At 68.8% G+C, this 112,842-nt stretch carries 101 protein-coding genes, 2 tRNA genes, 1 other RNA gene, 1 pseudogene and 1 riboswitch (1 of these 106 only partly in view); of the genes and pseudogenes, 58 read left to right on the top strand and 47 right to left on the bottom strand.

The window, feature by feature from the left end:
* The 3 genes in view from AC1DBD_RS15830 to AC1DBD_RS15820 are tightly spaced (each overlapping or abutting the next) and all read left to right on the top strand, a layout consistent with a single transcriptional unit that may run on beyond the window.
* Positions 1–634, top strand: the 3' portion of a protein-coding gene (locus AC1DBD_RS15830) for an ABC transporter ATP-binding protein (protein ID WP_476982477.1). Its footprint begins 44 nt before the window's first position; only the last 634 of its 678 coding nucleotides appear in the window; its start codon lies off the left edge, out of view; its stop codon occupies positions 632–634.
* Positions 631–2,676, top strand: a complete 2,046-nt coding sequence (locus AC1DBD_RS15825) for a YhgE/Pip family protein (protein WP_476982476.1) — start codon at positions 631–633, stop codon at positions 2,674–2,676. Before AC1DBD_RS15830 ends, AC1DBD_RS15825 begins: the two co-directional genes overlap by 4 nt.
* Positions 2,673–3,314 carry a TetR/AcrR family transcriptional regulator gene (locus AC1DBD_RS15820; RefSeq protein WP_476982475.1) on the top strand — a complete coding sequence of 214 codons (642 nt, stop codon included), beginning with the start codon at positions 2,673–2,675 and terminating at the stop codon, positions 3,312–3,314. The genes AC1DBD_RS15825 and AC1DBD_RS15820 overlap by 4 nt, the downstream gene beginning before the upstream one ends.
* Before the next feature lie 721 nt (positions 3,315–4,035).
* Here AC1DBD_RS15820 and AC1DBD_RS15815 read toward each other — a convergent pair.
* The 6 genes and pseudogenes from AC1DBD_RS15815 to AC1DBD_RS15790 form a co-directional block, all read right to left on the bottom strand.
* A pseudogene (locus AC1DBD_RS15815) lies at positions 4,036–4,909 on the bottom strand (EamA family transporter); the annotation flags it as partial.
* A gap of 30 nt (positions 4,910–4,939) precedes the next feature.
* Positions 4,940–5,482 (bottom strand): hypothetical protein, encoded by a 543-nt coding sequence (locus AC1DBD_RS15810; protein ID WP_476982474.1) that lies wholly within the window; start codon positions 5,480–5,482, stop codon positions 4,940–4,942.
* Between the two features lie 115 nt (positions 5,483–5,597).
* Positions 5,598–6,125, bottom strand: coding sequence for a SixA phosphatase family protein (locus tag AC1DBD_RS15805; protein ID WP_138767460.1), 528 nt, complete (start codon positions 6,123–6,125; stop codon positions 5,598–5,600).
* A gap of 57 nt (positions 6,126–6,182) precedes the next feature.
* A complete protein-coding gene (locus AC1DBD_RS15800) occupies positions 6,183–6,386 on the bottom strand; it encodes a dodecin family protein (protein ID WP_146335814.1) in 204 nt (67 codons plus the stop codon).
* A gap of 320 nt (positions 6,387–6,706) precedes the next feature.
* Positions 6,707–7,573 (bottom strand): winged helix-turn-helix domain-containing protein, encoded by an 867-nt coding sequence (locus AC1DBD_RS15795; protein WP_441419001.1) that lies wholly within the window; start codon positions 7,571–7,573, stop codon positions 6,707–6,709.
* Between the two features lie 550 nt (positions 7,574–8,123).
* Positions 8,124–8,975 (bottom strand): hypothetical protein, encoded by an 852-nt coding sequence (locus AC1DBD_RS15790; protein ID WP_476982473.1) that lies wholly within the window; start codon positions 8,973–8,975, stop codon positions 8,124–8,126.
* A 244-nt stretch (positions 8,976–9,219) separates the two neighbouring features.
* On the opposite strand from AC1DBD_RS15790, the gene AC1DBD_RS15785 reads away from it, so the two are divergent.
* The 5 genes from AC1DBD_RS15785 to AC1DBD_RS15765 all read left to right on the top strand — a co-directional run bounded on the left by AC1DBD_RS15785 (position 9,220) and on the right by AC1DBD_RS15765 (position 16,257).
* Complete coding sequence (locus AC1DBD_RS15785; protein ID WP_441418999.1) at positions 9,220–9,960, top strand: response regulator transcription factor; 741 nt, start codon at positions 9,220–9,222, stop codon at positions 9,958–9,960.
* Positions 9,961–9,981: 21 nt separating this feature from the next.
* Positions 9,982–11,526, top strand: coding sequence for a HAMP domain-containing sensor histidine kinase (locus tag AC1DBD_RS15780; RefSeq protein WP_476892825.1), 1,545 nt, complete (start codon positions 9,982–9,984; stop codon positions 11,524–11,526).
* A gap of 112 nt (positions 11,527–11,638) precedes the next feature.
* On the top strand, positions 11,639–13,087 hold the full coding sequence (locus AC1DBD_RS15775; protein WP_476982472.1) for a bifunctional glycosyltransferase family 2/GtrA family protein: 1,449 nt from the start codon (positions 11,639–11,641) through the stop codon (positions 13,085–13,087).
* A complete protein-coding gene (locus tag AC1DBD_RS15770; RefSeq protein WP_476982471.1) occupies positions 13,084–15,120 on the top strand; it encodes a glycosyltransferase family 39 protein in 2,037 nt (678 codons plus the stop codon). The genes AC1DBD_RS15775 and AC1DBD_RS15770 overlap by 4 nt, the downstream gene beginning before the upstream one ends.
* A gap of 235 nt (positions 15,121–15,355) precedes the next feature.
* Positions 15,356–15,536: riboswitch (cyclic di-AMP (ydaO/yuaA leader) on the top strand.
* Positions 15,535–16,257: an aggregation-promoting factor C-terminal-like domain-containing protein gene (locus AC1DBD_RS15765; protein ID WP_476909022.1), complete on the top strand. Its 723-nt coding sequence runs from the start codon at positions 15,535–15,537 to the stop codon at positions 16,255–16,257. (Overlaps the previous riboswitch by 2 nt.)
* A 133-nt stretch (positions 16,258–16,390) precedes the next feature.
* Here the strand turns inward: AC1DBD_RS15765 and AC1DBD_RS15760 are convergent, their stop codons facing one another.
* The 3 genes from AC1DBD_RS15760 to AC1DBD_RS15750 form a co-directional block, all read right to left on the bottom strand.
* A complete protein-coding gene (locus tag AC1DBD_RS15760; RefSeq protein WP_441418995.1) occupies positions 16,391–16,768 on the bottom strand; it encodes a VOC family protein in 378 nt (125 codons plus the stop codon).
* A gap of 97 nt (positions 16,769–16,865) precedes the next feature.
* The gene (upp, locus tag AC1DBD_RS15755) at positions 16,866–17,501 is read right to left on the bottom strand and encodes a uracil phosphoribosyltransferase (protein WP_441418994.1); all 636 of its coding nucleotides are present in this window, start codon (positions 17,499–17,501) and stop codon (positions 16,866–16,868) included.
* A gap of 24 nt (positions 17,502–17,525) precedes the next feature.
* Positions 17,526–18,341: a phosphatase PAP2 family protein gene (locus AC1DBD_RS15750; protein ID WP_441419060.1), complete on the bottom strand. Its 816-nt coding sequence runs from the start codon at positions 18,339–18,341 to the stop codon at positions 17,526–17,528.
* A 99-nt stretch (positions 18,342–18,440) separates the two neighbouring features.
* On the opposite strand from AC1DBD_RS15750, the gene AC1DBD_RS15745 reads away from it, so the two are divergent.
* Positions 18,441–18,944, top strand: a complete 504-nt coding sequence (locus tag AC1DBD_RS15745) for a nucleoside deaminase (protein ID WP_476909021.1) — start codon at positions 18,441–18,443, stop codon at positions 18,942–18,944.
* A gap of 59 nt (positions 18,945–19,003) precedes the next feature.
* Here AC1DBD_RS15745 and AC1DBD_RS15740 read toward each other — a convergent pair whose 3' ends face one another.
* The 4 genes from AC1DBD_RS15740 to AC1DBD_RS15725 all read right to left on the bottom strand — a co-directional run bounded on the left by AC1DBD_RS15740 (position 19,004) and on the right by AC1DBD_RS15725 (position 22,840).
* Entirely contained in the window at positions 19,004–20,245 is a 1,242-nt protein-coding gene (locus AC1DBD_RS15740; RefSeq protein WP_476982470.1) for a DNA glycosylase AlkZ-like family protein, read from the bottom strand.
* An 80-nt stretch (positions 20,246–20,325) separates the two neighbouring features.
* On the bottom strand, positions 20,326–21,405 hold the full coding sequence (locus AC1DBD_RS15735; protein WP_476982469.1) for a glycosyltransferase: 1,080 nt from the start codon (positions 21,403–21,405) through the stop codon (positions 20,326–20,328).
* 7 nt (positions 21,406–21,412) lie between these two features.
* Entirely contained in the window at positions 21,413–21,811 is a 399-nt protein-coding gene (locus AC1DBD_RS15730) for a 6-pyruvoyl trahydropterin synthase family protein (protein WP_476982468.1), read from the bottom strand.
* Positions 21,812–21,814: 3 nt separating this feature from the next.
* Positions 21,815–22,840, bottom strand: coding sequence for a zinc-dependent alcohol dehydrogenase (locus AC1DBD_RS15725; protein WP_476982467.1), 1,026 nt, complete (start codon positions 22,838–22,840; stop codon positions 21,815–21,817).
* Between the two features lie 137 nt (positions 22,841–22,977).
* Here AC1DBD_RS15725 and AC1DBD_RS15720 point away from each other — a divergent pair.
* Both AC1DBD_RS15720 and AC1DBD_RS15715 read left to right on the top strand, forming a co-directional pair.
* Positions 22,978–23,067: transfer RNA gene (locus AC1DBD_RS15720), tRNA-Ser, on the top strand.
* Between the two features lie 323 nt (positions 23,068–23,390).
* Entirely contained in the window at positions 23,391–24,140 is a 750-nt protein-coding gene (locus AC1DBD_RS15715; RefSeq protein WP_476982466.1) for a polysaccharide deacetylase family protein, read from the top strand.
* A 201-nt stretch (positions 24,141–24,341) separates the two neighbouring features.
* On the opposite strand, the gene AC1DBD_RS15710 is transcribed toward AC1DBD_RS15715, so the two are convergent.
* Complete coding sequence (locus AC1DBD_RS15710) at positions 24,342–24,488, bottom strand: lmo0937 family membrane protein (RefSeq protein WP_441418987.1); 147 nt, start codon at positions 24,486–24,488, stop codon at positions 24,342–24,344.
* Between the two features lie 431 nt (positions 24,489–24,919).
* Here AC1DBD_RS15710 and AC1DBD_RS15705 point away from each other — a divergent pair, with 431 nt between their 5' ends.
* A complete protein-coding gene (locus AC1DBD_RS15705) occupies positions 24,920–25,540 on the top strand; it encodes a hypothetical protein (RefSeq protein WP_476982465.1) in 621 nt (206 codons plus the stop codon).
* A 57-nt stretch (positions 25,541–25,597) separates the two neighbouring features.
* On the opposite strand, the gene AC1DBD_RS15700 is transcribed toward AC1DBD_RS15705, so the two are convergent.
* The gene (locus AC1DBD_RS15700) at positions 25,598–26,452 is read right to left on the bottom strand and encodes a carbohydrate kinase family protein (RefSeq protein ID WP_476982464.1); all 855 of its coding nucleotides are present in this window, start codon (positions 26,450–26,452) and stop codon (positions 25,598–25,600) included.
* Positions 26,453–26,608: 156 nt separating this feature from the next.
* Between AC1DBD_RS15700 and AC1DBD_RS15695 the strand changes: the two genes are divergently transcribed.
* Complete coding sequence (locus tag AC1DBD_RS15695; protein ID WP_476892836.1) at positions 26,609–27,076, top strand: universal stress protein; 468 nt, start codon at positions 26,609–26,611, stop codon at positions 27,074–27,076.
* A gap of 19 nt (positions 27,077–27,095) precedes the next feature.
* Here the strand turns inward: AC1DBD_RS15695 and AC1DBD_RS15690 are convergent, their stop codons facing one another.
* Positions 27,096–27,299 (bottom strand): hypothetical protein, encoded by a 204-nt coding sequence (locus AC1DBD_RS15690; RefSeq protein WP_069950597.1) that lies wholly within the window; start codon positions 27,297–27,299, stop codon positions 27,096–27,098.
* Positions 27,300–27,414: 115 nt separating this feature from the next.
* On the opposite strand from AC1DBD_RS15690, the gene AC1DBD_RS15685 reads away from it, so the two are divergent.
* The 7 genes from AC1DBD_RS15685 to AC1DBD_RS15655 all read left to right on the top strand — a co-directional run bounded on the left by AC1DBD_RS15685 (position 27,415) and on the right by AC1DBD_RS15655 (position 39,277).
* Complete coding sequence (locus AC1DBD_RS15685; RefSeq protein ID WP_441418983.1) at positions 27,415–28,233, top strand: pyruvate, water dikinase regulatory protein; 819 nt, start codon at positions 27,415–27,417, stop codon at positions 28,231–28,233.
* A gap of 144 nt (positions 28,234–28,377) precedes the next feature.
* A complete protein-coding gene (ppsA, locus tag AC1DBD_RS15680; protein ID WP_476982463.1) occupies positions 28,378–30,780 on the top strand; it encodes a phosphoenolpyruvate synthase in 2,403 nt (800 codons plus the stop codon).
* 186 nt (positions 30,781–30,966) lie between these two features.
* Positions 30,967–31,617: a hypothetical protein gene (locus tag AC1DBD_RS15675; RefSeq protein WP_476982462.1), complete on the top strand. Its 651-nt coding sequence runs from the start codon at positions 30,967–30,969 to the stop codon at positions 31,615–31,617.
* A gap of 223 nt (positions 31,618–31,840) precedes the next feature.
* Positions 31,841–32,518: a YcnI family copper-binding membrane protein gene (locus AC1DBD_RS15670; RefSeq protein ID WP_476982502.1), complete on the top strand. Its 678-nt coding sequence runs from the start codon at positions 31,841–31,843 to the stop codon at positions 32,516–32,518.
* Positions 32,519–32,621: 103 nt separating this feature from the next.
* The gene (locus tag AC1DBD_RS15665) at positions 32,622–33,284 is read left to right on the top strand and encodes a DUF4232 domain-containing protein (protein ID WP_476909010.1); all 663 of its coding nucleotides are present in this window, start codon (positions 32,622–32,624) and stop codon (positions 33,282–33,284) included.
* Positions 33,285–33,378: 94 nt separating this feature from the next.
* On the top strand, positions 33,379–38,448 hold the full coding sequence (locus tag AC1DBD_RS15660; RefSeq protein WP_476982461.1) for an Lhr family helicase: 5,070 nt from the start codon (positions 33,379–33,381) through the stop codon (positions 38,446–38,448).
* The gene (locus tag AC1DBD_RS15655) at positions 38,441–39,277 is read left to right on the top strand and encodes a DNA-formamidopyrimidine glycosylase family protein (RefSeq protein WP_441418978.1); all 837 of its coding nucleotides are present in this window, start codon (positions 38,441–38,443) and stop codon (positions 39,275–39,277) included. Before AC1DBD_RS15660 ends, AC1DBD_RS15655 begins: the two co-directional genes overlap by 8 nt.
* 43 nt (positions 39,278–39,320) lie before the next feature.
* On the opposite strand, the gene yczE is transcribed toward AC1DBD_RS15655, so the two are convergent.
* Entirely contained in the window at positions 39,321–40,001 is a 681-nt protein-coding gene (gene yczE / locus AC1DBD_RS15650; protein WP_476982460.1) for a membrane protein YczE, read from the bottom strand.
* A gap of 61 nt (positions 40,002–40,062) precedes the next feature.
* On the opposite strand from yczE, the gene yczR reads away from it, so the two are divergent.
* A complete protein-coding gene (gene yczR, locus AC1DBD_RS15645) occupies positions 40,063–41,580 on the top strand; it encodes a MocR-like transcription factor YczR (protein ID WP_476982459.1) in 1,518 nt (505 codons plus the stop codon).
* Positions 41,581–41,685: 105 nt separating this feature from the next.
* On the opposite strand, the gene AC1DBD_RS15640 is transcribed toward yczR, so the two are convergent.
* Positions 41,686–42,378: an SRPBCC family protein gene (locus AC1DBD_RS15640; RefSeq protein WP_476982458.1), complete on the bottom strand. Its 693-nt coding sequence runs from the start codon at positions 42,376–42,378 to the stop codon at positions 41,686–41,688.
* Positions 42,371–43,063, bottom strand: a complete 693-nt coding sequence (locus AC1DBD_RS15635; protein WP_476982457.1) for a helix-turn-helix domain-containing protein — start codon at positions 43,061–43,063, stop codon at positions 42,371–42,373. Before AC1DBD_RS15635 ends, AC1DBD_RS15640 begins: the two co-directional genes overlap by 8 nt.
* Before the next feature lie 203 nt (positions 43,064–43,266).
* On the opposite strand from AC1DBD_RS15635, the gene AC1DBD_RS15630 reads away from it, so the two are divergent.
* On the top strand, positions 43,267–44,202 hold the full coding sequence (locus AC1DBD_RS15630; RefSeq protein WP_476982501.1) for an RluA family pseudouridine synthase: 936 nt from the start codon (positions 43,267–43,269) through the stop codon (positions 44,200–44,202).
* 43 nt (positions 44,203–44,245) lie between these two features.
* The gene (locus AC1DBD_RS15625; protein WP_441418973.1) at positions 44,246–44,890 is read left to right on the top strand and encodes a DedA family protein; all 645 of its coding nucleotides are present in this window, start codon (positions 44,246–44,248) and stop codon (positions 44,888–44,890) included.
* Positions 44,891–44,968: 78 nt separating this feature from the next.
* Here the strand turns inward: AC1DBD_RS15625 and AC1DBD_RS15620 are convergent, their stop codons facing one another.
* The 3 genes from AC1DBD_RS15620 to AC1DBD_RS15610 form a co-directional block, all read right to left on the bottom strand.
* Entirely contained in the window at positions 44,969–45,274 is a 306-nt protein-coding gene (locus AC1DBD_RS15620; RefSeq protein WP_476917679.1) for a hypothetical protein, read from the bottom strand.
* A 31-nt stretch (positions 45,275–45,305) separates the two neighbouring features.
* Positions 45,306–48,125 (bottom strand): phosphoenolpyruvate carboxylase, encoded by a 2,820-nt coding sequence (gene ppc / locus AC1DBD_RS15615; protein ID WP_476982456.1) that lies wholly within the window; start codon positions 48,123–48,125, stop codon positions 45,306–45,308.
* Between the two features lie 242 nt (positions 48,126–48,367).
* Complete coding sequence (locus AC1DBD_RS15610) at positions 48,368–49,048, bottom strand: NADPH-dependent F420 reductase (protein ID WP_441418971.1); 681 nt, start codon at positions 49,046–49,048, stop codon at positions 48,368–48,370.
* Positions 49,049–49,257: 209 nt separating this feature from the next.
* Between AC1DBD_RS15610 and AC1DBD_RS15605 the strand changes: the two genes are divergently transcribed.
* Together AC1DBD_RS15605 and AC1DBD_RS15600 are read left to right on the top strand one after the other, a co-directional pair.
* Positions 49,258–49,893, top strand: coding sequence for a TetR/AcrR family transcriptional regulator (locus tag AC1DBD_RS15605; RefSeq protein ID WP_441418970.1), 636 nt, complete (start codon positions 49,258–49,260; stop codon positions 49,891–49,893).
* Between the two features lie 79 nt (positions 49,894–49,972).
* Positions 49,973–50,800, top strand: a complete 828-nt coding sequence (locus AC1DBD_RS15600; RefSeq protein WP_476982455.1) for a DUF1684 domain-containing protein — start codon at positions 49,973–49,975, stop codon at positions 50,798–50,800.
* 17 nt (positions 50,801–50,817) lie between these two features.
* On the opposite strand, the gene AC1DBD_RS15595 is transcribed toward AC1DBD_RS15600, so the two are convergent.
* Both AC1DBD_RS15595 and AC1DBD_RS15590 read right to left on the bottom strand, forming a co-directional pair.
* Positions 50,818–51,951 (bottom strand): acyl-CoA dehydrogenase family protein, encoded by a 1,134-nt coding sequence (locus AC1DBD_RS15595; RefSeq protein ID WP_476982500.1) that lies wholly within the window; start codon positions 51,949–51,951, stop codon positions 50,818–50,820.
* A gap of 80 nt (positions 51,952–52,031) precedes the next feature.
* A complete protein-coding gene (locus AC1DBD_RS15590; protein WP_476892847.1) occupies positions 52,032–52,856 on the bottom strand; it encodes an SDR family NAD(P)-dependent oxidoreductase in 825 nt (274 codons plus the stop codon).
* A 159-nt stretch (positions 52,857–53,015) separates the two neighbouring features.
* Here AC1DBD_RS15590 and AC1DBD_RS15585 point away from each other — a divergent pair, with 159 nt between their 5' ends.
* The 5 genes from AC1DBD_RS15585 to AC1DBD_RS15565 all read left to right on the top strand — a co-directional run bounded on the left by AC1DBD_RS15585 (position 53,016) and on the right by AC1DBD_RS15565 (position 60,403).
* Positions 53,016–54,365, top strand: coding sequence for a glycoside hydrolase family 76 protein (locus AC1DBD_RS15585; RefSeq protein ID WP_476982454.1), 1,350 nt, complete (start codon positions 53,016–53,018; stop codon positions 54,363–54,365).
* A gap of 164 nt (positions 54,366–54,529) precedes the next feature.
* Positions 54,530–55,582, top strand: a complete 1,053-nt coding sequence (locus tag AC1DBD_RS15580; protein WP_441418966.1) for an iron ABC transporter substrate-binding protein — start codon at positions 54,530–54,532, stop codon at positions 55,580–55,582.
* A 3-nt stretch (positions 55,583–55,585) separates the two neighbouring features.
* Entirely contained in the window at positions 55,586–57,178 is a 1,593-nt protein-coding gene (locus AC1DBD_RS15575; RefSeq protein WP_476917675.1) for an ABC transporter permease, read from the top strand.
* Positions 57,175–58,350 carry an ABC transporter ATP-binding protein gene (locus AC1DBD_RS15570; protein ID WP_476982453.1) on the top strand — a complete coding sequence of 392 codons (1,176 nt, stop codon included), beginning with the start codon at positions 57,175–57,177 and terminating at the stop codon, positions 58,348–58,350. Before AC1DBD_RS15575 ends, AC1DBD_RS15570 begins: the two co-directional genes overlap by 4 nt.
* 121 nt (positions 58,351–58,471) lie before the next feature.
* Complete coding sequence (locus tag AC1DBD_RS15565) at positions 58,472–60,403, top strand: glycogen debranching N-terminal domain-containing protein (RefSeq protein WP_476982452.1); 1,932 nt, start codon at positions 58,472–58,474, stop codon at positions 60,401–60,403.
* Here the strand turns inward: AC1DBD_RS15565 and AC1DBD_RS15560 are convergent.
* A complete protein-coding gene (locus AC1DBD_RS15560) occupies positions 60,400–61,215 on the bottom strand; it encodes a phosphatase PAP2 family protein (protein ID WP_441418962.1) in 816 nt (271 codons plus the stop codon). The two genes, AC1DBD_RS15565 and AC1DBD_RS15560, sit on opposite strands and share 4 nt — an antisense overlap.
* A gap of 41 nt (positions 61,216–61,256) precedes the next feature.
* On the bottom strand, positions 61,257–61,874 hold the full coding sequence (locus AC1DBD_RS15555; RefSeq protein WP_476925944.1) for a YdeI/OmpD-associated family protein: 618 nt from the start codon (positions 61,872–61,874) through the stop codon (positions 61,257–61,259).
* A gap of 43 nt (positions 61,875–61,917) precedes the next feature.
* On the opposite strand from AC1DBD_RS15555, the gene AC1DBD_RS15550 reads away from it, so the two are divergent.
* The 7 genes from AC1DBD_RS15550 to AC1DBD_RS15520 all read left to right on the top strand — a co-directional run bounded on the left by AC1DBD_RS15550 (position 61,918) and on the right by AC1DBD_RS15520 (position 68,658).
* The gene (locus AC1DBD_RS15550; RefSeq protein ID WP_476982451.1) at positions 61,918–62,715 is read left to right on the top strand and encodes a VOC family protein; all 798 of its coding nucleotides are present in this window, start codon (positions 61,918–61,920) and stop codon (positions 62,713–62,715) included.
* Between the two features lie 46 nt (positions 62,716–62,761).
* Positions 62,762–63,301, top strand: a complete 540-nt coding sequence (locus tag AC1DBD_RS15545) for an NUDIX hydrolase family protein (protein WP_175322253.1) — start codon at positions 62,762–62,764, stop codon at positions 63,299–63,301.
* Between the two features lie 121 nt (positions 63,302–63,422).
* Positions 63,423–64,490 (top strand): DUF6707 family protein, encoded by a 1,068-nt coding sequence (locus AC1DBD_RS15540; RefSeq protein ID WP_476982450.1) that lies wholly within the window; start codon positions 63,423–63,425, stop codon positions 64,488–64,490.
* 90 nt (positions 64,491–64,580) lie between these two features.
* Positions 64,581–65,306 carry an SRPBCC family protein gene (locus tag AC1DBD_RS15535; protein WP_476982449.1) on the top strand — a complete coding sequence of 242 codons (726 nt, stop codon included), beginning with the start codon at positions 64,581–64,583 and terminating at the stop codon, positions 65,304–65,306.
* Positions 65,307–65,339: 33 nt separating this feature from the next.
* A complete protein-coding gene (tgt, locus tag AC1DBD_RS15530) occupies positions 65,340–66,638 on the top strand; it encodes a tRNA guanosine(34) transglycosylase Tgt (RefSeq protein WP_476982448.1) in 1,299 nt (432 codons plus the stop codon).
* Positions 66,639–66,761: 123 nt separating this feature from the next.
* Positions 66,762–67,511, top strand: a complete 750-nt coding sequence (locus AC1DBD_RS15525) for a dienelactone hydrolase family protein (protein WP_476982447.1) — start codon at positions 66,762–66,764, stop codon at positions 67,509–67,511.
* A gap of 184 nt (positions 67,512–67,695) precedes the next feature.
* Entirely contained in the window at positions 67,696–68,658 is a 963-nt protein-coding gene (locus AC1DBD_RS15520) for a type IV toxin-antitoxin system AbiEi family antitoxin domain-containing protein (protein WP_476982446.1), read from the top strand.
* Between the two features lie 59 nt (positions 68,659–68,717).
* Here AC1DBD_RS15520 and AC1DBD_RS15515 read toward each other — a convergent pair whose 3' ends face one another.
* Together AC1DBD_RS15515 and AC1DBD_RS15510 are read right to left on the bottom strand one after the other, a co-directional pair.
* Positions 68,718–69,416: a queuosine precursor transporter gene (locus tag AC1DBD_RS15515; RefSeq protein ID WP_476982445.1), complete on the bottom strand. Its 699-nt coding sequence runs from the start codon at positions 69,414–69,416 to the stop codon at positions 68,718–68,720.
* Between the two features lie 359 nt (positions 69,417–69,775).
* Positions 69,776–71,167, bottom strand: a complete 1,392-nt coding sequence (locus AC1DBD_RS15510) for an MFS transporter (protein ID WP_476892859.1) — start codon at positions 71,165–71,167, stop codon at positions 69,776–69,778.
* Positions 71,168–71,309: 142 nt separating this feature from the next.
* On the opposite strand from AC1DBD_RS15510, the gene AC1DBD_RS15505 reads away from it, so the two are divergent.
* Positions 71,310–72,173 (top strand): hydroxymethylpyrimidine/phosphomethylpyrimidine kinase, encoded by an 864-nt coding sequence (locus AC1DBD_RS15505; RefSeq protein WP_476892860.1) that lies wholly within the window; start codon positions 71,310–71,312, stop codon positions 72,171–72,173.
* A gap of 98 nt (positions 72,174–72,271) precedes the next feature.
* Here the strand turns inward: AC1DBD_RS15505 and AC1DBD_RS15500 are convergent, their stop codons facing one another.
* The 3 genes from AC1DBD_RS15500 to AC1DBD_RS15490 form a co-directional block, all read right to left on the bottom strand.
* Positions 72,272–73,546 carry a serpin family protein gene (locus AC1DBD_RS15500; protein ID WP_476982444.1) on the bottom strand — a complete coding sequence of 425 codons (1,275 nt, stop codon included), beginning with the start codon at positions 73,544–73,546 and terminating at the stop codon, positions 72,272–72,274.
* A 210-nt stretch (positions 73,547–73,756) separates the two neighbouring features.
* Positions 73,757–75,505, bottom strand: coding sequence for a pyruvate dehydrogenase (locus AC1DBD_RS15495; protein ID WP_476982443.1), 1,749 nt, complete (start codon positions 75,503–75,505; stop codon positions 73,757–73,759).
* Between the two features lie 164 nt (positions 75,506–75,669).
* The gene (locus AC1DBD_RS15490; RefSeq protein WP_476982442.1) at positions 75,670–77,181 is read right to left on the bottom strand and encodes a helix-turn-helix domain-containing protein; all 1,512 of its coding nucleotides are present in this window, start codon (positions 77,179–77,181) and stop codon (positions 75,670–75,672) included.
* 141 nt (positions 77,182–77,322) lie between these two features.
* On the opposite strand from AC1DBD_RS15490, the gene aceA reads away from it, so the two are divergent.
* Positions 77,323–78,651: an isocitrate lyase gene (gene aceA, locus AC1DBD_RS15485; protein WP_476982441.1), complete on the top strand. Its 1,329-nt coding sequence runs from the start codon at positions 77,323–77,325 to the stop codon at positions 78,649–78,651.
* A 205-nt stretch (positions 78,652–78,856) separates the two neighbouring features.
* Complete coding sequence (aceB, locus tag AC1DBD_RS15480) at positions 78,857–80,521, top strand: malate synthase A (RefSeq protein WP_476982440.1); 1,665 nt, start codon at positions 78,857–78,859, stop codon at positions 80,519–80,521.
* 241 nt (positions 80,522–80,762) lie between these two features.
* Here the strand turns inward: aceB and AC1DBD_RS15475 are convergent, their stop codons facing one another.
* On the bottom strand, positions 80,763–81,911 hold the full coding sequence (locus tag AC1DBD_RS15475) for an MFS transporter (protein WP_476926058.1): 1,149 nt from the start codon (positions 81,909–81,911) through the stop codon (positions 80,763–80,765).
* Between the two features lie 194 nt (positions 81,912–82,105).
* Here AC1DBD_RS15475 and AC1DBD_RS15470 point away from each other — a divergent pair, with 194 nt between their 5' ends.
* Entirely contained in the window at positions 82,106–82,642 is a 537-nt protein-coding gene (locus AC1DBD_RS15470) for an N-acetyltransferase family protein (protein ID WP_476908996.1), read from the top strand.
* Between the two features lie 104 nt (positions 82,643–82,746).
* Positions 82,747–83,457, top strand: a complete 711-nt coding sequence (locus AC1DBD_RS15465) for a DsbA family oxidoreductase (protein WP_476982439.1) — start codon at positions 82,747–82,749, stop codon at positions 83,455–83,457.
* Positions 83,458–83,472: 15 nt separating this feature from the next.
* Here the strand turns inward: AC1DBD_RS15465 and AC1DBD_RS15460 are convergent, their stop codons facing one another.
* Positions 83,473–83,721: a hypothetical protein gene (locus AC1DBD_RS15460; protein WP_476892866.1), complete on the bottom strand. Its 249-nt coding sequence runs from the start codon at positions 83,719–83,721 to the stop codon at positions 83,473–83,475.
* Between the two features lie 242 nt (positions 83,722–83,963).
* Between AC1DBD_RS15460 and AC1DBD_RS15455 the strand changes: the two genes are divergently transcribed.
* Positions 83,964–84,602 carry a TetR/AcrR family transcriptional regulator gene (locus tag AC1DBD_RS15455; RefSeq protein ID WP_476982438.1) on the top strand — a complete coding sequence of 213 codons (639 nt, stop codon included), beginning with the start codon at positions 83,964–83,966 and terminating at the stop codon, positions 84,600–84,602.
* A 73-nt stretch (positions 84,603–84,675) separates the two neighbouring features.
* On the opposite strand, the gene AC1DBD_RS15450 is transcribed toward AC1DBD_RS15455, so the two are convergent.
* Both AC1DBD_RS15450 and AC1DBD_RS15445 read right to left on the bottom strand, forming a co-directional pair.
* Complete coding sequence (locus AC1DBD_RS15450) at positions 84,676–85,356, bottom strand: LytR C-terminal domain-containing protein (protein WP_476908995.1); 681 nt, start codon at positions 85,354–85,356, stop codon at positions 84,676–84,678.
* Positions 85,349–85,648, bottom strand: coding sequence for a type II toxin-antitoxin system VapB family antitoxin (locus AC1DBD_RS15445; protein WP_175322235.1), 300 nt, complete (start codon positions 85,646–85,648; stop codon positions 85,349–85,351). Before AC1DBD_RS15445 ends, AC1DBD_RS15450 begins: the two co-directional genes overlap by 8 nt.
* A 212-nt stretch (positions 85,649–85,860) precedes the next feature.
* Between AC1DBD_RS15445 and AC1DBD_RS15440 the strand changes: the two genes are divergently transcribed.
* Positions 85,861–86,772, top strand: a complete 912-nt coding sequence (locus AC1DBD_RS15440) for a hypothetical protein (RefSeq protein WP_476982437.1) — start codon at positions 85,861–85,863, stop codon at positions 86,770–86,772.
* Positions 86,773–86,810: 38 nt separating this feature from the next.
* Positions 86,811–88,451 carry a stealth family protein gene (locus AC1DBD_RS15435; RefSeq protein WP_175322233.1) on the top strand — a complete coding sequence of 547 codons (1,641 nt, stop codon included), beginning with the start codon at positions 86,811–86,813 and terminating at the stop codon, positions 88,449–88,451.
* Between the two features lie 47 nt (positions 88,452–88,498).
* On the opposite strand, the gene AC1DBD_RS15430 is transcribed toward AC1DBD_RS15435, so the two are convergent.
* From AC1DBD_RS15430 to AC1DBD_RS15415, 4 genes are all read right to left on the bottom strand, one after another.
* Complete coding sequence (locus tag AC1DBD_RS15430) at positions 88,499–89,443, bottom strand: phosphodiesterase (protein WP_441418940.1); 945 nt, start codon at positions 89,441–89,443, stop codon at positions 88,499–88,501.
* Positions 89,444–89,649: 206 nt separating this feature from the next.
* Positions 89,650–90,861 carry a formaldehyde dehydrogenase, glutathione-independent gene (gene fdhA / locus AC1DBD_RS15425; RefSeq protein ID WP_441418939.1) on the bottom strand — a complete coding sequence of 404 codons (1,212 nt, stop codon included), beginning with the start codon at positions 90,859–90,861 and terminating at the stop codon, positions 89,650–89,652.
* Positions 90,862–91,120: 259 nt separating this feature from the next.
* Positions 91,121–91,606: a glutathione peroxidase gene (locus AC1DBD_RS15420; RefSeq protein ID WP_476892868.1), complete on the bottom strand. Its 486-nt coding sequence runs from the start codon at positions 91,604–91,606 to the stop codon at positions 91,121–91,123.
* A 101-nt stretch (positions 91,607–91,707) separates the two neighbouring features.
* Positions 91,708–92,844 carry a M23 family metallopeptidase gene (locus AC1DBD_RS15415; protein WP_476982436.1) on the bottom strand — a complete coding sequence of 379 codons (1,137 nt, stop codon included), beginning with the start codon at positions 92,842–92,844 and terminating at the stop codon, positions 91,708–91,710.
* Positions 92,845–93,211: 367 nt separating this feature from the next.
* Here AC1DBD_RS15415 and AC1DBD_RS15410 point away from each other — a divergent pair, with 367 nt between their 5' ends.
* Entirely contained in the window at positions 93,212–94,123 is a 912-nt protein-coding gene (locus tag AC1DBD_RS15410) for an oxygenase MpaB family protein (RefSeq protein ID WP_476908993.1), read from the top strand.
* Positions 94,124–94,224: 101 nt separating this feature from the next.
* Here the strand turns inward: AC1DBD_RS15410 and AC1DBD_RS15405 are convergent.
* Positions 94,225–94,309 (bottom strand) — tRNA-Ser (locus AC1DBD_RS15405).
* A gap of 225 nt (positions 94,310–94,534) precedes the next feature.
* On the opposite strand from AC1DBD_RS15405, the gene ffs reads away from it, so the two are divergent.
* The 5 genes from ffs to AC1DBD_RS15380 all read left to right on the top strand — a co-directional run bounded on the left by ffs (position 94,535) and on the right by AC1DBD_RS15380 (position 100,798).
* Positions 94,535–94,631, top strand: an RNA gene (gene ffs, locus AC1DBD_RS15400) — signal recognition particle sRNA small type.
* Between the two features lie 27 nt (positions 94,632–94,658).
* Positions 94,659–97,739 (top strand): DNA polymerase III subunit gamma and tau, encoded by a 3,081-nt coding sequence (locus AC1DBD_RS15395; protein ID WP_476982435.1) that lies wholly within the window; start codon positions 94,659–94,661, stop codon positions 97,737–97,739.
* Positions 97,740–97,790: 51 nt separating this feature from the next.
* Complete coding sequence (recR, locus tag AC1DBD_RS15390) at positions 97,791–98,390, top strand: recombination mediator RecR (protein WP_441417894.1); 600 nt, start codon at positions 97,791–97,793, stop codon at positions 98,388–98,390.
* A 39-nt stretch (positions 98,391–98,429) separates the two neighbouring features.
* Entirely contained in the window at positions 98,430–98,987 is a 558-nt protein-coding gene (locus AC1DBD_RS15385; protein ID WP_476982499.1) for a GNAT family N-acetyltransferase, read from the top strand.
* 452 nt (positions 98,988–99,439) lie between these two features.
* Positions 99,440–100,798, top strand: a complete 1,359-nt coding sequence (locus AC1DBD_RS15380) for an aspartate kinase (RefSeq protein ID WP_175322225.1) — start codon at positions 99,440–99,442, stop codon at positions 100,796–100,798.
* A 94-nt stretch (positions 100,799–100,892) separates the two neighbouring features.
* Here AC1DBD_RS15380 and AC1DBD_RS15375 read toward each other — a convergent pair whose 3' ends face one another.
* Positions 100,893–101,126, bottom strand: coding sequence for a hypothetical protein (locus tag AC1DBD_RS15375; protein ID WP_441418171.1), 234 nt, complete (start codon positions 101,124–101,126; stop codon positions 100,893–100,895).
* A gap of 183 nt (positions 101,127–101,309) precedes the next feature.
* Positions 101,310–101,534 (bottom strand): hypothetical protein, encoded by a 225-nt coding sequence (locus AC1DBD_RS15370; RefSeq protein ID WP_175322223.1) that lies wholly within the window; start codon positions 101,532–101,534, stop codon positions 101,310–101,312.
* A gap of 78 nt (positions 101,535–101,612) precedes the next feature.
* Between AC1DBD_RS15370 and AC1DBD_RS15365 the strand changes: the two genes are divergently transcribed.
* From AC1DBD_RS15365 to AC1DBD_RS15350, 4 genes are all read left to right on the top strand, one after another.
* The gene (locus tag AC1DBD_RS15365) at positions 101,613–102,107 is read left to right on the top strand and encodes a MarR family winged helix-turn-helix transcriptional regulator (RefSeq protein WP_441417896.1); all 495 of its coding nucleotides are present in this window, start codon (positions 101,613–101,615) and stop codon (positions 102,105–102,107) included.
* 69 nt (positions 102,108–102,176) lie between these two features.
* On the top strand, positions 102,177–102,728 hold the full coding sequence (locus AC1DBD_RS15360; RefSeq protein WP_476982434.1) for an SSI family serine proteinase inhibitor: 552 nt from the start codon (positions 102,177–102,179) through the stop codon (positions 102,726–102,728).
* Positions 102,703–103,683 carry a 3-methyladenine DNA glycosylase gene (locus tag AC1DBD_RS15355; protein ID WP_476982433.1) on the top strand — a complete coding sequence of 327 codons (981 nt, stop codon included), beginning with the start codon at positions 102,703–102,705 and terminating at the stop codon, positions 103,681–103,683. The genes AC1DBD_RS15360 and AC1DBD_RS15355 overlap by 26 nt, the downstream gene beginning before the upstream one ends.
* Complete coding sequence (locus AC1DBD_RS15350; protein WP_476982432.1) at positions 103,680–104,060, top strand: serine protease inhibitor; 381 nt, start codon at positions 103,680–103,682, stop codon at positions 104,058–104,060. The genes AC1DBD_RS15355 and AC1DBD_RS15350 overlap by 4 nt, the downstream gene beginning before the upstream one ends.
* A 67-nt stretch (positions 104,061–104,127) precedes the next feature.
* Here the strand turns inward: AC1DBD_RS15350 and AC1DBD_RS15345 are convergent, their stop codons facing one another.
* Positions 104,128–107,274 (bottom strand): S8 family serine peptidase, encoded by a 3,147-nt coding sequence (locus AC1DBD_RS15345; RefSeq protein WP_476982431.1) that lies wholly within the window; start codon positions 107,272–107,274, stop codon positions 104,128–104,130.
* A 291-nt stretch (positions 107,275–107,565) separates the two neighbouring features.
* Complete coding sequence (locus AC1DBD_RS15340; RefSeq protein ID WP_476982430.1) at positions 107,566–107,751, bottom strand: hypothetical protein; 186 nt, start codon at positions 107,749–107,751, stop codon at positions 107,566–107,568.
* 245 nt (positions 107,752–107,996) lie between these two features.
* Here AC1DBD_RS15340 and purS point away from each other — a divergent pair, with 245 nt between their 5' ends.
* The 3 genes from purS to purL are packed head-to-tail and all read left to right on the top strand — an operon-like array spanning position 107,997 to position 111,338.
* Positions 107,997–108,248, top strand: a complete 252-nt coding sequence (purS, locus tag AC1DBD_RS15335) for a phosphoribosylformylglycinamidine synthase subunit PurS (RefSeq protein WP_011690410.1) — start codon at positions 107,997–107,999, stop codon at positions 108,246–108,248.
* Position 108,249: 1 nt separating this feature from the next.
* Entirely contained in the window at positions 108,250–109,008 is a 759-nt protein-coding gene (gene purQ / locus AC1DBD_RS15330) for a phosphoribosylformylglycinamidine synthase subunit PurQ (RefSeq protein ID WP_441417902.1), read from the top strand.
* Positions 109,005–111,338, top strand: a complete 2,334-nt coding sequence (gene purL, locus AC1DBD_RS15325) for a phosphoribosylformylglycinamidine synthase subunit PurL (RefSeq protein WP_476982429.1) — start codon at positions 109,005–109,007, stop codon at positions 111,336–111,338. Before purQ ends, purL begins: the two co-directional genes overlap by 4 nt.
* An 83-nt stretch (positions 111,339–111,421) precedes the next feature.
* Here the strand turns inward: purL and AC1DBD_RS15320 are convergent, their stop codons facing one another.
* From AC1DBD_RS15320 to AC1DBD_RS15310, 3 genes are all read right to left on the bottom strand, one after another.
* A complete protein-coding gene (locus AC1DBD_RS15320) occupies positions 111,422–111,715 on the bottom strand; it encodes a DUF503 domain-containing protein (protein WP_476892878.1) in 294 nt (97 codons plus the stop codon).
* A gap of 84 nt (positions 111,716–111,799) precedes the next feature.
* Positions 111,800–112,117: a putative quinol monooxygenase gene (locus AC1DBD_RS15315; RefSeq protein WP_476982428.1), complete on the bottom strand. Its 318-nt coding sequence runs from the start codon at positions 112,115–112,117 to the stop codon at positions 111,800–111,802.
* A gap of 234 nt (positions 112,118–112,351) precedes the next feature.
* Positions 112,352–112,842, bottom strand: a 491-nt coding sequence (locus AC1DBD_RS15310; protein WP_476982427.1) for a helix-turn-helix domain-containing protein, incomplete at its 5' end; no start/stop codon positions are given.

Here is a 112,842-nt window from a genome sequence, read left to right as displayed (position 1 = left end):
CCTGCTCCCGCCCACCTCGCTGCAGGCGGCCCGGGGTGAACTCCTGCTCGTCACCGGCCAACGCCAGGACCAGCGCACCGCCCTGGCTCTGACCTTGAGCGGCCGGATGAAGCCCTCGGCCGGCACCCTCGAGTGGGACGGCGGCGGCCGGATCAAGCAGCTGCGGCAGGCGAGCGCCGTCGTCGACGCCCCCGGGGTGAACGAGCCGGAGCAGCACCTGAGCGTGCGCGACCTGGTCACCGAGGACCTCGCCCTGATCCCCCGCCGCTACCGCGGCGCGCTGCTCAGCACGCCGTGGCTTAAGGTCAACCGCTTCGAGGACATCGCCGGGCGCTGGGCCGAGGAGCTGCCCGCCGACCGCCGTCTCGAGCTGCTCACGGCGCTGGCCCTGGCCAATCCGCACACCGACCTGCTGGTGGTCGATTCCCCGGACCGCCACAGCGGCGATCCGGCCGACTGGCTGCCGCGGCTTCAGGAGCTGGCGTACGACGGCGGCCGTCCGCTCGCCGTCGTCGCCACCATCGGCAGTGTCCCGCCGGACTGGACCGGTCCAGTCGCGGAGATCGGCAACGCCGTCCCCGCGCCGGAAACGGCGGATGTCCACCACGACCGCGAAACCGAGGATGCCCGATGACCGTGCTGCGGCTGGCCCGTTCCGAACTCAAGCGCATGACCGGCGGCCTGCTGCCGAAGCTGACCATCCTGGCGCTGACCCTGGTGCCGCTGCTCTACGGGGCGGTGTACCTCTACGCCAACTGGGATCCCTACGGCAAGCTGAACCAGATCGACGCCGCCCTGGTGGTGGAGGACACCGGCGCCAGCTCCGCCGACGGCACCCGGCTGGAGGCCGGCCGGAAGGTCGCCGACAGCCTCGTCGAGGGCCACGTCTTCAACTGGCAGACCGTCTCCAGCGCGGAGGCAGCGGACCAGGGCGTGAGCAGCGGCCAGTACGCGTTCGCGCTCAAGATCCCCCGGGACTTCTCCGCGAACCTGGTCTCGCCGGGAAGCTTCGACGCCGCCAATCAGGCCATGCTGAACGTCACCACCAACGACGCCAACAACTACCTGCTCGGCACGATTGTGGACAAGCTCACCACCGCCGTCCACTCGACCGTGGCGAAAGAAGTGGGCCAGGAGACCGCCAACCAGCTTCTCACCGGCTTCGGGACCATCCACTCCCAGATGCTCAAGGCCGCCGACGGCGCCCGGGACCTCGCCGGCGGGGTGTCTTCGCTGCACGACGGCGCGGCCAGCCTGCACCAGGGCACCTCCTCCCTCAGGAACGGGACCGGCGAACTGGTGGCCGGGCAGCGCAAACTCCTCGACGGGGCCAACACCCTGAACGCCGGGGCCGGGCAGCTCGCCGGCGGCCTGCGCGAGCTCAACAGCAAGACATCCACGCTGCCCGCGGATACGCAGCGGCTGGCCGACGGCGCCGCCCAGGTGGCCGCCGGAAACGCCGCCCTGAACACGAAGCTGCAGGGCATGGCGGGCCAGCTCGCGTCCGCGGAACAGTCCGCGGCGCAGGCACAGCGCAGCCGGGTCGTGGCCTCCAATGGCCGCCTGGTCGCCGCCGGCGTCATTACCCAGGCCCAGGCCGATGCCATCCTGGCCGACTACGACGCCAACACCGCGCCGGCGCCTTCCGGAGCGGCGGGCGCTTTCCAGGGCGCGGCGGCCCAGGTGCAGCAACTGGCGGACGGTTCCGCCGCAGTCAGCGCGGGTGCCGCGCAGCTGGCGGGGGCGGCCCCGGCCCTCAGCGACGCCGTCGGGAAGGCCTCCGCCGGGGCGGATCAGCTCGCCGGCGGCACCGCGGAACTCGCCGCCGGTCAGCAAAACGCCCTGGCCGGCGCGGAAAAGCTCGCCCAGGGCGCCCAGCAGCTCGACGACGGCGCAGCGCGGCTCGAGAGCGGTTCGGCGAAAGCGTCCGACGGCGCCGGGACCCTCGCAACCGAATTGGCCAAGGGCGCGGGCAAGGTACCCAACCCGAACGATGCAAAGAAGGACAGCCTCGCCAAGGTCATGGCGGACCCCGTGGCCGTCAGCAACGTCTCGCAGGCCAAGGCGGGTTCCTATGGGGCCGGACTGGCTCCGTTCTTCCTGACCCTGGCCCTGTGGATCGGTGTCTTCATGTTGATCCAGGCCATGCGGCCGGTCACCCAGCGCGCCCTGGCGTCCAACGCTCCGACGTGGAAGATCGCCGTCGGGGGCTGGCTGCCGTTCCTGGCGGTTGCCGCGGTCCAGGCCAGCCTGCTGACCCTCGTGGTGGATGTGGGGCTGGGCCTCGACCCCGCCCATCCCGTGCTGATGTGGGTCCTGATGCTGGCGGCTGCCATGGCCTTCAGTGCGATCATCCAGGGTGTGGTGGCGCTTCTCGGCTCGCCCGGCAAGCTGGTGGTGCTGATCCTGCTGGTCCTGCAGCTGGTCTCCTCCGGCGGCACCTTCCCCTGGCAGACCACACCGGAGCCGCTGCACGTGGTGCACCAGCTGCTGCCAATGGGCTATGTCGTCAATGGCATGCGGCACCTGATCTACGGAGCCGATCTGGCCAGCATCCTGCCCACCATGCTGGGCCTGGTTGGCTACACTTTGCTGGGACTGGCCATGTCCGCCGTCGCCGTCCGGAAACACAAGTTCTGGACCCTCAAGACCCTGAAGCCGGAGATCGCCGTATGAGCACCAAGCCCCGCGTGGACGTGGCGACCGCCGCCGACGCAGGGAAGAAGCTGCGGCCCGGACGCACCAACGCCACCAAGCAGAAGCTGTTCGAGGCGTCGATGGAGCTGATCGGCGAGCGCGGGGCCGCCGGCGTGACGGTCGACGAAATCGCCGCGGCCGCGGGGGTCTCCAAGGGCACGGTGTACTACAACTTTGGCAGCAAGTCGGATCTGATCGCCCAACTGCTGCGGCACGGTGTGGACATCCTGATGGCACGGCTGCTGAGCGTCAAGGACGGGTCCGCGGACCCGCTGGAGGCGATGGACGAGATGATCGGCCAGGCGATGGACTTCATGGCCGAATACCCCTCCTTCGCCCGGCTGTGGGTCAGCGAGAACTGGCGGACGCCCAGCGAGTGGCAGGACACCTTCACCGAGCTCCGCGGCCGGCTGCTCGGGGTGATTGGCGCCGCGATGGAGGCCGTGGCCGCCAAGTACCCGGTGGATCCCGCGCTGTCCCGCGGCAGCCTGGAGACGGCCATCTTCGGGGCATGCTTTGTCGTGGGGCTGGACCGGCAGACCTACAACCCCGAACGCACCCGGGCGCAAAGTGTCGCCGCAATCATGGCGATCATGCGTGGCTACGTTGTGAAGTAGTCACACTCGGGGATGATTAGTCACATGCACCACATGGGTAACAGCGGCAAGACTGCCATCGGAGCATCCCTTGCCGCTCTGGCCTTGCTGGCCCTCACCGGCGTCACCCTGCACGAAACGGTGGGGCTCTGGTTCCTCGCCGCCTCCGCCGTCGCCTATGTGGCGTCCGTGGCCGAGGTGCTGGTCCGACGCCGGTACAAGACACTGCTGGCAAGCGGCGTCGGCAGCATCCTCTTCATCGCGTTTGGCATCGCGTTCCTGCGCCAGTGGGGGCTGGCCTTCAACCCGGATCCGAACGCGTTGTCCACCAACGTTGATACCGAGCATCCGGACCTGTACTTCTACCTCTCGGCAGCCGCCGGAGCGCTCACGCTGGTCCTGTTGCTCGCCGGCACCGTCCTGCCCGGCCGCCGACCCGCACCCCGCGCCCCTTACGCCTCCCGGCGCCCGGCTTCGGCGTCCAGTGGGGCGGCGCCCCGCAGACCCGCTGCCCGCCCTGCCGCCCGCGCGTCGATGCCACGGTCCGCGACGCCGCGCGCCTCCGCGGCACGGCCCGCAACTCCGCGCTCCGCCGCTCCGCGGGCTTCGGCGCCACGTTCCGCCACGCCGGCCGCCAAGCGGCCGGCGTCACCGGCGGCGTCGTCGGGGTCCAAGCCGGCTGCCAAGGCGCCGGCGAAACCGGCGGTCAAGGCCCCGGCCCGCCCCGCCGCCAAAGCCCCCACCCGGCGCTGACCACCCCGCAGCACGGCGATCGCCACGCCGGCCAGGAGCAGCAGTCCGCCGGCAACTTCCGCCGCCGAGGGCACCTCGGCCAGCACCAGCCAGGCCGTTGTCATGCCGACCACCGGGACCAGCAGGGTGAAGGGAACGACGGCGGAGGACGGGTAGAGCCCCAGCAGGCGGTTCCAGATGCCATACCCTACGAGGGAACCGAACACGGCAGTGTAGAGCGCGCTGAGCATCGTCACCGGCTGCAGCTGCACCAGGGCATCCGACACCGCCGCCGGCCCGTCCACCAGCAGCGAGAGTCCGGTTAGCGGCAACGGCACCACCGCGCCGGACCACACCACCAGCCCGAGCCCGGAGGCGGCCTTCGCCTTCCGCGCCACGATATTGCCCCCGGCCCAGGACAGGGCCGCGGCCAGCACGATCAGCAGGGGCAGCAGCGGGGCCACGAGGCTGCGGCCTACGGCCACCACGGCGAGCCCGGCAATCCCCAGCACGACGCCGGCGAGTTGCCTCCGGGTTGGCCGTTCGGCCAGGATTCCCGCCGCCAGCAGGACCGTCAGCAGGACCTGGGCCTGAAGCACGAGCGAGGCCAGGCCCGCGGGCATGCCGAGGGCCATGGCTAGGTAGAGCAGGCCGAACTGGCCTGCGCTCATCAGCAGCCCGACGCCGATGATGGCGTTCCAGCTGACGTCCGGCTTGCGGATGAAGAAGATGCAGGGAAACACCACGAGAGCGAAGCGCATGGCCACGAACAGCAGCGGCGGCATCTGCGCGCCGTCGGGGTGCAGGCCAAGGTCAATGGCAACGAAGTTGACGCCCCACAAGACGGCGACGAGCAGGGCAAGCCCGGAATGTCGAGGGGTCATCGCACCCGCGGCCGTCGCCGTTGCCGCGCCTCAGAGATTGCGCGGCCGTTCGCCGTGCGGGTCCTCGGTGTCGCGGCGCTCCGCCACCGTTTCCTCGCGGAACCCTGCGGCGTCGCCGGTTCCTGCCGTGCGATCGCGCTCGCCCCGGTCCCGGCGCAGTTCCTCGTGCGGGTGAAGTTCCTCGTGCGGTTGGGCATCGTGGGTGCGTGTCTCCTGGGACTGGGCATCGCCGCGTTCGGTCGTTACTACATCCGGGTCGACGTCGTCGGCCCGGCGGAGCTGTTCCTCGGCACCGGCACGGACGGTGTCTGCCTCCTGCTGTGTGCCGCGGGCCTGCATGCGGAGGCGCTCGGCTTCGACTTCGGCGGCCTTTGCGTCGGCTTCCGCCCGCGCCGCTTTGGCCTCATGGTCCCTCGCAGCCAGCTGGTCGGCCTCCGCTTTTTCGCGCATCTCGGCGGCCCGGTTCCGGTCAGCCTCCGTCTTGCGCTTGCGGCTGAGATACATTGCCACGGCGATGATCGCGAGCACCACTACGATGCCGACGATGATCCCTACGAGCTGTCCTGAATCCACGTTGATCCACCTTTTCCCTCGGTCGCTAAGAAAACACCGGCAGTAAAAGCAATAACAGCATCAGTAAACAACACAATGAGAGTGCTGACCATCGGCTGGCCGGCGCACTGGCCTGCTACTTCGCGCGGGGCACCTTGAAGTGGGTCAGCCGTGCGTCCTGGCCGTCCAGCTCTGCCCAGGACTTCTCAGTCTCGAAGACCGTCAGGCCGCTGGTGGGATAGCGCGTGGCCGCGTCCATGTAGGCGTCATGGTTGGAGTCCCGGGAGGCCAGATGCATGGCCAGGTCCTGCACGCCGGGCATGTGCGAGATCACCATGAGCGTCGTGACGGTGTCCGGGACATGGTTAATAACCGCCAACATGCGCAGGGCCGAGGCGCCGTAAAGGCCGTCCTCGAGTTTCGGCGTCGGGGCCTTGTCCCCCAGTTCGCTGCACACCCAGGTGCAGGTCTGCCGCGTCCGCAGGGCGCTGGAGCAGAGGATGAAGTCGGGGACCACGCCGTGTTTAAGGAGCCACTTCCCGGCCAGCGGCGCTTCCCGGTGCCCGCGCTCTTCGAGCGGCCGCTCGTGGTCGGCGACGCCGCCCGGCCAGTCCGCCTTGGCGTGCCGCATGAGCACCAGACGTTTGATGTGATGCGCGCTCATGGCTCAATCCTAGTGCGGCCGGCTTGGCCACGAGCGCGCTCCACAGCGGGCGACCTGTCAGTCGTCCAGGACGAAGGTCACTTCCAGCACCACATGCCAGGCCACGACGGCGCCGTCGCTGATTTCAACTTTCTGCTCCTTGACCCATGCCCCGGTGACATTCCGCAAGGTCTTGTTGGCCCGGTCGACGCCTTCCTTGATGGCGGCGTCAAACGAGGTTTTGGAGTTGGAACTCAGGGTAGTAATACGTGCAACGGACATGTTTCCTCCCAATAGTCGGATCGACGGGACCGAGACTACGCCGAAGCCCCCAAACGCAACAGAGTCCAAACCCCGCGGAGGCACATACTCCGTCGATCCGTGCTCCGGAATGTCAGTTCGTGTTGCGAGGGCGCTGCAGCGCAGCGGCGCATCCCGACAGCGCGGACGGCGGCGTTTTGCGTAGTGCCGCATCGCCGACCGAGGAACGAGGGAGGTGTCTAAGGCACGGCAAAATGCCGTCGGGCGCGCGTGACTATCGTGCCGCGAAAGCGGAAGCGCCCGCCCCAAAGGAGGGGCGGGCGCTTTGCGTGAAGCTAAGGCTAGATGGAGTATTCCGGAGCGGCCCAGACTACGACTTCGGGGTGCTCGTAGAACCGGTAGCCCTGGCCGCGCACCGTCCGCACGGTATTGGCCAGGCGGCCAAGCTTGGAGCGCAGCCGGCGGATGTGCACGTCGATGGTCCGCTCGTTGGGGACCTCTTCGGCATTGCGCCACAGGCCCTCAAGGAGTTCGTCGCGGCCCACGGTGCGGGTGCCGTTCTCCACGAGGTAGTTGAGCAGCTCGAATTCCTTGAACGTGAGGTTCAGCGATTCGCCGTCGAGCGCCACTTCGCGGCGGGCGAGGTCGATCAGCACGCCGGACGGGCGCGGGTCCTGGGGCTGCTGCAGCCGGGCGTTCTCGGCGCGCTGGCGGGCACCGGCGGTGGGATCGCCGAAGGTGGACCGGACGACGTCGAGGGCGGACCCCGGCGCGGACGCCGGGGCGACGGCGACGGCGGCATAGCTTTCGGCGCCGGCCACAAGCGACTGGGCGTAGGCGCGGATTTCCTGGGCCAGCTTGGCAATCGAGGTGCCGGCAGCGGCTGCAGTCTCCTCGTCAATACCCATGTAGAGCACGAAGCCGCGGGCCACGTTGTCGTTGGGCACGGGGCGGACCGGGCTGCCGTTGCCGGAGGCGATCACCGGGGTCGGTGCGGTGGCCGGGGCCGGCTCGGCGGCGGGGACGGCGCGGAGCTGGCCGTAGGAGCTGGGGTTGTAGCCCTGCGCGGCATAGCCGGGGGCGGGGAAGCTGTTGCCGGATCCGGCGGGGAAGCTCGGACGGCCGCCGAAGCCCTGGCGGAGGCCGTTCTGGCCGGCCTTGTTGGCGTTACGGACGGAGATGTGGACGTATCCGGATGCAACTGACATGGAATGCTTACCTCAATGTGAATGGCCGTCATCGCGGCTCGAATGCTAATTTCCCCGCAATGAGAACTGGGGAGGGGCGCCCGACGCTGGGCTGGGGGCGAATGCCTAGAAACGTTCTGGGGTGTAGAAGTTAGGCGTGCATTCGACAACAGGGCATCTCAGTACCAGCTGGTGCGCTGATCCAGGAAGCTGCGGCTGCAGGTGCTGTTGAGTTCTTGTTCACAATTGAAGTGTGCAACGTAACAATAAGAACTAGCAAGTAACAATGGACTCCAAAGTCCGCATCGTGAGACGAAAATGGCGATTGTAGTGTAAATCACAATTTTGATAAGCAGGCGAATCAATATGTGTTTTGCCGAACGAACGGCTTTTTGGCGCTCCTTGCCGAAGATTCTTCGCCAGCGTGGCCCTCAGGCCGGAAAACGTTCACTGTACACATCAATGGCGGAATCCCTCCGGAAGAGTTCCGCCGCCGCCAGTAGTCCACGGAGTGGGCACGCTGCCGGGCCGCGTGGCCCGGCAGCGTGCCCGGTGCGGAAGTTTGCGGAAGTCAGTCGGTCTGGCCGGTGGCGGTGGCCGCCACAATCTGGACCGACGAGGCCGTGTAACCGGATCCGTTCTTCGCGGCGACGACCCGCACGGTCCCGCCGGCGACAATGTCCGCAACGCTCATCTGGGAGCCTGTGCCGCCGGCCTGCTGGCGCCGCTGTTCCATGTTGCTCACCACCAGGTTGCTGCCGAGGGCATAGCTGCGGGCGAACCCGTCACTGCTCTTGACCGTGACGGAGGACGCGCTGACCTGGCTCACTGTTCCCAGCTGCTCGGCCATGGCGGTGTACTCGCTTCCGTTCAGCACAACGTATTCGGCGTGCACAGCTGCGGACAGCCCGCCGGCCAGGCCGCCCATGCCCGCTGCGAAGTCGTCGTGACCGCCCTGCCCGGACATTCCGCCTCCCGCGAACCCTCCTTGCGGGGCGTCCGGCATCCCCGGGACGGAGCCTTGGCTGGCGCTGCCGGGCCCGCCGGCTGCCCCGACCCCGGTCCCGCTGGCCTCCGCCGAACTTGAGCTGAGGGCATACACGCCGACGCCGGCGCCGGCTGCCAGCACAACAGCCGCGCCCGCGACGGCGAGTCCCCGCTTGAGGGTCCGCGGCTTCCCCGCCGAGGTCTGCCGGGCTGCGGCCGACGGCGCACCCCAGCCCGGGGCGGCCGGCGCACCCCAGCCGGGGGCCCCACCGTCAGCGGGCTGTCCGGCTTCCGCCGGCGAGGCCGCCGGCTGCCCGGCGGCAGGCTGCGCGGCGGCATAGGGCGTGGTGACGGGCGCGGGCGCCGCCGGGGTGGGGGCGTCGGAGACGGGTTCGGGGATCGGGCGGGAACCGGATTCGGGCTGCTGACCGCTCATGGTGTTTCTCCTGTCGGGGTGCGGATTTGTGTCCACCCCAGCGTGGTAAGCGGTCCTGTGCCGGGGCTGTGCGGGCCAACAGCCGCGCCTGTGACCTTTCAGCGGGACCGGGCGTCCGGTCGGCAGCCGTACCGAACCAGGCCTCCCGCTCCCGGGGCGGCTTCCAGCTCGGTAGTCTGAGATTCACAGGTGCCGCACAGGGTCCCCAAAGCCGCGCCTCAACGGCAGATCGGAGAGTCGTCCCATGGCCACTTCGCACTCCACGACCAATAACCTGCCCCAGCTCACGCATCCCGACGGCTCGCCCATCCGCGCGCTGGTGGTGGACGATGAGCCCAGCCTGTCGGAGCTCATGAGCATGGGGCTCCGGATGGCTGGCTGGTCCGTGGCTGTGGCGGCGGATGGCCCCGGAGCGGTCAAGCTTGCCAAGGATTTCCGCCCCGACGTGCTCGTGCTGGACGTGATGCTCCCCGGGTTCGACGGCGTCGAACTGCTCAGCCGGATCCGCGCGTTCGCGCCGGAAGTTCCCGCGCTGTTCCTCACGGCCAAAGACGCCGTCCAGGACCGCATTACCGGGCTGGCGGCCGGCGGCGATGACTACGTCACGAAGCCCTTCAGTATGGAAGAGGTGCTGCTCCGGCTCCACCGACTGGTCCAGCGCTCCGGGGTGGCCGCCATGGACACCGCCGAACTCGTGGTGGGTGACCTGGTGCTCAACGTCGACACCCGGGACGTTACCCGGGCCGGTGAGGATATCCATCTGACCGCCACCCAGTTCGAGCTGCTGCGCTACCTCATGGAAAACCCCAAACGGGTCATCAGCAAGGCCCAGATCCTGGACCGGGTCTGGGACTACGATTTCGGCGGCCAGGCGAACATCGTGGAACTCTACATTTCCTACCTCCGCAAGAAGATCGACGCCAACCGCGCACCGATGATCCACACGGTGCGCGGCGCCGGCTACGTGCTGAAACCGGCGGACTGATCCGTGCCCGCTCTTTCCGGCGTGACACCCGTACCCGGGCGCGACTGGCGCAACCCGGCCACGTGGCATTTGCGTACCCGGCTGGTCCTCGTCGCGATGGCGCTGCTCGTGGCCATCTGCGGCGCCGTGGGAGTCTTCAGCTACGCCTCCATGGACGCTTTCCTCACCCGGCAGCTCGACACCCAGCTGGAGCAGGCATCCCACCGGTCGAGCGAGTTCGGCAGGCCCTCCCCGGACGATGCGGGAAGGCGCCCCGACCCGCTCGAAGCCCGGGGTCAGGGCATCGGGACGCTCAACGCCCGGCTGCTGGCCGGCACGGTGGCCAGCGCAGGCTTCCTGGCCGGGGACGCCACCAGAAAGAGCCTGTCCTCCGATGACAACGCCGTCCTCCTGGCCCTGACCCCGAACGGCGTGCCCGTGGACCGGACCCTCTCGGCCGGCGACTACCGACTGACGGCTGTGCGCGCACCCTATGGCGACGTGATCGTCACCGGCCTCCCACTGGACGAAAAGCAGAACACGCTGGCCTCGCTCGTCTGGACCCTGGGGGTGGTATCGGCGGGCGGCCTCGTGCTGATCGGCCTCGCCGGCACCGCTCTCATCCGGCGGACCATGAAGCCGCTGGAACAGCTCTCCGAGGTGGCCACCAAGGTCTCGCGTTTGCCGCTGGACGCCGGCGAGGTGGCCCTGGGCGTGCGGGTCCCGGCGTCGGCTGCCCATCCGGGAACCGAGGTGGGCAGCGTGGGCTACGCGCTGAACCAGATGCTGGACAACGTCTCCAACGCCCTCGAGGCGCGGCAGGAGAGCGAGATGAAGGTGCGGCAGTTTGTCGCCGATGCCTCGCACGAGCTCCGCACCCCGCTCACCGCGATCCGCGGCTACACGGAGCTGATGCGGATGACCGAGCATTTCACGCCCGACGGCGAGAAGTCACTAGCCCGCGTCCAAAGCCAGTCCGAGCGGATGACCACCCTGGTGGAGGACCTGCTGCTGCTGGCGCGGCTGGACGAGGGGCAGCCGCTCAAGGTCACCGACGTCGACCTCACCCAGCTGGCCGTCGAAACGGTGAGCGACGAGAAAGTCATGGCACCCGACCGCCTCTGGCAGCTGGAGCTCCCGGACGAACCCGTGGTGGTGCGCGGGGACGCGACCCAGCTTCACCAGGTCCTCGCCAACCTCCTGTCCAATGCCCGCAAACACACGGCCCCCGGGACGAAGGTGGTCACGGGCGTCACGCGTTCGGCTGACGGCAGCGCCGTGGTCACCGTGACGGACAACGGCAGCGGCATCGCTCCCGAATTCCTCGGCCGGGTCTTCGCCCGGTTCGCCCGGGCCGACGCCGCGCGCACCAACCCGGCCGCCGGTCCCGCGGCCCGTCCGGTGCGAAGCCGTGAGGGCACGTCGGCGGTCGCGACAGCGGCCGCGGCTTCCGAGGGCACCAGCGGCCTGGGCTTGTCGATTGTGCAGTCAATTGTGGAGGCGCACGGCGGGACCGTCGAGGTCACGTCCCGGCCGGGCCGGACAGAGTTCGCCGTCCGGCTGCCCGCGGCGCCTCCGCTGGCGTAGCGGGCCGCCGCTCTGGTCCGGACGCCGGCACGGCGGCGCCGGTCCTCACTTCCACAGCCCCCGCACAGCTTGACCCTAAAGCCCTCATATGGGGCGCCGGGAAAGTTGAGCCATGACGTTCACAGACCAGGCCCCAGGACCACAGCCCCACTCCACGGCGACGCCGCCCGGCCCGGCCGCGCCGCCCGGGCCGGCCGCGCCGCCCGGGCCGGGCCCGTTGACCCCGGCGTTCACCGGCCCCGGGAGCCTGCGTTCAGCCATCGACACCCGCACCACCACACCGGTGCTGGATATCACCATTCCGGTGTTCAACGAGGAACGTGACCTCGAAGCGTGCCTACGCCGGCTGCACGCCTACCTTGTCGGCTGCTTCCCGCATTCCTTTCGGATCACGGTGGCGGACAACGCCAGCACCGACGGAACACTCCAGACGGCGGAACGCGTCGCCCGTGAGCTCCGGGAGATCAACGTCGTCCACATGGCCGAAAAAGGCCGCGGGAATGCGCTGCGCAAGGTGTGGCTTGCCTCGCCGTCGCAGCTCCTGGCGTACATGGACGTGGACCTGTCCACCGACCTGGCGGCGCTCGGCCCCCTGCTGGCCCCGCTCATTTCGGGGCACTCGGACCTCGCGATCGGGACCCGGCTGACCCACAACTCGCGTGTGGTCCGCGGACCCAAACGGGAATTCATCTCGCGCAGCTACAACCTGCTGCTGCAGTCGTGCCTGGGCGCCCACTTCAGCGACGCCCAGTGCGGCTTCAAGGCCATCCGGGCGGACGTGGCCCGGCAGCTTCTCCCGCACACGCTGGACAACGCCTGGTTCTTCGACACCGAGCTGCTGGTACTCGCCGAGAGGTGCGGCCTGCGCGTCCACGAAGTCCCGGTCGATTGGACCGACGACCCGGACTCCAGCGTGGACATCGTCCAGACGGCCATCGCGGACCTGCGCGGCATGGCCCGGCTGAGCCGGGACCTGCTCTCGGGCCGGATCCCGGTTCCCGAACTCCGCTCCGCCCTGGCCCGCGGACCGCTGCCGGCTTCGTCCCGGGCCCAGGAACAAAGCCCCGGCGGAAGCCTCTTCGGCCAGCTCGTGCGCTTCGGCAGCATCGGGGTGGCTTCGACCCTCGCGTACTTGCTGATCTTCGTGCTCTGCCGGGGAATCATGGACCCGCAGCTGGCCAACTTCCTCGCCTTGCTCACTACCGCGGTGGCCAACACCGCGGCGAACCGGCGCTTCACCTTCGGCATCCAAGGCAGCAGCCAGGCGGCCCGCCACCATTTCGAGGGGCTGCTGGTATTCGGGATCGGGCTGGCCCTGACCTCCGGTGCGCTCGCCTTCGTCCACGGCACGTCCGGCGGAACCCCTGACCGCTGGCTGGAACTGGTCACAGTGACCGCCGCCAACCTGGCCGCCACCGCCATCAAATTCCTGCTGTTCCGGCACGTGGTCTTCCGCCGTCGGGGCGCCCCATTCCTCCGGCCCCCGGCGCCGTACCCTATGCTCCGGCGTCCGCCGCCAACGACTCAGCCCTCCCCCACACAGAAACGGCCAAGTAAATGACCGCAACCCTCGACCCCGCCACCGGCGGCCCGGCCGGCAGCACGCCCGCATCGGCGCCCGCACCCTCGACGACGGCGACCCGCCCGGCAGTTCCTCGACCGGCCGCCGCGCAGGACCGCCGGGCACGCCTGCTGTTCGGACCACAGCGGCGGTGGGTGCGGCCCTCGGCGGCCCTGCTGCTGGTCTTCACCGCAGTGTTGTACCTGTGGAACCTGGAAGCCACCGGCTACGCCAATTCCTTCTACGCCGCAGCGATCCAGGCCGGCACCAAGGACTGGACCGCGCTGCTGTTCGGCTCCCTCGACGCGGGCAACGCCATCACGGTGGACAAGCCACCGGCCGCGCTCTGGATCCCGGCCCTCGCCGGGCGGATCTTCGGTTTCTCGGCACTGAGCATGCTCATTCCCCAGGCGCTCATGGGGGTGGCCGCCGTCGGACTTCTGTACCTGACCGTCAAACGCGTGTCCGGTTCCGCGGCGGGCCTGCTGGCCGGCGGTGCCCTGGCGCTGACCCCAGTGGCAGCCCTGATGTTCCGCTTCAACAACCCCGACGCCATGCTCACCCTGTGCCTGGTGCTGGCCGCCTACCTCACCACCCGCGCCATCGAAAAGGCCAGCTGGAAATGGCTCGCCGCAGCCGGCGCGGTAATCGGCCTGGCGTTCCTGACCAAGATGCTGCAGGGCTTCCTGATAGTGCCCGGGCTGGCCCTGGCCTACCTGTGGGCGGCACCCACCACCCTCGGCCGCCGGCTCCTGCACCTCCTCGCCGCCGCGGCGGGGATCGCCGTCGTGGCCGGCAGCTACCTGGCGCTGTTCCAGCTCACTCCCGCCTCGGCCCGGCCGTACATGGCGGGGTCGGAGACCAACAGCTTCCTGGAACTCACCTTCGGCTACAACGGCCTGGGCCGGATCACCGGGTCCGGCGGCGGGATGCCCGGTGGAAATGCTTTCGGAAATGCCGGCGGCCCGGGCGGAAACGGCAACGTGGGCTTCGGCGGCGCGGCCGGGATCACCCGGATGTTCGGGACCAGTTTCGGCGGCGAAGTGTCCTGGCTGTTGCCGGCGGCCCTGGTTCTGCTGGTGGCAGGTTTGTGGTTCACCCGGCGCGAGGCCCGGACCTCCGCCACCCGTGCCGCGCTCCTGCTCTGGGGCGGCTGGCTGCTGATCACGGCAGGCATCTTCAGCTTCATGAGCGGCACCGTGCATCCGTACTATGCCGTGGCACTGGCCCCCGCCGTCGCGGCCCTGGTGGGCATCGGCTCGGCGGAACTGTGGCGCGGCCGGACCCACTGGCCCGCTCGGATGGTCCTGGCCGTGACGGTGTTGGCTGCCTCGGTCTGGTCCGCCGTGCTCCTGGGCCGCGACCCGGCATGGCTGCCCGGGCTCCGGGTGACCGCCGTCGTCCTGGGCGTGCTGGCCGCCGCGGCGCTGCTGCTCCGGGTGGACAGCCTGGCGGCGCTCCCGGCCCGGCTCCGCAAAGCCGCTGCGGCCGGCGTCGTGGTCCTTTCGCTTCTGGCCGGCGGGCTCGGGACCACCGCCTGGACGCTGGCGACGGCGGCCCAGCCGCATTCGGGGTCAATCCCCACCTCCGGGCCCACCGCGTCCGCGATGGGCGGCGGCTTCGGGGCGGCCGGCAGGCCGGACGGCGGGATCGCCGGTTCCAGCGGCGCGGCCGCCGGCGGTCCCGGCGGACCCGGCACGGATACGGCGTCGGCTGAGCTGACAGCGTTGCTGAAGTCCTCCGGCGCCAAATGGTCCGGGATTGTCTCCGGCGCCACCCAGGCCGCCAGCCTGGAACTCGCCACCGGCACCAATGTGATCGCGCTGGGCGGCTGGAACGGCGGCGACCCGTACCCCACGCTCGCGCAGTTCCAAGCGATGGTGGACCGCGGCGAGATCGGCTACTTCATCTCCGGCGGCACGGGCGGCCCGGGCGGGGGCCGCGGCGGCAACTCCGAGGTCGCCAGCTGGGTCGCGGCCAACTACCAGGCCCAGACCGTGGGGAACGCCACCGTGTACACGCTGGCGAAGTAGGCTCCTCTCCCCCGCTTGCCTCCGTCTCCGGCGCGCCGTTTCGACGGTTCCGTGCCCGCTCGATGCTTACCGGCGTCGAGCGGGCACGGAACCGTCGAAACGGGCACCCACGCGGCGGCCGTGAAGGCAAGACGCCGCTCCGCAGCAGGGGCCAGCCGTTACCTAAATGTGACATCTGATTGAAAGTCCGGTACCGTTTTAGGGTGCGGCCATCGATCTGGCCGCGTGTCCGGGCTGACGCCAAACTCTGCCGCTACCCGGATTCCCATGGACCAGGCAGAGACGGGGAACCCAGAGTTCCCGGGCATTCTGCATCCATGCACCCTTGGGGTTAAGCCGCCACGTCGAGATTCCGTGCGGCCGGATTTCGCATCCGAACCCGACAGCTAACTCCGTAGGCGTTGAGAGGCGAACATGACTGAAATCAAGGCACCCACGCGCCCAGAAGGCGCTAAACGCACGTCCGACGCCGAGCGCGCGCGCCACCGCGCCGAGCCGGCGAAGCACACTTCGAGCCCGTCCCGGCCCCGTGCCCGGACCAATGGCAAGCGCGCCGCCGTCGTAGCCACCGCTTTCGCCGTCCTGCTGGGGGCAGGGGCCGCGGGCCAGGCCTCCGGCACTGCCGCGCATACGGCCGAAGCGTCGAAAGACACTGCCGCGTCCCTGCAGACCCTGGACTTCGAACGCGTCGGCAGCAACACGCCCACCTCGCCCGCCCCGATGAGCGTGGAGGCCCAGGCCTCCAAAATCAAGCCCGCCAAGGCCCCGGCGGCCAAGGCGCCGGCTCCGGCTGCCAAGGCGCCTGCTCCCGCGAAGCCGGTCGCCATTGACGACCCCGCCGGTGCGCAGGCCTACGCCGCCTCTCAGCTGCCCGCCCACGGCTGGGCCCCGAGCGAGATGCAGTGCCTGATGAAGTTGTGGACCAGGGAGTCCGACTGGAAGACCACGGCTACCAACGCCAGCAGCGGCGCTTACGGCGTGGTCCAGTCGCTGCCCGCCGAAAAGATGGCCAGCGCCGGCGCCGATTACCGGACCAACTACCGGACCCAGATCAACTGGGGACTGCAGTACGTGCAGGACCGCTACGGTTCACCGTGCGGCGCCCTGAACTTCCACTACGCGAACAACTGGTACTAAGCGCGGCCGAGGCTGCAAGCCATGAGTGAGGCCCCGGATCTTGGGATCCGGGGCCTCACGTGCGCCTGCCGCGTGCGCCTGCCGCCGCGCCGCCTTCGGAATACGGGCCGCGCTACGGAACCGCGCCGCCGCGCTAGCCGTTCGGACGGTTGGGGATGTACTGCACCCCCCATTTGTTACCGTCGGGATCGGCGAAGTAGACGAAATGCCCCCAGTCCTGGACATCGATGTCGCTGACGTCCACACCGTTGTCCTTGAGTTGCTGGTGCGCCGCCTGGATGTCGCTGACGACCAGCTGCAGGCCGGGGGCGGTGCCGGGCGGGGCGTCGTTGAGGCCCTCGCCGATCGCGATCGAGCACCCGGAACCCGGCGGGGTCAGCTGGACGAAACGGATGCCTGGCGTGGGCCGTTCGTCGTAGTCGGCGTTGAAGCCGACCTTGTTCACATAGAAGTCCTTGGCCCGGTCCACATCCGACACGGGGACAAACACGAGTTCAAGTTTCCAGTCCATGGGCACAGGCTAGTCCCGGACGCCTTACGCCGGAACCCTTGACCGCGGGGACGTTTCAACCGCCCTACCCGCGAGGGGCAGCGGTGCACGCCGGCGGCTAGACCGCGATGCCGTACAGGCGGTCTCCGGCGTCGCCCAGCCCGGGCACAATGTACGACTTTTCATTGAGCTTCTCGTCGATGGAGGCCAGCACGATGGTCACGTTGGCGTCCGAGAGCTCTTCTTCCAGCTTGGCCAGGCCCTCCGGGGCGGCCAGCAGGCAGATGCAGGTGACGTCCGAGGCGCCGCGCTTGAAGAGGAACTTGATCGCCTCGCGCAGGGTGCCGCCGGTGGCGAGCATCGGGTCCAGGACGAAGATCTGCCGGTCTGTCAGGTTCTCCGGGAGGCGCTCGGCGTAGGTGATGATGTCAAGGGTCTCTTCGTCCCGGGCCATGCCCAGGAAGCCTACCTCGGCGGTGGGCACCAGCTTGGTCATGCCCTCCAGCATGCCGAGACCGGCGCGCAGGATCGGAACCACCAGCGGGGTGGGCTTGGTGAAAGCCGTGCCGACGGTGGTGCTGACCGGCGTCTCGATGGTCACCGGCTCGGTGCGGACGTCCCGGGTTGCCTCATAGGCCAGGAGCGTGACGAGCTCCTCGGTGAGCTGGCGGAAGACCGGGGACGGGGTGTTCTTGTCCCGCAGAACGGTGAGTTTATGGGCGACCAGCGGGTGGTCGACAACGAGAGTGCGCATGGGTCAAAACTACCACCCGGACCTTCAGGACCGTCCCGCGGGGTCCGGGGTATCGGCGTCGGCGGTCCGCTCCGCGGTGCTGCCCTTGCGGCCGCGGGCGGGGGCGCCGTCGCGCAGGTGCGCATCGTTGTCGAACGTCGGCGCGGGGCCGGTGTGTTCCCGGTGCCGCAGCACATGGAACAGCCTGTGGGCCAGGATCACGATCCCCACCCAGCCCAGCCCCAGGGCCCAGCCGAAGATCACATCGGTCATCCAGTGATGGCCCAGGAAGACGCGGCTCATGCCCATCGCAAGGATGAAGATTGCACCCGCGGTGATCAAACCGACGCGGGCTATGGTGCGTCTGACTTGCAGGCAGGCGAGGTAGACCACGAGCCCGATTACCACGGTGGTGTTCAGCGTGTGGCCGCTGGGGAACGACGGCGACGTCTCGTAAGGCGGCACCGCGTCCGCGAAGTCGGGGCGGGCCCGGCCGATCAGTTTCTTGCCCACCGTCGTAGCGGTGATCGACACCGCGGCGGCTCCGCCGATCAGGATGAGCGGCCGCCAGGTCCGCGAGACCCAGATCAGCCATGCCGTCAGGATGCTGGCCAGGATCGGCATGCCGATTCCACCGCCAATATTGGTGAACCCGGTGACGAACGCGTCCAGGCCGGGACTGCGCAGCTGTTGCATGAACCCCAGCGTGGGCTTGTCGAGGCTTGCCAGGCCGGCGTCGTCCACGACGTTGTCGTAGACTTCCGCGCTCGTCAGCGCCAGGGCGACGACGACGACGCCGCCGATCAGCATGGTGATCCACAGTGCGGCATAGGGCACCACCCACTTTCCCCAGCGCCGCATCAGCCAGCTCTCAGTCTTGGTGCTCAATGCCCTCTCCCGACTTCCCGGTGCACCCGCTTAAGTGCACAGCTTGCTTAGGGTCGAAACTATCATTGAGCCATGACTACCCCCGAGCCACGCCATGCGGAATGGATGGGCCTGGCCCTTGCCGAGGCGCGCCGGGCGCTGGCCACCGAGGACGTGCCGATCGGCGCCGTCGTGATCGGACCGGACGGCTCGGTGCTCGGTGCCGGGCGCAACGAGCGGGAGGCACTCGGGGACCCGACGGCGCACGCCGAGATGGTGGCGATCCGGGAGGCCGCGGCCCGGCTGCGCGAGCGGCGGGCGCTGGAGGGCGCAGCCGACGACGGCTGGCGGCTGGAAGACTGCACCCTGGTGGTGACGTTGGAGCCGTGCGCCATGTGCGCCGGCGCCGTGGTGCTGGCGCGGATTCCGCGGGTGGTCTTCGGCGCGTGGGACGAGAAGGCCGGGGCCGCCGGCTCCGTGTTCGACATTCTCCGCGAGCGCCGGTTGAACCATTGGGTGGAGGTGTACGCCGGGGTCCGGGAGCAGGAGTGCGGCGGGTTGCTGCGGGATTTCTTCGCCGGCCACCGCGGCGCCTGACGCTGCCGCTCCGGCGGCTGCCCCCAACAGCGAGCCGGCCCCCATAACGCGGCGGTGAGCTACCGCTCGGCGGTGGCCGTCGTGGACGCCCGCAGCGCGTCGATCCGCTTCTGCCGGGAGGCGGGCGAGTCCAGGCTGAAGGCGCGGAAATCGCCCAGGTCCTCCTTGATCCAGGCCTCCACCTCGGCGATCCGCCGGGTCACGGCCGGCGTGGGCGTGCCGAACACCCAGGCGGCGATCTTCTCCCGGCCCGGGTCGTACTGCCACAAACCGATGATCCTGCCGCGGTCGAAGATGGGATGGTCCGGCAGGTCGGCCTGCAGCGCTAGCGGACCCAGCGCCTTTTTATCCTGGTCCTCCCCGGCCAGCAGCTCCCCCGCGTTCCGGCGCAGCAGCACCAGCGAATCAGTTCCGGCGAGCAGTTGGATCTGTTCCTCGGCCGGTTCTTCGAAGGCGGCGAGTCGTTCGACGTCGTCGGGCAGCATCCAGAGCGGGTCTCCGCCGGCGGCGGCGGGGACCTCGACGGCGTCGACGGCGGCGAGCGCCGCCTTGCTCTGCGCGACCGTGAAGCCGGTGAACCACTGCGACTGTTTGAAGGTGGCTCCTCCGGTCCAGCCAAGGTACCGCCGGATCAGCTCGGCGCGGACTTCATCGTCACTGAGCGTGCTCGGCGGCAGCCCCCAGGGCTCGTAGGCGTAGCGCTGCTGGTCCAGCCGGCCATTGGCAGGGACCCGGCGGATCCGCCCGTCCGCTTGCAGGATGCCCAGCGCCGTGGGCAGCGTGGTGGTGACGCCCTTTTTCTTGCCCTCCTCGCCGAGGTTGCGGACCGAATCGCCGAGTTCATCCTTGAGCTGCCGCGGGTCCAGCGGCACCCCGGCCTCGGCAAGGGCGTGCAGCACTTGCTCCTCAAGCAGGGCAATTTCGCCGCGGTCCACGCCGAGCCGGCCGACGACCTTGAAGCCGGCCTCGGCGGCGTCCCGTCCCAGCCGCAGCGCCCAGCCGAAGTCGTCCGCGCCCAGCACGTAGGTGCAGCCGCGCGCCGTCGGGAGTTCCAGGATCCGGTGCGCCAGGACGTCCCGGTCCACTTGAGAGCGCCGGATGCCGGCCCGGGCGAAGAGCGTGAGGTACGGGTTGGCCCCGCCAACGGACCGTGCCCAGCCGGCCCGGGCGAACACCTGTTCCGCAGTGCACCCCGCCAGCGAGCCGTCCAGGCCCTGCCGGTGCCACGACCAGGCGCGGAGCCGCTCGGGCGTGAGGCTTTCCGCGGGCGGCAGTTGCACGGTCATGGGCTCGGTAGTCATGGGGTCATTCTCCACCCGCTTGGCCCAAGTAGCTCGCAATAGTTGTCGTTATGAGCCCTCAAAACGACAACTAGCGCGGGTTAGTTAGGTGGGCCGGCCGCGGCCAGGACGGCCAGCACGGCCCGCGCCGTGGCGTCCCAGCCGGGAAGGTGCTCCCGTGCGGCCCGGGCGGCGGCCCGCCATTCGGCGCGGAGGGCCGGTTCGGTGAGCCAGCGGCGCAGCGGGGCTGCCAGCGGTGCCGGATCTTCGCCGAGTGCGACGGCGGCGCCCGGCAGGGCCGGCGCTCCCGCTGCGGGAGTGCCTGCTGCTCCGGGAGTGCCGGCCGCGAGCGCCTCCACGGCGCCGGTTCCCTCCCGGACGATCACCGGCACGCCGCGGGCCAGGGATTCGGTGACCACCAGCCCATAGGTCTCGGCCCGGGAAATGAGCAGGCTGAGGTCAGCGGCCTCCCATTCGGCGGCCAGGTCGGCTCCGCGCAGCTCGCCGGGTAGCCGGACGCGGTCCGTCAGGCCGAGGCGCTCCGATTCCTGCCGGAGCAGGGCGGCGTAGGCGGGATCCGCGGTGTCCGAACCGGCAAGGGATGCTGTCCAGGCCAGGTCCATGAGCTCCGAGAGGGCGCGCAGCAGCAGCAGCTGGTCCTTGTTGGGCAGCAGCGCGGCCAGTGCGAGGAGGTGGGGCGGCTCGGAACCGGCCGCGGACGGTGCCGCCTCGGTGCCGGGAAGCGCGACGCTGATTCGAGCCAAGCCGCCCAGGCCGTGCCGTTCCTGCAGGCCCGCCGCGGCGGAGGTGCTGGTGCAGATAACGCCGGCCGCGGCCTGCAGCGCGCGGTGTTCCAGTTCCGGATGCGTCCCCAGCGGCATGTGCAGCAGGATCCAGGCCGGCGCCCCGGCAGCCGCCGCGGCTTCGAGCTCGTCCGGCGCCCCGCAGGCCACCAGACCGTCCACGAGCGTGACATGGCCGGCGTCGGACTCGGCAAGCAGGCGGCCGAACCGCTGCCGGTCCGCTGGGCTGCCGACCGGCCAGTCGCCGTCGACCTCGCAGGACAACGCCGCGACCCCGAGGTCTGCGAGGGCGCGGAGCAGCGCGGCGTTGTAGGCGTTGCCGCCGGAGTTGTGGCGCACGTTGCCGGGCACCAGGAGGCGGAGGCCGGGGGCATCCACGGGGCTGCTAGCCGGCGTCGAACTCGAGCGAGTAGCTGGCCCAGGCGTCGGGAGTTTCGCGCAGGGTGACCTCGATGCCGGCAAGGGCCTTCCCGTCCTGGCCGCCGCGGATCTGGCCGGCCACGGCGTCGGCGATGTACTGGGCCAGGGCTTCGGTGGTGCTGAGTTTGCCGGTGAAGTCCGGGTGCTCGTCGAGGTTCTTGTAGTTCAGGCCCGCCAGGACGGCGTCCAGCACGTCGCCGGCCTCGCCGATGTCCAGCACGATCGCGTCGTTGTTCAGCGTCCGACGGCGGAAAGTCACTTCCGTGACAAAAGTGGCCCCGTGCAGGCCCTGGGCGGGGCCGAAGGCAGGGCGCGGCAGGCTGTGGGCGATCATGAAATTGCGGCGGACGGTCAGGCTGAACACGGATTACCTCGTGGTTTCTGTTGCGGGGGCGGGGTATTCGATGACGTGGCAGAGCGCGTCCAGGCTGCCGTCGGAGACGCGCTGGACGACGTCGGGCAGCTCGCTGAAGTCGGACGTGCCGGTGAGGAAGGTGTCGAAGACTGGGTCGGCCAGCAGCGAGACGGCGAGCTGGAGCCGGTCGGCGGTGGTGCGCCGGTGGCGGCGGGCGCGGGCCACCACGCCCACCTGGCTGGCGCGGATGGAGAGCCGCCGGGCGTGGAAGTCCTCCCCCAGCGGCAGGGTGACCAGGCGGTCCGCGTACCAGGACATCTCGATGATCTCGCCTTCGTCGCCCACCAGCTGCAGAGCGCGTTGCAGTCCGGCCTGCGCGGCGGAGCAGTGGATCACGATGTCGCAGTCCGGCAGTGCGTCGTCGGGGTGGCAGAAGTCGACGCCGAGGGTGTCGGCGAAGGCGCGCTTAGCGGGGTCGACGTCGATCAACTGCAGTCGGCCCAGCGGGAAGGACCCGAGGAGCTTGGCGACCATTCCGCCGACCAGTCCGGCGCCGATCACGGCCACGCGGTCGCCGAGGCGGGGACCGGCCTCCCAGAGGGCGTTGACCGCGGTTTCCACGGTGCCGGTGAGGACGGCGCGGCGGGCGGGAACGTCGTCCGGGACCTGGGTGAGCGACTCGACTGGGACGATGTAGCGGTCCTGGTGCGGGTAGAGGCAGAAGACCGTCTTGCCCTGCCACTCGGCCGGGCCCTCCTCGACGACGCCTACGGAAAGGTAGCCGAACTTCACCGGCGACGGGAAGCTGCCTTCCTGGTGCGGTGCGGCCATTTCCTCGGCGATGCATTCCGGCACGCGGGCGTTGTGCACCACCATCTCGGTGCCCTTGCTGATGCCGGAGTAGAGCGAGCGCACGAGCGCTTCGCCGGGTCCGGGTGCCGGCAATTGCTCGCGCCGGAGTTCGCCCTGCTCCGGGCCGACGGTCCAATATGCGGTTGCGGTGGTTGTTGCCTGGTTGACCTTGTTCGAGTTGCTCATCTTGCTTACGAATCTAGTGCCGGGGAGGGACAGGGGGAAGCTTCGGGGCCGCGGGCGGGGCGCGGCGAGGCGTTTTGCGAGACCATCTGGGCGCCGTTTTGGGGTTGGGCGCCTTGCTCCGGTACCCTAGTCAGGTTGGTGACGTGTCCGAGCGGCCGAAGGTGCAACACTCGAAATGTTGTTTGGTGTAAAAGCCAACGTGGGTTCAAATCCCACCGTCACCGCCACGTAGCGAGGCCCCTCCTTCCCTTGGTTTACAAGGGAAGGAGGGGCCTTTTGCTTTCCCGCGACTGGCTCATTGGCAATGATTAGGCCAAAACTTGATTCCGCAGGCCCGGGCCGCACGCCGACTTTGCGCTTCAGCTCCGCCTCAAAAGCCGATCACCGGGCCGCCGTCGCTTCGGCGCTACCCGGGCCTTAGTTCCTGGCAAAGGACCCTTGACCCTATTGCGGCGTCGGTGACGGGGGGACACTCAAATCCGGGAATGCTCCGGTCTCTGCCTCGTGCTCATCGCAGTTCATTCCCAGTTGCGGAAAAGGGGACTGCCCAATGAAGGTTTGGCGACCGATCGTCGTAGCCCTACTGGTCATTGTCGGCTTCAGCGCTCCGGCGCCGAGCTGGGCCGCGGCACAACCGGATGTGATCCAGAAAGTCATCAACCCCATGCCGCCGGCACCATTTGCATCCCAGATGTCATCTGCCGAGCGTTCCGAGATCCTGCATCTGTACTATCACGGGCCAAGAGTGCGACTTACCTTCGACGACTGCGCCACCCAGGTTCGTCTCACCGGACTCCTGAACTGGCTGCGTCACTATAACGTCCAAGCCATATTCTTCTTCACCGGCCAATGCATGCTCGCCCACCCGACCTATCGCACGCAGATATCCAGGGCCGGTCAACTGCTGGGCAATCACAGCTTTGACCACCGCGACTACTCACGCATGACCGCCAACCAGATCTATACCGAGGTCCGCCGGCACGGCAGCGTCATACCCACCACGTCACCCAAGCTCTGTCGGCCACCTTACGGTGCCGGCGCGTTCAGCCTCAGGGTTTACAACGCCCTGGCCCGTGCAGGATGCCGCCCCGCCTATTGGACCGTTGACACGCGCGATTGGGACGGCTCATCAGCCGGCACCATCATCCGCCGCGTGCAATTCGGCGACCGCACCACCCCGCGGGTTCGTGCGGGCGGCGTCATCCTGATGCACGGAACCGGACCCCATACGCTCCAGGCCCTGACCGGCGTTCGCAACGCCCTCATCTACTGGAGACTCGCCACGTTCCATATCCACTAGATGGCCGCCCGGCAGGCAATCAATATTGCCTGCGACTTTCCGGCGAAGCTCGCGGCCGAGCAGCGCCAACACCAGGATCAGCCGTGGCGTACTTGCTCGGTGTGGCAGGTGCGTGGATCTGCCCACGGCTGAAGTAGACGTGAGGCTTGTTAAGTTTCCGGGCAGCAAGACGCCCCGGGCAGGATTGCTCGGGATCCGCCTCTACGTGCGCGACCTACCGCGGATGAAGTGGAAGATCAGGACCACGACGGCGATCACCAGAAGCAGGTGAATGAACCCGCCGCCAATGTTCCCGATCAAGCCCAGAAGCCAGAGAACAGCAATAATGATGGCTATCCAAAGCAACATGAGAATCTCCCTTGAATTGATTGCGGATGAAATGCTGATTCTGCGCTCATCTTCGTACCTCCCGCGGCCCAAGGCAAGGGATAACCTCACCCCCGCAGTAGGGCCTTTCCTCGCACCGCGAATCCGCCGCAAAGTTCGCCGTAGACGCCGGCCTAGACCATCCAGAAGCGATCATTTGGGGTGCCGCTCATGACACGAATCGTGCGGTTCGACCACGTTGGCGTCACCGTTCCGGACCTCGACAAACGTGACTGACGGAGGCACCGGCGTCGAGTTGTCCAGCCTCGTCCGGCCAGACCCGTCCCGGGGGCCGCCCCCTGCCATGGCAAACGACTGGAAGATCCTGCCACGTAGGCTTAGGAGTCACGAACACCTCCCGCCTCCCCCGCGCACATCCGCTGTGCCCCTGCTCCCGAATGAAGGAAGCCCTTGTGAAGAAGTTCCTCCCGCTTTCCGTGATGCTGGGCGCTGCCTGCCTGTCCGTCTCGGGATGTTCGACCGCCGCCCCTGCTCCGAGCGCGACCGCCCCGGCCGCGAGCGCCACCTCATCCGCCGCAGCCGCGGCTCCGTCCGCGGGCTGGGAACTGAACCCCAAGGGCGGAGCCGAACGGATCAAAGCGGCAGGCCTGGCGGTCCTCAACGAGGAGGGCGCAGCCGAGCACTTCCACGCCCATCTGGACGTTTTTGTTGACGGCAAGCCCGTTCCTGTCCCGGCGGACATCGGCTTCAGCTTCACCGCGGCCGGCCAACCCAACGGCATCTCGGCGCTGCACACACATGACGAGACCGGCATCATCCACGTTGAGGCGCCGGTCGCCGGGGCTACCTACACGCTTGGCCAGCTCTTGACCGAATGGGGTGTCCTGGACGGCACCGGCAAGCCCGGGACCGCGCATTCACCCATCTCGGATTGGTCCGTCGCTGTGAACGGCGCCAAGCAGGCGGGGCCGGCCCAAGCTGTCGTCCTGAAAGCCCACGATGAAGTCGTCCTGTTCCACGGGACGGCCCCGGAGCCGATGCCCGCAACGTTTAAGTTCCCGACCGGCCTCTAACCCGGTCCCGCTGGCAGGCATCTGGCCGCTGCCAACCCGGGATCGGGCGCCAGCGAATCAGCCCCCGAGGACCGGGTGCAGATGCTCACTCTCAATGGCGACGCGGGCCTGGACGGCCGCCGCCTTGAGGGACTCCGCCACGGACGCGCCCTGCAGGCTCGCGGCCAGGAAGCCGGCCATGAACGCATCGCCGGCACCGTTGGTGTCCACCACATCCGCGGGAACGGCAGCAACCTCATGCCGCGTCCCGTCCGCTTCCAGCGCTACCGCACCCGCTGCCCCGCGGGTGCACACAGCCAGGCGGGGGCCCCGGGCGAGGCAGGAGCGCATCAGCTCCCAGGGATCGTCGGTCCGGTCGTCGTTCATAAAGACGGTATCGGCCGCCCGCAGGAATGGCTGATGGAACGCGGACGATCCGTCGAAGTCATGAAGGTCCACCCACAGCGGTGTTTGCCGGACCTCGTCGCGCTCGAGCAACAACAAGCCAAGTTCGCTCAGGTCAATCACGGCAACATCCGCTGCAGCCACTATTGCCGCGGCAGCGTCGAGGTCGTCGTCCGCCGGCGGGGAGGGCACCGAAACGTAGAGCGATACCCGGCCGCCGCCGTCGGTCATGAGGTTGACGTGACGCTCGGTGCGGTCCGACGCAATCGCTTCGATGGTGACGCCGGCCGTGGCGAGGGCGTCGCGCACCCGGCCGCCGGCCTCGTCCGCGCCCAAGGGCGAACACAGGCGCACCTGGACGCCGAGATCCGCCAGGTGCAAGGCTTTGCCCGCCGAGGTGCCTCCCACCGTGTGCCAGGCGCGGCGGGCGAACTGCATGTGCGGAACAGGGTCCGGAAGGTGGTCGAGGAGGATGAGGTGGTTCCACGAGGCGGGGCCACAGACAGCGACCAGCGGAGAAGCGGGCATGTCCTCAGCCTATCCGGCCGGCCTTCACTGTCACCCAGGACCGGGACCGCGTGCGTGATCCCTGCCCAATGGCACTGCCGGCCCGGGTGCGGCGCTGTCAGGATGAGGAATCACAACACCGCCCGGCATCGGGCCTGGCATTCGGAAGGAAGGCATATGGCCGGAAACGAGAGCTACAGGATCGTGGTTGGCGTGGACGGTTCCGAGCAGTCCCGGGCGGCAATGGACTGGGCTGTCGAGGAAGCCAAGGCTCGCGGCGGTGAAGTGCTGGCCCTCACGGCCTGGCACTTCCCTTATGTCACCGACGCCCTCGGCCAGGCCTGGGACTACGAGGTGTTCCAGACCGACGCCCAGTCAATTCTCGATGAGGAACTTGCCCGGGTCCGGGGCCAGGGCGTTCAGATCAACGGACGCATTGTTCAGGGCAGCGCCGCCGCGGTGCTCGTGGACGCTTCGCGGGACGCCGACGTCGTTGCCGTTGGCTCACGCGGCCACGGCGGATTCACGGGGCTGTTGCTTGGTTCCGTGTCCACCCAGGCGGTCCACCATGCCCACTGCCCCGTTCTGGTCTTCCGCGAGTCCACAGCGGACCAGCCCGGCCCAGGGGCGGACAACTCGCACTAGGTCACGCCCGCCGCTGCTCCTAGCCCGCGGGGCTGACAACGTCCTCCAGCACCGACCGGTCGAAGAAGCGGATCTCGCCGGTTTCCGGAAAGAACACGGGAACCACAGAAGTACTCGGGTCCTTCGAGGTCTCGTAGATTTCGGGCGCGCCCCCGTGCCTGCGCGCAATGGTGCCGACCAGGTCCGTACCGCGGACCCTGACAGTCCGATATTTGTAGCTCATGCAGCCTCCTTTGGCGATGTGGGTCACAGCCTACTCCCCGCAGTCCGGCCGGCACCCCGGCGGCGGGCGTGCGTCGTGGAAGACCGCACGGGCCCCGCTGGTGCACAATGCGTTCATGACCAATGACGCTCCCCGCCCGGTCTACTTCCTTTCGGACAGTACGGGCATCACCGCTGAAACGCTCGGCAACACCCTGCTGACGCAGTTCCCCGCAAACGAATATGACCGCATCACGGTCCCCTTCATCACCACCGTCGACCAGGCGCGCGCCGTCGTCAGGGTCATCGACAACCTCGCGGCCACGGGCCAGCAGCCGATCGTCTTCTCCACCGCCGTCGGCAGCGACATCCGGCAGACGCTGGGCACCTGCAAGGGGATCATCGTGGATCTGATCGGGACCCACGTCGGGCAGTTGGAGCAGGCCTTGGGGACGCAAGCCAGCGGGGAACCCGGCCGGGCCCACGGCCTGGGCAACGCAGCCCGCTACCAGTCCCGGATGGCCGCCGTCGAATACGCCATGGAGCACGACGACGGGCAGAGCCTGCGCGCGCTTGAGAAGGCGCAGGTCATTCTGGTGGCCCCGTCCCGCTGCGGTAAGACGCCCACCACCATGTACCTGGCGCTGCAGCACGGCATCTTCGCCGCGAACTTCCCGCTGGTGGACGAGGACTTTGAACGCGAGGGACTCCCCAAGCCGCTGCGGCCTTTCGTTTCCAAGTGTTTCGGCCTCACCACCAATCCCCTGCGCCTGAGCCAGGTCCGCACCGAACGCCGCCGCGGCTCGCCCTACGCGTCACTGCGGCAGTGCGGCTTCGAACTGCGCAGCGCCGAACGGCTGTACGTGTCCCACGGGATCCCGTACCTCAATTCGGCCAGCGTGTCCGTGGAGGAAATGGCAGCCACCATCCTCCAGAAGATGAACCTCAAGCACTGAGGCCACGCTTCACAACTGTTGCGTGGACCACATCGTGTGGAATCACCGGCGTCGACCTGTCACTGTGGACAGGACTTGCGCCCATCAAACGGCGGCCGCCCACGCAGGCGGCATTAAGGCATCATCTGCAAAGGAGCAGCAACCATGACGACGGACATCCTGTGGTTCTCAGAACTCGGACTCAAGGACCTGGACAGGGTAGGCGGCAAGAACGCCTCCCTCGGCGAGATGGTGCAGAACCTGACCTCTGCCGGCGTCCAGGTTCCTGACGGCTTCGCCACGACAGCGGACGCCTACCGCGGCTTCCTGGCCGACTCCGGCCTGGACCAGAAGATTGCCGACCGGCTCGTGGGCCTGGATACCGACGACGTGACGGCCCTGGCGGCAGCGGGTCAGGAAATCCGCACCCTGATGCGCGAGACGCCCTTCCTGCCGCACTTCGAAGCGCAGATCCGCGACTCCTACCAGAAACTGGTGGACAAGCACGGCGGCTCCCAGGACCTTTCGTGGGCTGTCCGCTCCAGCGCCACGGCCGAGGACCTTCCTGACGCCTCCTTCGCCGGGCAGCAGGAAACCTTCCTGAACGTTCGCGGCATCGAGAACATCCTGGCCGCCATCAAGGACGTTTTCGCCTCCCTCTACAACGACCGGGCCATCGCCTACCGCGTGCACCACAAGTTCGAGCACGCCGAGGTGGCACTCTCCGCAGGCGTCCAGCGCATGGTCCGCTCCGACGTCGGCGCATCCGGCGTCATGTTCACCATGGACACCGAATCCGGCTTCAAGGACGCCGTCTTCGTCACCTCCTCCTACGGCCTCGGCGAGGCCGTAGTCCAGGGCGCCGTCAACCCGGACGAGTTCTACGTCTACAAGCCCGCCCTGGCGGCAGGCCGCCCGGCCATCCTCAAGCGCGGACTCGGCGAAAAAGCGCTCCAGATGACGTACACCAGCAACCGCGAAATCGGCCACACCATCGACTTCGTCCCGGTCGAGGCGTCCCTGCGGAACCGCTTCAGCCTGACCGACGACGACGTCGAGCAGCTCGCCCGGCACGCCGTCGCCATCGAAAACCATTACGGACGCCCGATGGACATCGAATGGGGCAAGGACGGGCTCGACGGCGGCCTGTACATCCTGCAGGCGCGCCCGGAAACCGTGCAGTCCCGCAGGGCCTCCGGCAGCCTGAGCCGCTTCCGCCTGAACGACTCCGGCCGGGTCCTGGTGGAGGGCCGCGCCATCGGCCAGCGGATCGGCGCCGGCAGCGTCCGGATCCTCACCGCGATCGACCAGATGGCCGCGTTCAAGACCGGCGACGTCCTGGTCGCGGACATGACCGACCCGGACTGGGAACCGATCATGAAGCGCGCCTCCGCGATCGTGACCAACCGTGGCGGACGCACCTGCCACGCGGCCATCATCGCCCGGGAGCTGGGGATTCCCGCCGTCGTCGGCACCGGGGACGCCACCGACATCCTCTCCGACGGCCTCGACGTGACGGTCTCCTGCGCCGACGGCGAGACCGGCCTGATCTACGAAGGGATCCTGGACTTCAGCGTCGAGGAAACCGAAATCACCCAGCTGCCCGAGGCGCCGGTGAAGGTCATGATGAACGTCGGCACCCCCGAGCAGGCCTTTACGTTCGCCCAGCTCCCCAACCACGGCGTGGGCTTGGCCCGGCTGGAATTCATCATCAACCGACAGATCGGCATCCACCCCAAGGCGCTGCTGAACATGGACGATCAGCCCGCGGACGTGCTCGCCGAGATCCGGGAACGCATTGCCGCCTATGACAGTCCGCGCGATTACTACATCAAGCGCCTGGCCGAAGGGGTGGCAACCATCGCCGCTGCCTTCGCGCCGGAGCCGGTGATTGTGCGGATGTCCGACTTCAAGTCCAACGAGTACGCCAACCTGCTCGGCGGGCCCGCTTATGAGCCGCACGAAGAGAACCCGATGATCGGCTTCCGTGGCGCTTCGCGGTACCTGGAACCATCCTTCCGGGACTGCTTCGACCTGGAGTGCGAGGCCCTGTCCTTCGTGCGGAACGAGATGGGCCTGACCAACGTCAAGCTGATGATCCCGTTCGTGCGCACACTGGACGAAGCCAGCGGCGTCATCGACCTGCTCGCGGAAAACGGGCTGCGCCGCGGCGAAAACGGCCTCGAGGTCATCATGATGTGCGAACTTCCGTCCAACGCGCTGCTCGCAGACGAGTTCCTGGACTACTTCGACGGCTTCTCCATCGGCTCCAATGACATGACGCAGCTGACGCTGGGCCTGGACCGGGATTCCTCGATCGTCGCCGGCAGCTTCGACGAGCGCAACCCTGCCGTCAAGAAGCTCCTGAGCATGGCCATCAAGGCGTGCAAGGCGCGCGGAAAATACGTGGGCATCTGCGGGCAGGGCCCGAGCGACCACCCGGACTTCGCCGAATGGCTGGTCGAGGAGGGCATCGACTCCGTGTCGCTGAACCCCGACACCGTGGTGGAAACCTGGATCCGGCTCGCCGGGGCCGCAGAAGCGTCGGCCGCCGCCGTCGGCAACTGAGTCCCGCCGCACCCGCCGGAAGTCATGACAACGACACCCCGGTCCCCGGACCGGGGTGTCCGCTTCGTAGCAGACAGTCCTTTTTCGTAGCCCTGTAGAAATCGCCGCTAGAATCAAGGGACAACCCGCTGCCGACAGGACGCCCGCGGGAGCAACCATGACCGCCGCCGGTGAAGGGAGTGTTCCATGCGCACCGCCGCCAGAGCACCCTTCCACGCGTTGCGCTCGGCCATCGTCGCCACGACGATCGTGACGCTCGCCGCCGCAGCGCACGTTGTCGCCGGAGGCCAGCTTCCCGCCCCCGCCATCCTGTTCGCTTTCCTGGCCCTCACCGGACTGGTTTCCACCACGGCCACCAGGCTGAAGCTCAACCTGCCCGCGATGACCGGCCTGCTCGGCGCGGGGCAGGTGGTGCTGCATGAGGCTTTCGCCGCGTTCAGCACGCCGGCCGGCTGGACAGGGTCAGGGCCAGCGTCCGGCACCGCAATCGGCGGAATTGCCGCGCCGGCGCACCACGCGGGCCTGGCCACGATTCCGGTCCCGGCGGACCACCTCCGGCTCCACGAGCTGGACTCCGCCTTGGCCCTGTCCATGCTCGCCGGCCACGCCCTGGCAACCGTTGCCTGCGCCCTGATCCTGGCCAAGGGCGAGGATGCGCTCTGGTCCCTCGCGGCGTGGCTCCGCCCGCTCGTCCAGCTCCCGGTGGCGGTCTTGCCGCAGCCGGCCCTCACGCGCGTGCTGCCGCGCCGGTCCGTCGGCGCCGTCCCGCTGCCGTGGCGCAACCTCCGGCGCGATTGCCGCCGCGGGCCGCCCGCCGTCGTCGTCTTTTCCTCCTAACTTTCCTTCCGGCTGCGGCCGTTCCTGCCCCGCAAAGTCTCCGTGCCCCCGGCACGGCGGGCAGCTGCCCCGCGCCTCCCCCGTTTCCGCGCGCCGCATGGAGTGCCGCACTGAGTGCCGCGCGCACGCCTGAAAGGCACCTGTTTTGACCACCACACAGCGACACACCGCCCTCCGCCGCACCCTCTCCGGCACCGCCGCCGCCGGAGCCACCGCCGCCCTGATGCTCGCCGGCATCAGCGGCGCCTCGGCCCACGTCGGCGTCTCCCCGGACAAGACCACCGCTAACTCCTATGCCCTGCTGACCTTCGCCATCCCGCACGGCTGCGCGGAATCCGCCACCACCAAGGTGGCCATCACCCTGCCGCCGGAGCTCGACGACGCCCAGCCCACCGTGAACCCCAACTGGACGGCGGCCAAGGTCACCGAAAAGCTGGGGGCGCCGAAGAAGCTGGCCGACGGCTCCTCGATCACCAAGCGCACCAGCCAGATCGTCTACACCGCCAAGGCGCCGCTGAGCCCGGAGCTCCGCGACGCGCTGGTGCTGTCGGTGAAGCTGCCGGATGCTGCCGGAAAGACCCTCTATTTCCCGACCCTGCAGAGCTGCGAAGTCGGCCGGGTGGACTGGTCGCAGGTCCCGGCACCGGGCCAGGACGCCCATGCGCTGAAGTCCCCGGCGCCGTCGCTGACGGTGACGGCGCCGGCAGCCGCCATGGAGGCGGACGGGCATGGCGCACACGGCGCCGAGCTGGCGGGGTCCTCCCCCGCGGCCCGCGCGTCCGCGACAAACGACGACGGCGGCCAGGCCAGAAGCTGGGCGGGCCTCGTCGCAGGCGTCGGTGGCCTGGTCCTGGGCGGCATCGCCCTGCTCCGCAGCCGCAAGCCAGCACCCGCGAAGTAACGCACCCCCGGTTGATGCCCGGAAATCACAATCCGGGCATCAATCCGGGCCCTTCGTCGTGGCGTCGTTGACTAAGGCAACCGTGGAACATCAAAGTTGTGCCATGAGGCCTCAGCAGATGAAGAACAAACTGGTAATTACTTCCGTGACGGCGGCCGCCGCGGTTGCGCTGCTGCTCAGCGGCTGCGGCCAAAGCCAGCCCCAAAGCCAGTCCCAGGGCGCCACGACCGCCTCGTCGCCGTCGGCCTCCGCCAGCGAGACGGCTTCCGCCAGCCCTGCCACGACGGCGTCCGGCGGAACTGCTACGGCATCGCCCGCAACTGCCACCACATCCACCGCGACCGGTCCTGCCCTCTGCAAGGCCGCCAACCTCAAGGGGTCCCTCGACGCGCGGGGCGGGGGCGCGGCCGGAAGCGTCTATATGCAGCTGATCCTGAAGAACTCCGGCGCTGAGCCGTGCCTGTTGAAGGGCTTCGCCGGAGTATCGCTCACCGCCGGCGCCAGCGGCGCCCCCATCGGTGCCGCGGCGACACGCGACGACTCGGCGCCCGTTGCCGACGTGCTGCTCGCCCCGGGCAAGTCCGGAAAAGCCACCCTGCGCTACACGCAGGCCGGCAACTACCCCAGCTGCACCCACACCCCGGCTGCCGGCTTCCGGGTGTACCCGCCGGAAGACACGGCGTCGCTGTTCATCGCCGCACCCAAGGACGCCTGCCGCGAGTCGGCGATCAAGCTCCTGACCGTCTCGGCCTTCACCGCGATGTAGCGTCCGCCCCAGGGCACCGCCGGACCCCATCAACGGACCCCACCGCCAAATCGCGCCGCAAAATAGTGTCGGTGCCTTAAGGCATGATGGAGGAATGAAGGGGCAGGAGCTCGCCGGCGGCACACTTGCGGCCGAGGCCATGGACCGGTTCAGCCGGCCGACCCGGGAGTGGTTCCTGGGCGCTTTCTCCGCGCCCACGCCGGCGCAGAACGGCGCCTGGAATGCCATTTCCTCAGGAGCGCACGCCCTGGTGGTGGCGCCGACCGGCTCCGGCAAGACCCTCGCGGCGTTCCTCTGGGCACTGGACCGGCTGCTGGTCTCCGCACCGCCGGCCCCCGAGGAACTTCCCGGACTGCCCGGGCTGGATGCCGCGGCCACCAAGGGGCGGCGGAAGGCTCCGAAGCGGAAAACCCGTGTGCTGTATATTTCCCCGCTCAAGGCGCTGGGCGTCGACGTCGAACGCAACCTGCGCGCGCCGCTGATCGGCATTACCCAGACCGCCAAGCGCCTCGGCCTGCCCGCGCCGCTGATCACGGTGGGGGTCCGCTCCGGGGACACGACGGCGGCGGACCGACGCTCGCTGCTCAGCCACCCGCCGGACATCCTGATCACCACCCCCGAGTCACTCTTCCTGATGCTCACCTCCAAGGCGCGCGAGACCCTTGACGAGGTGGACACCATCATCGTGGATGAGGTCCACGCCGTGGCCGGCACCAAGCGCGGCGCGCACCTGGCCGTCTCGCTGGAACGCCTCGACGCGCTGCTGCCCAAACCGGCCCAGCGGATCGGGCTCTCCGCGACGGTGGAACCGAAGGAACTCGTGGCGCAGTTCCTGGCGGGCTCCGCACCGGTCGAGATCGTCGCGCCGCCGTCCAAGAAGACCTGGGACCTGACCGTCTCCGTCCCGGTCGAGGACATGTCCGATCTCCAGGGCGCCGCCGGGGCCTTCGACTCGGGGCCGGCGTCCGGGCTGCAGCCGCACGCGTCGATCTGGCCGCACGTCGAGGAGAAGATCGTGGACCTGGTGCTGGCCAACCAGTCCACCATCGTGTTCGCGAACTCCCGCCGGCTCGCGGAACGGCTCACCGCCCGGCTCAACGAGATCTACGCCGAGCGCCAGCTGATGGCCGAAGGCGGCGGCTGGGACGAGGCAGCCGGCGGTGCGGCGGGGCCGGACGGTTCGCTGCCCGCCTCGACCGCGACGCCGGCGCACATGATGGCCCAGGCCGGCAGCACCGCGGGCGCCGACCCGGTCCTGGCCCGGGCACACCACGGGTCCGTGTCGAAGGACCAGCGCGCCATGATTGAAGACGACCTGAAATCCGGCCGGCTGCGCTGCGTCGTGGCCACCTCCTCGCTGGAACTCGGCATCGACATGGGCGCGGTGGACCTCGTGGTGCAGGTCGAGTCGCCGCCCTCGGTGGCCAGCGGGCTGCAGCGGGTGGGCCGGGCCGGCCACCAGGTCGGCGAGATCTCCCAGGGAGTGCTCTTCCCCAAGCACCGGGCGGACCTTGTCCACACGGCCATCACCGTGGAACGCATGCTGGACGGCAAGATCGAACGGCTCTACGTCCCGGCCAACCCGCTGGACATCCTCGCCCAGCAGACCGTTGCCGCGACCGCGCTCGGCGCGATCGACGTCGAGGAGTGGTTCGCCACCGTCCGCCGCTCCGCACCTTTCGCCTCGCTCCCGCGCTCCGCGTTCGAGGCCACCCTGGACCTGCTGGCCGGACGCTATCCGTCCGACGAATTCGCCGAACTGCGGCCCAGGATTGTCTGGGACCGCAACGCCGGCACCATCGAAGGACGCCCCGGCTCGCAGCGGCTGGCCGTGACCTCCGGCGGCACCATCCCGGACCGCGGCATGTTCGGGGTGTACATCATCGGCACGGAGGTGGAGGGCACCGGCTCCCCCGGCGGCACCGGCGACGGCAAGGCCGCGGGCCAGGCATCCACGGCCAAGGGCGGCCGCCGGGTGGGTGAACTCGACGAGGAGATGGTCTACGAATCCCGCGTCGGCGACATCTTTGCCCTCGGCGCCACCAGTTGGAAGATCGAAGACATCACGCACGACCGCGTCCTTGTCTCCCCCGCCTTCGGCCAGCCGGGCAAGTTGCCGTTCTGGCGGGGCGACTCGCTCGGCCGGCCGGTGGACCTGGGCCGGGCCCTTGGCGCGTTCATGCGCGAACTTTCGGCGTCCGACGTCGGCCCGGCCACCGAGCGCTGCAAGGCCACCGGCCTGGACGACTTCGCCGCCAACAACCTGATCCAGTACCTCGCCGAGCAGAAGCTCGCCACCGAGGTGGTCCCCAGCGACACGACCCTCGTGGTCGAGCGCTTCCACGACGAGCTCGGCGACTGGCGGGTGGTGCTGCACAGCCCCTTCGGCATGCCGGTGCACGCGCCGTGGGCCCTCGCCGTGGGCCAGCGGCTGCAACAGCGCTACGGGATGGACGGCTCCGCGATGGCCGCCGACGACGGCATCGTGCTGCGGGTGCCGATGATGGAGGACGAACCGCCCGGCGCCGAACTGTTCCTCTTCGAGCCCGAGGAGCTGGAACAGATTGTCACCGCAGAGGTCGGCGGCAGCGCTCTGTTTGCCTCCCGTTTCCGGGAGTGCGCCGCCCGCGCCCTGTTGCTGCCCCGGCAGACCCCCGGAAAGCGGCAGCCGCTCTGGCAGCAGCGGCAACGCTCGGCCCAGCTGCTGGACGTCGCCCGGAAGTACCCGACCTTCCCGATCGTGCTCGAAACCGTGCGCGAATGCCTGCAGGACGTCTACGACCTTCCGGCCCTGAAGGACATTGCCGCCTCGATCGAGCGGCGCGAACTGCGGATCCTGCAGACCACCACGCAGCAGCCCTCGCCGTTCGCGAAGTCCCTGCTCTTCGGCTACGTGGCGCAGTTCCTCTACGAGGGCGATTCGCCGCTGGCCGAGCGCCGGGCCGCCGCCCTGGCGCTGGATTCCACCCTGCTCAACGAACTGCTGGGCCGGGTGGAGCTGCGCGAACTGCTCGACGCGAAGGTCATCGAGGCCACCGAGCTTGAACTCCAGCGCCTCGCGCCGGACCGCCGAATGCGCGGGCTGGAGGGCGTGGCCGACCTGCTCCGGCTGCTGGGCCCGCTCACCCCCGACGAAGTCGCCGCCCGGCTGGAGGCCGAGATCCAGCCCGCCGCAACCAAGGCCGCGTCCGGAACGGAGCTTGCCGACGCTGCAGCAGGAGAGGGCGCCGTCGACGGCGTGCCCGATGCGGGGCCGGAGCCCGCCAAAATCGCGGCGGGCAGCCCCGAGGCCGCGGCGCACCTGGCCGCGCTACAGCGGGCCAACCGTACGATCAAGGTCAACATCGGCGGCGCCGAGCGGTTCGCCGCTGTCGAGGACGCCGCCAGGCTACGCGATGCCCTCGGCGTTCCATTGCCGATGGGCGTGCCGCTGGCGTTCATCGAACCCGTCGCGGACCCGTTGGGCGACCTCGTTTCGCGGTACGCCCGGACTCACGGGCCCTTTACCGCCGCCGAGGCCGCCGCCCGGCTGGGACTCGGCGTCGCCGTCGTCGGCACGGCGCTCAAGCGGCTGGCCGCGGATGGGCGCGCCGTCGAGGGCGAGTTCCGGCCCCACGTCACGGCACCGGAAAGCGGGTCAGCCGGGGAGACGGCTGACGCGCCTGCACCGACGGCTCCGCCTGCACCGACGGCTCCGGCGACCGTTATGCCTTCGGCAAGCGCCAGCGAATGGTGCGACGCCGAGGTGCTCCGCAAGCTCCGCCGCCGCTCCCTGGCCGCGCTGCGCGCCGAGGTCGAGCCCGTGGATATGTCCGCCTACGGGCGGTTCCTCCCGGCCTGGCAAAACGTACGGACACCCGGCACCCGGGGGCAGTCGGCGCTGCGCGGGCTGGACGGCATCATCACCGCCATCGACCAGCTCTCCGGCGTGCCGATTCCGGCTTCCGCCTGGGAACCGCTGGTCCTGGCCAGCCGCGTCTCCAACTACCAGCCGGCCATGCTCGACGAGCTCATGGCCGCCGGCGAGGTCCTCTGGTCCGGAGCCGGCTCACTGCCCGGCAACGACGGCTGGGTAAGCCTGCACCTGGCCGATTCCGCCGAACTGACCCTGAACCCGGCCCTGGACTTCGAACCCGGCGACGCGCAGCAGCGGCTCCTGGACCACCTGCGGAACAACGGCGGCGGTTACTTCTTCCGGCAGCTAACCGACATTGCCGGCGGGATGGATTCGGTACTCAGCGACCAGGACGTCGTGTCCGCACTCTGGGATTTGGCCTGGGCGGGCCGGATCACCGGCGATACGTTCGCTCCGGTCCGGGCGCTGATCGCGGGCGGGCACACCGCGCACCGGCAGGTCGGGCGCGCCCCGCGGGCCCGTGCGCCCAGGCTCAGCCGGCTGGGACGCGCCCACGGGACCGGCCTGCTCGGATCGCCGGGCCTTACCGGCGGCCGTTACGGCTCCGTCAGCGGCGCCGCCCCGACGCCTCCCCTGGCTGCGGGGCGCTGGTCCGCACTCCCGGCCCCCGAACTCGACGCCACCATCCACGCCCGCGCCACCGCCGAACTCCTGCTCGACCGGTACGGCGTGGTCACCCGCGGATCGGTCATGGCGGAGAACATCCTGGGCGGCTTCGGCCTGATGTACAAGGTGCTGGCCCGGCTCGAGGAAGCCGGGCGCTGCCGCCGCGGCTACTTCATCGAGCACCTCGGCGCAGCCCAGTTCGCCGTGCCGGCCACCGTGGACCGGCTGCGCTCCTACGTCGAGGACGCCCAGCTGAACAAGACCGAGCCGGTCGCCCTGGCACTCGCCGCCACGGACCCCGCGAACCCGTACGGGGCCGCGCTGCCGTGGCCGGCCGTGAATGAGGAGGCAGGCACCGGCCACCGGCCGGGCCGGAAGGCAGGTGCCCTGGTGGTGCTGGTCGACGGAGCCCTGGTCCTCTACGTAGAACGCGGCGGGAAGACCCTGCTGGCGTTCAGCACCAACGCCGAAGTCCTGGCCGCCGCCGGCGCAGCCCTCGTGGGAGTCGTGACCCGGGGCGCCGTCGACAAGCTCATCATGGAAAAGGTCAACGGCCACGGCATCCTGGACACCCCCGTTGCCGCCGCCCTGGCCCAAGCCGGCGCCTACTCCACCCCGAAGGGACTGAGGATCCGTGCCTGAGGGCGATTCCGTATTCCGCGCCGCGGCGCAGCTGCACGCCGCGCTGGCCGGCAAGGAGTTGCTGGCGTCCGATTTCCGGGTGCCGCGCTTCGCCACGCTGAAGCTGGGCGGCTGGACCGTCCAGGAGGTCGTCCCCCGCGGCAAGCACCTGCTGATGCGCGTGACGGGACCGGCCCCGAAGGACCGGCTCACTATCCACTCACACTTGAAGATGGAGGGGAACTGGCAGGTCTATCCCCCCGGCGGGCGCTGGCGCAAGCCCGGTTTCACCGCCCGCTGTGTGCTCCGCACGGCGTCGGCGGACGCCGTCGGATTTTCGCTCGGGCTGCTGGAGGTCATCCCGACGGCGGAGGAGGCCAGCGTCGTGGGCCACCTCGGACCGGATCTGCTCGGCCCGGACTGGGACATGGCGGAAGCCGAACGCCGCCTGCTCGCGGCACCCGAGGTGCCGATCGGCGTCGCGCTCCTGGACCAGCGCAATCTGGCCGGCATCGGCAACATCTACCGCTGCGAGGCGTGTTTCCTGTCCGGCGTCCACCCGGCGTCGCCGGTCTCGGCGGTCCCGGACCTGGCGGCGATGATCACCGACGCGAAGGTCCTGCTGACAGCCAACCTCGGCCCGGGCCGCCGCGTCACGGTGCTCAACGCTCGCGGCGTTCCGGTCGGTCGGACGGCGGGGCGGCCGGGCTACTGGGTGTACCGGCGGGAGCACCAGCCCTGCCTCAAATGCGGCACCCCCATCCGGCGCGGCGTCCTGGCCAAGGCCACCGGCACCGAGGAACGGGACATCTACTTCTGCCCCAGCTGCCAGCCCCTGCTCGGAGCCTGACGCGGCCGGCCGGGTGCGCGGCCGCCAGGCTCCGTCCGTGGATCTAGGTGGCCGGTGTCGAAGCCCCGGCCACGGCCGCTTCCGCTTCGGGCTGGTCGTCCGCAGCGGGCAGGACCTCTCCGGGGGACTTCAGCTCGGCGGACTTCAACTCCGGGACGGTGAATCGCGGCAGCAGGAGCTGGACCACGGGCCCGATGGCCAGCGCATAGAGCACGGTCCCCACGCCGACCGAACCGCCCAGCAGCCAACCGGCGCCCAGCACCACCACCTCGATACCGGTCCGCGCGCCCCGCACCGGCCAGCCGGTGCGCCGTGCAAGTCCGGTCATCAGGCCGTCCCGCGCTCCGGGCCCCAGGCGGGCACCGATGTACAGGGCGGAGGCCACGCCGTTGAGCAGCACGGCCCCGATCAGGAGCGCGACCTGGCCACCCAGGTGCGAGAACTTGGGGATCAGCGCCAGCCCGAGGTCGGCGAAGACCCCCACCAGCACGGCGTTGCTGACGGTGCCGACCCCGGGCCACTGCCGGAGCGGGATCCAGAGCAGCAGGACCAGGAAACTGACGATGATCACCACGGTGCCAAGACTCAGCCCGGTCCTGCCGGCGAGTCCCTGGTGGAAGACGTCCCACGGCGCCGTGCCCAGGCTGGCGCGGATGACCATGGCGAGCGAAACGCCGTACAGGGCTAGGCCGATCAGGAGCTGGAGGAGTCTGCGCGTCATCATGGCCACCATCCTGCCGGAAAACTGGCCTTGTAATCCATAGCCAGTTTGGAATACTGGCTTTATGTCCGGCTCCCTGAATCCGAGTTCCCTCACCCGCCTGCTGGGTAAGTGGAACGTCGGCGCCTCGCCCGCCTACCGCGAGCTGGCCGACGTCGTCCGCCTGCTCATCCTCGACGGCCGGATCCCGCTCGATGTGGCACTGCCCAGCGAGCGGTCGCTGGCAGCCACCCTCGGCATCAGCCGCACCACCGTGACCGCGGCCTACGCCCTGCTGCGCGAGCAGGGCTTCCTCAGCAGCGGCCAGGGCAGCCGGAGCCGGAGCTGCATCCCGAGCCACGGCCCGGCCCATCCCGGCGGGAACGACGGCGGCCTGCGGCTCAGCGGCGCCCCCGGGCTGGCGGTTCCCGACGGGATCCTCGACCTGGCCTACGCCTCGCTGCCAGCCAGCGGCGAAGTGGTGCACCGGGCGTTTGCCGCCGCACTGACGGAACTGCCGGCGCTGCTGCCCGGCTTCGGGTACGACGCGCTCGGCGTGGGTCCGCTCCGGGAGGCGATTGCGGCCCGCTACACGGCGGCCGGGGTGCCCACCACCGCCGGGCAGATCCTGGTCACCTCCGGCGCGCAGCACGCCCTGAACATCGTGCTCCGGACCCTCGCCGGGCGGTCCGGGAAGGTGCTCGTGGAACATCCGAGCTACCCGAATGCCCTCGACGCGATCCGGGCCGCGGGCTGCCGCCCGGTGACGGTGGCCATGCCCGCGGCCCACGGCGGCGCCCACACGGAGCACGCCCGCGCCGGGGGCCAGCCAGGCTGGGACCTGGAGGCGATGGAATCGGCGCTGCTGCAGCAGCGGCCGTCGATGGCCTACGTGGTGCCGGACTTCCACAACCCCACCGGCCGGCTCATGCCCGACGCCCAGCGGCGCCGCCTGGTAGCGGCCGCCGCGGCGTCGGGCACCGTGCTGGTGGCAGACGAGACGCTGCGGGAGCTGAACCTCGACGGCGCCAGCTCCACTCCGATGGCCGCGTTCGGGCCGGCGGTGGTGTCCCTGGGATCGCTCAGCAAGTCGCACTGGGCGGGGCTGCGCACCGGCTGGATCCGTGCCAGCGAGCCCCTGATCCAGCGCTTCGCCGCGGCGCGGACCACACTGGACCTGGGCGGTCCGGTGGTGGAGCAGCTCGCCGCGGCGCACCTGGTCAATGACCTGGCCGAGCCGCTGCCCGCCCGGCTCGCCGCGCTGCGCGGAAACCGGGATTGCCTGCTGGACCTGATCCGCGGGCATCTTCCGGAATGGGAGCCGGAGCGGCCCGTTGGCGGATTGTCGGTCTGGTGCCGTCTTCCCGCGCCCGTCAGTACCGCCCTGGCGGTGCTCGCCCCGGACTTCGGCATCCGCCTCGCGGCGGGACCCAGGTTCGGCGTCGGCGGCGCCTTCGAGTACTACCTGCGGCTGCCGTTCACCCTGCCGCCGGAGCAGCTGGAGTCCGCGGTGCTGGCCCTGCGCGCGGCCCAGGACCGGCTGGACCGCTCCCCGCAGCTGCGCCGGAACCTCCCCGCCCAGCCCGCCGCGGCCATCGCCTGACCCGGCCCCCGGCCCGTTTCGACGGTTCCCTGCCGATCCGGCGCTTGGAAACATCGAGCGGGCACGGAACCGTCGAAACGGCGAGTGGGGCTTGGTTGCGAAGACCTAGGCATAGACCTTCGCCAGGAATCCGGCCCAGGCGTTCGACGTCGCCCCGGTGTCCCCGCTGCCGCTAAAGTCGTGCACGGTCATGCCCACCGGCGCCCCGAAGTTGTTGCGGCCGAAGAAGCGGTACATCGCGTCGGCGGTCCGCAGGCCGAGGAAGTTTTCGTTGGCAAAGTCCACTTCGCCGGCCAGGTGCCCGACGCCGTCGACGTCCAGCTCCACCCCGTCGCCGGGGGCCGACCCGGCGACGCCGACGGCCTTCTTGAGCCGGTCGAAGCCGTCCGGGACCTGGGACGCGGCCGGCGCCTGGATGTCCGTGAAGACGACGGGCCGGCCGTTGAAGTGCTGCAGGTACTGGCCCAGAGTGTGGAGGTAGAAGGCCGTGTGTTTGCTGGCGCCGTCGTACTGCTCATCCCAGTTGTCTGCAAAAATGCCGCTGTGGACGTAGTGGAGCCGCGCCCGGCCGCCGTCTAGCGGTTCCAGTACGTGCTCCAGCTGGTTGAACCAGCCGTCCGGGCCGTCCATCCGGGTGACCAGATGCGAGGGGTACTCGTCCACGGTACGCACCGCGGGCCACTGGTCCGTGGGGAACATCCAGGCGGGGGTGTCCTTGGTGACGGCCTCCCATACCTGTTCGGGCGTGCCGGGCAGTTCGGTGTCGTAGACGATCTCGAATTCGCGCTTGTCAGTCATTGTCCTGCTCCTTGGCTTGGGTGGTTGTGTCTTTCGGGGTTGCGTGGGTTGTTGTGCGTGCCGTCGCCTTCAGCGAGGGATGGAGTGCGACGACGAGCCGGTGCCTGCGTCCGGCCGGTCGGGCTGCCGGGGACTCTGGCGAGCCGTCCGCCGGGACGCCGCTGCCGCCGTCGTGATACTTGTCCACGAGCCGGGTCACCGCGACGCCGAGCTCTTCGGCGAAGGCCGCCCGGTCGGCCGCGGACCGGAAAGTGACCTCGCCGTCGATCGCGAAGGTGGCGAGTTTTTGCCTGGCCGCGGTGGCCCCGGCGATCAGCTGGCCCATTTCCTGGACCATGCGGGCCGCGAGCGCCAGCAGCCAGAACGCAGAGAAGCGGTCCGAGAACCGGTGCGGGTCCGGGGCCACGGAGGCAAGCGCCGCCGGCGAAATCAGGTACGACGCCGCCGTCGCCCGCAGGATGCGTTCGGTGACGTTGCCGCGCCTGCGCTCCTCGATGAGTTCGACCAGCCCATGCCGCTCGAGGGCTTTCAGGTGGTAATTCACTTTCTGCCGCGGCAGGCCCACCTTCGCGGCCAGCTGTGTTGCCGATCCTGGCTCGGCCAGCTCGCGCAGGATGCGGGTCCGGATCGGATCCAAGGATGCCTCCGCCGCGGCCGGGTCTTCGATCACTTCGATGTCCAACATGCTCCAAGTCTCGTTGCCGACAGTTTTATTTGTCAAGAACTTTTTTGTCGTCGGCCCCGTTTCGACGGTTCCCTGCCGATGCGGCGCTTGGAAACATCGAGCGGGCACGGAACCGTCGAAACGGCGGGCGGGGCTTAGGGCGGACGGGGCTTAGGTGGTAACGGAGCGGGGCGGCGGGGCGGGCAAAGTAGAATGGACCGGTGATGCAATCCCCCCTGCCCGTGCGTGACGGCGTGAACGCGACCCGCCTGCGGCTGCCGGACGAGGGGCCGTGGGACACCGCCATGGACTACATGATGCACCGCTGGGGGCACATCGACCCGCAGGGCATCGAGGACCGTTTCGACGCCGGCGAAATCGTGGGCGAGGCCGGCGTACCGCTGGACCGCACCACCCCGCTGCAGCGCCACACCTTCATCTGGTACTACCGTTCGCTGCCGCCCGAGACCCGCATCCCGGTGGAACTGAACATCCTGCACCAGGACGAGCACCTCCTGGTCGTGGACAAGCCGCACTTCCTGCCCACCACCCCGGGCGGCACCTACATCCAGGAGTCGGCCCTGGTGCGCCTGCGGAACCAGCTGCGGCTGCCGGACCTGATCCCGATGCACCGACTGGACCGCATGACGGCCGGCATCCTGCTGCTCTCCACCAACCCCGAGACCCGCGGGAAATACCAGGTGCTCTTCGAGAAGCGCCAGGTTCAGAAGGAATACGAGTGCGTGTCCGCCGCGGAGCCCGCCCCGGGGCACCCCGCCGTCGACTTCCCGGTAGTCGTGCGCAACAGGATGACCAAGTCCCGCAGCTACCTGCTCGCCGAGGTCATCGAGGGCGTGCCCAACGCCGAGACCCGTATCGAGCGGTTGCGCACCTTTGACGCACCCGACGCCGCCGCCCCGCGCCGTGCGCTCTACCGGCTGAAGCCGCACTCGGGGAAGACGCACCAACTCCGCGTGCACATGGCGTCGCTGGGACTCGGGATTGTGAACGACGCGTTCTATCCCGAGCTGCTGGACAAGGCGCCGGACGACTACGCCAAACCGCTCCAGCTCCTGGCCCGCGGCATCCGCTTCGTGGACCCCATCTCGGGCAGCCCGGTGGAGTACCGCAGCCGGCTCGAACTTTCCGAAGCCCACTAGCGCCAACCACTGATCCCCGCCGGATATGCGGTAACTTGTGCCCATGGACCTGGCCAATGCGGACACCTGGGGAGCCGCGATCTATTTCTGGATCATCCCCGTGGTCCTCGGCGACGCCATCTTCCCGCCGGTCCCCTCCGAGATGGTGGTCATCACCGCCGGAGCCCTGTCTGCCGACGGCCGGGCCAACGTTTTCCTGGTGGCAATTCTCGCCGCCCTGGCCTCCTGGCTGGGGGACATCATGGTCTTCCAGCTCTTCAAGCGCCGCCTCAGCCACGTGCTGGACCGGTGGAGCTGGGGCCGCAGGTTCCACAGCGGCGTGCACCTGGCCATCGCTCGGGCCGGACGATCGTCGACCTACGGGGCCATCATCGGCATCCGCTTCATCCCGGGCGGCCGACTTGCCACCACGGCCGCGGCGGGGATCGCCAACGTGTCCACCCGCGGTTTCAGTTTCTGCGCGGCGCTGGGCGGCAGCCTGTGGGCGGTCTGGTCGGTGGGCCTGGGGTACATCACAGGTTCGGCCACCAAGCTGCCGTTCTGGGCGAGCTCGCTGATCGGAGTGGGCCTTGGGCTGGTGATCGGCGCCGTCGTCGGGGTGGTCGTCACCCGCCGCCGCGGCAACCGCTCCCCCGTGGTGCAACCCGGCTCCCCCGAGGCGGACCCCGACGCGGAGCTGGACTTCTAGACCGGCACTTCCGCTCCCGCCACGGTCCGCGCTGCTGGGCCACGCGCTGCTGGGTCCGCGCTGCTGGGCCCCGCGCGGCTACACCGGCGCCCAGCGTCCCCTGTTGCGCCGCAGCACGGTCAGGTTCCCGGTCACCGCAACGCGTTCGACGGCGTCGCGCATCATGGCGGCCGACTCCAGCGCCTGGCTGTTCTCCGCGGCGTAGGCCGTGGCGTCCACCAGGAAGCGGAGGTTCAGCTGCGGGACCCCGCCGGCGAGTTCCAGCTGGTTGGACTCCACGTGGTGCCGCGTTCCCAGCGCCTCCACGGCAGCCGCCATCACGGCTTCCGGCGGGGTGCCCGGCTTGAGTCCGGTGATTTTGAGTCTGGTCTGGAACGACGGCATGGAACAACCCTAGCCGGAGCCGGGGCGCGGACTACCCGGTGTTGCGCAGGCCCGCCGCGACGCCGTTGACGGTGATCAGCATGGCCCGCTGGAGGCGTTCGTCGATCTCGGCGTTGGGCATGCCCTCCCCTGCCGCGGCCTCGGCGCGGACGCGGCGCAGCAGCTCCACCTGCAGGTAACTGATCGGGTCCAGATACTGGTCCCGGATCTCGAGCGAGCGCTTGAGCGTGGGCTGAGCGTCGAGCAGCAGGTCCTCCCCCGTCAGGTTCTGGATTTCGGCCACGGTCAGCTCGTATTCGGCGCGGATGGCGTGGAACAGGTGGTGCAGCTCGGCCGGCACCAGGGTCGAGACGTAGTAGCCGGCAATGTCCATGTCCGTCTTGGCGAGCGTCATTTCGACGTTGGAGAGCACCGAGCGGAAGAAGTGCCAGCCGTCCATCATCTCCACGAGCTGGGCCGAGTTGCCTGCCTCGCGCGCAGCCTTAAGTCCTGAGCCGACGCCAAACCAGCCCGGCACGATCTGCCGCGACTGGGTCCAGCCGAATACCCACGGAATGGCCCGCAGCCCCTCGAGGCCCGCACCGGAATCGGGGCGCTTGGACGGGCGGGAGCCGATGTTCAGCGAGCCCAGCTGCTCCACCGGGGTGGAGGCCATGAAGTAGGCCGGCAGGTCCGGATCGTCGATCAGGGTCCGGTAGCGGGCGAATGCCGCATCGGAGATGGTCTCCATGACGTGGCCGTAACGCTCGCGCTGGTCCTCCGAGGTGCGCGGGGTGCGGTGCAGCGCCGATCCCTGCAGCACCGCGGCGAGGGAGAGCTCCAGGTTCTCGCGCGCGAGCTCGGGCAGCGAGTACTTGTCCGAGATGACCTCGCCCTGCTCGGTGAACTTGATCTCGCCTTCGAGCACGCCGTTGGGCTGGGCCATGATCGCGTCGTAGGTCGGGCCGCCGCCGCGGCCCACCGAGCCGCCGCGGCCATGGAAGAGCCGCACCCGGACGCCGTGCTTGGCCGCGACGTCGCGCAGCTTGCGCTGTGTCTTGTGGATTTCCCACTGGCTCGTCATCACGCCGGATTCCTTATTGGAGTCCGAGTAGCCGAGCATAATTTCCTGCACGTCGCCGCGCAGCCGGACCAGCTCGCGGTAGGACGCATCCGAGAGCAGCGCGTCCACGATCTCGGCCGAGGCGCGCAGCTCCTCGACGGTTTCCAGCAGCGGGGCGAAGCCGATCTTGGCATAGGGCGCCTCGCCGAAAAGGTTCACCAGCCCGGCCTCGCGGGCCAGCACGGCCGCGGCCAGGACGTCATCCGCGCCGCGGGTCATGGAAATGATGTACGTCTCGATCACGTCCGGGCCGTAGGTGCGCAGGGCGCGGCGGATCTCACGGAAGACGTCGTACGTGCCGTCCGCGACGCCGTCGAGCTTAATCGGGTGGCCGGAGAGCGGGCGGCGGGAGGCAAGCTCGGAGCCGAGCACTTCGAGCCGTTCGGCGCGGCTCAGTTCGGCGTAGCGCACGCCGGGGCCGCCGAGGCGGTCCATCAGCTGCCCGACGGCGTCGTGGTGGTGGTCGGCGTGTTCGCGGATGTCCAGCGTCGCGAGGTGCAGCCCGAAGGAGGCGATCGCGCGCCGGACGCGGGCCAGCGCACCGTCGGCGGCAAGGCCGGCGTGGTGGTTCCGCAGCGAGACCTCGAGCAGGCCCAGTTCGGCCAGGAGCTCGGCGGTGGCGGCGTAGTCGCGGCCGGGCTCGTGGGCCGAGCCGGCGGCGACCCGGCGGCCGGTGTTGAGCAGCTTGGCTTTGATGCAGGTGAGCTTGAGCCGGTACGGTTCCTGCGCGTTGAGCTCCAGGACGCGGCGGTCCAGTCCGGGCAGGTTGCCCAGGTCGACGTCGATCGAGTCCAGCAGCGCCTGGTCCGCCCCCGCCAGCGCGGTCGAGTTGGACAGGATGGAGATGAGCCCGTCGATCAGGCCGATGCTGATCCGGACGGCGTGCTGGTTCTGGATCTGCAGGATTTCGCGGGTGACGCCGGCGGTGACGTTGGGGTTGCCGTCCCGGTCACCGCCGATCCAGGAGCCGAAGCGGATCGGCGCCTTCGTGACGGGCAGGGTGACGCCGTGCTCGCCGAGGAGTTCGGACAGGTCCGAGAGCATCTCCGGCATGGCGTCGCCGAGGATCCCGGTGAGGTAGTAGATCGCGTTCCGGGCCTCATCCACAGGGGTGGGCCGGACCTGGCGGAGCTCGTCGGTCTGCCACATCTGGTCGATCACCTCGGCCAGCTGGCGGTCCTGGCGGCGGCGGGCCGAGGTGCCCTCCCGGGTGGATTCGGCCAGCACGTCGGAAAGCCGGCGGATCTTGTCCAGCACCGAACGGCGGGATGCTTCGGTGGGGTGCGCGGTGAAGATGGGCCGGACGTCGAGTTCATCCACTACATCCTGCAGCACGGCGGATCCGGCCTGTTCGGCGATTTCCTCGACGGCCTTGGCCAGCCAGCCGTCCCTTTCCTGCCGGCTCCGCAGCCCGCGGACCCGGTGGACCTGCTCGGCGGCGTTGGCCAGGTGGAAGTAGAACGCGAAGGCCCGGACCAGGTCGGTTGCCTGCTCAAGCGGCAGCGACCCGAGCAGTTCGCGGACCTGGGCGACGACGTCGTACGAGCTCCACGGCCCGGTGGCATCGGCGCCGCCCCGGGCGGCCTCCTTCGATTCCTTGGTCAGCAGCCGCACCTGCTCGACGAGGTCGAGGAGCTCGGGGCCGTGCTGGCGGACCAAGGATTCGCCGAGGAGGGTGGACACCCGGCGGACGTCGGCGCGCAGTTCGGAGGCGAGGTCCGTACCGGAAGTCAATGCAGTGTCAGCCATGGAAACAATCTTTCGAGGGTTCGACTTGGCTCGTACACTGCGCTGGATACTGTGAGCCGGGTTACTTGTACCCATGGGATGTTACCCGGCTCACGCTCACGCGGGGAATCCGTCTCAGATAGTGTCGGGACCCTTGACGACGGCCGCTGCACCCAACTAACTCGCAGTTGTTGCCGTTTTCAGCGCTCAAAACGGCAACAACTGCGAGCCAGCTCGGCTGGACCCGGCGGGGCCCGGCGGTTTTAGCGGGCGATCTTGAAGTTGAAGTCCGCGTTTCCGAAGGCACCCCAGAGCCGCAGCCAGATCGGCAGGAGCATTTCCGTCCCGCGGGCCGTCGTGATGTCGCCCAGGTCGATGATGTCGCGGTGGCCCAGGTCCGCCAGCAGCCCCGCCACCACCGTCTTGGCGTCCGCGTCGTTGCCGGAGACGAACACCGAGTGGTCACCGCCGGCCACGCTGGCCGGGTCAACCATGATCCCGGCGTTCATCGTGTTGAGCGTCTTGACTACCCGCGCGTCCGGGAAGGCGCGCTGGATCTGCTCGCCGAGGCTGTCGGTGTTCACCGGGTTCAGCGACGGCGGGAAGCCCTGGGAGAAGTCGAGCGGGTTGGCGATGTCGACGATGACCTTGCCGGCCAGGTTGGCGGCGCCGGCGGCGGCCAGCGCATCGAGGGAACCGGTGCCGTTGGTGGCGTTGACAACGATCTCGCTGCCGGCGGCGGCCTCGGCGAAGGTGGTCAGGGAAATTTCGCCGTGCTCCGCGTGCCACTGTGCAAACGGGACGCCGCCCATCGGTCCCGCCTCGGTCCGGGCCAGCGTGGCCTGCGGATCGCGGGTTCCGATGACGACGTCGTGGCCGAGCTTTGCCAGGGCGCCTGCGACGGCGGGGCCGACCGTGCCGGTGCCGAATACTGCAATTTTCATGGGGACCTCATTCGGTAGGACATTTTCGGATCATTGAGGGTAGACAAGTCCGTCTACCGTTGGGCGAGACGCTACCAGACAGAACTGTCTACGGCAAGCGTCCCGTCGGCGCACTGTGACCTGGGAGCGGCCTCGGCCGGCTCCGCCGGCCGCCCCGTCAGACGGCCCCGGACCGCGCCCGGACAGACTGGTCTGTGTACCATGAAGTTATGACGCCGACAGCAGCCACCGCACCAACCGCCGTCGGGCCGCGCAGTGTCCGGACGCCGGCAGGGCAGGCCAAGGACAAGATCCTGGCGACGGCCTTCCGGCTCTTCTACGCGCAGGGACTCCGGGCGGCCGGCATCGACACGATCATCGCCGAATCCGGCGTCGCGAAGGCCACCTTCTACAAGTACTTCCCGGCCAAGGATGACCTGATCCTGGCCTATCTGGAACAGGTTGACGGGGTCTGGACCGGGCAGCTGCACGCCGCCGCCGAAGCCGCCGGGCCGGACGCCGCGGATCAACTCGTGGGCCTGTTCGACGCGCTCTCCACCGCCTGCCGCCGGGACGGCTACCGCGGCTGCGCCTTCATCAACGCCGCGGCCGAGTCGGCCTCCGGCACCCGGGTGCATGAACGGACGGTCGCCCACAAACAGCACATCCTGGCGTGGATTCGGGACCTGGCGGAGCAGGCCGGCGCCCAGGATCCGGACGGACTGGCCCGCAGCCTGACCCTCGTCCTCGACGGCGGCCTGGCCAGCGGTGTGCTCGACGCCGACCCCGCCGCTGCCGCCGCCGCCCGCACCACCGCGGCCCAACTGGTTGCGGCCGCCCTGACCAACCCGCCCACCCCCAACTGACAGACAGTTGTTGCCGTTTTGAGCCCTCAGAACGACAACAACTGCGAGCTAGTTGGGCTGATACCCGCAGAGGTGCCCTTTGACCGCCGCCCCGTCCCCCACTGACGCACAACTCGCCCGCTGGCAGCGCTTCCGCAAGAACCGCAACGAGGCCCTCGCCAGTGACTACGGCTGGCTCACCCTGACCTCCTTCCAGTGGCTGCCGGAGAGCCCGGCCGCCGTCGAACTCGTCCCCGGCCTCTGGTCCACGGACGGCACGACGGCGTTCCTTACCGCAGCCGCGGCCGACGGGCTGACCCTGGTGGAGACCGGCGAGCCCGTGGACGGGACCATCAGCGCGGCGCTTAGCAATGAAGAGTCGCTGCTGTGGGTCCAGTTCGGCGGAACGGACGGCCGGCAGGTCAGGGTGGAGCTCGCCATGCGGGCCAACAGATACGCGCTGCGCACCCGGGATTCGAAGTCGCCGGTGTTCACCGGGTTCGACGGCGTACCCACCTTTGATTACCGGCCGGACCTGGTCATCGAGGCGCGGTTTACGCCCTATCCCGAGCCGGTGGACGTGCCCATCGGGACCGCCAACCCGCTGGTGGACGGCGTGCACCGTTCCGTCGGCGAGCTCGTGTTCCGGCTCCCCGGCCAGGAGCATGAATGCCACCTGCAGGCCGAGGAGGAGAAACTCGGCGCCCTCACCGTCACGTTCCACGACGAGACCAATGGAGACACGACGGACGAATGGCGCAAGGTCTCCACGGCGCGGCCGCGGCCGGACAACACCGTGGTACTGGACTTCAACCGGGCCATCAACTACCCCAGCGCCTTCACCCCGTACGGCACCTGCCCCATGCCGGTGAAGAACAACAGCCTGGACTACCGGATCGAAGCCGGCGAAAAGCAGCCCTTCGCCTAGCAGCAGGGCCCGGCTGGCTAGACGATCGCGGACACCCCGGTCACGGCGCGGCCCACGATCAGGGTGTTGATCTCGTACGAGCCCTCATAGGTATAGATCGCCTCGGCGTCGGCGAAGATCTTCGCCATCCGGTAGTCGGTGACGATCCCGTTGCCGCCCAGCAGGGACCGGCCCATCGCCACGGTTTCCCGCATCCTGGCGCTCACATAGGACTTCGCCAGCGCCACCTGTGGCATGTCGGCCGCGCCCGCATCCTGCAGCTGGGCAATCCGGACCATCATGCCCATGCTGGCCACCGCGTTCCCGAGCATGGTCACCAGCTGCTGCTGGACCAGCTGGAACTTGGCCAGCGGCCGCCCGAACTGGCGGCGTTCGACGGCGTACTGCCGGGCGACGTCGAACGCGGCAAGCTGTTGCCCCACGCCCTGCCAGGCGACCATGATCCGCGAACCGCGCAGCAGCTCGTTGGTGTCCTCGAAACTGTTGATCCCGGCGAACCGGTCGGCCTCGGCCACCTGCACGTCGGTGAACACGATGTCGGCGTTCTGCACGGTCCGCAGCGCGATCTTGTTTTCGATCCTGCTCCGGCGCACGCCGGGCAGCGTGGCGTCGACAATGAAGCCGCGGATGCCGCCGTCGGCCTCGTCGCGGGCCCAGACCAGCATGTAGTCGCAGAACGTCCCGTTGCCGATCCAGCGCTTGGCACCGTTGAGCACCCAGTGGTCGCCGGTGTCCCCGCCGGACACGCGCCGCGCTGTGGTCTCCATCCCGCCGGCCACGTCGGAGCCGTGGTCCGGCTCGGTCAGTGCGAAGGCCCCGGTGGTGCGCAGGTCGGCCGCGTCCTTCAGCAGCCGGGCCTTCTGCTCCTCGGAACCAAAACCGTAGAGCGACTCCACGAACAGGTCATGGTGGACCAGGAAGAAGGTCGCCAGCGAGGTGTCCACCCGGGTCATCTCGGCGATGACCAGGCCGGCGAACAGGTTGCTGTAGCCGCGCTGGGCCGGTGCGCTGAGCTCCAGCGCCGCCAGCTTGGGCAGGATATGCGCCGGGAACTCGGCGTCGTTCCACCACTGGGTGGCGAACGGCGCCACCTCGCGGGCCAGGAAGGCCCGGAGTTCGGCCAGTTTCGCCTGTTCGGCAGCGCTCAGCATCGACTCAAAGTCAAAGAAATCGGCAGTCGGCAGCCCGGACACTGCCGGGTCCGCGGGAGCTGAAGTGCCCACGTCGAGGGTCACTTCGGTCCCATCCGGATGGCGCCGTCGAGCCGGATGGTCTCGCCGTTAAGCATGGCGTTGTCCACGATATGCGCGGCGAGGTTCGCGTACTCGGCGGGCCGGCCCAGCCGGGACGGGTGCGGCACCTGCGCACCCAGCGAGTCCTGCGCCTCCTGCGGCAGCCCGGCCATCATGGGGGTTTCGAAGATGCCGGGCGCGATCGTGACGACGCGGATCAGCGAGCGCGCCAGTTCGCGGGCGATCGGCAGCGTCATGGCGGCGACGGCGCCCTTGGAAGCCGAGTAGGCGGGCTGGCCGATCTGGCCGTCGAACGCAGCGACGGAGGCGGTGTTGATGATGACGCCGCGCTCCTCGCCGCCCAACTCGGTGGCAACCGGCTCGGTGGCGGCCATCGCCGCGGCGGCCAGGCGGATGACGTTGAAGGTGCCGATGAGGTTGATCTGGATGACCCGGCTGAAGGTCTCCAGCGGCAGCACACCGTCCCGGCCCAGCACCTTGCCCGGCGTGGCGATGCCGGCGCAGTTCACCACGATCCGCAGCGGCCCAAGGGCGACGGCGGCGTCGACGGCGGCCTGCACCTGCTCCTCGCTGGTGACGTCCGCCGGGACAAAGACGGCACGGTTCGCCGGTACCGGCGCACCGCCGCCCGCAGCGCCGCCGTCGGCAGACGCGTTGAGCTCGGCGGCTAAGGCGTCCCCGGCCGAGGAAGGCAGGTCCACCAGCACCACGGACGCGCCGGCATCGAACAGCCGCCGGGCCGTCGCGGCCCCCAGACCGGAAGCCCCGCCCGTGATCAGTGCGACAGTACCCAAGACGTCCATGCATCCTCCTTGATGTGGAACCGGAACCCGGCCGTGAGCTGTGCGCAACCCACCGGCACCAGGGAACATTAGTTAGTTCAGGTTAACTGGAATGCAAACATTGCGCACCTCCGCCCTGAGATTCCGCGCCGGAGCCGCCGCCGCCACTAGGCTTGAACCATGACCGCAGCACCTGCCCATTCCCCCGCCCCGAACTGGTCTTTCCGCGCCGATGAGGCCGCGCGTTCGGTGACCCGGCTGTTCGGGCAGCGCCTCTTCTTCCTGCCCGGCACCCACATCGCCGCGATTTCCCGCCCCTCCGGCAGGCTCAAGAACCTGGCCCGGCCGTGGCACTACTGGTGGCAGGCACACTATGTGGACTGCCTCGTGGATACCGGCTGCCGCGAACTCGGCGTCGAGGGCCACACCCCGGCCAAGTTCGACGGCGACAACCTGCCCAGCGCCGGCAAGCTGGCTTCCCGGCTGGTCACCGGCATCCGGCTGCGCAATTTCCTGACCGTCGTCAACAGCTACTACGACGACATGGCTTGGCTGGCCCTCGCCACCCTGCGGCTGGAGAAGCTCGCCGAAGACACCCGCAAGACCTCCGGCAGGCGCCGCAACGCCAAGGTCCTCAAGAGCCTCACCCTCCAGTTCGACTCGGCCTCGACCGACGACCTGGGCGGGGGCACGTTCTGGAGCAAGAAGCGCGACTTCAAAAACACCCCGGCCACGGCCCCGATCGCCTTGTACTACGCCCGGACCGGTCAGTCGGCCAAGGCACAGGCCCTGCTCGACTGGCTCGACGCCAAGCTCTACGACCCGGAACAGGGCATGTACCGGGACGGCCTCCGGATCGCCCCCGGCGGGGAGCTGGTGCTGGAAAGCGCCATCTACACCTACAACCAGGGCCCGGTCCTGGGTGCGCTGCTGGAGGTGGGCGGTGAGGCGAACCTGGAACGGGCGGCAGCGCTGGTCGCCGCGGTGGGGCGCAGCCTCACGGTCCAGGCCCCGCTGCTGGGGCGCAAGGCCACGGTGCTCCGGTCCGAGGGAACCGGCGACGGCGGCCTCTTCACCGGTGTCCTCATCCGCTACTTGGCCCTTGCGGCCGTCGACGAACGGCTGTCCGCCGAGACCCGGGCCGAGGCGGCCCTGCTGGTGACGGATACCGCGGAGGCGTTCTGGGAGGGCCGCCGCCTGGTGGCGGCGCAGGAGCCGCTGGCACGCAACGGGGCACGGCTGGTCTTCTCGGCCCGCCCCGAGCTGCCGGCGCGCCGGAGCTACCCGGCGGGGTCCGCCGTCGAACTGTCCACGCAGCTGCAGGCCTGGATGGTCATGGAGGCAGCGGCGTCGATCGCCGGGAGGCTGCCCGCCGTCGGGAAGCCCTCCGCCGAGGAAGCCGGCGCCACCGAGTCCGCGGCCGAAGACGCTGGCGCTCCGGCCGTTGCCACCCCAGAGGCCGGCGCCACCCACGCGGGCGACGCCGCGCAGAGCGCCACAGCGGCCCAGGAAGCCTCCACAGGGAATTAGGTCACGCAATAGTTTCGTAATTGGTGTGATCCTCCTCACTTAAGGCGCTCTCGGCTTGGTTGCTTAGGTTTGGCTAACCTACAGTTTTTCGTAGTGAGCATGCCCTAACTTCCCGCTCACGGAGGTTAGGCACCTACGACCTTTTCCTTGCAGAAAGTAGCCTCATGAAGATCCGCAACAATGCGCTGGCAGGCATCGCCCTCGCCGCCACCGCCGCCCTCAGCCTCGCAGCCTGTGGCTCCGGCGCATCGACCTCCGGCAGCACCACCGGAGCCGACGGCAAGCCGGCCGGCGAGATTACGGTCTACAACGCCCAGCACGAATCCCTGACCAAGGAATGGGTTGACGCCTTCACCGCGGAAACGGGCATCAAGGTCACCCTGCGCCAGGGCGACGACACCGAAATGTCCAACCAGATCATCCAGGAAGGCGCGGCCTCCCGCGCCGATGTGTTCCTCACCGAGAACTCCCCCGCCATGGCCCAGGTGGAAAACGCCGGGCTGTTCGCGGACGTGGACAAGGCCACCGTCGACCAGGTTCCGGCCGAGTTCCGGCCCTCGACGAACAAGTGGACCGGCATCGCCGCCCGCTCCACCGTGCTGGTCTATGACAAGGCCAAGCTGAGCCAGGACAAGCTGCCCAAGTCCATGCTGGACCTGGCCAAGCCCGAGTGGAAGGGCAAGTGGGCGGCATCGCCGTCCGGCGCCGACTTCCAGGCGATCGTCTCCGCCCTGCTCGAACTCAAGGGCGAGGCCGCCACTGAGGAATGGCTCAAGGGCATGAAGGAGAACTACAAGGCGTACAAGGGCAACAGCACTGCCATGAAGGCCGTCAACGCCGGCGAGGTGGACGCCGCCCTGATCTACCACTACTACTACTACGGCGACCAGGCCAAGACCGGCGAGAACTCCAAGAACGTCACGCCGCACTACTTCAAGAACCAGGACCCCGGCGCGTTCGTGTCCGTCTCCGGCGGCGGCGTGCTCAAGTCCTCGAAGAATGCGGCGGCCGCCCAGGCCTTCCTGAAGTTCATCACCGGCAAGAAGGGCCAGGAAGTGCTGCAAAAGGGCACGTCCTTTGAGTACGCCGTCGGCTCGGACGTCCCGTCCAACGACAAACTGGTTCCGCTCAAGGAACTGCAGGCACCCAAGGTCGATCCGGCCAAGCTGAACTCCGCCAAGGTCACCGACCTGATGACCAAGGCAGGCCTGCTCTAAGCAGTGACAAAAACGCTAACGGCTCCCGGAACCACCGGAAGCACGCCGACGGCGGGCAGGGGCAAACGCCCCCGCCCGCCTTTCGGCGTTTCCGTGGTGGCCATCCTGGCGGTCCTGATCGCCCTGTTTTCGCTGATCCCGCTCGGCTACGTGGCGGTCATGACAGTCTCCACCGGCTGGGACACAGCCGTCGGCCTGATCTTCCGCGCCCGGGTAGGCGAGCTCCTGCTCAACACCGTGCTGCTCACGCTGATCACCGTGCCGCTCTGCCTGATCCTGGGCGTGGGCGGCGCGTGGCTGGTGGAACGCACCAACCTCAAGGGACACAAGTGGTGGGCCGTGCTGCTCGCGGCGCCGCTCGCGGTTCCGGCCTTCGTCAACAGCTACGCCTGGGTCTCTGCCGTGCCATCGATGGGCGGGCTCTGGTCCGGCGTGCTGATCGCCACCCTGTCCTACTTCCCGCTGGTCTACATCCCCGCCGCCGCGACGCTCAGCCGCCTGGACCCCGCCATCGAGCAGTCCGCCGCCTCCCTGGGCCTTGGGGCGTGGCGCGCCTTCTTCCGTGTGGTGCTGCCGCAGCTGCGGATCGCGATGACCGGCGGCGCGCTGCTGGTCTCACTGCACCTGCTGGCCGAGTACGGCGCCTTCGCGATGATCCGTTTCGACACCTTCACCACCGCGATCATGGTCCAGTACCAGTCCACCTTCAACGGGACGGCCGGGAACATGCTGGCCAGTGTGCTGGTGTTCCTCTGCCTGATCCTGCTCCTCGTGGAGGTCCGCAGCCGCGGCACCGCCCGCTACGCCCGGGTGGGCTCCGGCGCCCAGGCCCGCGCACTGCGCCTGCCGCTGCACGCCTACCAGCTGCCCGCGCAGCTGTCCCTGCTGGCCCTGACCGCGCTGGCTTTCGGGCTTCCGCTGACGTTCGTGCTGCGCTGGATCTTCGCCGGCGGGCCGGACATCTGGGCCGCCGATGAGTTCCTGCCCGCGCTGCTGCAGACCCTCGGCTACGGCCTGGCCGGCGCCCTGGCCACCACCGTGGTCGCGTTCCCGATGGCGTACCTCGCCGTGCGGCATCCCGGCTGGTTCAGCAAGGCCCTGGAGCTCTCCAACTACGTCACCAGCTCCATGCCCGGGATCGTCGTCGGCCTGGCCTTCGTCACCGTGAGCATCCGGCTGGCACCGGACCTTTACCAGACCACGGCACTGCTGATCTCCGCCTACGTCCTGCTGTTCGTGCCCCGGGCGCTGGTGAACATCCGCTCCGGGCTTTCGCAGGCCCCCAAGGAGCTCGACGAAGCGGCCCAGGCCCTCGGCAAGCCTCCGCTGCTGGCTTTCCTCCGGGTTACCCTGCGGCTCACGGCTCCGGCCGCGGCCGGCGGCGCTGCCCTGGTGTTCCTTGGGATCGTGAACGAACTGACGGCCACCCTGCTGCTCTCCCCCAACGGGACGCGCACCCTGGCCACGGAGTTCTGGAGCAAGAGCAGCGAAATCGACTACGCCGGTGCCGCCCCCTACGCCCTGCTGATGATCCTGATCTCGGCGCCGATGACCTACCTTCTTTTCCAGCAGTCCAAGAAAGCAGCGGGACAGTGACCGAACAAAACCCCTCCCGGCTTCCGGAACCCCGGATCGCACCCTCCGTGGCGCCCAGCACCAACAGCCACCTGGAAGTCGAGGCCGTCACCAAGAACTTCGGTTCCCAGGCCGTCCTCAAGGGCGTCAACCTTTCCGTCGCGAAGGGCGGCACGACGGCGATCGTGGGCCCCTCCGGCTCGGGCAAGACCACCTTGCTGCGGTTGATCGCCGGCTTTGAGCACCCCGACACCGGCAGCATCTCACTCGATGGCCGCAAGGTAGCCGGCGACGGCCTCTGGGTGCCCGCGCACAAGCGGCACGTCGGCTACGTGGCCCAGGACGGCGCCCTCTTCCCGCACCTGACCGTGGGCCAGAACATCTCCTTCGGACTGGATGCCGGCAAGCTCCCCGGCGGCCACCGCGGAGTCAAGGCCCGCGTCGCGGAGCTGCTCGAGATGGTCGCTCTGGACCCGGCCATGGCCAAGCGGCGGCCGCACCAGCTCTCCGGCGGTCAGCAGCAGCGCGTCGCGCTGGCCCGCGCCCTGGCCCGCGAGCCCGAGCTGATGCTGCTGGACGAACCGTTCTCCGCGCTCGACGCCGGGCTGCGCGTCGCCACCCGCCGCGCCGTCGGCAAGGTGCTCCACGACGCCGGCGTGACCACCATCCTGGTCACCCACGACCAGGCCGAGGCGCTCTCCTTCGCCGACCAGGTCGCCGTGATGCGCGGCGGCAAGCTCGCCCAGATCGGCAACCCGTTTGTGGTCTACACCCGCCCGGCGGACCGGGCCACCGCGGAGTTCCTGGGCGACGCCGTGATCCTCGACGCCTGGATGGAGGGTTCCCTGGCCACCTGTTCGCTGGGCGGCATTCCGGTCCGCCGGCCGCCGGCACAGGGACGGGTGCAGCTCATGCTCCGGCCCGAGCAGATCCGGATCGCGGAGGACGGCCCCATCCGCGGCACCGTGGTGGACACGGACTACTTCGGCCCGGAGACCACGGTACGACTCAAGCTGGCCGTTCCTCCGGTCCTGGCCGAGGGCGCCGTTGCCGACCACCGCTACCCCGGCGGCGGCGAGATCATCACCATCCGGCACTGGAACGCGTCGATCGCCCGGCCCGGCACCGAACTGTGCCTGAGGGTGGTGGGTGAGGCCGTGGCCTTCCCGATGGAGGACACCACGAAGGACTGAGTCCCGCCGGCCGGGCGGCGTGCCCGCATACGGGTGGACCTGCAGACGGGCGGACCTGCAGGCGGGCGGCGCCGCGGGCGGGCCTAGGTCCGCCTCGGCCTTCCGGCATAGGCTGGGGCGCATGACTGTTCAGCCAGCACTCCACCGTCAGCACTGTTCCGTGGCCGCCCCCACCCAGTTGTGGCTCGACGCCGACGGCCGGCTGGCCGGCGATGTATCCGGCGACAGCGCCGCAGGTACAGCCACCGCCACGGCCGCCGTGACCGGCGCCGGCGACTGGTTCACCGGGCTCTTGCATGGCGACACTCGGATGCTGTGTCGGGCCGAGGTGACCGTCAACGGCTTCGCCCCGGAACCGGCCACGGTCGAGGCCTCCCCCGGCGGGGTGCTCCGCGTCCGCGGACTCGTGCGCGGCATCGAGGGCCCCACCGAGGATCCCGCCGTCGAACTTGTGCAGACCTGGACCGTCACGCCCGGCGCTGTCCGCGTCTCGCTGCGGCTGAGCACCTCGCTGGAGGCCCTGGACGCGGAGGTTGAGGTGCGGCTGGCTGCGGACTTTACCGACATGGCCGCCATCCGGCTCGGGCGCTACCGCGAACCCTTGCAGCCCGCGGCGGCGGATGATTCCTCGCTGCGCTGGAGCGAGGGCGGCAAGACCCTGACCGTTTCCGCGCCCGGCAGGGTGGCCCGCGGCGAACGGCTGATCTGGCGCGGGACCGCCGGCCGCGGCAGGCCGCTGGAAGCCGAGTGGCAGGCCGTGCTGGCCGACACCGAGGACATCGTGGTGGCCGCGCCGCCGCCCGCCCGCCGGGTCCGGACCGAGCCGGAGGGGGACCTCGGCCTGCTCCTGGACAATGCCCTCGACGAGCTCGACGGGCTCCGGCTGGCCACCCGGAAAGCCCCTGAGGCGCCGTTCCTCGCCGCCGGGGCGCCCTGGTACTTCACCCTGTTCGGCCGGGACTCGCTCTGGGCGGCCCGGCTGCTGCTGCCGTTCGACGCCGCCCTTGCCGCCGGGACCCTGCGCGCCCTTGCCGCTTACCAGGGCACCAAAACGGACCCTGCAGCGGCCGAGGAGCCGGGCAAGATCCTGCACGAACTGCGGGCCAAGGAACTGGTGCTGGAAAGCCAGGCCCTGCGGCTGCCGCCGGTGTACTTCGGCGCCGTGGACTCCACCCCGTTGTGGCTGTGCCTGCTCGGCGAGCTGGGCCGCGCCGGCACCGACGACGCCGCGGTCCGCGCCCTGCTGCCGAACGCCGCCCGCGCCGCGCAGTGGCTGCTGGCCGCCGGGATGGCCGGTGCAGACTCCGGCAACGGCGGCTTCCTCAGCTACCAGGACACCTCCGGCCACGGGCTGAGCAACCAGGGCTGGAAGGACTCCCGGGACGCCATGCAGTTCCGCGACGGCCGCCAGGCCGACGGCCCGATCGCACTCTCCGAGGTGCAGGGCTACGCCTACCAGGCAGCCGTGGGGACGGCAGAACTGTTCGACTCGTACGGCGAACCCGGGGCCCAGGAGCTGCACGACTTCGCCGAGGCGCTGAAACACAACTTCCGCGAGCGCTTTTGGGTTCAGGACGACGGCGGCCGGTTCCCCGCCATGGCGCTCGACGGCCACGGCGAACCGCTGGACATCCCGGGCTCCAACATGGGCCACCTGCTGGGCACCGGGATCCTGGACGCCGCGGAGGCGCGGCTCGTGGCGGACCGGCTGCTCAGCCCGGAGCTGTTCTCCGGCTACGGCCTGCACACCCTGTCCCGGCGCGCGGCGGGATTCTGGCCCTTCAGCTACCACTGCGGCTCGGTCTGGAGCCACGACACCGCCATCGCGATCAGGGGCCTGCTCAGCGAGGGATTCACCGCCGAGGCACGGGTGCTGGCCGAGGGCCTGCTGAGCGCCGCGGGGTCGTTCGGGCACCGGCTCCCGGAGCTCTTCGCCGGCGTCACCGCGGCCGAGTCGGGGCGCGCGGTGCCGTATCCGGCCTCCTGCCACCCGCAGGCGTGGTCCTCAGCCTCCGCGGTGGTGCTCGCCCAGGCGCTCGGCGTAGCGTTCTAGGGCCTCTGCTCCGCCCGGGCCGGCAGACCCGGCTCGGCCTGAAGTGCCGGGTAGGCCGGAAGTGCCGGCGCGGCCGGCGCCTGGTCCGGGTCCGCCATCCGGGGGTCCGCCGTCCGGGCGCCGCGCAGGCCATCGACCAGGACCACGACGCCGGTGACGGCCACCGCCAGGCCCAGCGAGGCGACCACGTCCGTCAGCCAGTGGTAGCCGAGGTAGAGCCGGCTGAACGCGACCAGCAACGTGCCGAGGGCGGCCCCCGAGAAGGCCAGCACCGCCGTCGAACGCCGCGCCGTGCGGGCGCCGGCGCTGCCCAGCAGCAGGTACACCAGCACCAGCAGGAAGACCCCGGTACCAAAGGTGTGCCCGGAGGGGAAGGACAGGGCATCGTCGGGGCCCATAAGGAAGTCCGTAGCCGAGGGCCTGCCGCGCGCGACCTCGTGTTTGATCAGGGTGGACACGCCGAAGGCGGCCGCCATGGCTCCGAGGAGCAACGCCGGCCGCCAGATTTCGCGCTTCCAGACCGCCCAGCCGAGCGCGAGCAGGCCCCCGATGACCGTCATCCAGCTTGGCGAGGTGACCGTGCTGACGGCAGCCAGGATTCCTGTGGCGAGGGGCGACCGGTCCTCCACCAGGGCGTCATGGACTCCGCCGTCGAGCAACGCGAGCCCCGAGTCCGTCTGGACTGCGGCCAGCATGAGCCAGAACACGGCCTCGCCGGCCACCAACAGGCCTGCGGCGGCAAAGAACAGCGTGCGCTGCGAACGCTGGGTGGGGGCGGCGCCGCGCGAGGGCCCGCTTTGGGTGGTAGGCATTGGGCTATTTTCCCACCCCAGGCTGTCGGGCTCCCGGACGGTTACCGGGAAGTCGCTGAAGGTCCGGGATTCGGCCGCCGGCTTTGCGGGTACGGCGTTTCAAAGCGTGCGAGCATGTCCACGAAGCCGGCGATCTTCCGCTCCCGGGTGGCGGCCTGCTTGACCGAGTTGGTCCGGTAGATCAGCGCGAACCGGTTCACCGACGTCAGGACCTCAAACATCGCCTGCGCCCGGGGGTCCGCCGCGATCGCCGCGGCAAGGTCCTCCGGCACCTCGGCTGCGGCCTGGCCCGCATAGGCCGCCTCCCAGCGTCCGTCGGCCTTGGCGCTGTCGACGGCGGCGCGCCCGGCGGGCGCCATCCGGCCGGCCGCCTCGAGGCGCCCGACGCGCTCCACGTTCCGCGCGGACCAGACGCTTTTCGGCCCACGCCGGGTCATCCGCTGGAAGGACGTCTCGGCATCCCGGCGCCTGCCCTGCCCGTCGATCCAGCCAAAGCACAGCGCCTCCTGCAGGGCGGCCTCGTAGTCCAGTTCGGTAACCGAGCCGCCCTTCTTGTGCAGCACCAGCCACACCCCGGGGCTCTCCGCGTGGTGCTGTTCCAGCCACGCGCGCCACTCGGCGGCGTCTTTCACCAGCAGTTCCCTTAGCTCAGCAGCCATGGCACCATTGTGCTCCCGGCCCCGAACCATCAGGGAGATACCAATGCTGCGTGTCCGCCCCATCCATTTCACCTCCCGGCTCGATCAGTGGGAGCGGCTGCTGACCGACCTGGGCATGGTCAAGACCGCCGACGAGCCCACCTGGCGGGAGTTCGACGCCGGCGCGGGACGCCTGGCACTGCACTTCGCCGAGGCGGGGTCCGCGGAGGACGGCACCACCTCCTTCGGCGTCGAGGTCGGCGACCTGGCGGAATTTGCCCGCCGGACCAACGAAGCCGGTGCCGCGACCGGTGCCGCCGGCGGCACCACGGCGGAGCTCATCGACGCCGACCACGGTTCCTCGTGCCGGGTCTCTTCGCCGGATGGGTTCAGCTTCCTGGCAGATCCCGCCGTGCGCGCGTCCGACGGCACCTGGTCCACGTCTGCGGAGGCGGAGCCGGGTCTCGCCGTCGTCGGCGTCTGGTTCGCGCAGGATCCGCGGGCGGCGACCCAGACCCTGCGCGACATCGGCGCCCGCCCCCGCCCGGTGCCGGGCGCACCCGGTGTCGGCTACGCCGACCCCGACATCGTCGAAACGGAGGCGTTCACGGCGAAAAACGGCGGCGTCCTGATGGTCGGCGCCGCTGCCGGAACCGCGGCGGGCGCCGGGAGCGCCGGGCTGGCCTTCGAATACGACGGCGACCTCGACGCTCTGCGCGAGCGGCTCGCCGAGGCGGGGCATGACGTTGCGGCGGTCGAGGAGGCCGCCCTGCCGCTGCTGCACGTGGGCAACCCCGATGCGGACGGCAGTGCCGCCCACCCCCACGCCCTGTGGATCGCCGCGGCCCCCGCGTCCGAATAGACAGGGTGACCACGCCCGGGGAACGCGGATGGGGTAGAACTTAACCATGAACGTTCGCACCCCCGACCCCAATCCCGGCTGGCTTTCCGACGAGGATCTCTTCGAGGCCCGCGGCCGGCTTCCCATGGTCTACGTCGAGGCCGTTCCGGTCCGGCTTGACCCGCTCGGGTTCGTGAACGAGGTCGGCACCCTGCTGCAGGCCGACGAGGACGGCACCATGATCCGGTCCCTGGTTTCCGGCCGGGTGCTGTACCGCGAGACCATCCGGGCGGCCCTGTTGCGCCACATGGAAAAGGACCTTGGCCCGCTCGCCTTCCCGCAACTGCCGATCAGCCCGGTCCCCTTCACGGTGGCCGAATACTTCCCGTCCCCGTCCCACACCGGCTTCACCGACGACCGGCAGCACGCCGTCGCCCTGGCCTACATCATCCCCGTCACCGGCGAATGCTCTCCGCGGCAGGACGCCCTGGAACTGACCTGGATGACCCCGGAGGAAGTGATGAGCTCGGACGTGCAGCTGGAGTTCAGCGGCGGCCGCGGCGCCCTGATCCGCCAGGCACTGGCGTTCGCGGGCGTCGGCCACTAGGGAGTCCGCCCGGAGCAGCTGGACCGCCCCCGGGACGACCGGGCCGCCCCGGCGTCCCCGACTTCGCGCGCCGGTCTTTGTAGACTGTTGAGCGGACCGAAAGAGAAGTTAAGGACTCCAGATGACCCACCCCACAGCCTCACTGAACTACAGCGAACGGCAGGCGGGATCTCTGCAGACCGGGGATCTGCTGCTCCTGCCCGACGCCACGCGCACCGCCGAAATCCAGCGTGTGGACGTCGACAACGACGATTTCGGTTCCCCCGCCATCGTCCGCGCCACCCTCACCGGGGGCGGAGTGCTGCGGATCGCCGCCGGCTCCGTGGTCCGGGTCCGGGACGCCCCGACCGAGGCCGCGGAGCTGTCCCCTGTGGACGACGCCGGCCGCCAGGACGACGATGCTCCGGAGACCGCTTCCGGCGAACCCGCCGCTCCCTCCGCGGACGACGCCGGCCCGGAACTGCAGGTGGTCCCGCCCCGTCCCGCGGAGGACGGCAGCCCGGCGTCGCCGTCCGCCGTCGTCGTCCCGCCGCCGCCGGTGGTTCCGCCGGCCGTCAGTGGACCGAGCGAGGCGGACCTGGCCTTGATCCCGATCGCGGAGGGAACTCCGGAGTCCGTCGTGGAGGCCGCGGCCGAGGCGCACCCCGATGCGCTGGGCGTGTTGTTGCTTAGCGACCGGCTCACCAAGGGCATCAACACCAAGTCCGGCAGCTGCCTCAAGGACCTCAGCGATCTGGCGCATGAACTGTTCGTCGTGCTCAAGGACGCCGACAACGCCCTCGCCGTCGCGGACCTGCTCAACGTGTTGCCCTTCGACGGGAACCCGGGCCGCTGGGCGTCGGTGGAAGCGTCTCTGGCGCTGGCCAGCTACATTTGCCGCCAGCGCGGGGAAGACGAACGCGCGGCCGTCTATGAGAAGTTCCTGCGGGCGCCGGACGCCATGGAGACGGACCCGTTTAAGTCGCGGATCAACGCCAAGGTGCGCCAGCGCTCACTCAACGAGCCAAACCTGTACGACAAGGAAATCTTCCGCGCCATCGACAACTCCAACCCGGATGCGGAGCGGGAGTGGCGGCTGCTGCGGCTTGAGGCGCTCCTCTTCCTGCGCGCGCACGGCGGCTCGCAGACCATCGGAGGCCCGGAAATAGAACGCCGGATCAGTAACGAACTCGAGTCCGTCCGCGGCTGAGCGCGCCGGCGGAACGCGGCCCGCCCGGGACGCCGATCGGTGGGCGTTTGGCCCTACCCGGGTAGGGCCGGGCGGGGTAAATTCAGCCCCATGACGAACAATCTCAGCGTGGTGATCAACTCTGACGCGCCGCAGGTCTGGACGATGCTGCGCGAACCCGCGAAGGTGGCCCAGTGGCACGGCTGGGAGGCCGACGACCAGGCCGCCGAGATCAACGCGATCTACTTCAGCCCCAACGTGGTCGAGAGCGCGGACCACACGTCGCTCGTCGTCGACGGCGGCGACATCTTCACCCTCAAACCGGTCCCCGCCGGCACGGAGGTCAGCGTGACGCGCGCGGCGATCGACCACAATTCGGAGTGGGCGGCCTGGGACGAGGACATCACCCAGGGCTGGCTGACCTTTTTGCACCAGCTCCGTTTCGCCCTCGAGCGCCACCCGCACGGCAAACGGCGGACGTTCTTCTTCTCGGTGCCCGGGACGGGTGGCTCCGCGATCGACAAGCTGGGCCTGGCCGATGTGCCCGCGCCGGGCGAGCCGTACTCGCTGACTCTGGCCACCGGGGAGGAGATTTCCGGGAAGGTCTGGTTCCGGAGCAACCACCAGGTGGGCCTGACCGTGCACGGGTACGCCGAACACGGCGACGGCCTCGTGATCGTGGCGGACCAGCCCGCCATCCCCGAGGTCCGGCCCGACGGCGGCTCCCTGGTGATCGTCTCCACCTACGAGCTCGGCGCCCACCAGCTGGAGGCCATCCGGAACTACTGGGACAGTTGGCGCGCTGAGAACTACCCCACATCGGACCCGCTGCACTAAGGGTTCCGCGGTGTTAGCTGGCACACTTGAACGGTGCCAGCGAATCCTGAACCCGCCCCCTCCGCCCCGCTGCCTGCCCGGCAATCCGAGTTTTCATTCCGGGTGGGCAAGCGCTTGAGCGAAACGTGCGCGCCGTCGGGCGCGCAGGTGGCGGCGAACGGCGGGGAATTCCTGGGCCGCACCGGCACCATCGCCACCCCGCACGGGGAGATCCAGACGCCGGCGTTCATCGCCGTCGGAACCAAGGCCACGGTGAAGTCCGTGCTGCCCGAGGCCGTCGCCGATCTCGGCGCGCAGGCCGTGCTGGCCAACGCCTACCACCTGTACCTGCAGCCCGGCGCGGACGTCCTGGACGAGGCCGGCGGGCTGGGCGCCTTCATGAACTGGCGCGGACCCACGTTCACGGACTCGGGCGGCTTCCAGGTGATGAGCCTGGGGTCCGGGTTCAAGAAGGTCATCGACATGAAGTCGGTGGACCACTCCGGCCCGGACGACGCCGTCGCGCCCGGCAAGGAACGCCTGGCCCACGTGGACGAGGAGGGCGTCTGGTTCAAGAGCCACCTCAACGGCGACCGGCACCGGTTCAGCCCCGAGATCTCGATGAACGTCCAGCACCAGATCGGCGCGGACATCATGTTCGCCTTCGACGAGCTGACCACGCTGCAGAACTCCCGCGGCTACCAAGAGGAGTCCCTGGAGCGCACCCGCCGCTGGGCCGAACGCTGCATCACCGAGCACTTCCGGCTCACCTCCGAGCGTTCCGGGAAACCGTACCAGGCGCTGTTCGGCGTGATCCAGGGCGCCCAGTACGAGGACCTGCGCCGCAAGGCCTGCCGGGACCTCGGCGCCATGAACTTCGACGGCTTCGGCATCGGCGGGGCGCTGGAGAAGGAAAACCTGGGCACGATCGTGCGCTGGTGCAACGAGGAACTGCCGGAGAACAAGCCGCGGCACCTGCTGGGCATCTCGGAGCCGGACGACATTTTCACCGCGATCGAAAACGGCGCGGACACCTTCGACTGCGTCTCCCCCACCCGGGTGGCCCGGAACTCGGCGTTCTACCACCCCACCGGCCGATACAACCTCTCCGGCGCCATGTACAAACGCGATTTTGGTCCGCTGCAGGAAGGCTGCGACTGCTACGCCTGCCTGAACTACTCGCGGGCCTATATCCATCACCTGTTCAAGGCCAAGGAGATGGTCTCGGCCACCCTGATCTCGATCCACAACGAGCGCTTCGTGGTGAAAATGGTCGACGACGCCCGCCTCGCCATCGAGGCCGGCACCTTCTTCGAATTCAAGGCCGAGACCCTGGGCCGGTATTACTCCTAGGCTCCCGCTCCGGCCGCGCCCCCGTCTCTCCTTCGGCCGTTTCGACGGTTCCCCGCGCGTCCGACGCGGGTAAACGTCGAACGCGCAGGGAACCGTCTAAATGGCGTCGGATAGGCTGGCCGGATGTTTATCGAGATTCCCGCCGCAGACGGTACAGCCGAGGCCCTGGTGGCCCGCCCCTCCACCGGTGAGGGCCCGTTCCCGGGCGTCATTCTGTACATGGACGCTTTCGGCCTGCGCCCCCGCATCCAGGACATGGCGCAGCGCATCGCCGACTGGGGCTACGTTGTCCTGGCTCCGAACGTCTTCTACCGCGAAGGAACGGTTGCCGAGCTGGCCCCGGACCTGGACATGACCACGCCGGAGGGACGCGAGGCGGCAGGCGCAGCCGCCTTCCCGCGGGTCGGCCGCCTCACCACGGACAAAGCCCTGCCGGACATCGACGCGTGGCTGGCGGCCTTGGGCGGCCTGGACGGCGTCGCTCCCGGCCCGGTCGGCGTCACCGGCTACTGCATGGGCGCGCGGCTTGCTGTCCGCTCCGCCACCGCGCACCCGGACGCTGTGGCTGCCTGCGGCGGCTTCCACGGCGGCGGCCTGGCGACCGACGAGCCCGACAGCCCCCACCTGGGACTCGGCAACGCCCGTGCCCGGTTCGTCTTCGGCCACGCCGATCGTGATCGGAGCATGGACCAGGACGCCGTTGCCCGTCTCGGTGCGGCCATGGACGCGGCGGGCCTGAAGGCTGCCAACGAGGTCTACGCGGGGGCACCCCACGGCTATTCGATGGCGGACACCTCTGCTTTCCACCCGGAGGCCACCGAACGGCATTTCCACGAGCTTCGCGAGCTCCTCGACGGGACGCTCAAGGCCTGACGGACCGCCCGGCCTTCGCCGTTTCGACGGTCCTGGCCGTTTCGTCGGTCCTGGCCGTTTCGATGGTTCCCTGCGTGTTCGATGTAACCAAGCAGCCTTACCGCAGGGAACCGTCGAAACGGCATTGTCCACATACCCCCACGGCGCTCTGGAGCGAGCCGGGCGGTTGGCCAAAGCTGGTCCCATGCCCACCAAACTTCCCGATGACGGGACCCTCTGGCGCACGGACCAGCTTTTGGCATCCGGACGAAATTCCCGGGCCATTGCCAGGCACGTCCGGGACGGAACCCTCGTCCGGCTGCGCCGTGGCTGCTACGCCCGCGGCGAGTGGTGGCGGGGCCTTGATGCCCCGGCCCGACGTCGGCAGCTGATTTCTGCGCATGCGCTCGGAACGCTGACGACGTCGGCGGGAGGCTTCGTGTACAGCCACATCTCAGGTGCCAGCCTCCATGAACTCCAGCTGTGGAGGGTCGATGACCGCGTGCACCTGACGCAGAACGGCTGCCCCTCGGGGATTTCGCACGGGCGCGACGTCGTCGCCCACACCAGGCGGGTGACAAGCCGCGAGATGTGCTTCGTGGACGGGTTGCCGTGCACGTCCCTGGAACGCACGGTCGTGGATTGCTGCCTGATGTTCACTGTGCCGCAGGCTGTGATCCTGATCGATCATGCGGCCCGCCTGGGGGCGGATCTAGGCATGATCCGCGCCCAGTGTGGTGCCCTAGCCGGGCGTAACGGAGTGTTGGCGCTGCGCCGGGCCCTCGAGTTGGCCGATCCTCGCTCCGAATCAGCCGGAGAGAGCCTGACGAGGGAACTGCTGCACCGGATCGGGATTGCGCCGCCCGAGCTGCAGTACAGCGTTCTGACGCCGCTCGGGGAATACCGGCTGGACCTAGCCTGGCCCGAGCGCAAGGTTGCCATCGAGTTCGACGGCAAGAGCAAGTACTTCGACTACCGGCCCACCGGAGAGGTCCTATTCGCGGAGCGGCAGCGCGAGAAGGCGCTGACCGAGCAGGGCTGGACGTTCCTCCGAATCGAGTGGAAGCACCTGTTCAACGAGGTGGAGTTCAAATACCGGGTCCTGCGGGCGCTGAACCGCGGCGCCGGGGCTGATTCCGCGCCGTTTCGACGGTCCGCTGCCGGCTAGACGCTTCTCAGCGTCGAGTGGGCTCGCGACCGTCGAAACGGCGGATGTTGCTGTCGGGGCTAGACAGTCCCGTAGCTGGGTTCGCGCTTCTTCACCCAGCCAATGGCGAGCGTGGTCAGCGGCACGAAGGCGAACTCCACGAGGGTCTTGTAGAGGAATCCAACGAGGACGTAGTGCACGAACATCGCTGCGTCGGTAATTCCAATCACGGAGGCAGCGATGCTGCAGAAGATCAGCGTGTCCACGAACTCGCCGGCCACGGAGGACCCCATGATGCGGGCCCACAGGGACTTCTCCCCCGTCCGGGCCTTCAACCTTACCAGGATCCAGGAATTGATCGTCTGGCCGGCGAAAAAGGCCAGCAGGGAGGCGAGCACGATCTGCGGGACCGGGCCCAGGGCGCCTTCCAGCGCGGACTGCTTGGCGGCCCCATACTCGTCATCGAAGCCGGGCAGCGCGATGATGACCCAGTAGCAGAGGGACGCGAAAGCTGACAGCGCGAAGCTGGTGATGATCGCCTTGCGCGCCACCTTGAAGCCGTAGACCTCGCTGATGACATCGCCCAGGATGTAGGCCAGCGGGAAGAGGAAGAACCCGCCGTCGGTGATGATCGGGCCGATCGCCACGCCCTTGGAGGCGCCGATGTTGGACAGGATCAGCACCACGGCCATGACGGCCAGCATGATGCCGAAGTATGGGGAACCGATCGAGGCGAACTTCGGCGGGGCGGCAGCCGGAAAGGTCTTGGCGGAAGTCATGGGCGTTCCATTCGTAGTGGTTCGCTCGGCGGCCCGGTTCGCGTGAACGGGCGGGTCGGCCGGCTGTATTAGCACTGGGGGTTCCTGCGGCACGGGGCCCGGACCCGCCTCCATTCTCGCACCTGCCCGCCGCACCCCCGGCGCCCGCCCCCGCAGTCGCAGCGCCGGGGTTAACGACGACGGCGGGCCGCCGGGTCCGGACCGAAGTCCAGAAGCCGGCAGCCCGCCGTCGTCCGCGGTGCGCCGTTTCGACGGTTCCCTGCGGACAAGACGCTGCGTAGCATCGAATCGGCAGGGAACCGTCGAAACGGCGCCAGCCCCGGCGCCTGGAGAACGGCGCCAGGGTAGCGTTCGGAACCCTAACGGCGCGAGGCGTCCACGAGATCCTTGCCGTCGTCCTCACGGGCAGCCGCGGGCTCCCAGGCGTGGCCCTGTTCGTGGTCCAGGTGCGTGGACTTCTTGTTCTTCAGCGCGAAGATGTAGACCAGCAGCGAGATGGCGATGGCCACCGTGACGTAGGTGAAGAACAGTTCTTCCTGGCCGGCCTTCTGCAGTGCCGCGCCGATCAGCGGGACGGTGCCGCCGAAGAGCGAGTTGGCGATCGCGTAGCCCAGCCCCACGCCGAGGGCGCGGATGGACGCGGGGAACAGCTCGGCCTTCACCAGGGCGTTGATGGACGTGTACCCGCCCACGATCAGCAGGCCGCCCATCATCAGCAGGAACGCCGTGAGCGGATCCTTGGTGCCGGCCAGGGCGGAAAGCAGCGGCCACGTGAAGAGGACGCCGGTGATGCCGAACCAGAGCAGGAGCGGCTTGCGGCCCACCTTGTCCGAGATGATGCCGTAGACCGGCTGGAGCAGCATGAAGATGAACAGCGCCCAGAAGTTGATCACCGAGGTGTCGGTCTTGGCGATGCCCGAGGTGTCATTCATGAACTTCAGGATGAAGTTCGTGTACGTGTAGAACGCCACCGTGCCGCCGAGCGTGATGCCGATGCAGATCATCAGCGGCTTCCAGTAGCTGGTGAACAGCAGCTTCATGGTGCCCGGCTGCGCCTGACCGGCCACCGCGGGGGCCTTTGCGGCCTCGATCTGTTCGGCCGAGACGGTCTCCTCCATGGAACGCCGGAGCCAGAGCACCACGAGGGCCGCGACGCCGCCGATCGCGAACGGGATCCGCCAGCCCCACTCGCCCAAGTCGCCCTTGGGCATAACGTTCTGCAGGATGACCAGGACCAGCAGGGCCAGCATCTGGCCGCCGATCAGCGTGACGTACTGGAAGCTGGAGAAGAAGCCGCGGCGTTTGGTGGTTGCAGCCTCGGACATGTAGGTGGCGCTGGTGCCATACTCGCCGCCCACCGAGAAACCCTGGATCACGCGGATGAGGACCAGCAGGATCATTGCCCACAGGCCGATTTGCTGCTGGGTGGGGAGCACCGCAATGGCGAAGGAACCGGCGGACATCATCGTCACGCTCAGCGTCAGCGCGGCCTTGCGGCCCTTGCGGTCCGCATAGCGGCCGAAGAACCAGGCGCCGATCGGGCGCATCAGGAACGACGTCGAAAAGACCGCCATCGCCTCAAGGCCGGCCTGGAGCTCGTCCTTGGAATTGAAGAAGTGCGACTGGAAGTAAGCCGCGAAGACTGTGTAGACGTAGAGGTCGTACCACTCGACGAGGTTGCCGGCCGAGCCTTTGAGGATATTGCCGACGGCTTTTCGGGTCTGGGCCGCTTCGGACAGTTGGGTGCTCATCAATGAACCTTCCTGGATCCGGCGTCGCAAGAGAGCAACACCGTCCGCCACCTTAGTTCCCGTGATCCAGAACACTCGGGTTTTGTTCATATTGGTCATACGCACAATGCGGCCCGTTTTCCCCGAGTGGCAGGATGGGTCCATGACTTCTTACGCCGTGGACAACGTGACCTCCGACGCCAGCGCCTACCCCGCCGTCGCCCTGACCATCGCCGGCTCCGAGGCCACCGGCGGCGCCGGCGCGCAGGCGGACCTGAAGACCTTCCAGGAGCTCGGCGTCTTCGGCATCGCGAACCTGACCTGCATCGTCTCCTTCGACCCGAAAGACAATTGGAACCACCGCTTCGTCGCGGTGGACCAGCAGGTCATCGCCGACCAGCTGGAGGCGACGACGGCGGCGTACGGCGCCGCGTCCGGCGCGCCGTCCGTGCTGGACACGGTGAAGATCGGCATGCTGGGCAGCCCGGCGACGATTTCCACGGTGGCGTCGGCGCTGGCCGACTCTGCGTTCCGGAACGTGGTGCTGGACCCGGTGCTGATATGCAAGGGCCAGGAGCCGGGCCACGCCCTGGACACCGACCAGGCGCTCAAGGCACAGATCCTGCCGCTGGCCACCTTCGTCACACCGAACCACTTTGAGGCCGAGTCGCTCTCCGGGCTGGAGATCACCGACGTCGACTCGCTCAAGGCCGCGGCCGTCCGCATCCACGAACTCAGCGGCGCCGCGGTGCTCGCCAAGGGCGGCGTGCGCCTGGCCGGGCCCGACGCCGTCGACGTCTACTACGACGGCGAGACGCTGGAGGTTCTCTCCGCCCCGAAGGTGGGCGAGGTCGCCGTTTCCGGCGCCGGCTGTTCGCTGGCCGCCGCCGTGACCGCGGAGCTTGCCAAGGGCGCGACGCCGCTGGAGGCCGCCCGCACGGCAAAGGACTTTGTCACTGCGGGGATCCGGAACCGGGTGGCCTCGGGCGCGCCGTTCGACGCACTCTGGCAGGGCGGCCCGCGCTAGCCGACGACGCTCCCTCAGGTCCGGCGGCTACCGAACAGCCGCTCCCTCACTGGTTGAGGAGTCGGTCGATATTGACCGGCAGAATCTGAGCGAGCGCCTCATGATTGGCTGGGGTCGGACACCCGGCCCATGAACAGCGGCAGCCCGGTCTCGACGTGGACGATTTCGTAGACGAACGGCCTGTCAAAACGGATCGTGTGCGTGAAGGCGGCGCCGCTCACCGCCTCCGCGTTGACCTGGGACACGGCGGCGGCAATCGTGCCCTTTTCCGCCACGGTGATGTTAGCGGACTGGCCGGCCTGCGTGATCTTGAGGCCACGCTGGATCGAGTTGAAGTCCGTCTCGGTTTGGAGCGTCTCCCGCAGGCCGAGGCTGGCGAAGACCTCGCGCAACTCGAAAATGCTCTTCTGGTCCCACTGCGGGAGGGAAAGCTGGGTGGGCGACGGGGCGGCCGCGTCAAGGGCCCGCGCAGCCTCGGCAAGGTATGGCACCCCGGTGCCGGGAGCTCCCGAATCCGGCAGTACCAGGCGCATCACGAAGCCCTCGGCATAGCGAAGATCGACGGCCTGCCAGCCGTTTCCCTGGGCAAAGGGGAGATCCTGGACGCCGGACATGGTGGGTACCGATACCTGCCGGCCGGCCGCCGTCGTGAATGGACGGTCTGCGGTGTCCGCCGGGTCGAAGGGCACCTTCCAGGCAGACGCGAAGTACACCGAGTTGAGCACGCTGAAGGTGTTGTATTTGCTGTACTCCGCAGGCGCTTTCTTGATCCGGCCTCCGGTGTTCTTGTTCACCCAGGCGTCGATTGCCGGCTTAGTGGTGTCCTCATCCTGAAAGTCCACCGGGTACACGCCGGTGCCGTAGTACCGGGCCAGGGAGCGCAGGTACCCCTCTCCGGTGGGCACGCCCTTGTCCACGAACAGGCCGTTGGCGGTGTGCAGGACCGGCCGGCGCGGCGGGTTCTTTTCGTCCACCGAGCCGGGGTCGCCGTCGAAGGCTTCCAGGGAAGAGAGCAGCGAATCTAGGGCTTCGTCGCGGTGCTGGGCGGGGAGGCCCAGCACATTGTCCATCTCGGCGGCCGTTGCCCCGGTCGCACCTGTCCGCAGCATGGCCAGGGCAATCAGCAGGCTGCCCGGGGACGAGACCACGTTGCCGTTTCCGGCCTCCCCGCCGTCCGCGAGGAGCGCTGCGCCCAGTTTCCGCGCCGACGCCCGGAGCTGAGCCAGCTCGGCCGGGTAGGCGGAGCGGTCCGCCGCAACGCGTTCGACGCCGTCGGCCTTCAACAGCGGCGGCGGCGCGGCCGAACAGGCCGAGGCGACCAGCGCCACGGCGGCCGCGGCAGCAATAAGGCGTGCCGGAATCTTCTGTTTCATCGCGCCCCCAAGGCCCGTACTACCGCGTGGAGCGGCGGAGGTCCGCCTACGGCCAGTCAACCAGCGGGGGCCGCCCCGCGCTAGCCCTTGGCCATTTCGACGGTTCCCCGCCCACTCGATGCGTCCCAGCGTCGAACCTGCACGGAACCGTCGAAATGGAGGCGCGCCGCGCGCGGCGGGCCGGGCGCCGCGCGGGTGCGCGACGGCCCGTCAGCGGCGCGGGATGTTGCGCAGGTTGCTTCGGGCCATGCTCACGGCCTCGCCGGCTCCCCGGTTCAGCACCACCTTGGACATCGCCGTGGCGAAGCCCAGGATCTGCGCGCCCTTGATCTTCGGCGGGATCGAGAGTGCCTTGGGATCGGTGATCAGCTCCACGAGCGAGGGTCCGGGGTGCGCGAACGCCTCCCGGTAGGCGGCCTCGATCCGGGACGGATCCGTGACGCGGACGGCGTGGAACCCCAGGGCGCGGGCGACCTCCGCATAGTTGGCGTCCGGGACGTCGACGCCGAAATCGGGCAGCCCGTCCACCAGCATCTCCAGCTTGACCATGCCCAGGGTGGAGTTGTTGAAGACCACCACGTTGACCGGAAGCCGGTGCGCCGCGACGGTGATCAGCTCCCCCAGCAACATCGAGAGCCCGCCGTCGCCGGAGACCGAAATCACCTGGCGTCCGGGGTAGGCGAGCTGGGCCCCGATGGCGTGCGGCAGCGCGTTGGCCATGGAGCCGTGCAGGTACGAGCCGATCAGCCGCCGGGTGCCCAGCGGGTTGATGTACCGCGCGGTCCAGACATTGCACATGCCCGTGTCTGCCGTGAAGACCGCATCCTCCGCCGCCACCTGGTCCAGCAGCGAGGCCGCGTACTCCGGGTGGATCGGCTCGGTCTTCTCGACCCTGCGGGTGTACGCCCCGACGGCCTTGTTCATCAGCCGGTCGTGCTTCTTGAGCATCGCGTCAAGGAAGCGGCGGCTCTTTTTCGGCTTCAGCAACGGCATCAGCGCAGTCAGCGTCGGAAGCACGTCGCCGTGCACGGCGACGTCGACGTCGGTCCGCCGGCCCAGGTTCTGCGCGGCCCGGTCCACCTGCGCCGTCCGAGTCCCGGGCAGGAACTGGTCGTAGGGGAAGTCGGTGCCGAGCAGGATCAGCAGGTCCGCGTCCTCGATCCCCTCGGCCGCGGCGCCGTAGCCGAGCAGCCCGGTCATGCCGATGTCGTAGGGGTTGTCGTACTGCATGAAGTCCTTGCCGCGCAGCGAGTGACCGATCGGCGCGGCGAGGAGTTCGGCGAGCGCGATCACCTCGTCGTGCGCGCCGTCGACGCCGGCCCCGGCGAAGATGGCGACCTTACCGGCGTCGTTGATGGCGTCCGCCAGTTCCCGCACGCTGGCGGGGTCCGGCACCATTGTGGCCGGCCGGAAGGCTGCCGGCGCCGGGGTTTCGGCGGTCGCCTCCAGCCCGGCAATGTCGCCAGGCAGGGTCACGACGGCGACGCCGCGGAGCGCGACGGCGTGCTGGATGGCGCTGTGCATCACCCGCGGCGCCTGCTCGGCCGTGCTGACGAGCTCGGAGTAGACCGAGCACTCGTTGAAGAGCCGGTCCGGGTGGGTTTCCTGGAAGAAGCTGCTGCCGATCTGTTTGCTTGGGATGTGCGAGGCGATGGCGAGCACCGGGGCGCCGGAGCGGTTGGCGTCGTACAGGCCGTTGATCAGGTGCAGGTTGCCCGGGCCGCAGGACCCCGCGCAGACCGCGAGCTTGCCGGTCAGCTGGGCTTCCGCCGCGGCGGCGAACGCCGCGGCTTCCTCGTGCCGGACGTGGATCCAGTCGATCCCGCCCTTCGCCGCTCCGCCGGTCTTCCGGACGGCGTCGACGATCGGATTGAGGCTGTCGCCAACAATCCCGTAAATCCGCTGCACGCCGGCAGCCTGGAGTTGTTCGACAAGCTGGGTGGCAAGTTCCTTGGCCATGGGTGCACGCTCCCGCGAGATGGATCGATGAGCTGACACTGGCCAATATAGTCTGCGCGCCTGTCAGCCACGCCCAGAAAACGCTCCCACAGGTTCGGCAACCAAACCACCGAACGCTCCCCCAGCCCGACGGACCTGAGGGAGCGTGCCGGGTCCCGTCGAACTCAGTTCCCGGAGTGCGCCTGCAGGAAGGAGTAGACCTCGGTCTCGTCCACGCCGGGGAAGGCGCCGGGCGGCATCGCGGCAAGCAGGTGCGAGTGGGCGCGGGCCGAGGGCCAGGCGTTGCCGGCCCACTCGGAGGCGAGGGCGGCCGGCGGACGCTTGCAGCAGCTCTCGTCCGGGCAAGTCGACTTGGAGCGCTCCGTGGTGTCGCGGCCGCGGAACCACTTGACCTGCGCGTAGGGCACCCCCACCGAGAGCGAGAACTCCCCGTTGGCGGAACGCTCCGTCCGGGCCGTGCACCAGTAGGTCCCGGCCGGGGTGTCGGTGTACTGGTTGTAGGCGCTGAACTTGTCCGGCACGTCGAACACCACCCGGGAGGTCCAGTTCTTGCACGAGGGCTGGCCCTCGATGGCGCCGGTGTGGTCCTGCGGGAACGTCACGCCGTCGTTCTCGTATGCCTTGTAGATGATGCCGCTCTTGTGCGTCTTCTGGAAGTGCGTGCGCAGGTCCAGGTGCTGCGTGGCGAGGTTGGTGAAGCGGTGCGCCGCGGTCTCGTAGGACACGGCGAACGCGTCCCTAATGTCCTCCACCGCGATTTCCTTGGCCGCCTTGGCCTTCTGCAGGAACTCCACGGTGGCCTGCTCCGGCAGCAGCAGCGCGGCGGCGAAGTAGTTGGTGGCGACGCGCTGCATCAGGAAGTCGCCGTAGTTGGTGGGCGTCTGGTGGCCCAGCACGTAGTGGCCCAGGGCCTGCAGCAGCACCGAACGGGGGTCGTGGTCGCTCCGGGCGTTCTGCGTGAGGTAAATTCGGCGGTTCTTGAGGTCCGTCACCGAGCGGGTGGAATGCGGCAGGTCGCCCACATGGTGCAGGCTGAAGCCAAGGTGCCCGGCGATGTCGGCGATGACATGGTGGGACAGCGGGCCGGACGTGTGGCCCACCGACGCCAGCACCTTCTGCGCCTCCGCCTCGTATTCCGGGAAGTAATTGTTCCGCTCCCGCATCATGGCCCGCAGTTCACCGTTGGCGCGCCGGGCCTCTTCCGGCGTCGCGACCTGCTCGTTGAGGCGGCGTTCCAGCTCATGCTGCAGCCCCACCATGGACTCCAGCACGTCCATCGGCAGCCTTGAACTGATGCGGATCTTGGGCAGCTTCAGGGACTCGTAAATGGGGCTGCGCTGGTAACGCTCCAGCTCAATCTCCAGGGCCGCACGCCGGTTCGGCGGTTCCGCGCCGAGCAGCTCGTCGATGCTGACGCCAAGCGCAGCAGCAAGCTGCTGGAGCAGGCCGAGTTTGGGCTCACGCTTGCCGTTCTCGATCAGGCTCAGCTGGCTGGGGGCCGTTCCGACCGTGGCGCTGAGGTCATCGAGCGTGAGCCCGGCCGCCTTGCGCAGGTGCCGGACCCTTCGGCCCATGCTGATGACATCCACCTCTGGTTCGGCGGGGTGGGATGGCGGTACTGCCTGACGGTTCCAGCCGCTTGGATGCATTTCTTGAGAATACGGGAAGAAGTGCATTTCTTTCCATAGATTTCCCCTAGAAACCCCCTTGAAAGTAAAGAAAAGTAGATCTCACAGAAAGATTCACTACCTCGGAACAACCCGCCAAGACTTGCAGAGACGCAGACTGGCGGGCCGGGACCCCTCAAGGAGACAAAGATGACTGCAGCATTTGAGCCCACCCAGCAGCCGGCCGGCCAGGACACAACAGAGCAGGCCGCCGCCCTGGAGCTCGAGTGGGCTGCCAACCCGCGCTGGGAAGGTGTCACTCGGGATTACTCGGCGTCCGACGTCGTCCGCCTCCGCGGCCGCGTCTCCGAAGAACACACGCTGGCCCGCCGCGGCTCCGAGAAGCTGTGGAAGCAGCTCACGGAGGAGCACAAGGCGGGCAAGTACACCAACGCCCTCGGCGCCCTGACCGGCAACCAGGCCGTGCAGCAGGTCAAGGCCGGCCTCCGCGCCATCTACCTCTCCGGCTGGCAGGTTGCCGCTGACGCCAACAATTCCGGCCACACCTACCCGGACCAGTCCCTGTACCCGGCCAACTCCGTTCCCACGGTGGTCCGCCGCATCAACAACGCCCTGCTCCGCGCTGACCAGATCGAGTTCTCCGAAGGCATCCAGACTGTCGAGGACTGGATGGTGCCGATCGTGGCCGACGCCGAAGCCGGCTTCGGCGGACCGCTGAACGCGTACGAACTGATGAAGTCGATGATCCAGGCCGGCGCTTCGGGCGTGCACTGGGAAGACCAGCTCGCCTCGGAGAAGAAGTGCGGCCACCTTGGCGGCAAGGTCCTGATCCCCACCCAGCAGCACGTCCGGACGCTGAACGCCGCCCGTCTCGCCGCCGACGTCGCCGGCACACCGTCGGTCGTCATCGCCCGCACCGACGCCGAGGCAGCCACCCTGATCACCTCCGACGTCGACGAGCGCGACCAGGAATTCATCACGGGCGAACGGACCGCCGAGGGCTTCTACAAGGTCCGCAACGGTATCGAACCCTGCATCGCCCGGGCCAAGGCCTACGCCCCGTACTCCGACCTCATCTGGATGGAAACCGGCACCCCGGACCTGGAGCTGGCCCGCAAGTTCGCTGAATCGGTCAAGGCCGATTTCCCGGACCAGATGCTTTCGTACAACTGCTCGCCGTCGTTCAACTGGCGCAAGCACCTCGACGACGCCACGATTGCGAAGTTCCAGCGTGAACTCGGCGCCATGGGCTTCACCTTCCAGTTCATCACCCTGGCCGGCTTCCACGCCCTGAACTACTCGATGTTCGACCTCGCCCACGGTTACGCCCGGGAAGGCATGAGCGCCTACGTCGAGCTGCAGGAAAAGGAATTCGCCTCCGAAGCCCGCGGCTACACCGCCACTAAGCACCAGCGCGAAGTCGGCACCGGCTACTTCGACGACATCGCCACCGCGCTCAACCCGAACGCATCCACTTTGGCCCTCGTGGGATCCACAGAAGAAGGCCAGTTCCACTAACTCACGACGGCGGCCTTGCATCCGGCCTTCGGTCCGGCATTGCTCTGCCTGCTATTCCCCGCGTCCGGGTCCGACCTCGCTGAGCGAGGACGGGCCCGGACACAGGGCCCCTTTTACGCAGGCTGCCGCAATCCCGGCACCTTTGGCCTCGCGCTTGAGTCACCATTCGCCGTCGACCTTGCTTCTTCTCTAAGGAGAGATTGAAATGAACAGCTTCACTGACAACTTCACTATCAACGGGGTTACGTTGACCGCACAGCCGATTTGCCGGCAGGGCGAGGTTCTGACTCCGGACGCGCTGGCTTTTGTTGCCAAGCTGCACCGGGCGACGGCGGAGCGCCGGCAGGAGCTGTTGCGGGCCCGGCAGGAACGCCGCCAGCAGATCAGCAAGGGGGAGGACCCGCGTTTCCTCCCCGAGACCGAGTCCATCCGCAACGACCCGGAATGGCGCGTCGCTCCCCCGGCACCGGGACTGACCGACCGCCGGGTCGAGATCACCGGCCCGGTGGACAAGAAGATGACCATCAACGCGCTGAACTCCGGCGCCAAGGTGTGGCTCGCTGACATGGAGGACTCCTCCACCCCGACGTGGCGCAACGTCATCCAGGGCCAGCTGAACCTCACCGACGCGCTGGAGCACCGGATCGACTTCACCTCCCCGGAAGGCAAGGAGTACAAGCTCCGCGCTGCCGAGGAACTGCCCACGATCGTGGTCCGGCCCCGCGGCTGGCACCTGCCGGAGAAGCACATGCTCATCGACGGCGCCCCGGTGGCCGGCGGCATTGTGGACTTCGGCCTGTACTTCTTCCACAACGCCCGCCGCCTGATCGCCCAGGGCAAGGGGCCGTACTTCTACCTGCCGAAGATCGAGAACCACCTCGAGGCGCGGCTGTGGAACGACATCTTCGTCCTGGCCCAGGACCTGCTGGGGATCCCGCAGGGCACCATCCGCGCCACGGTGCTGATCGAGACCATCACGGCCGCGTTCGAGATGGAGGAGATCCTCTACGAACTGCGCGAGCACGCCGCGGGCCTGAACGCCGGCCGCTGGGACTACATCTTCTCGCTGATCAAGAACTTCCGCACCCGCGGACCGCGCTTTGTCCTGCCGGACCGCGGCCAGGTCACCATGACGCAGCCGTTCATGCGGGCCTACACCGAACAACTGGTGCGGGCCTGCCACAAGCGCGGCGCCATGGCGATTGGCGGCATGGCCGCGGCCGTCCCCAACCGCAAGGACGAGGAAGCCAACGCCATCGCGTTCGAGAAGGTGCGCGCCGACAAGACCCGCGAGGCGGCCGACGGCTTCGACGGCTCCTGGGTGGCGCACCCGGACCTGGTGCCGGTGTGCCGCGAGGTGTTCGACGGCGTCCTCGGCGACCGTCCGAACCAGCTGGACCGCCTCCGCGAGGATGTCACGCCGGATGACCGCGCACTGATCGACATCTCCTCCACCACGGGGACGATCACCGAGCAGGGCGTGCGGAACAACATCGAGGTGGGCATCCGCTACATCGAGTCCTGGCTGCGCGGCAACGGCGCGGTGGCCATCCACAACCTGATGGAGGACGCCGCCACCGCGGAAATCTCCCGCTCGCAGCTGTGGCAGTGGATCTTCTCCCGGGCCATCACGGACGCGGGCGACGTTATCACCCGCGAGTGGGTGGAGGACATGCTGGATGAGGAGTTCGCCAAGCTGGAACGCTTCGAGGGCGACCGCTTCGCCGATGCCAGGGACATCTTCGAGGAGGTCACGCTCGGCAACGAGTTCCCCGCCTTCCTGACGTTGCCGGCCTACGACCGCTTCCTGCACGAAGCCCGCGACAGCGCCGACACCGCAGCCAACTGCGAGGACCTCGTGGCCGTCTAGCCGCCCGGCCCGGTGCGGGCGCCGCCTACGGCGTCCGCACCCGGGCCCCGCAAGAATTCCGTCCGCCGGGCTGCCACGCCCTTCGCAACAGGCACCCCGAAATCCGGGGCGGCAGCCCGGCAACGGAAGACCCTCCCCGCCCCGACAACGGCGTCGAACGGACACGTGAGGCCCATGTTTTCCACAAAACATGGGCCTCACGTGTCCGTTCACGCGGGGTGGCCGGCCGGGTTCAGTGAGGTCAGTGCGCCTTCGGGATGTGGCGCAGGGACAGCGCGCAGCCCAGGATGAACAGGGCCACCGAGCCCAGGATCATCAGCAGGGGCCCGGTCCACGAGCCCGAGATGCCGTGCACGAAGCCCAGCAGGGTGGGAGCCGCGGCGCCGAAACAGTAGCCGGAGCCCTGGACGACGGCGGACATCCGGCCCGCCGAGGCCTGGTCGCGGGCCAGCCGGATGATGGCGATGAAGATCAGGGTGATGCCGCCGCCCTGGGCCACGCCGCCGAAGGAGGACCAGAGCCACCACAGCTCGGGCGCCAGCAGGAGCCCCAGCGGCACCGTCAGCCACAGCGCCCCCAGGGTAAGTCCGACCGTCGTCGTGCTGGCAAAACGCGCCACGAACGGGACGCCTAGGCCGCCCGCGATCGCCAGGATCTGGAAGAGCGAGGATCCGGCGCCGGCCGCCGACGGCGCCAGCCCCAGTTCGTCGGCAAGGAGGCTGGGCAGCCAGGCGGTGACCCCATAGTAGGAAAACGCCTGGCCGGCGAATCCCGCGGTCAGCGCCACGGTGATCCAGCGGGACGCGGGCCGCCCCGCCGTTCGGGTCGGATCCGCCCCCGGGATCGCTTCGGGCCGGAGCGAATTGCTGCCGGCGGCCAGCACCCACACCGCGCCGGCCGCAACCGCGAAGAGGGCGCACGCCGCGATGGCCGGACGCCAGCCGAGCAGTTCCGCCAACGGCGCCGTAATCATGGACGTGACGAAGGAGCCGATATTCAGCGCGGCGGTGTAGGTGCCCATGGCCGCTGCCTGCTTGGCCGGGCTGAAGTCGCGCCGGATGATCAGCGGGACCACAATGTTGCCGATCGTGATGGCGATGCCAAGAATCACGGTCCCCAGCATCACGAGGGCACCCCCGCCCGCGGAGCGGACCACGACGCCGAGCAGCACGCCCAGCAGGGTCAGCGTGATCGCGAACTCCGGCCCCAGCTTCCGGCCCGTCAGCGATGCCAGCGGCGCGGCCAGCGCGAAGCAGAGCACCGGGATGCCCGTCAGGAAGCCGATTTCGACCGGCGAAAAGCCCAGGTCGCGCTGCATGTTCCCCACCACCGGCGCGACCGCCACGAACGGCCCGCGCATGTTGAGGGCGATGAGTCCGATCGCAATCATCAGGAGCCCGCCGCGCGGGATCTTCGCCAGGGCACTCACCCGGCGGTCCGCGGACTGGCATCCGGGCAGAAATATGTTTTCATCAGTCCCATTGCTATCACGCGCGGCTGCGGCCCGCCCGGCACCCGCCGGAACATGACGGAGCCAGCTTCACGAAGGTCAAGCAGCGCGGTCCGCGGACTAGGGTTTTTCGCATGACGCACCTCATCCGGAAGGCAACGGCCGACGACGCCGGCCCGCTGGCCGAACTCGCCGCCATCACCTTTCCGCTCGCCTGCCCGCCGGAATCCCGGCCCGAGGACATCGCCGCGCACCTGGCCAACACGCTCAGCGAAGCCAATTTCCGCGACTACCTGGCCGATCCGGACGTCACCGTGCTCGTGCTCGACGCGGACGGGGCGCTCCGCGGCTACAGCCTGCTCCTGGACCGCGCCACGCAGGATCCGGACGTGGCTGCCGTCCTCGGGGCCGGGCCGAGCACGGAACTGAGCAAGTGCTACGTCCACCCGGAGCACCACGGCCTCGGCGCGGCGGCCGAACTGATGCAGGCCAGCATCGTCGCGGCGTCGGCCTCGGGCGCCCGCGGCCTCTGGCTCGGCGTGAACAGCCAGAACGCCCGTGCCATCAGGTTCTACGAGAAGTCCGGCTTCCGGAAGGTCGGCACCAAGTCGTTCAGGCTGGGGAGCACGGTGGAGCACGACTTCGTCATGGAACGCCCGCTCGCGCCCTGACGACGCCCCTCCGCCCCCCTCCGAGTCCCCTGACCGCGGGAACGGACTTTGGAAGCTGGCGGGCCGACGGGAATGAGCGCGGGCCCGGCGGGGTTGTCGCCAGCATGAAGATTGAGATCTGGTCCGACGTGGCCTGCCCCTGGTGCTATATCGGCAAGCGCCGTTTTGAGACCGCGCTCGCGGCGTTCCCGCACCGCGATGGCGTGGAGGTGCAATGGCGCAGCTTCCAGCTGGACCCGTCCCTGCCGGAGCACTACGACGGCACCGAACTGGACTACCTGAGCACCCGCAAAGGCATGGCCCCGGACCAGGTCGCCGGCATGTTCGAGCACGTGGCATCCCTGGCCAGCGCCGAGGGACTCGACTACCGCTTTGACGCCGTCGTGGTGGCCAACAGCTTCACGGCCCACCGGCTGATCCACCTCGCCGCCGCGCACGGTCAGCAGGATGCCGCCAAGGAACGGCTGCTCAGCGACCACTTCGAGCACGGCCGCGACATCGGCAGCCGAGAATACCTCACCTCCTTGGGCCTCGACCTCGGGATCGACGCCGGCGAACTGGACGAGCTGTTCAGTTCGGACAAGTACGCCGACGACGTCCGGCAGGACTTCGCCGAGGCCCGGGCCCTGGGCATCAGCGGTGTGCCGTTCTTAGTCATCGACCGCAAATACGGCATCTCCGGGGCCCAGCCCGCGGAAACCTTCACTGCAGCCCTGGAGCAGGCGTGGCAGGAAAGCCACCCGCTCGTTATGGTCGACGCCGGCACGTCCGGTTCGGACGGCGTCGCATGCGGCCCGGACGGGTGCCCTGTCTGAGTCCCCGTCCGAGGCCTAGGCGGGCTGAGCCAGGCCTGCGGTGACCCCGAGCCGCGAGGCCGGGGCACAGCGGACGATCTCCAGCGCCTCGACGTCGAGCAGTTTCCGGGCGCCGGTCCGGGCGTCCAGGATCCAGAACAGCTCCATCAGCGGGATTGTCTGGGTGACCCGCCCGCGGTGGAACAACTTGCCGTTGTGCCACGCCTCGATCTCGTCCCCGGCGGCCAGTTCCCCGCACGTCCGGATCGCACCTTCCCTACCCATAGCCAACTCCTCCCCAGCGGAGCCCCTCCGTCGGGGCTCCATTGGCACCAGCATGCACGGGTGAGGTTTCGGCGGCGTTTCCGGTGCATGTTTTTCTCGCGTCACGGACCGGTTTGGCTCCGGCTGCCGCCGAACGCCGCCGACGGGTGCGGGGCAGCTTCGGGGGCGGCTTCGGTGGCCCCGAGCGCACGCACGCCGAAGCTTCGCCTCTTTTTACTGACAGATCGCGCTAAAGTGTCCATATGCCCAGGATTTCGGCCGCGAGCAACGCCGCCCAACGAGCCGAGACCCAGCGCCGGATCCTGACCGCGTTCGGCGAACTGCTGTTCACGCACGGGCTGCCCGGCCTGACCATGACCGACGTCGCCCGCCACGCCCGGATCGGCCGCACCGCCGTGTACAACTACTACGCGGACATCGAAGAGCTGCTCATTGCCTACGCACTGGACGAGACGGAACGGTTCCTCGTCGAGCTGCGTGATTCCCTGGCCTCGCTGGAGAACCCCGTGGAGCGGCTGGCGCTCTACGTGCGGGCCCAGGTGGCGGACCTGAGCCGCCGCCACCTGCCGCCGGGCCCCGCCATGGGGGCTGTCCTGTCCCCTGCCTCCTTCGCCAAACTGGCGGACCACGTCGGTGAACTCAGCCTCCTGCTGCAGGACATCCTGCGCGACGGCATGGCCCAGGGCTATCTCCCCGAAGCGGACATCACCCAGCTTGCCCAGCTCATCCACGGCACCCTCTCCTCCAGTGCGGCCCGCGGGGACGGGGCCGGCGCAGACCCGGAAGGGGAGGCGCGGATCGCCCGGACGGTGCGCTTCATCCAGCTGGGTGCCGGCGCCAGGTTCGACGACGCCGGCCGCCCCCTGCTCGTGAGCGCATAGCCGAGCCCGCCCGCTTCCTCCTGGAAGCCTTCCTCCCGGACGCCTTCCTCCCGGACGCCTTCCTCCCGGAGACTCAGGGCTTGGGGCTGGCCGGGACGATGGTCGGCACCACGGGCAGGCTGGGATCTTCGACTACCCGGCGGGTCTCCCGGGGGCAGCTGAGCTTGCCCGGCGTCTGGTCCACGAGCCCCGGCTTGGCCAATTGCTTGAAGTCGCCGGTCAGGATGACGTCCACGCTGGCGTCGCTGCGGCCGTCCTGGACGTAGTCCGAGCCGGGCAGGTTGCGCTGGACGCTGAACGCCGCGGACTGGCCGGCAGCCCCGGACACCACCAGTGCCACACCGCGGTAGCCGGACTCGGTGTTGCCGACCGCCCCCACCACGAACTTGCGCGCCGCAAACTCGTTGGCCACCGTCCGGGCCAAACCCGGGCGGCTGGTGGAGTTGTAGACGTTCAGTTTGATCTTCCCGGGCGGCGTGTAGTCGTACGTCGCGTCCGGGCACAGCGGCGCAGCAGCCTGGCTGCGCTCCGCCGTCGGGAGCTTGATCTGGCCGTTCATGATGGCCAAGGCCACCACAATGGCTGCGGCAAGCAGCCCGAGCAGGAGCAACAGGACCGCGCCGTGCAGGATGCGCCGCCGCTTCCGGACCCGGTTGTACAGCTCGTCCTGCTCCGCGAACGTGGCCCGCAGATCGGCGCCGGTGATGACGTGGTGCCCGTGCAGGACCGAGAGATCCTTCGGCTTCCTAGCCATTTATCACCAGCACGCGGGCGTGGATCGCGGTGCGCTGGTGCAGGGCGGTGCGGACGGCCCGGTGCAGGCCGTCCTCGAGATAGAGCACGCCGCGGAATTCCACCACATGAGGGAAGAGGTCCCCGAAGAAGGTTGAGTCCTCGGCCAGCAGCGCTTCCAGGTCCAGGGTGCGCTTGGTGGTCACGAGCTCGTCCAGCCGGACCGGGCGCGGCGGCAACGCCGCCCAGTCCTTGGGCGTATTGAAACCATGGTCAGGGTACGGGCGTCCCTCGCCCACAGCTTTGAAGATCACCATGCAAGCCTAAGGAAGATCACCGGTCAGGGGAATCAAAGTCGCCACGGCGCCGGAGGTTGTGGCCAAACAGTGACCATTTGTCATCGATATGTCCGGTGCTGTCACTGCCGGGCACAGAAAGGTCATTCCGGCTTTAGCCCGTCCGGAGCCCCGGCGTCACGAGTCCGCCGGCGGAGGCGAAGTTCCGGCCCGGCTGAGAGAATGGAGGCATGACTGTAACCGAGACCTCCGCCCTGGTGCCTTCGGCCCCGCCGCTGGCCCTGCTGCTCGACGTCGACGGTCCCGTGGCCAGTCCGCTCACCCGCACCGTCCAGCCGGGAATCATCGCGGACCTGCTGGCCCTCGCGGCCGCCGGGATTCCGGTCATTTTCAACACCGGCCGTTCGGATGCCTTCATCCGTGAGCAGGTTATGGGGCCGATGATCGCTGCCGGAATGCCGGAGGGGCTCACCATCCACGCCATTTGCGAGAAGGGCGCCGTCTGGTTCAGCTACACCGCCGCCGGGGCCGGCGCCGTGCACGTGGACCGGGAACTCGCCATCCCGCAGGCGTTCGGGGACGATGTGCGGCGGCTTGTCGCGGAGGATTACTCCGCCCACATGTTCTACGACGAGACCAAACGGGCCATGGTCTCCGTGGAACAGCACGTCGCCGTCGCCAACTCCGACTACCGCGAGGAACAGGCGCTGTTCGACGCCGACGCCATGGCCCTGATGGGCCGCCACGGCCTGGGGGTGGTGCGGCTGGACCACCACGCCCCGAACAGCGATGACCAGATCGACTACCGGGTCGACCCCACCATCATCTCCACCGACATCGAATCCGTCCGGCTGGGCAAGGACCTCGGCGCGAGCCGGGCTGTGGAGCTGCTGGCCGCCCAGGGCATCACCCCGCAGGCCTGGCGGACGGTGGGCGACTCGCGCACCGACTACGCCATGGCCGACTGGCTGCACCACAACGACCACCCGGTGAAGCACGTGGACGTCCGTCCCGCCGACGGCGTGCCGGTCAAGCCGTACGGAATCCTGACCGCGGCCGACTTGGGGCTCGGCGACGAGGTCATCCACGACGACGCCGGCGCGGCCTTCCTGCGTCACTGGCGCGCCGCCATGGCCGGCTGAGCGCCCCGCATCGGGCCGTTTTTGCGCCCCGGGTTATTATGCAAGTAGAGATCCACGCACCTTCAACCACTCGGAGAATCGACATTACAGACGCATTGATCCAGGACGAGATTTACTACGGCAGCCAGGCGAGCGAAGACAACCACGCCCACGCGGAGATCACCTCGCCGGCCGCCGTCGCCAGACTCCGGACGCGCTCCGACGTGGTGCGCCGGCACGGCAGGTATGCGCTGATCAATGAAAACCGCACGCCGTACCAGGCCATGGTGGAAGACCTGCTGTTCGTGCGCTCCGTGCTTGCCGGGGCAAAGCTGGACTACCTGCTGGTCCGCGGCAACAACGACCGCCCCGTGATCGCCGTGGACTGGAAGAACCGTCGGGAACTCCGCGCCGCCCTCGTGGAGGCCTGCCGGGACGAACCGTTCTACTCGATGACCGTGGACGCCAAGAAGAAGTCCTCCGTGCTGGTGGCCGACGGTGAGCTTGCACTCAACCGCCAGGCCCGGATCTTCCGGCTGTACCGGCCCCGGGTGGAACCGGACGGCGGCCTCGAGTTCGGCGCCTCGGCCGGCGTCCAGCTGGAGCTCTGGAGCTTTGAGGGCGACCAGCTGATCCTGCCGATCGAAAACTCACTGACCCGGCGGACCCTGCTGGCCCAGGACGCCGTCCGCGGCACCGTCGAACGCTACGGCCACACCTGGCCCACCATCGAGAACATGTTCGCCGACCACGCCAGCGACATCAGCTTCGACGTCGATCTGGTGTTCTCCTGGGTGGACGGCAGCTCGCCCGAGTACATCGCCGCGCGCCGGGCGAGGATGGCAGGCGTCGTTGTGGGAGAGGGAGACGACCACGAGGCCCGCTTCCGCCAGATCAATGAGCTGAAGTATGCCCTGCGCTCGGTCTACATGTTCGCGCCGTGGATCCGGCGGATCTTCATCGCGACGGACTCCCCCGCCCCGGAGTGGCTCGCGGACCACCCGAGCGTGACGATCGTCCGCAGCGAGGAGTTCTTCGCCGACCCCTCCGTGCTGCCGACGCACAACTCGCAGGCGGTCGAGAGCCAGCTCCACCACATCGAGGGCCTCTCCGAGCACTTCCTGTATTCCAATGACGACATGTTCTTCGGCCGGGCAGTGCGGCCGGACATGTTCTTCACCCCGGGCGGGATCACCAAGTTCATTGAGGCGGAGACGCGGATCGGGCTGGGAGACAACGACGCCGAGCGCAGCGGTTTCGAGAACGCGGCGCGGGTGAACCGCAAGCTGCTCTGGGACCGGTTCGGGCGGATCACCACCCGCCACCTGGAACACACCGCCGCGCCGCTCCGGCGCAGCGTCGTGGCGCAGATGGAACAGGAGTTCCCGGCCGAATTCGCGAAGACGGCGGCCAGCCGGTTCCGGGCCGCGGACAACATCTCCGTGACGAATTCGTTCTACCACTACTACGCGCTGCTGACCGGCCGGGCCGTGACCCAGACTGCGGCCAAGGTGCGGTACGTGGACACGACGGCCCGCGCCGGCCTGAACTACCTGCCGAAGCTGCTCTCGAAGCGCAACATGGATTTCTTCTGCCTCAACGACGGAAGTTTCCCGGAGGTGGCTGCCGAGGAGCGCGCCGAACTGGTGACGGACTTCCTGGAGAAGTACTTCCCGATCAAGGCGCCCTGGGAGAAGTAAAAACGGGAACTAGCCGCGGGGAAGCTGCCGGCGAAAGCAGCTGCCGGCTAGTTCCGCGTGGTGATCCGGCGGTGGCCCGGGGTTTGTGCCGGATCCTCAAGCCTGGCCTGGCGCGGAATCCGGATCCCCGCGGCGGCAATGCGCCGCTGGGCCTCTTCGGCCGTAACGAATTCGCCCACCGCAGGCATCGTGTCGCCCACTTGCACCACCGAATGCACGATCGTGTGCTCGTAGACGTGGACCAGGTTGAACGACTGCCCGCTATCCCGGCCCCGGCTTCCGCCCACCGGGACGTTCAGGTCCTGGGTGTAACAGGTGGCGGACGCGACCGAGACGGGGATGCCGGCAAACGTGGCGGTCGTCGAATAGTGCAGGTGGCCGCCCAGGATGGTTCGCACGTCGGAGTTCCGCAGCACCCCGGCAAGCGCTGCCTGGCCGCGCAGTTCAACCAGTACGGCAAGATCCAGCACAGAGGGCACCGGCGGGTGGTGCAGGGCCAGGATGGTGCCGTCGGGTGCCGGGGTGGCGAGCTCGGCGGCGAGCCACTCCAGCTGCGCAGCGCTCAGTTCGCCGTGGTGGAACCCGGGGACGGAGGTGTCCAGCGTGATGACCCGGAGGCCGTTGATGAAGTAGCTGTGGTCCACAGGTGCGTCGTCGGCCGGCTGGTCCAGGAGCCTGGTCCGGAAGTTGGTCCGGTCGTCGTGATTGCCCATCGCCCAGATGACTTTGGCGCCCATGGCCCGGCAGGCAGGTTCCACGATGCCGCGCAGCTTGGAGTAGGCCTCCGCCTCGCCGCGGTCGGCCAGATCGCCGGTGAAGATCACGGCTTCGGGGCGCGCGCCGGAGGCACGGACTTGCTCGAAGAGTTGTCTGAGCCGGGAATCTGCGTCCACCGCGCCGTGCAGGGGATCCGTACCGCCCAGCAAATGCGGATCGCTCAGGTGGAGTAGGAAATGACGTGGCCGGGGGTGCTCGGCCTCGATGAGCTCCATTGCAACCTTCCTGGTTGGGTGGCGGCAGATGCCTCCAGCGTCCCTCTCAGTTAGATCTATCCAACCAGACATTCGGCCGGCAATGTGCAAACTCCAGTAGGCATGTTTGAAAAAGGGTGTAAATCGAGTATTCCGGCGGACACATACCTGCTTACGTATATGCAGGCTGTGTCCGCCGGAAAGTGGATTACTCGGTTGCTTCGCGGCTAGCTCAGGTAGCCGTTCGGGTTGAGTACGTACTTTGTGGCGGCACCGGCGTCGAACTCGGCGTAGCCCTTCGGTGCGTCCTCGAGCGAAATCGCCTTGGCGTTGACGTTCTTCGCGATGTGGACCTTGTCGTGCAGGATCGCCATCATGAGCCCGCGGTTGTACTTCATCACGGGGCACTGCCCGGTGGTGAAGCTCAGCGACTTGGCCCAGCCGGTGCCCAGGCTCAGGGAAAGGGCCCCCTTCTTGGCTGCCTCGTCAATGCCACCCGGATCCCCCGTGACGTAGAGTCCGGGAATGCCGAGGGCACCGCCGGCCGCCGTGAGTTCCATCAGCGAATTGAGCACCGTCGCCGGGGCCTCCTTGGCGTCGTGGCCGTGCCCCTTGGCTTCGAAGCCGACGGCGTCGACGCCGCAGTCGACCTCAGGGACTCCCAGGATCTGCTCGATCTGTTCGGCAGGTCCGCCTTGGGACAGGTCGACGGTCTCACAGCCGAAGCTGCGCGCCTGCTTGAGCCGGTCCTCGTTCATGTCACCGACAATCACGACGGCGGCGCCCAGCAGCTGCGCGCTCGTGGCCGCCGCGAGGCCCACGGGGCCGGCCCCGGCGATGTAGACGGTGGAGCCCACACCAACGCCGGCAGTGACGGCGCCGTGGAAGCCGGTCGGGAAGATGTCCGAGAGCATGGTCAGGTCCATGATCTTCTCCAGCGCCTGGTCCCGGTCGGGGAACTTCAACAAGTTCCAGTCCGCGTACGGGACCAGTACGTAGTTCGCCTGGCCGCCGACCCAGCCACCCATGTCCACGTAGCCGTACGCGGCGCCCGGACGGGCGGGGTTGACGTTCAGGCAGATGCCGGTCTTGCGTTCCTTGCAGTTCCGGCACCGGCCACAGGCGATGTTGAAGGGTACGGAACAGATGTCCCCCACCTTGATGAACTCGACGTCCGGGCCGACTTCCACGACTTCGCCAGTGATTTCGTGGCCCAGCACCAGGTCTGCCGGGGCGGTGGTGCGCCCGCGGACCATGTGCTGGTCCGAGCCGCAGATGTTCGTGGCAACGGTTTTAAGGATTACGCCATGGCGCACCGGGCGGCCCACGTTGGCGGGGTTGACCCCCGGGCCGTCCTTGAGTTCGAAGGTGGGGTAGTCAATGTCGATAAGTTCGACTTTTCCTGGCCCTTTGTAGGCAACGGCTTTGTTTCCTGTCATCACTTTCCTCCTGGTTTCACGGACCCCAATGTTGAGTGCCCAGTTGTGACTCACGAAGCATTCTGATGCGCCCTCCACGGGGCTACGTCGGCTGCACGGCCGACGGGCAGAGGTGTCTGCGCCGCAGGTATGCCCGGAATGTCGGAGGGTTTCGCCAGTCTAGGCCTGAAGCATGCTGAGGGATAGGGCCCCTTGTGCCCTTGCATTCCCCCGCCGCCCAAAGCTGGCTGGCAGGGACCAGCGGTGGTCCGACGGCGGCTCAGCCGAGCGCCTGCCGCACTGCCTCGATGACCTCGGCTGAGTCGGGCTCCACGGTGGGCGCAAAGCGGGCCACGATCTCGCCGTCGCGATTTACCAGGAACTTCTCGAAGTTCCACTTCACCAGGCCCGGCAGCAGGCCGTTCTTGAACTTGGTCAGCTGCGCATAGAGCGGATGCTGGTTCTTGCCGCGGACGTTGGCCTTGGTCGTCAGCGGGAACGTCACACCGAAATTGCGTTCGCAGAACTCGGCGATTTCCGCGTCGGCGCCCGGCTCCTGCCCGGCGAACTGGTTGCACGGGACGCCGAGGACGCTGAAGCCCTCTTCGCGGAACTTGTTGTGGAGCGCCTCCAAGCCTGCGTACTGGGGGGTGAAACCACACTGGGATGCCACGTTCACCACCAGCACCACCTGGCCGCGGAACCGGCCAAAGTCCGTTTCGGTGCCGTCGTTGAGGGTCAGCGGGATGGAGTGCAGGGATGTCATGGCTTGGTTTCCTCGCGGGCTTGGGGGCAGGAACAGTTCACGACGGTAATTCGCTGCCACGGCGCGTGGGTATGGGTACGGGCCGCGCCGGACTGCCGTGGCTACGGAGTTGGGGAGATCGCGGTTTCCAGGGCGCCCGTCGGCTCGGTGGAGACGGTCTCCGCTGGAACCGCCGGAGCGGTGGGGGCCGGAGCGGGCGGGGTCGGAGCGGGCGGGGTCGGGTCCGACGCCGGATCAGTCACCGCGGGTGTGGGGGTGGGGGTGGGGGCCGGGGGCTCGGCCGGTGCCGGCGCGGTCGTCGGCGGCGCGGTCGGCACCGCCGTCGGCGTGGTCGTCGCCGGAGCGGTCGGCGTCGGCGTGGTCGTCGGCGGAGCGGGCGGCGCCGGCGCGGCGGGCGGCGTCGATGTCGCTAGCGGCGAGCCGGTGGGGGTCGGTGACGGCTTCGCCGCGGCAGTGGCCGGAACCTCGGGTACGTGTGTCTCCTGAACCCCGCCGGTTACCGCACGGGTGTGATCTTCGGACACCGGAATGGCCCAGTCCGCGCCGGCGCTCCCCGCGCTGCCGGCACCCTGCTTGCCGGCAGCAGGCGCATAGCTGACCATCTGGATGTTGTCGAGACGGTCCACCTGCCGCGTGGGGAGGAACTTCCAGTCCAAGGGGTTGGTGTGCGAGCCGTTGAGGATCGTCTCGAAGTGCAGGTGGCAGCCCGTGGACGAGCCCGTCGTGCCCACCTTGGCGATGACTTCGTCCACTCCCACCGATTCGCCCTTCTTCACGGCGATGCCCTGAAGGTGGTTGTACGTGGTGATCAGGCCGTTGCCGTGGTCAATTTCCACCCGGTTGCCGCCGCCCCAGGGGTGCCATCCGACGGCCCGCACCACACCGGCGTCGGCCGAATACACCCGGGTGCCGCACGGGGCGGCAAAATCCTGGCCCCAGTGGAACTCGCCGGCGGTTCCGGTCAGCGGGCTGGTGCGCAGCCCGAACGGGGATGACTCCAGCAGTGTTTCGAGGGGCGCCATCAGGAAGCCCTTCGGCGGGCGCGAGAGGCCTGCCGACGCGACCCGGAGCTCGACCTTGCCGTCTTTGGACGTGGTCTGGACCGTGGTCCGGGCGAAGGAAATGAGGGCATGCCGGTCTGCGGTCAGCCTTGAGGTCTCCCGTGCCGCACCCCCGGGGTCAGCGGCGATCCCGGGAGCCAGCAAACCCGGGCCGGCGGAGCCGGTGGCCAGCGGCACCGCCGCATCCCGGGCTGACGGTCCCGCCGGTGCGGACGGCCCGAAAACCAGCACCGCAAGAGCCAGACCCGTGGCTGCCGCCAGAGAGCGCGCGACGACCTCCGAAGTTTTGGACTGCGCACTCGTTGAGTTTCCCCAGTGTTTTCCCACGATGTGACTCCCGCGATTTTTCCGCCAGGCCCCCATCCCAACGGGCCCACCCCCTTATGTGAACACACTCGACCGGGTCTGTGAACCTCCGCAATGTCTGGCTCCGCGCGAGGTTCGGGGCGGTTTCGGGCCACCGCGCGGCGGATTGGGTGGCGCCCCAGTAGCCCCGCAGGGAAAACAGGTACCGGCCCAGCACCGACCGGGTAAGAATAGGAGTATGCGCAATGTCCTCAGGGAGTGGCAGTCCGAGCTCAAACAGACGTTCACCGGAACCCGGGATGCGGTCCCGGAGTGGGTGGGGCGCCTGGCTGAGGGCGACGACGCCGGCTTCCACCTTCCGGGCTCCGCCGTCTGGGCGGTGCACGGGGGCATGCCGACGATTGTTGCCGGCATCCGCGCCCTCCTGATGCAGGCCTTGCACCCGGGGGCTTTGGCCGGGGTGCACGACCATTCCCGCTTCCGCGAAGACCCCCTGGGCCGGCTCGCCGGGACCATCCGCTGGATCTTCACCGTCTCCTACGGGTCCACGGGGGCCGCCCGCGCCGCGTCCGGCTGGGTGCTGCGGTTGCACGAGTCGGTGCACGGAGAATTCACCGACGGCCACGGCGTCGTGCGGCCCTACGCGGCGAACGATCCGGAGCTGCTCCGCTGGGTGCACATCGCTTTCACGGATGCCTTTCTGTCCGCGCACAATATCTGGGGCGGGCCGATTCCGGGCGGCCCGGACGCCTACGTCCGCGAGTGGGCGCAGGCGGGGACGCTGATGGGCGTGGAGGCGCCGCCGCTGAGCGAGGCTGATATGCGCCGGCAGCTTGACCGCTGGTACGACGACGGCGAACTGGCCTCGGGCGCCAAGGTTGCCGAAACCGTGGCCTTCATCCGCGATCCCCCGCTCCACCCCGCACTCAGGCCCGGGTACCGGGTGCTCTTTGCGGCAGCGGTGTCCAGCCTGGAGCCAAAATACCGGAAGATGCTGGGGCTTCGGACCGCAAGGATGGGCCCGATCCCGCTGCCGGTGAAACTGGCGACGAAAGTCACCCTAAGCGTCGTCCATCTCGCCCTGGGGCGGGTTGGCCCGAGCGAGCAGGCAGCACGCGAAAGGCTCCGCCGGCTGGGGTTCGCGGAGTAAGTGTGACTGGGCGGCGGACCCTCACTGCGGCGGGGCCCGCGTCTGCGGCGCGCTGGCTCAGGACGCAAAAAGGCCCCGGTCCGATGGACCGGGGCCAAACGCGGAGAATGGGGGATTTGAACCCCCGAGGGCGTTAACCCAACACGCGTTCCAGGCGTGCGCCATAGGCCGCTAGGCGAATTCTCCAGTAGCTTCTGAATCAAAAGCAGATACTAGACTACCTGAACTTCCCGGCTTCGCCCAATTGAGCCCTCCGCCCTGCGGCCACGGGACATGCCCCACGCTCCCATCGGACGTTGGACATAGTCGCCATATGCCCACGCCGCGGCCCGAAGAATGGGCATGTCCCGCCGCGAAACAGCAGGCCAACACCCGGATTCGGGGCACGCCCGATCGTCGGGTAAACTAATCGACGGCCCCTCATGTGGCGTCATCCTGTTGAACTCCCCCAGGACCGGAAGGTAGCAAGGGTAAATGGGCTCTGGCGGGTGCATGGGGGGTCTTTTATGTCTGTGCCGATTGGTAGGGTTTAGCTGTGACTGTTACTACCGCTCTTTACCGCAGATACCGCCCCGATTCGTTCGCGGACGTTATCGGGCAGGAACACGTCACCGACCCGCTGATGACGGCCCTGCGGAAGAACCGCGTCAACCACGCCTACCTCTTTTCCGGCCCACGCGGCTGCGGTAAAACCACCTCCGCCCGCATCCTTGCGCGTTGCCTGAACTGTGCCGAAGGCCCCACCGACACCCCCTGCGGCGTGTGCCCCAGCTGCATCGAACTGGCCCGCGGCGGCGCCGGTTCGCTCGACGTGATCGAGATCGACGCCGCGAGCCACGGCGGCGTCGACGACGCCCGTGACCTGCGCGAACGCGCCACCTACGCCCCGGTCCGCGACCGCTACAAGATCTTCATCATTGACGAAGCCCACATGGTCACCTCGGCCGGCTTCAACGCGCTGCTCAAGATCGTCGAAGAGCCGCCGGAACACATCAAGTTCATCTTCGCCACCACGGAGCCGGACAAGGTGATCGGCACCATCCGGTCCCGCACCCACCACTACCCCTTCCGGTTGGTCCCGCCGGAGCCGCTCATGGCATACCTGGAACTGCTGTGCCGGCAGGAGAACGTACCTGTGGCCCCGGGCGTACTCTCGCTCGTCATCCGCGCCGGCGGCGGCTCCGTGCGGGACTCGCTTTCCGTGCTGGACCAGCTCATGGCCGGCGCCGGCCCGAACGGCCTGGACTACGAACTGGCTGTGGCCCTGCTGGGCTACACGCATGCCTCCCTGCTGGACGACGTCGTCGAGGCTGTCGCCGCGTCCGACGCCGCTACCGTGTTCCGCGCCGTGGACCGCGTCATCCAGACCGGCCACGACCCCCGCCGCTTCGTCGAGGACCTGCTCGAGCGTTTCCGTGACCTGATCATCGTGCAGGCCATGCCGGAGAGCGCCCAATCGATCCTGCGCGGCATGCCCGCGGACCAGATCGCGCGGATGCAAAACCAGGCACACAACCTCGGCGCGGCCGAACTGTCCCGTGCTGCAGACGTGACCAACACGGCGCTCACCGAGATGACCGGTGCCACGTCCCCCCGGCTGCACCTCGAGCTGCTGTGCGCCCGCATCCTGCTGCCCAGCTCCGAGCAGACTGAACGCGGCATCGCCGCCCGGATCGACCGGGTGGAGCGGCGCCTGAATTACGCCGGGAACGACGTCGGGACGCCTGCCCCCGTATCGTCGCCGGCTGCCGCCCAGGCACCGGCACCGGCACCGGCCCAGGCTCCTACGCCTCCCGGCCACGCCCCTGCAGCGGCATCGGCTGCCGCGGCCCCGGCATCACCTCAGGCACATCGGGCAACTCCGCCCGCCCCGCTCTCCAACCGGCCTGCCGAAACCTCGGACCGGACCCCGGCTGCCGCCACCAGCGCGCCCTCGGCCAGCCCGGCCCCGGAGGCGCTGCCGCAGGAAGCGCAGCCGGAACGGCCAGCGCTCACGGCGCCGCGGGTCAGCACCAGCGACTGGCCGGTGGAGGAATCCGCGTCTCAGAACGGCGCCTCCCGCCCGGAGCAAGCACCGCCGGCACCGACCGAATCGGCCCAGACCGCCCCGTCCCCACCGGCGGCTCCGGCCCAACCGGCTCGGAATGAACCGGCCGAGCGCCCCGCGGCCGGCGCCGCTGCAGCGACGCCTGCCCCAGCCCTTGCACCCGCCCCCGCGGCGGTCTCCGGGTCCGGACCCGACGTCGAGGTCTTGCGCCGTGCGTGGCCCGAGATCCTGCAGACCCTGACCAAGATCAAGCGCAGCACCTGGGCTCTCGTCGAACCAAATGCGCAGGTGGGGCACTTCGAGGATCAGGTCCTGACCCTTTCCTTCACGACATCCGGGCTCGCCGGCGCTTTCGGCCGGGCGGACCACGCCGAGAACCTGCGTCAGGCGATCCACAAGACGATCGGCATCGACTGCCAGATCACGGCCGTCGCCGGCGGCACCAACAGCTCAGCGAGCTCTGAGCCAAACCCAAAAGCGCCCGCTAGCCGGGAGGCCCCGGCCACGTCGGCGGATGTGGCATGGGGCCTTGCCCCCGCCGCGACCGGGGCTGCCCCGGAGTCCCCGTCGACGGCCGGCAATGGGGTCGAAACCGGACCTGCCGCCGCCGCGGAAACGCCCGCGCCGCAGTCCGCATCTGCGCCCTCACCGGAGCCTGCCCGTCCGGCCCCGGTCGAGCCGGTGTCGGCGCCGGCAGCGACCGCCGCGCCCACAGGCCCGGCCCCTGAACCGACCGACGGCCCCGCCTCCGAGCCCGGTGGTTCGTACTCGTACCCGGACGACGACTGGGGTCCCCCGCGGGACGAGGACGCCCCGCCACTGGATGAAGAGCCGCCGCTGGACTGGGATCCCTCAGCCCCGGAAGCCGCCCGGCCCGCGTCCCCAGCGGCGCCCGCACCGGCGCGCACCCCGGCCCGAGCCCGGTCCAGCAAGGAAGCCCCCGCTACGACCCGGTCATCTGCCCCGGCGCCTGCCCCGGCCGCCAAGGATGCCGCCGAGGACCCGTGGGCACGCGCCGTCGAGCAGTCCCCCGGGGTCTGGACCGTCGGCACGGAATTGAACGTGGGGCGGCACACCTCCACGGAGGCCGTGGCGGAGTCCGCGCAACGCACCCCCGAGCCGGAGCCGCCGCACTACGAGCCCGCGGCTGCCCAGATCCCGGAGCCGGTAGGCGCCTTTTCCGCCGGATCCGGATCCGGATTCGACGGCGCCGCTGCCACCCGGGCACCTGCGGCCGGGCCCGCCCCTGCCGCCGCCGGGCCCACGGTCATCACCGCCGCGGCCTCCCCGGTCGCGGCCACGGCTCCGGTCGGCGCCCCTGCAGCCTCCGGACGGCAGAGCCTCTACCAGCGCCTGTCCAACAGCCCCGAGGCGGAAGCCGGACGGGCCAAGGCACCAGCGCGCGCCGCCGTCGCCGCCACCAGCTACGTCCAGGACGTCCCAAGCGCCGACGACGAAACCATCGAGGAGTCGGGCGTCTTCGGCCGCGCCGCCGTCGAGCGTATTCTGGGCGGGAAGCTGCTGGAAGAGCGTTCCCTGGACGGAAGCCCGCTGGCGCCGCGCTTCTAGCCCTCCCGGCGGCCGCACGGGCCGCCGCTCCCCCAAACGAACGAGGAAATTGTGTACGAAGGTGCAGTTCAGGAGCTGATCGACGAGCTCGGCCGCCTTCCCGGCGTCGGGCCCAAGTCCGCCCAACGGCTTGCCTTCCACATCCTCGAAGCCGATCCGCAGGACATGAAGCGCCTGGTCGAGGCCATCACGTCGGTGAAGGAGCGGGTGAAGTTCTGCACGGTCTGCGGCAACGTCACCGAGCAGGAGCTGTGCAACATCTGCCGGGATCCGCGCCGCGACCCCTCCGTGATCTGCGTTGTGGAGGAGTCCAAGGACGTGCTGGCGGTGGAGCGCACCCGTTCCTTCCGCGGCCGCTATCACGTACTGGGCGGCGCCATTAACCCGATTGCCGGGATCGGCCCGGAACAGCTTCGGATCCGCGAGCTGCTCACCCGGCTCAACGACGGCGCCATCCAGGAAATCATCATCGCGACGGATCCCAACCTCGAGGGCGAAGCAACGGCCACCTATCTGGCCCGGATGCTCAAGTCGATTGGCATCGCCGTCACGCGGCTCGCGTCCGGCCTCCCGGTCGGCGGCGACCTCGAATATGCCGACGAAGTCACGCTGGGCCGCGCCTTCGAAGGCCGCCGCAACGCGCTGAGCTGACGGGCCCAGTGGCCCCCGACGGGCGGCGCTCCCGCCCCAATCGGCACCGAGCGCCTGATCCTGCGTCCGTTGACCGCCGACGACGACGGCGCCGTCCTGCGGTTCCGCGGCAACCCGGATGCCGTGCGGTATCTCTCCCACGAAGCCCTCAGCCCGGACGCGAACAGGGCCCGGTCGCGGAAAGTGCAGGCCGCTGCGGCGGCTTCCACCGCAGAGTGGTTCAGTTTCGCCTGGGCCATCCAGCTCCGGGCAAGCGGGGAGGTCATTGGAGACGGCCGGACCTGGAACTCAGAGGCTCCCCCGCTGCCCGGCAGGATCCCTGCCCATGCCGCGAGTCTGGGGTACATCCTGCACCCGGATCACCACGGGCTGGGCCTCGGCAGGGAAGCCGCCGGCGCCCTCGTGGAATGGTTGTTCACCGCCCGTGGAAGCCGGAGTGTCTTCGCCGGCGTCTACGAACCCAACCTCCCCTCGCGCAGGCTGCTGGAAAGCCTCGGCTTCCGGCAAGACCGCTATTTCACCGCGGCCGAGGACACTGCGGGCAAGAAGCTTCCGTCCTGGCGCTACCGGCTCGACCGGCCCGACCGGCTCGACTGAACCAGTTACCGCGGAGCGGGCAGACCGGGGCAAACACGGCGGGCACGGCCGATGGACATGCCCAACGGCCCCTGCCGCGAATGGACATAGTGCCCATATGCCCATCCCCCGGACACAGGAGTGGACATGTCCAACGCCGCAAACGCACATGTCCATCCTCCGCGCACGGGACTGGGCATGTCCAAGGCCGCCGACGAACATGTCCATCCGCCGCGCCCACGAACGGGCATGTCCACGGCCGCAGCGGGACATGTCCTCTCCCCGGGACGGACGACGGGCATGTCCACCAAGAGCGGGCACCGGCAGCGGCCCGGTCCGTCCGGCGTTCGGTCACAATTCAACTCCGGGCCGCCGACGGCGATAAACTTGGTTCAGAAGTAGCTGTCGCGCCGTTCGGCTGCGCCGTTTAGTAGCTTCGCCCAGAACCCCGATGATCCAGTGAGGGTGCGCGCATGAGTTTGCCCACTACCGAAGTCCACCCCGGACCGCAGCCGCAGGAGCTGCCCGCGATTCCTGCCGCCACCAAGCACCTCGTCGTGAAGAAGTTCGGCGGTTCCTCGGTGGCGGACGCGGAAGGTATCAAACGGGTCGCCCGGCGCGTGGTGGACGCCCACAACGCCGGCGATGAAGTCGTCGTCGTTGTTTCCGCCATGGGCGACACCACCGACGAACTCCTCGACCTGGCCGCCCAGGTGACCGACTCCGCCCCGGCCCGGGAAATGGACATGCTCCTCTCCGCCGGTGAGCGCATCTCCATGGCCCTGCTCGCGATGGCCATCAACAAATACGGTGCCTCCGCCCAGTCCTTCACGGGTTCCCAGGCCGGCATGATCACCGACGGCATCCACGGCAAGGCCCGGATCATTGACGTTGACCCGCACCGGATCCGCACGGCCCTGGACAAGGGGCACATCGCGATTGTCGCCGGCTTCCAAGGCATGAGCCGCACCACGAACGAGATCACCACGCTCGGCCGGGGCGGCTCGGACACGACGGCGGTGGCGCTGGCCGCGGCCCTCGACGCCGATGTATGCGAGATCTTTACCGATGTCGACGGCATCTATACCGCGGACCCGCGCGTAGTCCCGTCCGCCAGGAAGATCGACCGCATCTCCAGCGAGGAAATGCTGGAACTCGCGGCCTCCGGCGCCAAGATCCTGCACCTGCGCTGCGTGGAATACGCGCGCCGCTTCGGGGTGCCGCTGCACGTCCGCTCCTCATTCAGCCAGAACGAAGGCACCTGGGTCCTGCCCAGCGCCGATGACAAGATCACGATTCAAGAGGGAGTTGCCTTGGAGCAGCCAATCATCTCCGGCGTTGCACACGACCGTTCCGAAGCCAAGGTCACGGTGGTCGGCGTTCCGGACATCCCCGGCAAGGCTGCGGCCATCTTCCAGGTCATCGCCGACGCGCACTCCAACATCGACATGATCGTCCAGAACGTCTCCACCCACGGCACCGGCCGGACGGACATCTCGTTCACGCTGCCGATCGTCGAAGGCGCCGACGCCCTCGCCGCCCTCCGCGCCGCACAGGCCGAGATCGGCTTCGAGAACATCGAATACAACGAGAAGATCGGCAAGCTGTCCCTGATCGGCGCCGGAATGCGCTCGCACCCTGGCGTCTCAGCACGGTTCTTCGCAGCACTCTCCGAGGCCGGGATCAACATCAACATGATCTCAACCTCGGAAATCCGCATCTCCGTGGTGACCCACGCCGACCTGCTGGACGACGCCGTCCGCGCCATCCACAAGGCCTTCGACCTGGACAGCGAGGACGAGGCCACGGTTTACGGCGGCACGGGCCGCTAGGACTTCTGGAGGCCACGGACCGCTTCGCGGCCGATAAGAAAGGGAGCGGCACCTGCCGCTCCCTTCTTCGTTTCCGTCCTGCCCCCCGCGCGGGTCAGACTTGTTCCTTCGGGAGGTCTTCCCGGCGGACGGCGTAATGATGTCCCTGCGAGTCCGTTTCCACTTCGAAGCCGGCGAGATCGGTCTCCGACGCTAGCTCGTAATCATCGTGCCTGTGCACGACCGGAGCGGTGGTATCCCCCCGCGAGGCGGGTCCAAACAGGAATCGCACCCAGGACGATGGGTGCAGGTGCCGGCTCAGTGCAGCCTTCCTCAGCGCATGTGCCATATTTCCCACCCCCTCTCCTACTGAAAGGCCATTTCCTGCTAATGGGCCATTCGGAACAGCGGTGGCGCGGGCGGCGCCAGTGTGCCCATTTTACGCCCGACTGCGGCAAAATGCGCGGTGGGAACCCTCGCCGGTGCGAAGGTCGGATCCCGCCGCTTAGGCAGCGGCGCGGGCCGGGCCGGCCTAGCGCAGGGACTTGTCCTCGGGGTTGCGGGGCACCACGTAAGTGCTGCCGTCTGGCCGGTGCAGGGTCTCCCACTGCTGGGTCTCGGCCTGCCGCTGGGCCAGCAGCTGGCGGTTCTGCTCCGTCATCTCATGGCCGAGCGAGGTTCGGCTGGCCGGGCCAAAGACGGCCCGCAGCTTTCCGGTCGCCCGCATGAACCGCTGGGCGGTGTTGTCCTTAGCCATCGCTACCCACTCCTTCGTACCTGATGTTCCACCAGTGTACGCTAATCATTAGCACACTAACTATTTGAAGGAGGCCGGATGACCGATGTCATCGGAACCCCCGGAAGTCCCGCAGCCGCCGTCGTGGACGAGGACCTCCTGCTGGAACACCAGCTCTGCTTCGCATTGACCGTCGCGTCCCGCAGCGTGGTCGGCGCCTACAAACCGGTGCTCGACAAGCTGGGACTCACCCACCCGCAGTACCTCGTGATGCTCTGTCTGTGGGAATCCAGCCCCCGGACCGTCCGCGACATCAGCGATGCACTCGCCCAGGAACCGGCCACGATTTCGCCGCTGCTGCGGCGGCTTGAAGCGGCGGGCTACATCACCAGGCAACGGGCCGAGGGCAACGAGCGCAGCCTCGCCGTGCGGCTGACGCCCCGCGGCGCGGCGCTGAGGGAACAAGCAACGGCGGTCCCCGGCACCATGATGGCCCGGCTGGGCCTGGACCGGGAGCAGGTCGGCGAACTGCATGCCGCCATGATGCGGCTCATCGACGCCACCCGGGCGGCGGACGGCACTACCCGCAGCTAGGGTACTTCCGCCCCGCGCCCGGGACCGGCCGCGGCGCTAGAATGGGGCTGAGACCGAGGAGAAGAGCCCATGCGCAAGAACCTGATTCCCACAGCGCTCATCTTGATGACGGCCGTCGGACTGGCTGCCTGCTCACCGGGCGGCGGACCTGCGCCGAGCGCCTCGTCCACCGGCCCTGCCTCCGCCTCGACGCCGGGCGGCACCCCCTCCGCCGACACCGAAACCACCGCGCCGGCTCCCTCGCCGTCGGCCGAGGCCCCTACCGCCGGACCCGGCCAGGGCAACGCCGAGTTGGCCATCATGATCAAGCCCTCCGAAAGCGCGAAGGCCGTCAACTACACCTTGGTCTGCCAGAACGGCGTTCCGGCGGCGGAAAGCAAGCACCCCAGCGCCGCTGCGGCCTGCGCCGCCCTGAAGAAGAATGCGGCGCTCCTCAGCCCCGCACCCCGGGCCACCGACCAGGCGTGCACCCAGCAGTACGGCGGCCCGGACCAGGCGACCGTCACAGGTTCCGTCGACGGTAAGGCAGTCGAGTCGAAGTTCGGCCTGCGGGACGGTTGCGAGATCGCCCAGTGGAAGGCCGCTAAGGACATCCTTGGCTCAACCGGAGGGGCTGTCTAAACTGCAGCACCTTCCGCAGGACGCCTGGCTGGCGCGCGAAGCCGCCCACCAGCAGCGCGTCCGCACCTATTCCGATCCCTACCTCGCCCGGAGGTCGGCCGGCCAAAAGCACCCGGTGGAAGACTTCCTCTTCACGTACTACACCCAAAAACCTGGCCAGCTGCTGCGCTGGCACCCGGGCGCCGGCGTCGTGCTGTCCGGGCCGGCGGCAGCGGAGCGTTCCGGCTGGAAGTACTACCGCGTGCCCGACGCCGGCGAACTCGCCGCCGCGGGTCTGGCGCCCGGCACGGACGCGGTGACGGTGGACGCCGAACGGTTCCTCGGCGAGCGGCGCGACGCCGTGCAGTTTGCCGGCATCATCCTGGCGGGGACGGCCGCCCGGCCGGCGCAGTTCGGCTGCTTCGGACTGCACGAGTGGGCCATGGTCTACCGGCAGGACAAATTCGAACTGCGGCACGAGTACCTGAAGCTGCGGCTCGGTTCCGAGCAGACGGACCGGGTGGTCGAGGACAACCGGATCAGGTGCTCGCATTTCGACGCGTTCCGCTTCTACACCCCGGACGCGGTGCCGCTGAACACCCTGAAGCCGAGCCGCGAGAACCAACGGACCATGGAACAGCCCGGCTGCCTGCACGCCAACATGGACCTGTACAAGTGGGCCTACAAACTGGCGCCCGCGCTGCCCAGCGAGCTGGTCATGGACTGCTTCGAACTCTCCTGGCGGATCCGCGCAATGGACATGCAGGCCTCCCCCTACGAACTGAGCGAATGGGGTTACCCGCCGATCCGGATCGAGACCCCGGACGGCAAAGCCGAATACGTGGAGCACCAGCGGGCCTTCGCCGACGCCTCGCAGGAACTGCGCCGACGGCTATTGCAGGAACTCACGCCGCTGCTGGAGGCCGCCGCCGTCGCGGCTCCCCCGCTTCCCGCGGCCCAGGAAGGACGCCCATGACGGCCACCCACGGAGCGGACAGCCCGCACGACGTCGACCTCACAATCACGCTGACGGAGGCGCCCGGGGCGCCGGAGGTCAGTTTCCGCCTGGTCGCCGACGACGGCGGGGCCTCCGCCGCATCCACCCTGCCGGATCCTGCCGCGGCACTCGAGGCCCTCCGCCAGCACGGCGAGGAAATCTTCTTCCCCCTCCCCGGCCCGCCGCGGCTGTGCACCCAGCAGTACGGCGGCCCGCAGGTGGCCGTGGTCACCGGACGCTACCTGGGCCGCGACGTTCGTAGCGAATTCAGCCGTACCGACGGCTGCGAAATTGCCCGCTGGCGTGCCGTGGCGCCACTGCTGGGCGGCACAGCGGGATCAACCGGGGCCATCTGAGGCGGGCCTTAAGCAGCGATGGCCGGCGGTGAAAACCGCCGGCCATCGCTGTTGTTAGTTCAACTGCCTAGATGGCGTTGTTCCGGACCTGCGCCGGGTTCTGGTTCACCACGGTGGCCGGAGCCCCCGAGGCGGGAGCAACCGAGGTGGTGCCGGCCGGCGTCACGACCACGCTGACGAACGTCGGTTCGCTGGCGCCCTCGAAGGTCACCCGGCCGATGTACGAACCAACGGCGAGCCCGGTCCAGTTAAGCGTGAGCTTGCCTGCCTTGCCGTTGGTCAGCTTCAGCGGGTTCGGCGAGAGGGTTGCGTTGCCCACATTGGCGCCGAGCACTGCTGCATCCACAGAGGCCTTGCGGGCGTTGCCGTCCGGGCTGGAGTACAGGTTCGCGTAGATCGTGTACTTGCCGCCGGCCGGGTTGGCGATCGACAGGGTCTCGCTGGAGGAGGACGTCGCGACCTGCTCGACGCCGCGCGGAGTCACAACCCACATGTCGAAGTCGGAGTTCGGGTCCGAAGAGAGGACCGAGAACTTCGCCAGCGGCACCCCGGCCGGAACCGTGACGGTCTTGACGAACGTCGAGGCGTCGGCTCGGCCGGTGAACGGACCCGGGACCAGTTCCACGGCGGAGGAATCCGCCTTGGACAGGCCGTCCAGGGTCATGCTGGTCGCGCCGTTCGTACCGGAGACCACGTTGATGTCACCGGAACCGGTGGCGGACTGGGTGGTGAAGGAAACGTCCTTCGGGGCCACCACGGACTGCGGGCGGACCGAGATCGGCGAGGAGACGGTCTTGCCCGCGCCGCGCCACGTCAGCGAGCCCATGGCGAACTTGCCGAGCGCCGCACCCTGGTTTTCGAAGGTGACCTTGAAGGTACGCTTCTCACCGGCTGCCTTGAAGTTCAGGGCGGCCGGGGCCACGCTGACCTTGATGCCGGGGACATTGGCCGAGACCTGGTAGACGCCCGGGGTGAGTGCGGTGACCGTGCGGGTGACCTCGATCTTGCCCGTGAGGTTGCCCAGCCCGAAGGACGCGACGTTCATGTCCCGCGGCTTGGTGCTGGTCGGCAGCTTCAGGTTAACGCCGGTGCCCTGGATGAACTTCATGTAGTCCTCGATATCGGCGTCGTAGACCAGGCCCGGATCAACCATGCGGGCCGGATCGACTTCGCCGGCGCCGGTGGCGTGCACGTCGGTGTCCTTGGACCCGTCCGCGAGCTTGACGTCGGAGGCAGTGGTCATCATGGCGGACTTCACCGTGGCCGGCGACCAGGTCGGGTTCTTGCCCAGGAGCAGGGCGCCGAAGCCGGCAACATGCGGGGAAGCCATCGACGTGCCGGACATGAAGCCGAACTTGGCCCCGCCCTCACCGATGGGCGACACACCTGCGAGCACCGCGACACCCGGAGCGGCGACGTCGGGCTTGAGCAGGTCCGAGTCGGTGGCCAGCAGCGGGCCGCGGGAGGAGAAGCCGGCAATCTGCGGCTGGGCCTCCAGCGGCAGGCCGGTGGTGTCCTTGTTGACCAGCGAAACCTTGATGTCCGGAGTGGCCGTGACCTTGGCCTTGATGGCCGCGGTGGCCGGCGGGTTTACGTGCACGGTCGGGACCGAGTGCTGATCAGCGTCCAGCGAGGAGCTGCTCAGGTTCACCAGGATCATGCCGACGCCGCCGCCGCGCTTGACCTCGGCGCTCTTGGCGACGCGGTCGAAGACACCGCGGTCGCAGACCACAACCTTGCCGGCGACCTTGGCCGGGTCCAGGGTGTCAGGTCCACACAGCGCCGCGTTGGCGTTTCCGGCGGTGGCGGCCGCGGTGGCAGCCAGCACGACGCCGGCGTCCTTGACCTCGCGGTTCATGATGCTGGCGCCGCGGAACTTGGTGCCGTCAGCGAATTCCACCGTGCCCTGGAGCTCCTGGGAGAAGCTGCTGGCGGCGACCGTGGTGACCCACGGTGCGCCGTGGTTGACGGTGCTGGCGGTGGGACCGGAGTTGCCGGCGGAGGCGGCAACGAAGATGCCGGTGGCCGCCGCGTTCAGGAAGGCCACCGAAACCGGGTCAATGACGGAAGTCGCGGAGCCGGAGATGGAGTAGTTCAGGACGTCGACGCCGTCCTCGATGGCCTGCTCGACGGCGGCCACCGACGAGGAGCTGTAGCAGCCGCCCGTGTCGGGATCAGTGTCTTCCCAGCAGACCTTGTAGACGGAAAGCTTCGCAGCCGGCGCGATGCCGCTGGTCAGGCCGAAGCTGCGGCCGTCGACGAAGGTCTCGACGTTCTTGTTGCCGGCAGCCGTGCTGGCCGTGTGGGTACCGTGGCTGGCAACGTCCACCGGGGACAACTGCTCCTCCGGGGCGCGGTCGCCGGCCGGAACGTAGCGCAGGAAGTCATCGGCGAAGTAGTGCGCGCTCAGGACCTTGGAGTTGCAGGCGGAGCCGTCGAAGGAGGCGCCGGTTCCGGTGCCCTTCTGGCACTCGCCGGTAAAGGTCTCGCCGTCGGCCTTGAGCATGGCGATCTTGCCGTCAGCGGTGCGGTAGGGGACGCCGACGACAGGTGAGCCCACGAGGGGCTTGACCTCTTCGCCGGCAAAGAAGGCGCTGTCCGGGGTGTAGCCGGTGTCGATCACGCCGACGACGACGCCCTTGCCGGCGGCATCCTGGCCGCCGAACTTGGTGTTCCACGTGCCGTTGGGGCCGCTGAGCTTGAGGAAGTCGGTGCTGGAGTAATCCGGGGCGTTTTCCGTATCCGGTGCCACTGTCAGGACGTTGGGGTCCTTGGCGAGCTTGACGGCCTGGTCCGTGGTGAGCGTGGCGCTGAAGCCGTTCACCGCAGCGGAGAACTGGCGCTGGATCTTGACATTCTGCTTGGCCGCGACGTCCGCCTGCTTCTTCTCCAGGTGGGCGCGGTACTTCTTGACCTCGGCCTTGTTGGCGTCGAGTTTCTTGCCCTTGGCGGGCTTCGTGGCCGGCATCCCGTTCGTGCTGCCGTCGTAGGTGGCCGCCGGCTTTTCAGCCAGCAGGACGATGTAGCGGCCGTCCGGGTAGTTGGCGGGGTCCAGACTCTTCTGCGCGATTCCGGCGACGGTGGATCCCTGGGCCGGCGCCGCGGTGGCGGGCGCGATGGCAACTGTTGAAAGGAGAACCGGCAAGCCCAGGGTCAGTGCCGCGGCCCTCCGGAGTCCCCCGCTTCGAAGGAAGCTCTTTCCTGGTGATTTCACGAGTGATTTGAACCTTTCAGAAGGAACGGTCCCGGCGCCTTTGCCGGGGACGACGGTCTGGTACGGGTTCGGGAACAGTAGTTGACTCCCGTCCCCGGCGGATACCAGCCGATTCATACAGTACAGACTGAGAGCCGGATATGACATAGGCCACAGGTGACCAATCAAAATTAGTCATATCCCTCTACAAGCAGCGTGGCCCGCTGGGCATGGCAAAGCCGGGACGGCAGCGCCGTCCCGGCTGGCGGGGGTTGTTTTTGCGGCCGCTACGCGCTGGCAGGCGGCCGCTGGCTACTGGCGGGGCGTTCGGACAACCTCGCTGATCCAGGCCCTCGTCTTGTCATCAAGGGGGCCGGCCACATTGGTGGACCTGGCTGCCCGGTCCGCCTTGATCTTCTGCAGCACCATCCTGCCGAGGCCCGCGAAGACGGCGGCGGCCATCACAGGAAGCAACACGGATTTCGATTTCTCAGCCATGGGGCTCATCCTACTGAGCGCACCCTGCGGAGACCATAGCCGCCCCAGACCCGGGCCGCCGGGAGCACCGCCCGGTCACGAATGCGCCGTGATGCACGCCGCCCGGTAGAATGGGCGTGCAAGCTCGCGGAGCGCCCGTTCCATGTTGTTGTTAAACACCGTTGTCCTCACCACACAGCGGATCGGCGTGAGACGGCACTACTCCGCTGCGCCCTTACCCAATGCTCACGCACAGGAGTTGCCGGATGCCCCGGATCGTTGTCGACGTCATGCCCAAGCCCGAGATTCTCGACCCGCAGGGGAAGGCCATCGTGGGTGCACTGCCCCGCCTGGGCTTCACCGCTTTCAGCTCTGTCCGCCAGGGCAAGCGCTTCGAACTGACCGTCGACGGCGAGGTGACCGAGGAGATCCTGGCCCAGGCCCGGAACGCCGCGGAAACCCTGCTCTCCAACCCGGTCATTGAGGACGTCGTCAACGTCGAGGTCGTCGAGGCCTGAGATGACTGAACTTCCCCTGATCGGTGAGGCCGTGGCCGTCGCCGCTCACCCCCAGCTCGCCGGTGCCAAGATCGGCGTCGTCACCTTCCCGGGCACGCTCGATGACCGCGACGCCGCCCGCGCGGTGCGCCTGGCCGGCGCCACCCCGGTGGCCCTCTGGCACGCGGACACCAGCCTGGGCGACGTCGACGCCGTCGTCATCCCCGGCGGTTTCTCCTACGGCGACTACCTCCGCGCCGGTGCCATCTCCCGCTTCGCGCCGCTGATGGCCAAGGTCATCGATGCCGCCAACTCGGACGCCAGGCTGCCGGTCCTCGGCATCTGCAACGGCTTCCAGATCCTCACCGAGTCGCACCTTTTGCCCGGGTCGATGATCAAGAACGACCACCTGAAGTTTCTCTGCCGGGACCAGGTCCTGCGGGTCGAAAACAACACGACCGACTGGACCCGCGACTACGCGCTCGGCCAGGAAATCACGGTGCCGCTGAAGAACCAGGACGGGCAGTACATCGCGGACGAGAAGACGCTCGACGCGCTTGAGGCGGAGGGCCGCGTGGTGTTCCGTTACGTCGGCTGGAACCCGAACGGCTCCCGCCGCGACATCGCCGGCATCTCCAACGCCGCCGGGAACGTCGTGGGCCTGATGCCGCACCCCGAGCACGCCGTCGAAGCCGGCTTCGGCCCGGAAGAAGGCTCCGGTACCGAGGGCCTCGGCTTCTTCACCTCTGTCCTGAACAAGATCGTGGGAGACAACAAATGACGGAGACACCCGCAGTGGCGGCGCCCGCGGAGACCGCCCAGAAGTTCAACATCGACACCGTGGAGAACGCGGCCCGGACCCCGGACACCGAGCTCCCCTGGGCCGAGCTGGGCCTGAAGCAGAACGAGTTCGACGAGGTCGTCAAGGTCCTCGGACGGCGCCCGACCGGCGCCGAGCTGGCCATGTACTCCGTGATGTGGAGCGAGCACTGCTCCTACAAGTCTTCCAAGAACCACCTGCGCCAGTTCGGCGAAAAGGTGACGGAGGAGATGAAGAAGGACATGCTCGTGGGCATCGGCGAGAACGCCGGTGTCACCAACCTGGGCGACGGCTGGGCCGTGACGTTCAAGATCGAGTCACACAACTCGCCGTCGTTCGTGGAGCCCTACCAGGGTGCGGCGACCGGCATCGGCGGAATTGTCCGCGACATCATCTCGATGGGCGCCCGCCCGGTGGCAGTGATGGACCCGCTGCGCTTCGGCGCCATCGACCACCCGGACACCGCCCGCGTCATGCACGGCGCCGTGGCCGGCATCGGCGGCTACGGCAACTCCCTGGGCCTGCCGAACATCGGCGGCGAAATGGTCTTCGACTCCGTCTACCAGGGCAACCCGCTGGTCAACGCCCTCGCCGTCGGCGTCATGCGGCACGAGGACATCCGCCTCGCCAACGCCTCCGGCAAGGGCAACAAGGTGGTGCTGTTCGGTGCCCGCACCGGCGGCGACGGGATCGGCGGCGCTTCGGTGCTGGCCTCGGAGTCCTTCGATGACACCAAGCCCTCCAAACGCCCCGCCGTGCAGGTGGGCGACCCCTTCGCCGAGAAGGTCCTGATCGAATGCTGCCTGGAACTCTTCAAGGGATCCCTGGTTGAGGGCATCCAGGACCTGGGTGCGGCCGGCATTTCCTGCGCCACGTCCGAGCTCGCCTCCAACGGCGACGGCGGCATGGAAGTCGAGCTGACCTCCGTGCTGCTGCGCGACCCCACGCTGACGCCGGGCGAGATCCTGATGTCCGAGTCGCAGGAACGCATGATGGCCGTGGTCACCCCGGAGAACATCGCCGCGTTCGAAGCGGTCATGGACAAGTGGGCCGTGGAGTACTCATGGCTGGGCGAGGTAACCGACACCGGCCGCCTGATCATTACCTGGGACGGCGAAGTGATTGTCGACGTCGACCCGCGCACCGTGGCCCACGACGGTCCGGTCTACGACCGCCCGTACGCCCGCCCGGAGTGGCAGGACGCCGTCCAGGCCGACGCCTTCACCGGCTCCGTGCAGGACACCGGCCGCCCCGCCGCCCCGGCGGAACTGGCCGCCGCGGTCACCGAGCTCGTCGCCTCGCCGAACATGTGCTCCAAGTCCTGGATCACCGACCAGTACGACCGCTACGTCGGCGGCAACACCGCCATGGCGTTCCCGGACGACGCCGGCGTGGTGCGGGTGGACGAGGAAACCGGCCTGGGCGTGGCCCTGGCCACCGACGCCAACGGCCGCTACACCTACCTCGATCCGTACCACGGCGCGCAGCTGGCCCTCGCCGAGGCGTACCGCAACGTGGCGACCTCCGGCGCCGTGCCGATGGCCGTCAGCGACTGCCTGAACTTCGGCTCCCCCGAGGATCCCGACGTCATGTGGCAGCTCGCCGAGGCCATCCGCGGCCTGTCCGACGCCTGCATGGTGCTCGGCATCCCGGTCACCGGCGGCAACGTCTCGCTCTACAACCAGACCGGAAGCGTGCCGATCCACCCCTCCCCGGTGGTCGCCGTGCTCGGCAAGCTGGACGACGTCGCCCGCCGCACGCCCTCGGGCTGGCGCGAGGACGGCCAGGCCATCTACCTGCTGGGCACGACGGCGGCGGAACTGGACGGCTCGGAATGGTCCAACCTGCGCGGACACCTGGGCGGCCTGCCGCCCAAGGTGGACCTCGCCGCGGAACGCGAGCTCGGTGAAATCCTGATCAACGCCTCACGCGACGGCATGGTCGACTCCGCGCACGACCTCTCCGAAGGCGGCCTCGCGGCGGCCCTCGTCGAGTCCGCGCTGCGCTACGGCGTCGGTGCCCGCATTTCGCTGCAGGACGTGATGGACCGCGACGGCGTGGACCTGTTCACCGCGCTCTTCTCCGAGTCCCAGGCCCGCGCCATTGTGGCAGTGCCCCGCTCGGAGGAAATCCGGTTCAAGGACATGTGCACCGCCCGCGGCTTCGAGCACGTCCGGATCGGCGTCGTGGACGCGGAGAGCGGCAAGCTGGAGATCAACGGCGTCGACACCCTGGGCCTGGACGCACTCCGCGAAGCCCACGAGGCGACCCTGCCGAAGTACTTCGGCTAGCACTTCCGGCTCCAAGCAACGCGGGGTCACTTACCGCCCATAAATCCCCTCGGGATGGGCGGTAAGTGACCCCGCGTTGCTTCTTAATCGTCGCTGCGCAGTTCGCGCTGGCGGGCGCTGAGCAGCTCGAGTTCCGGTCGCGCGGCCATGAAGCGTTCGACGGCGGCCAGCACCTCGATCAGGTGCGCCCGGTCCGCCGCGACCAGCCCGACGCCGATCACGGCACGCCGGTACTGGTCATGCAATCCGGCCTCGGTCACGGAGACGTCGAAGCGGCGCTTGAGCTCGGCCAGCACGGGCCGCACGACGGACCGTTTCTCCTTGAGGGTGTGAACGTCGCCCAGTAGGACGTCGAATTCAATCCAACCGATCCACATGTCCTAAGACTATCGATTGCTCCCCACCGGCTCGCCCACCTCGCAAGCTCGGCCAGGGAGCAACCGGCGTGGGCCCAGGCGGGATCAGATGGTGAGCTCACCCATCCGGTCCCAGCCCTCGCCGTCGAACTGGCGGCTGATGATCCGGGGGGTCTCCTGCAGTGCCTGCGGCATGTCGGCCATGGCCTGCTTGAAGTGGCTGCTGTTGACGTGGTCGCCGGCGGCGTCGTCCTTGAAGGCCTCGACCAGGACGAACTCGTTGGGGTCCTCTACGCTGCGGGACCAGTCGAACCACAGGTTGCCGGGCTCCTGCCGGGTGGCCTGGGTAAAGTCCTCCACGAGGCCGAGCCAGCGATCGGACCATTCAGGCTTGACCTTGAATTTAACGACAATGAAGATCACGGCTGGGCCTTTCGGTTGGGGTGTAACGGACTTCCATTCTTACAGTTTCGGACCAGGAGATCAGCAAGCGTGGATGGGCCGGCGGGGAAAGTTCCGACTGCTGCGGCGTTCCCACCCGTTCCGCTCCGCCGCTCGGCGCGAGCTGGAACTCGACCATGGCCTCGGCGCCACGTCCCGCGTCGTGCAGGTCCAGCGAAGGGTTCTCCCTTCAGCGCGGGATTCTGTCCTGCCGGTTCACGGCCCGGTCAGTTTCTTTAGTTCGGCGGCTCGAGTGCGCAGGAGTTCCGGGTTCTCCTGCACGTCGCTGAGCGAGACCCCTGTAAGTTCCCTGACGGCCCGCCGCATGGCTTGCAGGCTTGCGAACCCGCTGGCGCCCGCGATGTCCGTCAGGGAGCGTTTCCAGGCGGTTTCTTCGGCGAGGAGCTCGAGGGCTTCCAAGGTCCTCAGGGCCCGGATGTGTCCGCTGACCTGGAGCGTTTCGTTTTCGAAGAGATAGTAGAGGGCCCGGCGCGAAAGAAATGAGTAGGCCACGACCTCGTCAACGGTGAGGGCACGGTTTCTGAAGTTCTTGCGCATGAATTTCTTGATCGTTGCGATGCGGGCCAGTCTTAGATCGCCGGGATCGGCCGTGGTTTCGAGCAAGGAGCTGACCAGGGCCGTCATCATCGACCGGACGACCGGTTGGAGATGCTGCATCTCCTGCGCTATGGCTGTCCGCTGCCAGC

Source organism: Arthrobacter sp. 10T419, from assembly GCF_056394105.1.
Note: the sequence above shows the minus strand (reverse complement) of the source record. Positions and strands in the feature narration are given on the sequence as shown.

What these genes read in the sequence shown, in the direction of transcription:
- AC1DBD_RS15825 (WP_476982476.1), top strand. Translation starts at nt 631, where the DNA reads ATGACCGTGCTGCGGCTGGCCCGTTCCGAACTCAAGCGCATGACCGGC.
- AC1DBD_RS15820 (WP_476982475.1), top strand. Translation starts at nt 2,673, where the DNA reads ATGAGCACCAAGCCCCGCGTGGACGTGGCGACCGCCGCCGACGCAGGG.
- AC1DBD_RS15805 (WP_138767460.1), bottom strand. Translation starts at nt 6,125, where the DNA reads ATGAGCGCGCATCACATCAAACGTCTGGTGCTCATGCGGCACGCCAAG.
- AC1DBD_RS15800 (WP_146335814.1), bottom strand. Translation starts at nt 6,386, where the DNA reads ATGTCCGTTGCACGTATTACTACCCTGAGTTCCAACTCCAAAACCTCG.
- AC1DBD_RS15795 (WP_441419001.1), bottom strand. Translation starts at nt 7,573, where the DNA reads ATGTCAGTTGCATCCGGATACGTCCACATCTCCGTCCGTAACGCCAAC.
- AC1DBD_RS15790 (WP_476982473.1), bottom strand. Translation starts at nt 8,975, where the DNA reads ATGAGCGGTCAGCAGCCCGAATCCGGTTCCCGCCCGATCCCCGAACCC.
- AC1DBD_RS15785 (WP_441418999.1), top strand. Translation starts at nt 9,220, where the DNA reads ATGGCCACTTCGCACTCCACGACCAATAACCTGCCCCAGCTCACGCAT.
- AC1DBD_RS15775 (WP_476982472.1), top strand. Translation starts at nt 11,639, where the DNA reads ATGACGTTCACAGACCAGGCCCCAGGACCACAGCCCCACTCCACGGCG.
- AC1DBD_RS15770 (WP_476982471.1), top strand. Translation starts at nt 13,084, where the DNA reads ATGACCGCAACCCTCGACCCCGCCACCGGCGGCCCGGCCGGCAGCACG.
- AC1DBD_RS15765 (WP_476909022.1), top strand. Translation starts at nt 15,535, where the DNA reads ATGACTGAAATCAAGGCACCCACGCGCCCAGAAGGCGCTAAACGCACG.
- AC1DBD_RS15760 (WP_441418995.1), bottom strand. Translation starts at nt 16,768, where the DNA reads ATGGACTGGAAACTTGAACTCGTGTTTGTCCCCGTGTCGGATGTGGAC.
- upp (WP_441418994.1), bottom strand. Translation starts at nt 17,501, where the DNA reads ATGCGCACTCTCGTTGTCGACCACCCGCTGGTCGCCCATAAACTCACC.
- AC1DBD_RS15750 (WP_441419060.1), bottom strand. Translation starts at nt 18,341, where the DNA reads ATGCGGCGCTGGGGAAAGTGGGTGGTGCCCTATGCCGCACTGTGGATC.
- AC1DBD_RS15745 (WP_476909021.1), top strand. Translation starts at nt 18,441, where the DNA reads ATGACTACCCCCGAGCCACGCCATGCGGAATGGATGGGCCTGGCCCTT.
- AC1DBD_RS15740 (WP_476982470.1), bottom strand. Translation starts at nt 20,245, where the DNA reads ATGACTACCGAGCCCATGACCGTGCAACTGCCGCCCGCGGAAAGCCTC.
- AC1DBD_RS15725 (WP_476982467.1), bottom strand. Translation starts at nt 22,840, where the DNA reads ATGAGCAACTCGAACAAGGTCAACCAGGCAACAACCACCGCAACCGCA.
- AC1DBD_RS15715 (WP_476982466.1), top strand. Translation starts at nt 23,391, where the DNA reads ATGAAGGTTTGGCGACCGATCGTCGTAGCCCTACTGGTCATTGTCGGC.
- AC1DBD_RS15710 (WP_441418987.1), bottom strand. Translation starts at nt 24,488, where the DNA reads ATGTTGCTTTGGATAGCCATCATTATTGCTGTTCTCTGGCTTCTGGGC.
- AC1DBD_RS15700 (WP_476982464.1), bottom strand. Translation starts at nt 26,452, where the DNA reads ATGCCCGCTTCTCCGCTGGTCGCTGTCTGTGGCCCCGCCTCGTGGAAC.
- AC1DBD_RS15695 (WP_476892836.1), top strand. Translation starts at nt 26,609, where the DNA reads ATGGCCGGAAACGAGAGCTACAGGATCGTGGTTGGCGTGGACGGTTCC.
- AC1DBD_RS15690 (WP_069950597.1), bottom strand. Translation starts at nt 27,299, where the DNA reads ATGAGCTACAAATATCGGACTGTCAGGGTCCGCGGTACGGACCTGGTC.
- AC1DBD_RS15685 (WP_441418983.1), top strand. Translation starts at nt 27,415, where the DNA reads ATGACCAATGACGCTCCCCGCCCGGTCTACTTCCTTTCGGACAGTACG.
- ppsA (WP_476982463.1), top strand. Translation starts at nt 28,378, where the DNA reads ATGACGACGGACATCCTGTGGTTCTCAGAACTCGGACTCAAGGACCTG.
- AC1DBD_RS15675 (WP_476982462.1), top strand. Translation starts at nt 30,967, where the DNA reads ATGCGCACCGCCGCCAGAGCACCCTTCCACGCGTTGCGCTCGGCCATC.
- AC1DBD_RS15670 (WP_476982502.1), top strand. Translation starts at nt 31,841, where the DNA reads ATGCTCGCCGGCATCAGCGGCGCCTCGGCCCACGTCGGCGTCTCCCCG.
- AC1DBD_RS15665 (WP_476909010.1), top strand. Translation starts at nt 32,622, where the DNA reads ATGAGGCCTCAGCAGATGAAGAACAAACTGGTAATTACTTCCGTGACG.
- AC1DBD_RS15660 (WP_476982461.1), top strand. Translation starts at nt 33,379, where the DNA reads ATGAAGGGGCAGGAGCTCGCCGGCGGCACACTTGCGGCCGAGGCCATG.
- yczE (WP_476982460.1), bottom strand. Translation starts at nt 40,001, where the DNA reads ATGATGACGCGCAGACTCCTCCAGCTCCTGATCGGCCTAGCCCTGTAC.
- yczR (WP_476982459.1), top strand. Translation starts at nt 40,063, where the DNA reads ATGTCCGGCTCCCTGAATCCGAGTTCCCTCACCCGCCTGCTGGGTAAG.
- AC1DBD_RS15640 (WP_476982458.1), bottom strand. Translation starts at nt 42,378, where the DNA reads ATGACTGACAAGCGCGAATTCGAGATCGTCTACGACACCGAACTGCCC.
- AC1DBD_RS15635 (WP_476982457.1), bottom strand. Translation starts at nt 43,063, where the DNA reads ATGTTGGACATCGAAGTGATCGAAGACCCGGCCGCGGCGGAGGCATCC.
- AC1DBD_RS15630 (WP_476982501.1), top strand. Translation starts at nt 43,267, where the DNA reads ATGCAATCCCCCCTGCCCGTGCGTGACGGCGTGAACGCGACCCGCCTG.
- AC1DBD_RS15625 (WP_441418973.1), top strand. Translation starts at nt 44,246, where the DNA reads ATGGACCTGGCCAATGCGGACACCTGGGGAGCCGCGATCTATTTCTGG.
- AC1DBD_RS15620 (WP_476917679.1), bottom strand. Translation starts at nt 45,274, where the DNA reads ATGCCGTCGTTCCAGACCAGACTCAAAATCACCGGACTCAAGCCGGGC.
- ppc (WP_476982456.1), bottom strand. Translation starts at nt 48,125, where the DNA reads ATGGCTGACACTGCATTGACTTCCGGTACGGACCTCGCCTCCGAACTG.
- AC1DBD_RS15610 (WP_441418971.1), bottom strand. Translation starts at nt 49,048, where the DNA reads ATGAAAATTGCAGTATTCGGCACCGGCACGGTCGGCCCCGCCGTCGCA.
- AC1DBD_RS15605 (WP_441418970.1), top strand. Translation starts at nt 49,258, where the DNA reads ATGACGCCGACAGCAGCCACCGCACCAACCGCCGTCGGGCCGCGCAGT.
- AC1DBD_RS15595 (WP_476982500.1), bottom strand. Translation starts at nt 51,951, where the DNA reads ATGCTGAGCGCTGCCGAACAGGCGAAACTGGCCGAACTCCGGGCCTTC.
- AC1DBD_RS15590 (WP_476892847.1), bottom strand. Translation starts at nt 52,856, where the DNA reads ATGGACGTCTTGGGTACTGTCGCACTGATCACGGGCGGGGCTTCCGGT.
- AC1DBD_RS15585 (WP_476982454.1), top strand. Translation starts at nt 53,016, where the DNA reads ATGACCGCAGCACCTGCCCATTCCCCCGCCCCGAACTGGTCTTTCCGC.
- AC1DBD_RS15580 (WP_441418966.1), top strand. Translation starts at nt 54,530, where the DNA reads ATGAAGATCCGCAACAATGCGCTGGCAGGCATCGCCCTCGCCGCCACC.
- AC1DBD_RS15565 (WP_476982452.1), top strand. Translation starts at nt 58,472, where the DNA reads ATGACTGTTCAGCCAGCACTCCACCGTCAGCACTGTTCCGTGGCCGCC.
- AC1DBD_RS15560 (WP_441418962.1), bottom strand. Translation starts at nt 61,215, where the DNA reads ATGCCTACCACCCAAAGCGGGCCCTCGCGCGGCGCCGCCCCCACCCAG.
- AC1DBD_RS15555 (WP_476925944.1), bottom strand. Translation starts at nt 61,874, where the DNA reads ATGGCTGCTGAGCTAAGGGAACTGCTGGTGAAAGACGCCGCCGAGTGG.
- AC1DBD_RS15550 (WP_476982451.1), top strand. Translation starts at nt 61,918, where the DNA reads ATGCTGCGTGTCCGCCCCATCCATTTCACCTCCCGGCTCGATCAGTGG.
- AC1DBD_RS15545 (WP_175322253.1), top strand. Translation starts at nt 62,762, where the DNA reads ATGAACGTTCGCACCCCCGACCCCAATCCCGGCTGGCTTTCCGACGAG.
- AC1DBD_RS15540 (WP_476982450.1), top strand. Translation starts at nt 63,423, where the DNA reads ATGACCCACCCCACAGCCTCACTGAACTACAGCGAACGGCAGGCGGGA.
- AC1DBD_RS15535 (WP_476982449.1), top strand. Translation starts at nt 64,581, where the DNA reads ATGACGAACAATCTCAGCGTGGTGATCAACTCTGACGCGCCGCAGGTC.
- AC1DBD_RS15525 (WP_476982447.1), top strand. Translation starts at nt 66,762, where the DNA reads ATGTTTATCGAGATTCCCGCCGCAGACGGTACAGCCGAGGCCCTGGTG.
- AC1DBD_RS15520 (WP_476982446.1), top strand. Translation starts at nt 67,696, where the DNA reads ATGCCCACCAAACTTCCCGATGACGGGACCCTCTGGCGCACGGACCAG.
- AC1DBD_RS15515 (WP_476982445.1), bottom strand. Translation starts at nt 69,416, where the DNA reads ATGACTTCCGCCAAGACCTTTCCGGCTGCCGCCCCGCCGAAGTTCGCC.
- AC1DBD_RS15510 (WP_476892859.1), bottom strand. Translation starts at nt 71,167, where the DNA reads ATGAGCACCCAACTGTCCGAAGCGGCCCAGACCCGAAAAGCCGTCGGC.
- AC1DBD_RS15505 (WP_476892860.1), top strand. Translation starts at nt 71,310, where the DNA reads ATGACTTCTTACGCCGTGGACAACGTGACCTCCGACGCCAGCGCCTAC.
- AC1DBD_RS15500 (WP_476982444.1), bottom strand. Translation starts at nt 73,546, where the DNA reads ATGAAACAGAAGATTCCGGCACGCCTTATTGCTGCCGCGGCCGCCGTG.
- AC1DBD_RS15495 (WP_476982443.1), bottom strand. Translation starts at nt 75,505, where the DNA reads ATGGCCAAGGAACTTGCCACCCAGCTTGTCGAACAACTCCAGGCTGCC.
- AC1DBD_RS15490 (WP_476982442.1), bottom strand. Translation starts at nt 77,181, where the DNA reads ATGCACTTCTTCCCGTATTCTCAAGAAATGCATCCAAGCGGCTGGAAC.
- aceA (WP_476982441.1), top strand. Translation starts at nt 77,323, where the DNA reads ATGACTGCAGCATTTGAGCCCACCCAGCAGCCGGCCGGCCAGGACACA.
- aceB (WP_476982440.1), top strand. Translation starts at nt 78,857, where the DNA reads ATGAACAGCTTCACTGACAACTTCACTATCAACGGGGTTACGTTGACC.
- AC1DBD_RS15475 (WP_476926058.1), bottom strand. Translation starts at nt 81,911, where the DNA reads ATGATTGCGATCGGACTCATCGCCCTCAACATGCGCGGGCCGTTCGTG.
- AC1DBD_RS15470 (WP_476908996.1), top strand. Translation starts at nt 82,106, where the DNA reads ATGACGCACCTCATCCGGAAGGCAACGGCCGACGACGCCGGCCCGCTG.
- AC1DBD_RS15465 (WP_476982439.1), top strand. Translation starts at nt 82,747, where the DNA reads ATGAAGATTGAGATCTGGTCCGACGTGGCCTGCCCCTGGTGCTATATC.
- AC1DBD_RS15460 (WP_476892866.1), bottom strand. Translation starts at nt 83,721, where the DNA reads ATGGGTAGGGAAGGTGCGATCCGGACGTGCGGGGAACTGGCCGCCGGG.
- AC1DBD_RS15455 (WP_476982438.1), top strand. Translation starts at nt 83,964, where the DNA reads ATGCCCAGGATTTCGGCCGCGAGCAACGCCGCCCAACGAGCCGAGACC.
- AC1DBD_RS15450 (WP_476908995.1), bottom strand. Translation starts at nt 85,356, where the DNA reads ATGGCTAGGAAGCCGAAGGATCTCTCGGTCCTGCACGGGCACCACGTC.
- AC1DBD_RS15440 (WP_476982437.1), top strand. Translation starts at nt 85,861, where the DNA reads ATGACTGTAACCGAGACCTCCGCCCTGGTGCCTTCGGCCCCGCCGCTG.
- AC1DBD_RS15435 (WP_175322233.1), top strand. Translation starts at nt 86,811, where the DNA reads ATGCAAGTAGAGATCCACGCACCTTCAACCACTCGGAGAATCGACATT.
- AC1DBD_RS15430 (WP_441418940.1), bottom strand. Translation starts at nt 89,443, where the DNA reads ATGGAGCTCATCGAGGCCGAGCACCCCCGGCCACGTCATTTCCTACTC.
- fdhA (WP_441418939.1), bottom strand. Translation starts at nt 90,861, where the DNA reads ATGACAGGAAACAAAGCCGTTGCCTACAAAGGGCCAGGAAAAGTCGAA.
- AC1DBD_RS15420 (WP_476892868.1), bottom strand. Translation starts at nt 91,606, where the DNA reads ATGACATCCCTGCACTCCATCCCGCTGACCCTCAACGACGGCACCGAA.
- AC1DBD_RS15410 (WP_476908993.1), top strand. Translation starts at nt 93,212, where the DNA reads ATGCGCAATGTCCTCAGGGAGTGGCAGTCCGAGCTCAAACAGACGTTC.
- AC1DBD_RS15380 (WP_175322225.1), top strand. Translation starts at nt 99,440, where the DNA reads ATGAGTTTGCCCACTACCGAAGTCCACCCCGGACCGCAGCCGCAGGAG.
- AC1DBD_RS15375 (WP_441418171.1), bottom strand. Translation starts at nt 101,126, where the DNA reads ATGGCACATGCGCTGAGGAAGGCTGCACTGAGCCGGCACCTGCACCCA.
- AC1DBD_RS15370 (WP_175322223.1), bottom strand. Translation starts at nt 101,534, where the DNA reads ATGGCTAAGGACAACACCGCCCAGCGGTTCATGCGGGCGACCGGAAAG.
- AC1DBD_RS15365 (WP_441417896.1), top strand. Translation starts at nt 101,613, where the DNA reads ATGACCGATGTCATCGGAACCCCCGGAAGTCCCGCAGCCGCCGTCGTG.
- AC1DBD_RS15360 (WP_476982434.1), top strand. Translation starts at nt 102,177, where the DNA reads ATGCGCAAGAACCTGATTCCCACAGCGCTCATCTTGATGACGGCCGTC.
- AC1DBD_RS15350 (WP_476982432.1), top strand. Translation starts at nt 103,680, where the DNA reads ATGACGGCCACCCACGGAGCGGACAGCCCGCACGACGTCGACCTCACA.
- AC1DBD_RS15340 (WP_476982430.1), bottom strand. Translation starts at nt 107,751, where the DNA reads ATGGCTGAGAAATCGAAATCCGTGTTGCTTCCTGTGATGGCCGCCGCC.
- purS (WP_011690410.1), top strand. Translation starts at nt 107,997, where the DNA reads ATGCCCCGGATCGTTGTCGACGTCATGCCCAAGCCCGAGATTCTCGAC.
- purQ (WP_441417902.1), top strand. Translation starts at nt 108,250, where the DNA reads ATGACTGAACTTCCCCTGATCGGTGAGGCCGTGGCCGTCGCCGCTCAC.
- purL (WP_476982429.1), top strand. Translation starts at nt 109,005, where the DNA reads ATGACGGAGACACCCGCAGTGGCGGCGCCCGCGGAGACCGCCCAGAAG.
- AC1DBD_RS15320 (WP_476892878.1), bottom strand. Translation starts at nt 111,715, where the DNA reads ATGTGGATCGGTTGGATTGAATTCGACGTCCTACTGGGCGACGTTCAC.